Origin of the sequence: Pseudorhizobium endolithicum (assembly GCF_902153245.2) — a bacterium.
GTDB lineage: Bacteria > Pseudomonadota > Alphaproteobacteria > Rhizobiales > Rhizobiaceae > Neorhizobium > Neorhizobium endolithicum.
Genome location: NZ_CABFWF030000014.1, coordinates 227,687 through 325,000, shown reverse-complemented (window position 1 = coordinate 325,000; position 97,314 = coordinate 227,687). Strand labels below are relative to the sequence as shown.

General features: G+C 63.0%; 86 protein-coding genes (2 of these 86 only partly in view). 46 read left to right on the top strand and 40 right to left on the bottom strand.

Translation table 11 applies throughout. The features are described from left to right. From hrpB to RTCK_RS16730, 3 genes are all read left to right on the top strand, one after another. Positions 1–2,481, top strand: the 3' portion of a protein-coding gene (gene hrpB / locus RTCK_RS16740) for an ATP-dependent helicase HrpB (RefSeq protein WP_142593618.1). 3 nt of this gene lie to the left of the window's left edge; 2,481 of the gene's 2,484 nt are visible here — the last part of the coding sequence; the start codon falls outside the window, past its left edge; its stop codon occupies positions 2,479–2,481. A 48-nt stretch (positions 2,482–2,529) separates the two neighbouring features. Continuing rightward, positions 2,530–3,873 carry an ActS/PrrB/RegB family redox-sensitive histidine kinase gene (locus RTCK_RS16735; RefSeq protein ID WP_142522356.1) on the top strand — a complete coding sequence of 448 codons (1,344 nt, stop codon included), beginning with the start codon at positions 2,530–2,532 and terminating at the stop codon, positions 3,871–3,873. Between the two features lie 72 nt (positions 3,874–3,945). Continuing rightward, positions 3,946–4,521, top strand: a complete 576-nt coding sequence (locus tag RTCK_RS16730) for an ActR/PrrA/RegA family redox response regulator transcription factor (RefSeq protein ID WP_142522357.1) — start codon at positions 3,946–3,948, stop codon at positions 4,519–4,521. A 3-nt stretch (positions 4,522–4,524) separates the two neighbouring features. Here RTCK_RS16730 and RTCK_RS16725 read toward each other — a convergent pair whose 3' ends face one another. Then, positions 4,525–5,013: an MmcB family DNA repair protein gene (locus RTCK_RS16725; protein ID WP_142522358.1), complete on the bottom strand. Its 489-nt coding sequence runs from the start codon at positions 5,011–5,013 to the stop codon at positions 4,525–4,527. Between the two features lie 172 nt (positions 5,014–5,185). Between RTCK_RS16725 and RTCK_RS16720 the strand changes: the two genes are divergently transcribed. Further along, positions 5,186–5,848 carry a L,D-transpeptidase gene (locus RTCK_RS16720; protein WP_142593617.1) on the top strand — a complete coding sequence of 221 codons (663 nt, stop codon included), beginning with the start codon at positions 5,186–5,188 and terminating at the stop codon, positions 5,846–5,848. Between the two features lie 59 nt (positions 5,849–5,907). Here RTCK_RS16720 and RTCK_RS16715 read toward each other — a convergent pair whose 3' ends face one another. The 5 genes from RTCK_RS16715 to hslV all read right to left on the bottom strand — a co-directional run bounded on the left by RTCK_RS16715 (position 5,908) and on the right by hslV (position 12,623). Next, the gene (locus RTCK_RS16715) at positions 5,908–8,079 is read right to left on the bottom strand and encodes a malate synthase G (protein ID WP_142593616.1); all 2,172 of its coding nucleotides are present in this window, start codon (positions 8,077–8,079) and stop codon (positions 5,908–5,910) included. Positions 8,080–8,150: 71 nt separating this feature from the next. Continuing rightward, on the bottom strand, positions 8,151–9,551 hold the full coding sequence (locus RTCK_RS16710) for a cytochrome P450 (protein WP_142593615.1): 1,401 nt from the start codon (positions 9,549–9,551) through the stop codon (positions 8,151–8,153). Positions 9,552–9,593: 42 nt separating this feature from the next. After that, entirely contained in the window at positions 9,594–10,523 is a 930-nt protein-coding gene (locus RTCK_RS16705) for a DUF1402 family protein (RefSeq protein WP_235988732.1), read from the bottom strand. A 196-nt stretch (positions 10,524–10,719) separates the two neighbouring features. Beyond that, positions 10,720–12,027 carry an ATP-dependent protease ATPase subunit HslU gene (hslU, locus tag RTCK_RS16700; RefSeq protein ID WP_142593614.1) on the bottom strand — a complete coding sequence of 436 codons (1,308 nt, stop codon included), beginning with the start codon at positions 12,025–12,027 and terminating at the stop codon, positions 10,720–10,722. A 71-nt stretch (positions 12,028–12,098) separates the two neighbouring features. Then, on the bottom strand, positions 12,099–12,623 hold the full coding sequence (gene hslV, locus RTCK_RS16695; RefSeq protein ID WP_142593613.1) for an ATP-dependent protease subunit HslV: 525 nt from the start codon (positions 12,621–12,623) through the stop codon (positions 12,099–12,101). 183 nt (positions 12,624–12,806) lie between these two features. On the opposite strand from hslV, the gene hisB reads away from it, so the two are divergent. The 7 genes from hisB to coaA are packed head-to-tail and all read left to right on the top strand — an operon-like array spanning position 12,807 to position 17,399. Beyond that, entirely contained in the window at positions 12,807–13,412 is a 606-nt protein-coding gene (hisB, locus tag RTCK_RS16690; RefSeq protein ID WP_142522364.1) for an imidazoleglycerol-phosphate dehydratase HisB, read from the top strand. Between the two features lie 17 nt (positions 13,413–13,429). Further along, the gene (locus RTCK_RS16685) at positions 13,430–13,909 is read left to right on the top strand and encodes a DUF2628 domain-containing protein (RefSeq protein ID WP_185928030.1); all 480 of its coding nucleotides are present in this window, start codon (positions 13,430–13,432) and stop codon (positions 13,907–13,909) included. Continuing rightward, a complete protein-coding gene (hisH, locus tag RTCK_RS16680) occupies positions 13,909–14,559 on the top strand; it encodes an imidazole glycerol phosphate synthase subunit HisH (RefSeq protein WP_142593612.1) in 651 nt (216 codons plus the stop codon). The genes RTCK_RS16685 and hisH overlap by 1 nt, the downstream gene beginning before the upstream one ends. Position 14,560: 1 nt before the next feature. Beyond that, on the top strand, positions 14,561–15,304 hold the full coding sequence (hisA, locus tag RTCK_RS16675) for a 1-(5-phosphoribosyl)-5-[(5-phosphoribosylamino)methylideneamino]imidazole-4-carboxamide isomerase (protein ID WP_142593611.1): 744 nt from the start codon (positions 14,561–14,563) through the stop codon (positions 15,302–15,304). After that, positions 15,301–16,077 carry an imidazole glycerol phosphate synthase subunit HisF gene (gene hisF / locus RTCK_RS16670; RefSeq protein WP_142593610.1) on the top strand — a complete coding sequence of 259 codons (777 nt, stop codon included), beginning with the start codon at positions 15,301–15,303 and terminating at the stop codon, positions 16,075–16,077. Before hisA ends, hisF begins: the two co-directional genes overlap by 4 nt. An 18-nt stretch (positions 16,078–16,095) precedes the next feature. Further along, positions 16,096–16,416 (top strand): phosphoribosyl-ATP diphosphatase, encoded by a 321-nt coding sequence (locus RTCK_RS16665; RefSeq protein ID WP_142593609.1) that lies wholly within the window; start codon positions 16,096–16,098, stop codon positions 16,414–16,416. Continuing rightward, a complete protein-coding gene (gene coaA / locus RTCK_RS16660; protein ID WP_142593608.1) occupies positions 16,413–17,399 on the top strand; it encodes a type I pantothenate kinase in 987 nt (328 codons plus the stop codon). Before RTCK_RS16665 ends, coaA begins: the two co-directional genes overlap by 4 nt. Here coaA and RTCK_RS16655 read toward each other — a convergent pair whose 3' ends face one another. The 3 genes from RTCK_RS16655 to RTCK_RS16645 all read right to left on the bottom strand — a co-directional run bounded on the left by RTCK_RS16655 (position 17,400) and on the right by RTCK_RS16645 (position 20,157). Further along, positions 17,400–18,011 (bottom strand): alpha-ketoglutarate-dependent dioxygenase AlkB family protein, encoded by a 612-nt coding sequence (locus RTCK_RS16655; protein WP_142593607.1) that lies wholly within the window; start codon positions 18,009–18,011, stop codon positions 17,400–17,402. Positions 18,012–18,014: 3 nt separating this feature from the next. After that, positions 18,015–18,449, bottom strand: coding sequence for an alternative ribosome rescue aminoacyl-tRNA hydrolase ArfB (gene arfB, locus RTCK_RS16650; RefSeq protein ID WP_142522371.1), 435 nt, complete (start codon positions 18,447–18,449; stop codon positions 18,015–18,017). 97 nt (positions 18,450–18,546) lie between these two features. Continuing rightward, positions 18,547–20,157 (bottom strand): phosphoenolpyruvate carboxykinase, encoded by a 1,611-nt coding sequence (locus tag RTCK_RS16645; protein ID WP_142593606.1) that lies wholly within the window; start codon positions 20,155–20,157, stop codon positions 18,547–18,549. Positions 20,158–20,484: 327 nt separating this feature from the next. Between RTCK_RS16645 and RTCK_RS16640 the strand changes: the two genes are divergently transcribed. The 12 genes from RTCK_RS16640 (at position 20,485) to trxA (ending at position 38,004) form a co-directional block, all read left to right on the top strand. Continuing rightward, entirely contained in the window at positions 20,485–21,207 is a 723-nt protein-coding gene (locus RTCK_RS16640; protein ID WP_142522373.1) for a response regulator transcription factor, read from the top strand. A gap of 96 nt (positions 21,208–21,303) precedes the next feature. Further along, complete coding sequence (locus RTCK_RS16635) at positions 21,304–23,064, top strand: stimulus-sensing domain-containing protein (RefSeq protein WP_142593750.1); 1,761 nt, start codon at positions 21,304–21,306, stop codon at positions 23,062–23,064. After that, positions 23,061–23,531: an HPr kinase/phosphorylase gene (locus tag RTCK_RS16630; protein ID WP_142593605.1), complete on the top strand. Its 471-nt coding sequence runs from the start codon at positions 23,061–23,063 to the stop codon at positions 23,529–23,531. The genes RTCK_RS16635 and RTCK_RS16630 overlap by 4 nt, the downstream gene beginning before the upstream one ends. Positions 23,532–23,647: 116 nt before the next feature. Then, a complete protein-coding gene (locus RTCK_RS16625) occupies positions 23,648–24,049 on the top strand; it encodes a PTS sugar transporter subunit IIA (RefSeq protein ID WP_142593604.1) in 402 nt (133 codons plus the stop codon). 10 nt (positions 24,050–24,059) lie between these two features. Next, positions 24,060–24,335 carry an HPr family phosphocarrier protein gene (locus tag RTCK_RS16620; protein WP_142522376.1) on the top strand — a complete coding sequence of 92 codons (276 nt, stop codon included), beginning with the start codon at positions 24,060–24,062 and terminating at the stop codon, positions 24,333–24,335. A 125-nt stretch (positions 24,336–24,460) separates the two neighbouring features. After that, complete coding sequence (gene ahcY / locus RTCK_RS16615; RefSeq protein WP_142593603.1) at positions 24,461–25,861, top strand: adenosylhomocysteinase; 1,401 nt, start codon at positions 24,461–24,463, stop codon at positions 25,859–25,861. A gap of 191 nt (positions 25,862–26,052) precedes the next feature. Further along, positions 26,053–28,626: a sensor histidine kinase gene (locus RTCK_RS16610; RefSeq protein ID WP_142593602.1), complete on the top strand. Its 2,574-nt coding sequence runs from the start codon at positions 26,053–26,055 to the stop codon at positions 28,624–28,626. After that, the gene (gene tsaE / locus RTCK_RS16605; RefSeq protein ID WP_142593601.1) at positions 28,623–30,134 is read left to right on the top strand and encodes a tRNA (adenosine(37)-N6)-threonylcarbamoyltransferase complex ATPase subunit type 1 TsaE; all 1,512 of its coding nucleotides are present in this window, start codon (positions 28,623–28,625) and stop codon (positions 30,132–30,134) included. Before RTCK_RS16610 ends, tsaE begins: the two co-directional genes overlap by 4 nt. A gap of 22 nt (positions 30,135–30,156) precedes the next feature. Then, positions 30,157–30,888: a nucleotidyltransferase family protein gene (locus RTCK_RS16600; RefSeq protein ID WP_142593600.1), complete on the top strand. Its 732-nt coding sequence runs from the start codon at positions 30,157–30,159 to the stop codon at positions 30,886–30,888. A 2-nt stretch (positions 30,889–30,890) separates the two neighbouring features. After that, positions 30,891–34,076: a double-strand break repair protein AddB gene (addB, locus tag RTCK_RS16595; protein ID WP_142593599.1), complete on the top strand. Its 3,186-nt coding sequence runs from the start codon at positions 30,891–30,893 to the stop codon at positions 34,074–34,076. After that, on the top strand, positions 34,063–37,611 hold the full coding sequence (gene addA / locus RTCK_RS16590) for a double-strand break repair helicase AddA (RefSeq protein WP_456239060.1): 3,549 nt from the start codon (positions 34,063–34,065) through the stop codon (positions 37,609–37,611). Before addB ends, addA begins: the two co-directional genes overlap by 14 nt. Positions 37,612–37,683: 72 nt before the next feature. Beyond that, positions 37,684–38,004, top strand: coding sequence for a thioredoxin (gene trxA, locus RTCK_RS16585; protein ID WP_142522383.1), 321 nt, complete (start codon positions 37,684–37,686; stop codon positions 38,002–38,004). Between the two features lie 50 nt (positions 38,005–38,054). Here the strand turns inward: trxA and RTCK_RS16580 are convergent, their stop codons facing one another. The 9 genes from RTCK_RS16580 to RTCK_RS16540 all read right to left on the bottom strand — a co-directional run bounded on the left by RTCK_RS16580 (position 38,055) and on the right by RTCK_RS16540 (position 47,049). Beyond that, complete coding sequence (locus RTCK_RS16580; protein ID WP_235988731.1) at positions 38,055–39,407, bottom strand: bifunctional folylpolyglutamate synthase/dihydrofolate synthase; 1,353 nt, start codon at positions 39,405–39,407, stop codon at positions 38,055–38,057. 25 nt (positions 39,408–39,432) lie between these two features. Continuing rightward, positions 39,433–40,341, bottom strand: a complete 909-nt coding sequence (accD, locus tag RTCK_RS16575; protein ID WP_142593597.1) for an acetyl-CoA carboxylase, carboxyltransferase subunit beta — start codon at positions 40,339–40,341, stop codon at positions 39,433–39,435. Between the two features lie 39 nt (positions 40,342–40,380). Next, complete coding sequence (trpA, locus tag RTCK_RS16570; protein ID WP_142593596.1) at positions 40,381–41,220, bottom strand: tryptophan synthase subunit alpha; 840 nt, start codon at positions 41,218–41,220, stop codon at positions 40,381–40,383. A gap of 1 nt (position 41,221) precedes the next feature. Next, a complete protein-coding gene (gene trpB, locus RTCK_RS16565; protein ID WP_142593595.1) occupies positions 41,222–42,442 on the bottom strand; it encodes a tryptophan synthase subunit beta in 1,221 nt (406 codons plus the stop codon). Positions 42,443–42,453: 11 nt separating this feature from the next. Further along, entirely contained in the window at positions 42,454–43,110 is a 657-nt protein-coding gene (locus tag RTCK_RS16560) for a phosphoribosylanthranilate isomerase (RefSeq protein WP_142593594.1), read from the bottom strand. A 198-nt stretch (positions 43,111–43,308) separates the two neighbouring features. Then, entirely contained in the window at positions 43,309–44,073 is a 765-nt protein-coding gene (locus RTCK_RS16555) for a M48 family metallopeptidase (RefSeq protein ID WP_142593593.1), read from the bottom strand. An 85-nt stretch (positions 44,074–44,158) separates the two neighbouring features. Continuing rightward, positions 44,159–44,581, bottom strand: coding sequence for a DUF2852 domain-containing protein (locus RTCK_RS16550; protein ID WP_142593592.1), 423 nt, complete (start codon positions 44,579–44,581; stop codon positions 44,159–44,161). A gap of 131 nt (positions 44,582–44,712) precedes the next feature. Beyond that, a complete protein-coding gene (locus RTCK_RS16545) occupies positions 44,713–45,999 on the bottom strand; it encodes a polyhydroxyalkanoate depolymerase (protein ID WP_142593748.1) in 1,287 nt (428 codons plus the stop codon). A 207-nt stretch (positions 46,000–46,206) separates the two neighbouring features. After that, on the bottom strand, positions 46,207–47,049 hold the full coding sequence (locus RTCK_RS16540; protein ID WP_142593591.1) for a fumarylacetoacetate hydrolase family protein: 843 nt from the start codon (positions 47,047–47,049) through the stop codon (positions 46,207–46,209). Between the two features lie 135 nt (positions 47,050–47,184). On the opposite strand from RTCK_RS16540, the gene RTCK_RS16535 reads away from it, so the two are divergent. Next, positions 47,185–47,784 (top strand): nitroreductase family protein, encoded by a 600-nt coding sequence (locus RTCK_RS16535; protein WP_142593590.1) that lies wholly within the window; start codon positions 47,185–47,187, stop codon positions 47,782–47,784. A gap of 50 nt (positions 47,785–47,834) precedes the next feature. Here the strand turns inward: RTCK_RS16535 and gyrB are convergent, their stop codons facing one another. The 5 genes from gyrB to RTCK_RS16510 all read right to left on the bottom strand — a co-directional run bounded on the left by gyrB (position 47,835) and on the right by RTCK_RS16510 (position 53,143). Next, positions 47,835–50,270: a DNA topoisomerase (ATP-hydrolyzing) subunit B gene (gene gyrB / locus RTCK_RS16530; protein WP_142593589.1), complete on the bottom strand. Its 2,436-nt coding sequence runs from the start codon at positions 50,268–50,270 to the stop codon at positions 47,835–47,837. 137 nt (positions 50,271–50,407) lie between these two features. Continuing rightward, positions 50,408–50,773 carry a helix-turn-helix domain-containing protein gene (locus tag RTCK_RS16525; protein WP_142593588.1) on the bottom strand — a complete coding sequence of 122 codons (366 nt, stop codon included), beginning with the start codon at positions 50,771–50,773 and terminating at the stop codon, positions 50,408–50,410. Beyond that, positions 50,770–51,333, bottom strand: coding sequence for a Smr/MutS family protein (locus tag RTCK_RS16520; RefSeq protein WP_142593587.1), 564 nt, complete (start codon positions 51,331–51,333; stop codon positions 50,770–50,772). The genes RTCK_RS16525 and RTCK_RS16520 overlap by 4 nt, the downstream gene beginning before the upstream one ends. Beyond that, positions 51,330–52,451 (bottom strand): murein transglycosylase A, encoded by a 1,122-nt coding sequence (gene mltA / locus RTCK_RS16515; protein ID WP_142593586.1) that lies wholly within the window; start codon positions 52,449–52,451, stop codon positions 51,330–51,332. The genes RTCK_RS16520 and mltA overlap by 4 nt, the downstream gene beginning before the upstream one ends. Next, on the bottom strand, positions 52,448–53,143 hold the full coding sequence (locus RTCK_RS16510; RefSeq protein WP_142593585.1) for a Tim44/TimA family putative adaptor protein: 696 nt from the start codon (positions 53,141–53,143) through the stop codon (positions 52,448–52,450). The genes mltA and RTCK_RS16510 overlap by 4 nt, the downstream gene beginning before the upstream one ends. Before the next feature lie 109 nt (positions 53,144–53,252). On the opposite strand from RTCK_RS16510, the gene RTCK_RS16505 reads away from it, so the two are divergent. Both RTCK_RS16505 and secB read left to right on the top strand, forming a co-directional pair. Further along, a complete protein-coding gene (locus RTCK_RS16505; RefSeq protein WP_142593584.1) occupies positions 53,253–53,762 on the top strand; it encodes an FxsA family protein in 510 nt (169 codons plus the stop codon). A gap of 89 nt (positions 53,763–53,851) precedes the next feature. Continuing rightward, a complete protein-coding gene (gene secB / locus RTCK_RS16500; protein WP_142522399.1) occupies positions 53,852–54,331 on the top strand; it encodes a protein-export chaperone SecB in 480 nt (159 codons plus the stop codon). A gap of 23 nt (positions 54,332–54,354) precedes the next feature. Here the strand turns inward: secB and dnaQ are convergent, their stop codons facing one another. Genes dnaQ through RTCK_RS16475 form a run of 5 tightly spaced genes read right to left on the bottom strand, consistent with a single transcriptional unit; the run spans position 54,355 to position 57,987 of the window. Continuing rightward, positions 54,355–55,083, bottom strand: coding sequence for a DNA polymerase III subunit epsilon (gene dnaQ, locus RTCK_RS16495; RefSeq protein WP_142593583.1), 729 nt, complete (start codon positions 55,081–55,083; stop codon positions 54,355–54,357). Next, entirely contained in the window at positions 55,076–55,684 is a 609-nt protein-coding gene (gene coaE, locus RTCK_RS16490; RefSeq protein ID WP_142593582.1) for a dephospho-CoA kinase, read from the bottom strand. The genes dnaQ and coaE overlap by 8 nt, the downstream gene beginning before the upstream one ends. Next, the gene (locus tag RTCK_RS16485) at positions 55,681–56,538 is read right to left on the bottom strand and encodes a shikimate dehydrogenase (protein WP_142593581.1); all 858 of its coding nucleotides are present in this window, start codon (positions 56,536–56,538) and stop codon (positions 55,681–55,683) included. Before RTCK_RS16485 ends, coaE begins: the two co-directional genes overlap by 4 nt. After that, complete coding sequence (locus RTCK_RS16480; RefSeq protein ID WP_142593580.1) at positions 56,531–57,130, bottom strand: Maf-like protein; 600 nt, start codon at positions 57,128–57,130, stop codon at positions 56,531–56,533. The genes RTCK_RS16485 and RTCK_RS16480 overlap by 8 nt, the downstream gene beginning before the upstream one ends. A gap of 35 nt (positions 57,131–57,165) precedes the next feature. Then, the gene (locus RTCK_RS16475) at positions 57,166–57,987 is read right to left on the bottom strand and encodes a pyruvate, water dikinase regulatory protein (protein WP_142593579.1); all 822 of its coding nucleotides are present in this window, start codon (positions 57,985–57,987) and stop codon (positions 57,166–57,168) included. Between the two features lie 398 nt (positions 57,988–58,385). Between RTCK_RS16475 and hemE the strand changes: the two genes are divergently transcribed. The 8 genes from hemE to RTCK_RS16435 all read left to right on the top strand — a co-directional run bounded on the left by hemE (position 58,386) and on the right by RTCK_RS16435 (position 67,016). After that, on the top strand, positions 58,386–59,420 hold the full coding sequence (gene hemE / locus RTCK_RS16470; RefSeq protein ID WP_142593578.1) for a uroporphyrinogen decarboxylase: 1,035 nt from the start codon (positions 58,386–58,388) through the stop codon (positions 59,418–59,420). Beyond that, entirely contained in the window at positions 59,420–59,962 is a 543-nt protein-coding gene (gene hemJ / locus RTCK_RS16465) for a protoporphyrinogen oxidase HemJ (protein ID WP_408004562.1), read from the top strand. The genes hemE and hemJ overlap by 1 nt, the downstream gene beginning before the upstream one ends. 184 nt (positions 59,963–60,146) lie before the next feature. Next, a complete protein-coding gene (gene rho, locus RTCK_RS16460) occupies positions 60,147–61,412 on the top strand; it encodes a transcription termination factor Rho (protein ID WP_139346276.1) in 1,266 nt (421 codons plus the stop codon). 82 nt (positions 61,413–61,494) lie between these two features. After that, positions 61,495–62,799, top strand: coding sequence for a tRNA uridine-5-carboxymethylaminomethyl(34) synthesis GTPase MnmE (mnmE, locus tag RTCK_RS16455; protein WP_142593577.1), 1,305 nt, complete (start codon positions 61,495–61,497; stop codon positions 62,797–62,799). Between the two features lie 19 nt (positions 62,800–62,818). Next, positions 62,819–64,705: a tRNA uridine-5-carboxymethylaminomethyl(34) synthesis enzyme MnmG gene (gene mnmG, locus RTCK_RS16450; RefSeq protein WP_235988730.1), complete on the top strand. Its 1,887-nt coding sequence runs from the start codon at positions 62,819–62,821 to the stop codon at positions 64,703–64,705. Further along, positions 64,705–65,319, top strand: a complete 615-nt coding sequence (rsmG, locus tag RTCK_RS16445) for a 16S rRNA (guanine(527)-N(7))-methyltransferase RsmG (protein ID WP_142522408.1) — start codon at positions 64,705–64,707, stop codon at positions 65,317–65,319. The genes mnmG and rsmG overlap by 1 nt, the downstream gene beginning before the upstream one ends. 18 nt (positions 65,320–65,337) lie before the next feature. Further along, on the top strand, positions 65,338–66,126 hold the full coding sequence (locus tag RTCK_RS16440; RefSeq protein WP_142522409.1) for a ParA family protein: 789 nt from the start codon (positions 65,338–65,340) through the stop codon (positions 66,124–66,126). A gap of 14 nt (positions 66,127–66,140) precedes the next feature. Then, positions 66,141–67,016 carry a ParB/RepB/Spo0J family partition protein gene (locus tag RTCK_RS16435; RefSeq protein WP_142593576.1) on the top strand — a complete coding sequence of 292 codons (876 nt, stop codon included), beginning with the start codon at positions 66,141–66,143 and terminating at the stop codon, positions 67,014–67,016. On the opposite strand, the gene holA is transcribed toward RTCK_RS16435, so the two are convergent. From holA to leuS, 3 genes are read right to left on the bottom strand one after another with little or no spacing between them, the layout of a single operon-like run. Continuing rightward, positions 67,017–68,057: a DNA polymerase III subunit delta gene (gene holA / locus RTCK_RS16430; protein WP_142593575.1), complete on the bottom strand. Its 1,041-nt coding sequence runs from the start codon at positions 68,055–68,057 to the stop codon at positions 67,017–67,019. It lies immediately after the preceding gene. Continuing rightward, the gene (locus RTCK_RS16425; RefSeq protein WP_235988729.1) at positions 68,045–68,596 is read right to left on the bottom strand and encodes a hypothetical protein; all 552 of its coding nucleotides are present in this window, start codon (positions 68,594–68,596) and stop codon (positions 68,045–68,047) included. Before RTCK_RS16425 ends, holA begins: the two co-directional genes overlap by 13 nt. Then, positions 68,586–71,216 (bottom strand): leucine--tRNA ligase, encoded by a 2,631-nt coding sequence (gene leuS, locus RTCK_RS16420; protein WP_142593574.1) that lies wholly within the window; start codon positions 71,214–71,216, stop codon positions 68,586–68,588. The genes RTCK_RS16425 and leuS overlap by 11 nt, the downstream gene beginning before the upstream one ends. A 178-nt stretch (positions 71,217–71,394) precedes the next feature. Between leuS and RTCK_RS16415 the strand changes: the two genes are divergently transcribed. The 5 genes from RTCK_RS16415 (at position 71,395) to minE (ending at position 76,061) form a co-directional block, all read left to right on the top strand. Continuing rightward, entirely contained in the window at positions 71,395–72,054 is a 660-nt protein-coding gene (locus RTCK_RS16415; RefSeq protein WP_142593573.1) for a YggS family pyridoxal phosphate-dependent enzyme, read from the top strand. 88 nt (positions 72,055–72,142) lie between these two features. Beyond that, entirely contained in the window at positions 72,143–74,074 is a 1,932-nt protein-coding gene (locus RTCK_RS16410; RefSeq protein ID WP_142593572.1) for a propionyl-CoA synthetase, read from the top strand. A gap of 148 nt (positions 74,075–74,222) precedes the next feature. Then, positions 74,223–74,957 carry a septum site-determining protein MinC gene (gene minC, locus RTCK_RS16405; protein ID WP_142593571.1) on the top strand — a complete coding sequence of 245 codons (735 nt, stop codon included), beginning with the start codon at positions 74,223–74,225 and terminating at the stop codon, positions 74,955–74,957. Positions 74,958–74,988: 31 nt separating this feature from the next. Then, positions 74,989–75,804, top strand: a complete 816-nt coding sequence (gene minD, locus RTCK_RS16400) for a septum site-determining protein MinD (protein ID WP_142593570.1) — start codon at positions 74,989–74,991, stop codon at positions 75,802–75,804. Then, on the top strand, positions 75,801–76,061 hold the full coding sequence (minE, locus tag RTCK_RS16395) for a cell division topological specificity factor MinE (RefSeq protein WP_142522417.1): 261 nt from the start codon (positions 75,801–75,803) through the stop codon (positions 76,059–76,061). The genes minD and minE overlap by 4 nt, the downstream gene beginning before the upstream one ends. Before the next feature lie 78 nt (positions 76,062–76,139). On the opposite strand, the gene RTCK_RS16390 is transcribed toward minE, so the two are convergent. Beyond that, positions 76,140–76,847, bottom strand: coding sequence for a DUF1013 domain-containing protein (locus RTCK_RS16390; RefSeq protein ID WP_142593569.1), 708 nt, complete (start codon positions 76,845–76,847; stop codon positions 76,140–76,142). Between the two features lie 217 nt (positions 76,848–77,064). Between RTCK_RS16390 and acs the strand changes: the two genes are divergently transcribed. After that, positions 77,065–79,017 (top strand): acetate--CoA ligase, encoded by a 1,953-nt coding sequence (acs, locus tag RTCK_RS16385; protein ID WP_142593568.1) that lies wholly within the window; start codon positions 77,065–77,067, stop codon positions 79,015–79,017. A gap of 39 nt (positions 79,018–79,056) precedes the next feature. On the opposite strand, the gene RTCK_RS16380 is transcribed toward acs, so the two are convergent. Further along, a complete protein-coding gene (locus RTCK_RS16380) occupies positions 79,057–79,524 on the bottom strand; it encodes a thermonuclease family protein (protein WP_235988728.1) in 468 nt (155 codons plus the stop codon). Between the two features lie 29 nt (positions 79,525–79,553). Then, positions 79,554–79,772 carry a DUF1674 domain-containing protein gene (locus RTCK_RS16375; RefSeq protein WP_142522421.1) on the bottom strand — a complete coding sequence of 73 codons (219 nt, stop codon included), beginning with the start codon at positions 79,770–79,772 and terminating at the stop codon, positions 79,554–79,556. Between the two features lie 96 nt (positions 79,773–79,868). Between RTCK_RS16375 and htpX the strand changes: the two genes are divergently transcribed. The 4 genes from htpX (at position 79,869) to purH (ending at position 85,701) form a co-directional block, all read left to right on the top strand. Continuing rightward, positions 79,869–80,828, top strand: coding sequence for a zinc metalloprotease HtpX (htpX, locus tag RTCK_RS16370; protein ID WP_142593567.1), 960 nt, complete (start codon positions 79,869–79,871; stop codon positions 80,826–80,828). Further along, positions 80,825–82,225, top strand: coding sequence for an RsmB/NOP family class I SAM-dependent RNA methyltransferase (locus RTCK_RS16365; protein ID WP_235988727.1), 1,401 nt, complete (start codon positions 80,825–80,827; stop codon positions 82,223–82,225). Before htpX ends, RTCK_RS16365 begins: the two co-directional genes overlap by 4 nt. Positions 82,226–82,353: 128 nt before the next feature. Continuing rightward, positions 82,354–84,009 (top strand): heparinase II/III family protein, encoded by a 1,656-nt coding sequence (locus RTCK_RS16360; RefSeq protein ID WP_142593744.1) that lies wholly within the window; start codon positions 82,354–82,356, stop codon positions 84,007–84,009. A 75-nt stretch (positions 84,010–84,084) separates the two neighbouring features. Continuing rightward, positions 84,085–85,701: a bifunctional phosphoribosylaminoimidazolecarboxamide formyltransferase/IMP cyclohydrolase gene (gene purH / locus RTCK_RS16355; protein WP_142593565.1), complete on the top strand. Its 1,617-nt coding sequence runs from the start codon at positions 84,085–84,087 to the stop codon at positions 85,699–85,701. Here purH and RTCK_RS16350 read toward each other — a convergent pair. Together RTCK_RS16350 and RTCK_RS16345 are read right to left on the bottom strand one after the other, a co-directional pair. After that, positions 85,698–87,095, bottom strand: a complete 1,398-nt coding sequence (locus RTCK_RS16350) for an MFS transporter (RefSeq protein ID WP_142593564.1) — start codon at positions 87,093–87,095, stop codon at positions 85,698–85,700. The genes purH and RTCK_RS16350 overlap by 4 nt on opposite strands. 17 nt (positions 87,096–87,112) lie before the next feature. Continuing rightward, the gene (locus RTCK_RS16345) at positions 87,113–91,894 is read right to left on the bottom strand and encodes an NAD-glutamate dehydrogenase (protein WP_142593563.1); all 4,782 of its coding nucleotides are present in this window, start codon (positions 91,892–91,894) and stop codon (positions 87,113–87,115) included. Positions 91,895–92,072: 178 nt separating this feature from the next. On the opposite strand from RTCK_RS16345, the gene pdxY reads away from it, so the two are divergent. Then, on the top strand, positions 92,073–92,942 hold the full coding sequence (pdxY, locus tag RTCK_RS16340; RefSeq protein WP_142593562.1) for a pyridoxal kinase PdxY: 870 nt from the start codon (positions 92,073–92,075) through the stop codon (positions 92,940–92,942). A gap of 47 nt (positions 92,943–92,989) precedes the next feature. Then, positions 92,990–93,679 carry a carbonic anhydrase gene (locus RTCK_RS16335; protein WP_142593561.1) on the top strand — a complete coding sequence of 230 codons (690 nt, stop codon included), beginning with the start codon at positions 92,990–92,992 and terminating at the stop codon, positions 93,677–93,679. A gap of 9 nt (positions 93,680–93,688) precedes the next feature. Here RTCK_RS16335 and RTCK_RS16330 read toward each other — a convergent pair whose 3' ends face one another. The 4 genes from RTCK_RS16330 to RTCK_RS16315 all read right to left on the bottom strand — a co-directional run. Beyond that, positions 93,689–94,501 carry a lytic murein transglycosylase gene (locus RTCK_RS16330; RefSeq protein ID WP_142522429.1) on the bottom strand — a complete coding sequence of 271 codons (813 nt, stop codon included), beginning with the start codon at positions 94,499–94,501 and terminating at the stop codon, positions 93,689–93,691. A gap of 155 nt (positions 94,502–94,656) precedes the next feature. After that, complete coding sequence (locus RTCK_RS16325; RefSeq protein ID WP_142522430.1) at positions 94,657–95,691, bottom strand: aspartate-semialdehyde dehydrogenase; 1,035 nt, start codon at positions 95,689–95,691, stop codon at positions 94,657–94,659. Positions 95,692–96,059: 368 nt separating this feature from the next. Further along, the gene (gene leuB / locus RTCK_RS16320; protein WP_142593560.1) at positions 96,060–97,169 is read right to left on the bottom strand and encodes a 3-isopropylmalate dehydrogenase; all 1,110 of its coding nucleotides are present in this window, start codon (positions 97,167–97,169) and stop codon (positions 96,060–96,062) included. A 96-nt stretch (positions 97,170–97,265) separates the two neighbouring features. Then, a protein-coding gene (locus RTCK_RS16315) for a RidA family protein (RefSeq protein WP_142522432.1) crosses the window boundary here: on the bottom strand, positions 97,266–97,314 show its final stretch. The gene runs 341 nt beyond the window's last position; the window shows 49 of its 390 coding nt (coding positions 342–390); its start codon lies off the right edge, out of view; it ends in the stop codon at positions 97,266–97,268.

The window sequence follows — 97,314 nt, the reverse complement described above, 5'->3', positions numbered from 1 at the left end:
CCGGCTATCGAGGGAGCCGACGCCGGCCTTCCGGAGCTTCCCGTAAAGGCGGTCCTGCCGCAGATCCTTTCCGCCTTCGCGTCGGGAAGGCGGGCGATCCTCTCGGCACCACCGGGGGCCGGCAAGACGACGCTCGTGCCGCTGGCGCTGCTCGGCGAGGCCTGGTGCGACGGAAAGATCGTCCTTCTCGAACCGCGGCGCCTTGCCGCCCGGGCCGCTGCAGCGCGGATGGCCGAACTGCTCGGAGAACAGGTGGGCCAGACGGTGGGCTACCGGATGCGGCTCGACACCCGGATCTCGGCGAAAACCCGGATCGAGGTGGTAACGGAAGGCGTCTTCGCCCGAATGGTGCTGGAGGAACCGGATCTTGCCGGAGTCTCCGCCGTCCTCTTCGATGAATTCCACGAGCGGTCGCTGGATGCGGATTTCGGGCTGGCACTGGCGCTCGACGTGCAATCCGGTCTGCGGGAGGATCTGAGGATCCTGGTGATGTCCGCGACGCTCGACATCGAGCGGGTGGCGGTTCTCCTGGACCATCCTCCCGCGATCGTCAGCGAGGGGCGCAGCTTCCCGATCGAGATCCGCCACCGCGACCGCCCCCCCGGGGAACGCCTCGAAGAGAGCGTCGCACGGGCCGTCATCGAGGCGCAGCGGAGCGAGGCCGGGTCGATCCTGGCCTTCCTGCCGGGACAGGGGGAGATCCTGCGGACGGCGGAGCGGCTGGAGGGACGCTTCGGCGAGGAGACGGTGGTGGTGCCCCTCTACGGGAACCTGACCCAGACGGAGCAGGACCTGGCGATCCGGCCGGCTCCGCCCGGCCGACGCAAGATCGTGCTGGCGACATCGATCGCGGAGACTTCGATCACCATCGACGGGGTGCGGATCGTCATCGACAGCGGCCTTCAACGGCTTCCGGTCTTCGAGGCATCCACGGGCATTACACGGCTGGAGACGGTGCGCGTTTCCCGCGCCTCGGCGGAACAGCGGGCCGGGCGCGCCGGACGAACGGAGCCGGGGATCGCCGTCAGGCTCTGGCATCCCGGGCAGACGGCTTCGCTGGCAGCCTTCACGCCGCCCCAGATTCTTTCCACCGACCTGTCCCAGCTGGCACTGGACCTCGCCTTCTGGGGCGTCCGGGATGCAGGCGCGCTACGGTTCCTCGATCCTCCGCCGGCGCCGGCGCTGGCGGAAGCGCGCGCCCTTCTGGTGCAACTGGGAGCTCTCGATCCCAAGCAGCAATCGCTGACGGAAAGAGGGCGCCTGATGCGCCGCCTCGCCTTGCCTCCGCGGCTGGCGGCAATGGTGATCGCCGCTGCCGAGGAGGGGCTCGGAACGCAGGCCTGCGAGCTGGCCGTCCTGTTGACCGAACAGGGGCTGGGCGGCAGCGAGATCGATCTCAACGAAAGGCTTCGCCGCTTCCGTGCCGAGCGCAGCCAGCGGGCACAGGCGGCGCGATCCCTGGCGGAGCGGATCGCCCGCGCCCTGCCGAAGGCTTCCGAACCGGCGGCATCCATGCCATCCGCCGGACGACTGCTCCTGCACGCATTCCCGGATCGCGTGGCGCTGCAACGGGGCGGGCGAGGCCGCTATGTGATGGCAAACGGACGGGGTGCCGAGCTGCCCGAGACGGAGCGGCTCGCCGCCTCTCCCATGCTGGTGATCGCCGACCTGACCGGGCGGGCGGAGAAAGGGCGGATCGTTTCTGCGGCGGAGGTGGACCGGAGGGAGGTCCTGGAGGATCTCGAACCATCGATCATCCGCGGCGAGGAATGCTTCTTCGACCGGCAGAGCCGACAGGTCCGCGCCCGGCGGGTGACGCGGCTCGGCGCTCTGGTGTTCGAAGAGGCCCCGCTTCCGAGGCCCGCAGGGGAGGACGCTGCACGGGCGCTGGCCGGGGGCCTGCGCGATCTCGGCATCGGGGCGCTGCCCTTCTCCAGGGACGCACACCATCTGCGTCAGCGGCTCGGCTTCCTCTACCGCACGGCGGGAAAGCCGTGGCCGGATGTCTCCGACCAGGCTCTTCTCACTCGCCTCGAGGAGTGGTTCGTTCCCTTCCAGGCCGGCGTCACGAGCCTCGACGGGATCAATCCCGGCAGCCTGACGGAAGGTCTTCGTTCGCTGGTGCCACATGAGCTCCAGCGGCAGATCGATGCTCTGGCACCGACGCATTTCGAGGCCCCGACCGGACAGAGGCACCCGATCCGCTATGACGGGGAAGAGCCCGTGCTGGCGATCCGTGTGCAGGAAATGTTCGGGCTGAAGGCGCACCCTTCCATCGCCGACGGGCGCCTGCCGCTTCTCCTGGAACTGACGTCTCCCGCACACCGGCCGATCCAGACCACCCGTGACCTGCCAGGCTTCTGGGCCGGTTCGTGGAAGGATATCCGCGCCGAGATGCGGGGGCGATATCCGAAGCACTTCTGGCCCGAGGATCCCGCCGAAGCGATACCGACCCATCGTGCCAAGCCTCGGGGGACGTGACAGAATGCCGCCTCGGGCAGGACAGCGTGACATTGTAAGGACCTCGGCATGAGCGGAAGGCAGGCATCGGGCGCCACAACCCGGAAAACCGTCGAGACATCGGCCACAAGGGAGTTCCACTCCCGGCCGCTTACCCGCCGGTTCCGCCTGCAGACACTGGTGCGGCTGAGATGGCTGGCGGTGGCAGGTCAGACACTGACCGTGCTTGCCGTGGACCTTCTGCTTGCCTTCCCGCTACCGCTTCTGGAGGCGGCCTTCCTGATCGGCGCGCTGGCGCTTGCCAACGTCATGCTGTCGCTGTGGTTTCCGCCGACGCACCGGCTCGGGCCGAAATCGGCGCTGGCGCTCCTGAGCTTCGACCTCCTGCAGATGGCGGCGTTGCTGTTCATCACCGGCGGGCTCGCCAATCCGTTCGCTCCACTGATCTGCGTGCCGGTAATCATATCCTTCGCGTCCCAGCCGCTCCGGCATTCGATCCCGCTGATCCTGCTGGCGATCGCCTGCACCACGGCGCTGGCCTTCTCTCCCTATCCGCTTCCCTGGTATCCGGACCAGACGCTGCGCCTGCAGCCGGTGATGCAGCTCGGCATCTGGTGCGCGATCGCCTCGATGATGTGCTTTGCCGCATTCTACGCCTATCGCGTCTCCAACGAGGCGACGCTGCTCGCCGATGCGCTGGCGGCGACCGAACTCGTGCTGGAGCGGGAGAAGCACCTGTCCCAGCTCGACGGACTAGCGGCGGCGGCAGCGCATGAGCTGGGAACGCCGCTCGCCACGATCAGCGTGGTGGCCAAGGAGATGGAACGGGAATTCGGCGACGACGAGCGCCTGCGCGACGACGTGCAGTTGCTGCGCAGCCAGAGCGAACGCTGCCGCGACATCCTGCAGCGCCTGACCTCGCTTTCCGCTGCCAGCGAGGAGCACATGCGGCGCCTGCCGCTCTCTTCCATGATCGAAGAGGTGATCGCGCCGCACCGCCAGTTCGGTATCGAGATCTCGCTGGTCGAGCTGGGAGAGCGCGCAACCGAACCGGTCTGCATGCGCAATGCCGGGATCCTCTACGGCCTCGGCAACCTGGTGGAGAACGCGGTGGACTATGCCCGCAGCAGGGTTACGCTGACGGTGGAGCATGATCGCGACCATGTCACCGTCGTGATCGAGGATGACGGAGCCGGCTATTCCCCGGATATTCTTTCTCGCATCGGCGAACCCTATATGACAAAAAGGAACAAAGAAGTCGAACGGGCCGGCGGCCTGGGGCTCGGCCTGTTCATCGCCAAGACGCTGCTCGAACGCTCGGGCGCGAGACTGGTATTCGAGAACCGCAGCGGCAACGAGGCGGGTGCACGGATACGGGTGGAGTGGCTACGCCCGATGCTCGAGGAAGGATAGCAGGCATTGCTGGCGGGAAGGGCAACTGCGCGACGTGGTTCCTGCCCCCCGCAATGCCTCTGGAGAGAAGACATGGAAAGAGACGCAAGCCATTCAGCAACCGAACCGGATGAGGCGATCGGCGCAGATCGCACGCTCCTGATCGTCGACGACGACGGGCCTTTCCTGCGACGCCTCGCACGCGCCATGGAAGGCCGCGGCTTTGCGGTCGAGGTCGCCGAATCGGTTGCCGAAGGCATCGCGAAGTCCAGGCTTCGTCCTCCGAAGTATGCCGTGGTCGATCTTCGGCTCGGGGACGGAAACGGGCTCGACGTGATCGAGGCCATCCGGCAGCAGCGGGAGGACACCAAGGCGATCGTCCTCACCGGATACGGCAATATCGCCACGGCCGTCACCGCGGTTAAGCTGGGTGCGCTCGATTACCTCGCCAAGCCTGCCGATGCCGACGATGTCTTCCACGCCCTGACGCAGAAGCCCGGAGAGAAGGCGGACGTACCGGAAAATCCGATGTCGGCCGACCGCGTCCGGTGGGAGCATATCCAGCGCGTCTACGAGATGTGCGAGCGGAACGTCTCCGAAACCGCGCGCCGGCTCAACATGCATCGGCGGACGCTACAGCGGATCCTCGCCAAGCGCGCACCGAAATAGCCTCTAGATCTCGTCGAAACTCTTGCCGGTCGCCCATTCCGCCATCATCAACCGCCGGGCCGCCGCACGCGAGAAGTTCAGCATCACCGCCTTGCGGGTCGCCGGCGCCAGCCGGTGGTCCGGTGCGTCCCGCATCAGGTGCGCACCATATCCGTCGGACAGGAGCAGCCCGCATTCTTCCGGGAAGATGTCGAGCGGCACCTCCCGGTGGGTCGCAAAAAACAGACGGTCGCAGTAGGCGCGATAGTCCGGCCACTTGCAGTCCACCCGAAAGTCCTCGACCGACGTCTTTATCTCGATGATCCAGATCTCGCCCTTTTCCGAGACCGTAACGAGGTCGGCCCTTCGGCCATTCGCCAGGACGAGTTCGGGCAGGGTCGCATGACGCATCTCGTCGAGCAGGATCTGGAGGCCACGGCGGACCATCATGGCGCGCGCCGATTGGCGGCCGTCGATGAGCGGATTATCGTTGGCGATGCTGACGAGGGTCATGTGTCCGTTCTAGCCAGGTCAACTTGTTGCAAAAAAGGCAATGTGGTCGTCAATCGTGGCGACCGCTCCCATCGAGCCAGCGCCGCGACTTGCCAAGGCAACCTTATTTGAAAATAACGCAGTAACAAAGACGGTTCCCGTCTGCGTCGCTCATCCATTTCACGAGAACTCCATGCGCAGCCGCACAAGCATGACCGTATTCGGCCTCCTGGCAAGCATTGCCCTGGCCGGATGCTCCACCACGTCCGAAACGACCGAGGTCACCCGGGTCGAGACAAGCAAGATCTTCACCGATTCCTACGGCACGGTGACCGACGCCGGATACGCCCTTCCCGCAATTCCGATCAACCGGCTGGACAAGAAGTTCCATCGCCAGATCGTTGAGTACGCGACCCAGGAAAAGCCGGGCACCATCGTCGTCAACACCCGCGAGCGCTTCCTCTACTATATCCTGCCGGGCGGCAAGGCAGTGCGTTACGGCATCGGGGTCGGCAAGCAGGGCTTTTCCTGGTCGGGCGAGGCCTATATCGCCTGGAAGCAGGCCTGGCCGACATGGCATCCGCCGAAGGAAATGGCCGCGCGCAAGCCGGACGTCGCCCGCTATGTGGAGGCCGGCATGGGGCCAGGGTTGAACAACCCGCTCGGCGCGCGCGCCATGTATCTGTTCAACGAGAAGGGCCAGGATACACTCTTCCGCCTGCACGGCACGCCGGAATGGTCGTCCATCGGCACGGCCGCCTCCTCGGGCTGCATCCGCCTCATGAACCAGGACGTGATCGATCTCTACAACCGCGTGCGGCCGGGCCGCGGCGCCAAGGTCGTCGTCATCCAGTAGCAAGCGGCCATGTCGGAATCAAAGAGGCCGCCGGAGCGATCCGGCGGCCTCTTTTTCGTTCATCCCTGCAGCTTTGCTTTCAGTTCCAGGCGGCGCCGGTGCAGGACCGGCTCGGTGTATCCGTTGGGCTGTTCGCGGCCCTTGAGAACCAGGTCGAGGGCCGCCTGGAAGGCGACCGAATCATCGAAGTTCGGTGCCATGGGGCGATAGAGCGGATCGCCGGCGTTCTGGCCGTCGACGACTGCCGCCATGCGCTTCATCGTCTCGACGATCTGCTCTTCGCCCACCACCTTGTGATGAAGCCAGTTCGCCATGTGCTGGGCCGAGATGCGCAGCGTGGCGCGGTCTTCCATCAGGCCGATATCGTTGATGTCAGGCACTTTGGAGCAGCCCACGCCCTGGTCGATCCAGCGGACGACATAGCCGAGGATCCCCTGCGCGTTGTTGTCCAGTTCGCGCTGGATCTCCTCCGGCGTCCAGTTGGGGCGTGAGACCACCGGAACGGACAGGATGTCGGAAAGCCTGGCGCGCGCCCGGCTCTTCAGTCCTGCCTGCACCTCCGCCACGTTGACCTTGTGATAATGCGTCGCGTGCAGCGTCGCCGCCGTCGGCGACGGCACCCAGGCCGTATTGGCGCCGGCCTTGGGATGGGCGATCTTCTGCTGCAGCATGGCCGCCATCAGATCCGGCATGGCCCACATGCCCTTGCCGATCTGCGCCTGGCCGGACAAGCCGCATTCCAGTCCGATATCGACATTCCAGTTCTCGTAGGCGGCAATCCAGGCGGCCTGCTTCATGTCGCCCTTACGGATCATCGGGCCGGCTTCCATCGAGGTATGGATCTCGTCGCCCGTGCGGTCGAGGAAGCCGGTGTTGATGAAGACCACGCGCTCGCGGGCGGCGCGGATGCATTCCTTGAGGTTCACCGTGGTCCGGCGCTCCTCGTCCATGATGCCCATCTTCATCGTGTTGGTCGGCATGCCGAGCGCCTCCTCGACGCGCGCGAAGATCTCGCAGGCAAAGGCCACCTCTTCCGGCCCGTGCATCTTCGGCTTCACCACATACATCGAGCCGAGGCGCGAGTTCTGCCGGCGGCCGTTCGGGCCGATGTCGTGCAGTGCGATGAGCGCCGTCACCATGGCATCCATGATGCCCTCCGGCACCTCGCGGCCCTCCTGATCGAGGATGGCGGGGTTGGTCATCAGGTGCCCGACATTGCGCACCAGCATCAGAGAGCGGCCTTTCAGGTCCGCAGCACTGCCATCGGCAGCCGTGTAGGCAAAGTCCGGCTCCAGCTTGCGGGTAAAGGTCCGGCCGCCCTTGGTCACCTCCTCCTGGAGATCGCCCTTCATCAGGCCGAGCCAGTTACCGTAGACCAGCACCTTGTCCTCGGCGTCGACCGCAGCGACCGAATCCTCGCAGTCCATGATCGTGGTGATCGCCGATTCCAGCCGGACGTCGGAAATCTTCGCCGGATCGTCCTTGCCGATCGCCGTGCCGGGATCAATCAGAACCTGAATATGAAGGCCGTTGCGGCGAAGGATCAGGCTTTCCGGTCGCGAGCCCTCGCCGGTATGGCCGACGAACTGTGCGGGATCGGCCAGTTCCACCGTGCGCCCTTCCGGCCCGGCGGCCGTTAGCCGACCGGCGGAAACGATGAGGCTCGTTATATCGCTCCAGCTCGCGCCGGACAGCGGCGCCGACTGGTCGAGGAAGGCCCGCACCCATGCGATGACCTTGGCGCCGCGGGCGGGATTGTAGCCCCTGCCTTTTTCCGCCCCGTCATCTTCCGGAATCGCATCCGTGCCGTAAAGCGCGTCATAGAGGGAGCCCCATCGTGCATTGGCGGCATTCAGCGCATAGCGCGCGTTCATTACCGGCACGACAAGCTGCGGCCCGGCAATCTCGGCAATCTCCGGATCCACGTTCTGCGTCGATACGGTGAAATCCGGGCCCTCCGGCAGCAGATACCCTATGTCGCGCAGGAAGCTCTCATAAGCATCGAGATCGACGGGCGCGCCGTTCCGGCGATACCAGTCGTCCAGCTTTTCCTGCATCTCGTCGCGCTTGGACAGCAGCGCACGATTCTTGGGCGCCAGATCGGACACGATCCGGGCGAACTGCGAGAAGAAGCGTTCCGCATCCACGCCGGTGCCGGGGATCGCCTTCTGCACGAGGAAGTCGTGCAACTCTTCGTCTATCGCGAGCCCGTTCTTGTCGATGCGCGCCATGCAGGCGTCCTCCTCTGTCATTCACCACTGCCGCTGCCAATTTGCGCGGGGAGCTGTCGCTGTCAATGCGCCTATGGGCGAAGCCGAGGACTGACCCGCATCGGCAGGCCATCGCGCGGCTGGGTCGTCAGCTTCTGGACCGGCCAGGGCTTCGTCTCCGGCGTCAGGTCGAACCGATGACGGCTCATCAGCACCGCAAGGGCAATGACGGCTTCCTGCATGGCGAAGGTTGCGCCGATGCAGACCCGCGGGCCGACACCGAAGGGAAGGTACTGGAAGCGGCTGATGCTGTCCCGGTTCTCCGGCAGGAAGCGTTCCGGCATGAAGGCGCGCGGCTTCTCCCAGTAGAGCTCGTGCCGGTGCAGCGTCCAGGGCATGATGAGAACCGTCACGCCGGCGTTTATTTTCACACTCCTGCCGTCCGGGCTCTGCCACTCGTCATCGGCGATCGCCGCACGATTGAGCGACGGCGCGGGCGGATAGAGCCGCAAGGCCTCTTCGAAGGCCGCGCGAACCCAGGGCATTCGGTCCAGCCACTCCACCGGATCGGCACCGGTGGAAAGCACCTGATCGATCTCCGCCTCCATCCGCTCCCGAACCTGCGGCGTGTTGGCGACGCAATAGAGGGTCCAGGCCAGGGCACGCGCCGTTGTCTCATGCCCGGCGCCGATGAACGTCAGGATGTTGTCCTCGATCTCCTCCATCGTCAGCCCGTCGGGCCCCTCGAGCGCCAGAAGCAGCGTCAGGAAATCCTGGGGCACGCGGTCGGGATCGTCCCGCATTTTCCTCTGCCGCAGGGCCATGGTCTTCGCGACGATTTCACGGAACTTGCCGAGGACGCGCTTGCCGCCGATGCGGGTGAACCGCGGCACCCAGGGAGGCGCGCGAAGGAGGTCCATCGGGTCCACGCGGCCCATACGGTGGAGCAGACTGTCGACGTCGTCCGAGAAATCCTTGCTTTCGGTAACGATCTCGCCGGAAAAGAGGGTCTCAGACAGAATGGCGAAGGTGAGTTCCGTCATGTCGACGGAAATGTCGAAGACCTTCCCTTCACCGGCTCCCGCATATTTTTCAGCGTATTCCTCCGACTTGCGCAGCATCTGGCCGGCGAAGCCCTTGGCGTGACGGGGCGTGAAGACCGGGGCCATGGCCTTGCGCGACCGCTTCCAGACCTCTCCCTCGGCAGTCAGCAGCCCGTCCCGCAGGATCGGCCGCAGAATAAGCTGCCGGATCTCGGACATCTCATAGTTTCGCGCATTGTCGACGAGGACGTGGCGGATGAGACCCGGATCGTTGACGATCAGGGTCCGTTCCTTGAAGAACCTGGTCTCGATCCAGGGCAGCGTATAGGACGGCACCCCCCATAGTTCCAGCGGGTTGTCGAGGACAGTGCGGATGATCTGAAGCCGCGAGGGCGGGATGGTCCGCGGGATGGGAGCCGGCGGAACGAACGGCTCGAGGCGCATATCCATCGGACGCTCCCGAAGCTGGTGGCAAACCAGCAATATCAGAACTCAGAGGAGCGATTTCAACTCCGGGAGCTTCTCGTTGACAAGCCACCCATAGTAGTTTTCTTCCGGCAATCCGCCGCGCGCCTTCAGCATCGCGGCCCGCTCGCGGGACCCGCCCGTATTGTAGAGCGTTGCGGTAATCCCCGGATTGGTGGAGATGTCGACGCCGGCGATGGAGGCATAATCGTCTATGGATTTGCGGATGCTGGCCGCCATGTAGGCCAGCGACTTGTCCGGATCCATGATCGCCTCGTAGACCGCCGCCGCCTTGTTCTCGTCCAGCTTCGGATAGCCGGATGTCTTCGCAACGATATCCGACAGCATAAGGGCCGTCAGGGGATTGACCTGCCCGAGCCCGAAGGTCTGCCCCGCATAGAACGGCTGGAAGAAGACGGCGCTGAACCTGTTGTCCGGGAAGGTGACGCCATCGACCGTGCGGCCCCGGAACCGATCGTTCCATATGGACTCGCGGCAGCTCCACAGGCTGTAGGAATCGGTCTTTCCGGCACATTGGCTGAACTGGGGGCGGGCAACGAATTCGCTTATCGACTCGTCACCATGGCCGAACCGGAACCGGTCCCCGGCATAGGCGGCCGCCTTGATGTAATAGGATTGCAGGCGATCATAGGCATCGACGTTGTACGTATGCTCTCCGACAATGGCTCCGATCATGTGGATCGGCTCGATCCGGTAGGCGGCGGCCGTTGCCTTGATCTTGGCCATCAGCGACTCGTCGGACGCCAGGAGATCGCGGATCTTGTCGTATTTTTCGTCGAATGTCGTGCGACCCGCCCGCGTGCGCCGTGCCGACGCTCCCGGGATCTTCGGCTGCTCGATGTTCCTGTTGCCTTCCGGAACAGGACGCAACCCGCCAGCATCGGCCGCGATCACGCTGCCGAGGACAAAAAGGAACGCCAGGAGAATACGTGTCAAGATTTTCGCACCCGATTTACTTGCCGCGAGGCCGCAGGCCATCGATGCCGGACAGCAACGAACCTGTTCTTGCGCCATGGAGCAAGCGCCTCCCTTAGAAGAAAGGGAGGCTTTGTGTCGAGGATGTTTGCTTCAAAATCCCGTCAGCTTCGAGACGACATTCGCCGCACGTTGCCGCGGCGCCACGTCGCCGCCCTCAGAGGATATAGCGCGACAGGTCCGTATCCGCCGCCAGATCGCCGACATGCTCGCGAACATAGTTCGCATCGACCATCACCGTGCTGCCTGAACGGTCGGGAGCGTTGAAGGAGATTTCGTCCAGCACACGCTCCATGACCGTCTGCAGGCGGCGGGCACCGATATTCTCCACCGACGAGTTGAGGTGCACGGCCACATCGGCCAGTGCGTCTATGGCGTCCTCGGTGAAATCGAGGCTCAGTTGCTCGGTTTCCATCAGCGCCCTGTACTGCCGGATGAGGCTTGCTTCCGTCTCCGTCAGGATGCGGCGGAAATCCTCCTTCGTCAGCGGGCGCAGCTCCACGCGGATCGGCAGCCGGCCCTGCAGTTCCGGCAGAAGGTCGGAAGGCTTCGCCACATGGAAAGCGCCGGAGGCGATGAACAGGATGTGGTCCGTCTTCACCGGTCCATATTTCGTCGCGACCGTCGTTCCTTCGACCAGCGGCAGGAGGTCGCGCTGTACACCCTCGCGGGAAACACCGGCGCCCAGACCGCCGTCGCGGGCCGCGATCTTGTCGATCTCGTCCAGGAAGACGATGCCGTCGTTCTCGACCGCCCGCACCGCCTCCCGCTGGATTACTTCATTGTCGATCAGCTTGTCGGATTCGTCGCGGATCAGTTCGCCGTAGGACTTCGAGACGGTCGTACGCACCTTCTTGGTCCGACCGCCGAGAGCCTTGCCGAACATTTCCGAGAGGTTGAGAACGCCGATATTGGCGCCCGGCATGCCGGGGATCTCGAAGCCCGGCATGCCGGAGCCGGTATCGGCCACCTCGATCTCGATCTCCTTGTCGTCGAGTTCGCCGTTGCGGAGTTTCTTGCGGAAACTGTCCCGGGTGGCGGGCGATGCGGTTGCCCCGACGAGCGCGTCCAGCACCCGCTCTTCCGCGCTCATGTGCGCCTTGGCCTGCACCTCGGCGCGCTTCTTTTCGCGCACCAGGCCGATCCCGACCTCGACGAGATCACGGATGATCTGTTCCACGTCACGGCCGACATAACCGACTTCGGTGAACTTGGTGGCTTCGACCTTGATGAACGGAGCACCCGCCAGCTTTGCCAATCGCCTGGAAATCTCGGTCTTGCCGACACCGGTCGGGCCGATCATCAGGATGTTCTTCGGCATCACCTCGTCGCGCAGGCTTTCGTCGAGCTGCTGGCGGCGCCAGCGGTTGCGCAGCGCAATGGCAACGGCGCGCTTGGCGTCGTGCTGCCCGATGATATGGCGGTCGAGTTCGGAGACGATCTCGCGGGGAGAGAAGTTTGTCATTCCATGTCCTCTTGGCGTTCCTGCCGCCCGGCTTGCAAAAAGCCCGGACGGGGACCCATTGGTGAATGTCGTTACTCGGCGTCCAGCGTCTCGACGACGAGATTGTGGTTGGTATAGACGCAGATTTCGGCGGCGATATCGAGCGCGGTGCGGGCAATCTCCTCCGCCGTCTTGCCGCTGTCCATCAGGGCCCTCGCCGCAGCATAGGCAAAATTACCGCCGGATCCGATGGCGATCGTGCCGTGCTCGGGCTCCAGAACGTCCCCATTGCCGGTGACGGCCAGCGTGATGGTCTTGTCGGCCACCAGCATCATCGCCTCCAGATTGCGGAGATACTTGTCCGTTCGCCAGTCCTTGGCGAGTTCCACCGCGGCCCGCATCAACTGCCCAGGATATTGCTCGAGCTTCTTCTCCAGCCGGTCGAGCAGCGTGAAGGCGTCCGCCGTTGCGCCGGCGAAGCCCGCGATCACCTCACCCTTGCCGATGCGGCGCACCTTGCGGGCATTGCCCTTCATCACCGTCTGGCCGAGGCTCACCTGGCCATCGCCGGCCATGATCACCTTGCCGCCCTTTCGGACCGTTATGATTGTCGTCATCTCTCACCCGTCGTGCCCCTTGGGGCGTTCTTCCTGGGAGGCGTGGGCGCCTCGTTGCCTCCTATGTAAGTGGAGGAAGGCCGATTGCAAACGCACCGGCCGCACTGGTGAGACATCGTGCTTTTGCTGGATATTTCACAGGCCGCCTGTTATGGAGCCCACAACAAACGCATGGAGCAGATGATGGCCGATACAGCCGCGCGCACGGGCTCGGTATCCCGCAAGACCAACGAGACTTCCGTTTCGGTCTCCGTCAATCTGGACGGTACCGGCAGCGCAAGGATCTCGACCGGTGTGGGCTTCTTCGACCATATGCTCGATCAGCTTTCTCGCCACTCGCTGATCGACATGGAGATCGACGTGCAGGGCGACCTGCATATCGACGATCACCATACGGTCGAGGACACCGGTATCGCCATCGGGCAGGCCATCTCCAAGGCGCTCGGCGACCGGCGCGGGATCACGCGCTATGCGTCGCTGGATCTGGCGATGGACGAAACGATGACCAAGGCGGCGGTCGATCTGTCCGGCCGGCCCTTCCTCGTCTGGAATGTCGATTTCAGTTCGCCCAAGATCGGCAGTTTCGACACCGAGCTGGTGCGGGAATTTTTCCAGGCGCTGGCCCAGAACGCCGGCATCACGCTGCATGTCTTCAACTATTACGGCGCCAACAATCACCACATCGCCGAGACCTGCTTCAAGGCCGTTGCCCGCTGCCTCCGCACCGCCACCGAAATCGATGCACGGCAGGCAGGGCGGGTTCCCTCGACGAAGGGCACGCTGACCTGAATGGCCAAGGAGCGATCTTGAAGAGCTATCTCGTTCTGGCGCCGCCCAAGGGCGCCGATCCCGACCCGGCAAAAGCCATCATCCTGGCCGACCGGTTCTCCTGGCTGGCGCTCTTCTTCCCCTGGATCTGGCTCCTGACGAAGCGGCTCTGGCTCGCGGCGGTGGCGGTCTTCCTGGCGCAGATCGCGGCGGTGCAGCTGACACAGATCACCGGTTTCGAGGTCGCCGGCATCCTTCTCGGCTTTGCGATCAACCTCCTGGTTGCGCTGGAAGGGCGGCACTTCTATAGCGAAAGCCTCATCCGGCGGGGGTGGACGCTGGAGGACGTGGTGACGGCCGCGGATCTTGATACCGCCGAGCAAATCTACTTTGCAGGCCTGCCTCAGGCTTCGACGGCGCCGATCGCCGCTGCCAACTGGACCAATTCCGTTCGTCCCCCCTCCGCAGCAGGATGGGATCGTGGCGGGATAGGCCTTTTTGACCAAGGAGGACGCTGATGCGCGTCGCGATCATCGACTACGGCTCAGGCAATCTCCGTTCCGCCGTCAAGGCATTCGAACGGGCCGCCGAGGAAGCGGGCATCGATGCCACGATCGATCTAACGGACAAAGCCGAGGCCGTGGCAAGCGCCGACCGCGTCGTCCTTCCGGGCGTCGGGGCCTATGCCGATTGCCGCGCCGGCCTCGACGCCGTGGCGGGCATGCATGACGCACTCGTGGAGACGGTGGAGCGGAAAGGCCGGCCCTTCCTGGGTATCTGCGTGGGCATGCAATTGATGTCGTCCCGCGGCCTGGAGAAGACAATCACCGAAGGCCTCCGCTGGATCGAAGGCGACGTCCGGGAGATGGAGCCGGCCGACCGGAGCCTGAAGATCCCGCAGATCGGCTGGAATACGCTCACCCTTGGGCGCCCTCACCCGCTCTTCGAGGGAATTCCGACCGGTCCCGACGGGCTGCACGCCTACTTCGTCCATTCCTATCACCTGGTGGCGAGGGACCCGGAGGACGTCGTCGCCACGACCGATTATGGCGGGCCAGTAACCGCCTTCGTGGCACGGGACAACAAGGCGGGATCGCAATTCCATCCCGAAAAGAGCCAGACGCTGGGCCTCGCCCTGATCGCCAATTTCCTTCGCTGGAAGCCCTGACATGATCCTCTTTCCTGCCATCGATCTAAAGGACGGCCAGTGCGTCCGGCTCAAGCTCGGCGACATGGAGCAGGCCACCGTCTACAATCCCGACCCCGCGGCCCAGGCCAAAGCCTTCGAGGCCCAGGGGTTCGAGTGGCTGCATGTCGTCGATCTGAACGGTGCCTTCGCCGGTGAAAGCGTAAACGGCGCCGCAGTTGACGCAATTCTCAAGGCGACGAAGAACCCGGTGCAACTCGGCGGCGGCATCCGGACGCTCGAGCATATCGAAAGCTGGCTGTCGCGCGGTCTGGCGCGCGTCATCCTCGGCACCGTCGCCGTCCGCGACCCGGCGCTCGTCCTGGAGGCCTGCAGGCGGTTTCCGGGCAGGATCGCCGTCGGCATCGATGCCAAGGGCGGCAAGGTCGCGGTCGAAGGCTGGGCCGAGGCCTCCGAATTGGGCGTGATCGAACTGGCGAGGAAGTTCGAAGGTGCCGGCGTATCGGCGATCATCTACACCGACATCGACCGGGACGGGATTCTCACCGGCATCAACTGGGATTCGACTCTGGAGCTCGCGAATGCCGTCTCCATCCCGGTCATCGCCTCCGGAGGGCTCGCCTCCCTGGAGGACATCAAGCGGATGCTGCAGCCGGACGCTGCCCGTTTGGAAGGCGCGATCTCCGGTCGGGCTCTCTATGACGGCCGGATCGACCCGGCCGAAGCACTGGCGCTGATCCGCAAGCACAAGGGAGAGGCAGCATGACCCTCAAGGCCCGTGTCATCCCCTGCCTCGACGTCAAGGACGGACGTGTGGTCAAGGGCGTCAACTTCGTCGACCTGATCGATGCCGGCGATCCGGTCGAGGCCGCCAAGGGCTATGACGCCGCCGGTGCCGACGAACTCTGCTTCCTCGACATCACGGCCTCCTCCGACAATCGCGAGACGATCTTCGATGTGGTGGCGCGCACTGCCGATCATTGCTTCATGCCGCTGACCGTCGGCGGCGGCGTACGCAACGTCGCCGACATCCGCAAGCTGCTGCTCGCCGGTGCAGACAAGGTGTCGATCAATTCGGCCGCGGTGAAAAACCCTGATTTCGTGGCCGAGGCCGCCGACAAGTTCGGCAACCAATGCATCGTGGTGTCCATCGATGCCAAAAAGGTATCGTCGGCCGGTGAGACGGACCGCTGGGAGATCTTCACCCATGGCGGCAGGCAGGCGACAGGCATGGATGCCCTGCAGTTCGCCGCCAAGGTCGTCGAGAAGGGCGCAGGTGAACTCTTGGTGACGTCCATGGATCGGGACGGCACCAAGAGCGGCTACGACATCGCGCTGACCCGCGCGATCGCCGACAGCGTCAGGGTCCCCGTCGTCGCTTCAGGAGGGGTCGGCACGCTCGACGATCTCGTTGCGGGGATCAGGGACGGGCATGCCACCGCCGTGCTGGCGGCCTCCATTTTTCATTTCGGCACCTATACCGTCGGGCAAGCCAAGCGCTACATGGCCGAGAACGGCATTGCGATGCGGCTGCACTGACGCCGCAGGAGACTGAACATGAGCGATTTCTCCCTCAGCGACCTCGAGCGGATCGTCGCATCCCGCGCTAAGGCGTCGCCCGAGGAATCCTGGACCGCAAAACTCGTCGCCTCCGGCCAGGCGAAGGCCGCCAAGAAACTCGGCGAAGAAGCGGTGGAGACGGTGATCGCAGCCGTCTCGCAGGGCCGCCCGGAACTGGTCGGCGAGAGCGCCGACCTCCTCTATCACCTAATGGTCGTATTGAATATCGCCGGCATTCCGCTCGAGGATGTGCTGGAAGAGCTTCAGCGGCGGACGGCCCAGTCCGGCCTGCAGGAAAAGGCGAACCGTCCATCATGACACCGGCAGCGCAACCGGCCGAGAGCCCCGAGCAGTCGCCTTCCGCCAACTACTCGCCCTACCACGTCTTCACGTCCGGCCAATGGGCCCGCTTCCGGGCGGATACGCCGCTGACGCTCACTTCCGACGAGGTGACACGGCTTCGCTCCCTGGACGACCCGATAGACCTCGACGAAGTCCGGCGCATCTATCTGTCGCTGTCGCGCCTTCTCTCGGCTCATGTGGAAGCGTCGCAGTTGCTGTTCCAGCAGCGCAACCGCTTCCTCAGTCTTTCCGATGTCGCCAAGACCCCCTTCGTCATCGGCATTGCAGGATCGGTGGCCGTCGGAAAATCCACCACGGCCCGCATCCTGAAGGAACTCCTGGCGCGCTGGCCCTCGAGCCCGAAGGTGGACCTGATCACCACGGACGGCTTCCTCCATCCCAACGCGATCCTGAGGCGCGAGGATCTGATGGAGCGCAAGGGTTTTCCCGAAAGCTACGATATCGGCGCGCTCCTTCGTTTCCTGTCTGCGATCAAGGCCGGCCAGCCGAACGTGAAGGCGCCGCGCTACTCACACCTGACCTATGATGTCCTGCCGGACGAATTCACCCTCGTCGATCGTCCCGACATTCTGATCTTCGAGGGCATCAACGTCCTCCAGTCGCGCGACCTGCCGGCGGACGGCAAGTTCGTGCCGATGGTCTCGGACTTCTTCGACTTCTCGATCTACATCGACGCCGACGAGGCGCTGATCCACAACTGGTATGTGGAGCGCTTCATGAAGCTGCGGCTGACCGCATTCCGCGACCCCAGCTCGTTTTTCAACCGCTATTCCACGATCAGCGAAGATGCCGCCCGCGCGATTGCCGAGGGCCTCTGGGAGAACATCAACCTCAAGAACCTGAGGCAGAACATCCTGCCGACCCGGCCGCGCGCCGACCTCATCCTCCGCAAGGGTTCCAATCACCTCGTGGAAACCGTGGCACTGAGGAAACTCTGATCAACGCCTCACGCGCCTCAAGGTGAGGTTGATGCGCCCGCCGTTCTTCAGAAGCGTCGACGTTCCCGGGTAGATGCGATCGACACCGTGAAAGCAAAGGCGCGCGGCCCCTCCCAGGATCACGACGTCGCCGCTGGACAGGCGGAGGGAGGTGGTGGAATCCCTTCGATCCGGGCCGCCGATCCTGAACAGGCACGCGTTGCCGAGAGAAAGGGACAGTACGGGCGCCTCGAGGTCCACCTCGTCCTTGTCCTGGTGCATGCCCATCTTCGCTTCATCCGAATAGAAATTGACGAGGCAGGCTTCCGGCGGCTTCGGATATCCCGAACGGGCGTCCCACAGATCCAGGAGTTCTCGAGGAATGGCAGGCCAACCTCGTTTGGTCGTCGGGTGGAAGGCCTGGTACCGGTAGCCCTTCTCCCTATCGGTCACCCAGCCGAGCAGACCGCAATTCGTCATCCGAACGGACATGGGCTTGCCGGTCCGAGGCATCTCCGCAACGTAGAGCGGAGCGTCGGCAACGACCTGCCTGATCTGCTCGACCACGTTTTCCTGTGCCGGCCGATCCAGGTAAGCCGGCAGATACCGGAACCCTTCGGGAAGCGACGCCATCGACTAGTCTCCCGTCGGCTTGCCGCGCATTTTCTTCACCTCGGAACGCCCGGATTTCTCCTTCAGGCGCCGCTCGACGGAACCCTTCGTCGGCTTCGTGACCCGGCGCGGCGGCGGTGGCGGTTCCGCAGCCTTGAGGATCAGTTCCTTCAACCGCTCGCGTGCGTCCTCTCGATTGCGATCCTGGCTGCGAAACCGATTCGCCTCGATCATCAGCACCCCCTCCTTGGAGACCCGCCGGCCGGCAAGACGGATGGCGTTGGCCCTGATGCGCTCGGGCAGCGAAGGAGAGTTCGCAAGATCGAAGAATAACTGGACGGCGGTCGAGACCTTGTTGACGTTCTGCCCGCCCGGCCCTCCGGCCAGCACGAATTGCTCCGTCAGTTCCCAGCCAGCGATGGTGATGCGGTCGTTGATGTAGAGCGGGTTGCTGGCCATGATCTCGTCTCCCCGGCCTCTATCCCACAAAGGGCTTCCAAAGAAAACCGCCGGCCCAGGGGACCGGCGGCTGGAGATGCCCCAACTAGTCTTTCGGTTATTCTGCAGCGTTCAACAGTACGGGCGCGGCGTCGCGGACGCGGCTGTCCACGTGGTCTTCGAACTTTTCGAAGTTGGCGATGAACATCGAGACCAGCTTCTTCGCCTGCACGTCATAGGCGGCACCGTCGGCCCAGGTGGAACGCGGGTCCAGGATCGCCGAATCGACGCCGTCGACCGCAACCGGAACCGCGAAGCCGAAATTCGGGTCGGTGCGGAACTGCGCACTCTTCAGGTCGCCGTTCAAAGCGGCCGTCAGTAATGCGCGCGTCGCCTTGATCGGCATCCGGCGACCGACTCCATAGGCGCCCCCGGTCCAGCCGGTGTTGACGAGCCAGCAATCGACGCCATGGCGGTCGATCAGGTCGCGCAGCAGGTTGCCGTATTCTGCCGGGTGGCGCGGCATGAAGGGTGCACCGAAGCAGGTGGAGAACGTCGCCTCCGGTTCCGTGACACCCTTCTCGGTGCCGGCCACCTTGGCGGTATAGCCGGACAGGAAGTGATACATCGCCTGCTCCGGCGTCAGCTTCGCGATCGGCGGCATCACGCCGAAAGCGTCGGCGGTCAGCATGATGATCGTCTTCGGGTGCGGCGCGATGCCGGTGTCCGATGCATTCGGAATGAAGTGCAGCGGATAGGCGCTGCGCGTATTCTCCGTCAGCGAGGCGTCGTCGAAATCCGGCACCCGGTTCTCGTCCAGCACGACGTTTTCCAACACGGTCCCGAACCGGCGGGTTGCCGCGTAGATCTCCGGCTCCGCTTCTGCGGACAGGCGGATTGCCTTCGCATAGCAGCCGCCTTCGAAGTTGAAGATGCCGTTTTCGCCCCAGCCGTGCTCGTCGTCGCCGATCAGCGTGCGGCTCGGATCCGCAGAAAGGGTCGTCTTGCCGGTGCCGGACAGGCCGAAGAAGACCGCCGCATCACCCGCCGGGCCGACATTGGCGGAGCAATGCATCGGCATGACATGCTTCGCCGGCAGCAGATAGTTGAGGACCGTGAAGACGGACTTCTTGTTCTCGCCCGCGTAGGACGTGCCTCCAATGAGAACGATACCGCGCGTCAGATCGCAGGCGATCACCGTTTCGGTCCGGCAGCCGTGGCGGGCCGGATCTGCCCGGAAGCTCGGAAAATTGATGATCGTCAGCTTCTGCACGAAGTGCTCCAACGAAGCACGGCTCGGACGAATGAGAAGATTGCGGATGAACAGCGCGTGCCAGGCAAACTCCGTGACTACCCGCGTCGGAAGCGCGTTTTCCGGATCGGCGCCGCCGACGAGGTCCTGAACGTAGAGCGTCTTGCCCGCGGCATGCGCAAGCATGTCACGATGCAGGACCTCGAACCGCTCCGGAGACATCGGCCTGTTATTGTCCCACCAGATGACGTTCTCGGTCTGGTCGTCGCGCACCACGAACTTGTCCTTGGGCGACCGTCCGGTATGCTGGCCGGTGATCGCCCGCAGCGCGCCGTCGGCGGTCAGGTCGGCTTCGCAGTTGCGTATCGCCTCCTCGTAGAGCTCGATCTCCGAGAAGTTGTAGTTGACACGGGCAACGTCAGTGAAGCCGATCGCCGCAACCCCGTTGGACGGATTGTAAAGTCCGAGCTCCTGCATGCGCGCCTTCCTTCCTTGGCGTTGATATGTCGCATCAACTAGCTTCACCTCCGACAGAGGGCAAGGGTCATCTTCTGGATAATTCAACGATATCAATAAATTAATCGATTTAAAAAAATTTATTTCTTCTTAAATCGGTTTAATGACGCTTTCAGTTCGGCTGTGGGACCGTCTGGACAAGGTCAAGCCCGAGGGGCACTCCTCGCCCCTCTCCTTCCTTGCCACAATTTGTTCCACCTTTATACTCACAAGGCGCATCTGCGGATTGCCCGATCTGGCTGGGGTAACTCCTGGAGATGCGCAAGAATGGTGATGGAGACAGAGAGCATGCAGACAATCGCCCTCGTGGACGACGACCGCAACATTCTCACCTCGGTGTCGATCGCACTGGAGGCGGAAGGCTACAAGGTCGAGACCTATACCGACGGCGCGTCCGCACTGGACGGACTTCTCGCGAGACCGCCGCAACTGGCTATCTTCGACATCAAGATGCCCCGCATGGACGGAATGGAACTGTTGCGCAGGCTACGGCAGAAGTCCGACATTCCGGTCATCTTCCTGACGTCGAAGGACGAAGAGATCGACGAGCTGTTCGGCCTGAAGATGGGCGCCGACGACTTCATCACCAAGCCCTTCTCCCAGCGTCTGCTGGTGGAGCGCGTGAAGGCGATCCTTCGTCGGGCGAGCGCTCGGGAAACGCTCGCCGGAGTCGGCGCGAAGGCCGGTGCCGACCCGCAACAGGCCCGCACGCTGGAACGCGGGCAGTTGCTGATGGACCAGGAGCGCCACACCTGCACCTGGAAGGGAGAGCCCGTCACCTTGACCGTGACGGAATTCCTGATACTCCACTCGCTGGCGCAGCGACCCGGCGTGGTGAAGAGCCGCGATGCCCTGATGGACGCCGCCTACGACGAGCAGGTCTATGTCGACGACCGCACGATCGACAGTCACATCAAGCGCTTGCGCAAGAAGTTCAAGATGGTTGACGGCGATTTCGACATGATCGAAACGCTCTACGGGGTTGGTTATCGATTCCGCGAGGCAGCCTGACAAGGAACCCGCCTCGAGGAGACGCCGCGCCTGGACGGACAGTGTGCCGGTCCCTTGAAAGGACGAAGCGTGGCAGATCAGCTGCTTGAAGACGACATGCTCGACGGCTCGGAGGCCGAGATGCGCCGCGCGCCGCGGCGGATCTGGTCCCGGCCATTCATCCTCATCCGCCGCATCTTCGGACACGCAGTATTTTCTAGCCTGACGCGGCGGATCCTGTTCTTCAATATCACGGCGACCGTCGTGCTTGTCGGCGGCATCCTTTACCTGAACCAGTTTCGCGAGGGCCTGATCGACGCGCGCGTCGAGAGCCTCCTGACCCAGGGGGAAATCATCGCCGGGGCCATATCGGCGTCGGCATCCGTCGACACAAACTCGATCACCATCGATCCGGAAAAGCTGCTGGAACTCCAGGCAGGCCAAAGCATCACCCCCGTCCCCAACGACGAGGACCTGGATTTTCCGATCGATCCCGATCGCGTCGCGCCCGTTCTGCGCCGGCTGATCTCTCCCACCCGCACTCGCGCCCGCCTGTTCGACGCGGATGCCAACCTGCTTCTCGACTCCCGGCACCTCTACTCCCGCGGCCAGGTCCTGCGCTTCGACCTGCCGCCGGTCGAGCAGGAGACGACGAGCTGGAGCGACTGGATCGCCGGGCTCTTCAACCGGATGCTGCAGCAGCGCGACCTTCCGGTCTACAAGGAAGCCCCCGGCGGCGACGGCTCCATCTATCCGGAGGTCATGAACGCGCTGACGGGCGTACGTGGAGCGGTGGTCCGCATCACGGAGAAGGGGGAGCTGATCGTTTCGGTGGCGGTCCCGGTCCAGCGCTTCCGCGCCGTGCTTGGCGTCCTGCTCCTGTCGACCCAGGCCGGCGACATCGACAAGATCGTCCATGCGGAGCGACTGGCCATCATGCGCGTCTTCGGCGTCGCCACGCTCGTCAACATCCTTCTGTCGCTCCTGTTGTCATCGACGATCGCCAATCCCCTGCGGCGGCTGGCGGCGGCGGCCATCCGGGTTCGCCGCGGGGCCAAGCAGCGCGAGGAGATACCGGATTTTGCCTATCGCCAGGACGAGATCGGCAACCTCTCGATCGCCCTTCGCGAAATGACCACCGCGCTCTACGACCGCATCGACGCGATCGAAAGCTTCGCCGCCGATGTCAGCCACGAACTCAAGAACCCGCTGACCTCCCTCCGCAGCGCCGTCGAGACGCTGCCGCTAGCAAGATCGGACGAGGCGAAGCAGCGCCTCACAGAAATCATCTTCCACGACGTGCGCAGGCTGGACCGGCTGATCAGCGATATCTCCGATGCATCGCGGCTCGATGCGGAGCTTGCTCGTACCGACTCGACGCCGGTCGACCTGCAGGTTCTGCTCGGCAACCTGGTTGATATCTCGCGGCAGATCCGCAGCGGACGCAAGCCGGTCGAGATCGACCTGCTGGTCGACAGCAAGGGCGGAAAGTCCGCCTTCGTCGTCAACGGCCACGACCTGCGGCTCGGGCAGATCATCACGAACCTCATCGAGAATGCCCGTTCCTTCGTGCCGGTGGAAGGCGGCAAGGTGACGATCCGGCTGTTCCAGTCCCGCGGTCGCGTCAACATCACCGTCGAGGACAACGGCCCGGGCATACAGGCAGAAGAAATCGACCGGATCTTCGAGCGCTTCTATACCGATCGGCCCGAAGGAGAGAGCTTCGGCCAGAATTCCGGCCTTGGCCTGTCCATCAGCCGCCAGATTGCCGAAGCCCATAACGGCTCCTTGCGCGCGGAGAACATTGTCGACGCCAGGACCGGCAGCATCAAAGGCGCCCGCTTCATCCTATCGCTGCCGGCCGGAGAACCGGCATGACAAGCCACTCCGCCAACATACACGCCACCGCCGTCGTTGTCGGCGCGGCCGGCCTGCTTTTCATCGGGCCTTCCGGAGCTGGCAAATCGATCACGGCCTTCAACTGCCTGGCAGCAGCGCGGCGGGCGGGCGTCGCCGCCTCGCTCATCGCCGACGACCGCGTGATCGTTTCGTCCGAGGGGGATCGGCTGGTCGCCACATGCCCGCAGAGCATTTCCGGCCTCATCGAGATCCGCGGCAGCGGGATCCTTCGCTTGCCCCATGTCGCCTCCGCACCGCTCAATCTTGCCGTGCTGGTCTGCGATCCTTCCACCGCCGACCGGCTGCCTCCTGCCGACGAGGAGCATAGGATCCCCGATATCGGCAGCCTCCCGCAGATCCGCCTGATGGCCGGGTCCGCCGAGCCCCTGTCGCTTATCGCGTGCTTTTGTCCGGAGATCGGAATTCCGCAGCCGTTTTCTCCCTGATTTCTACGGATTTTTGACTTGCACTTGATCTCTACATGGCCAAGATGGCTGTCCACCGCTGGACGGCTCTTGTGCGATGCGATATGGGCCGAACATTTCCGGAGCAGGGGGAGTTCATGATCGGACTTGTGCTTGTCACCCATGGCAAGCTGGCTGAAGAATTTCGACACGCGCTCGAGCATGTCGTAGGTCCGCAGAAATTCATCGAGACGGTATCGATCGGCCCCGAGGACGACATGGACCAGCGGCGTCAGGACATCGTCCACGCCGTCGAACGCGCCGACAACGGCCACGGCGTCGTCATTCTCACCGACATGTTCGGCGGCACTCCCTCCAACCTCTCGATCTCGGTGATGGATAGCGGCCGGATCGAAGTCATCGCCGGGGTCAACCTGCCCATGCTCATCAAGCTTGCCGGCGTGCGCGGTGAAGACGATATGGACAAGGCCCTTGCCGAGGCCTCGGAAGCCGGGCGCAAATATATCAACGTCGCCAGCCGCGTCCTCAGCGGCAAATAGCGGAAGCAGAATGTCCTCCCCATCCCGCGAACTCCTGATCGTCAACAAGCGTGGCCTGCACGCCCGCGCGTCCGCGAAATTTGTCCAGACCGTCGGCCAGTTCGATGCGGAGGTGACCGTCACCAAGGACGGCACGACCGTCGGCGGAATGTCCATCATGGGCCTGATGATGCTCGCCGCCAGCCCCGGCTGCAGTGTCCATGTGGCGGCATCGGGGCCGCAGGCTCTCGAGGTGTTGGGCGCCCTGGAAAGGCTCGTCGCAGATCGGTTCGGAGAGGAGTCCTGACGGATATAAAGACATAAACACTTCTTTATGTCTCGTTGCGTCCGCTCCGTAACCCTGATAAACCGGCTCTCAAACTGCGAAAGGACGGCTCGCGACGCGGGCGACAATTCCAGATGGAGAGCTTCATGAGCACGGAAAAAGATTACGTCGTTGCCGATATCGGGCTTGCCGCCTACGGCCGCAAGGAACTCGCTATCGCCGAAACCGAGATGCCGGGCCTGATGGCTTGCCGCGACGAATTCGGTGAGAGCAAGCCGCTCAAGGGCGCCCGTATCTCCGGCTCGTTGCACATGACGATCCAGACCGGGGTTCTGATCGAGACTCTGAAGGCGCTCGGCGCCGAGTTGCGCTGGGCCTCCTGCAACATTTTCTCCACGCAGGATCATGCCGCTGCCGCGATCGCCGAGGCGGGCATCCCGGTATTCGCCGTCAAGGGCGAGTCCCTCACCGAATACTGGGAATATACCGACCAGATCTTCCAATGGACCGATGGCGGCTTCTCCAACATGATCCTGGATGACGGTGGCGACGCCACCATGTACATCCTGCTCGGCGCTCGCGCCGAAGCCGGCGAGGACGTGCTTTCCAATCCCGGCTCCGAGGAAGAAGAGATCCTCTTCGCGCAGATCAAGAAGCGCCTCAAGGCGTCGCCTGGCTGGTTCACCAAGCAGCAGGACGCGATCAAGGGCGTGACGGAAGAGACCACCACCGGCGTGCACCGCCTGTACGAGCTCTCCAAGAAGGGGCTGCTGCCCTTCCCGGCGATCAACGTCAACGACTCGGTCACCAAGTCGAAGTTCGACAACAAGTACGGCTGCAAGGAATCGCTGGTGGACGGCATTCGCCGCGGCACCGATGTAATGATGGCCGGCAAGGTTGCCGTCGTCTGCGGCTACGGCGATGTCGGAAAGGGTTCGGCCGCTTCGCTCGCCGGTGCCGGCGCTCGCGTCAAGGTGACGGAAGCAGACCCGATCTGCGCCCTTCAGGCCGCCATGGACGGCTTTGAGGTCGTGCTGCTCGAGGACGTCGTCTCCACCGCCGACATCTTCATCACCACCACCGGCAACAAGGACGTCATCCGCATCGATCACATGCGCGCCATGAAGGACATGGCAATCGTCGGCAATATCGGGCACTTCGACAACGAGATCCAGGTCGCCGCGCTCCGGAACCTCAAGTGGACCAACGTCAAGCCGCAGGTCGACATGATCGAGTTCCCGAAGGGCAACCGCATCATCCTTCTCTCGGAAGGCCGCCTCCTCAACCTCGGCAATGCCACCGGCCACCCCTCCTTCGTCATGTCCGCCTCATTCACCAACCAGACGCTGGCGCAGATCGAGCTCTTCACCAAGCAGGGCCAGTATCAGAACGAGGTCTACATCCTTCCGAAGCATCTCGATGAGAAGGTCGCCCGCCTGCACCTCGCCAAGCTCGGCGTGAAGCTGACGGAGTTGTCCGAAGAACAGGCCGCCTATATTGGCGTCTCGCCGCAGGGTCCGTTCAAGCCGGAACACTACAGGTACTGATTTCTCAATCGGTCTTCCACAACATATTGAAGATCGCGGTCTTGACGGGCCGCGATCTTCTTTTTTGCCCGTGCCCTTCCCGGCGATTCCCTAAGCAAGTATCCTCTTGGACATCGATTCGCTCCTGCTTCGGGCAAGGGCGATGTGGGATGTCTTGTCGAGATGCGGCAATGGACGGAGACAGACCGGGGATGTCGGTGAAGAAAAAGAACCTCCTCGATGAGGCAGCTTCCTGCTGCGGGGCTTCGCCCGCTGCGAGCCGCAAGGGCGCGACGAACGCGGGCGCGCGCGGCAAACCGATCCGCAGGAAGTTCCTCCCATTGCATGCCCTCTGGTCCGGCAGCGCCCTTGTGTCCATCGCCACCGGCGCCTGGGCTCAGCAGCAAACCACCGCCGCCAACCGGCTGTTCTCCTCCACGGAAGTCGTGACGTCCTCCCTCGTCGTCGGCGCCCTCGGTGCCGTTCTTCTGTCCGTACTGTGGCTGGTGCGCCAGCGGGGTAATATGGAGGCGGAGAGCCAGGAGATGCGTGCCGCGCTCTCCGATGCGCAACAGCGGATATCGAAGTATGAAGCACTGATTGCCGAGAAGAACCGCCGCATCGTGATCTGGGACGGCGCCACGGCGCGGCCGGAGGTGCTGGGCCACCTGCCGGCCGACAGCGGAGCGCCCCAGAACGAGCGGGAGTTCCTCGCCTTTGGACGCTGGATCAGGCCTTCCTCTGCGGCCGAGCTCGAAAGGGCGGTGGAACGGCTCCGTAGCGACGCCAGCAGCTTCGACATGGTGGTCGAGACGGTCCGGGACGAAATCCTCGAGGTTCAGGGCCGCGTCTCCGGCGGCAAGGCTTTCGTGCGTTTCATCGCGCTGAACAACCTGCGCGCCGAGCTCGCGGAGCTGAAAATCGAACGCGAGCGCCTGCGGGGGTCGATCACCCTGTTTCAATCTCTTCTTGACGCCATTGAGCAACCGGTGTGGCGCCGGGACGGCGACGGCAGGCTGACCTGGGTCAACCAAGCCTATAGCGAGGCGGTAGAGGCCGCTGGGCCGGACCAGGCGCTGGACGAGTCGCGCGAGTTTCTCGGAACCATCGCTCGGGAAAAGATCCGGGCCTCGGCGACCCCGACGTCGCCTTTTCACGACCGGGTCTCTACGGTGGTTCATGGCAACCGCACGATCTACGATATCGTCGATGTCGTGGCGACCGGCGGCTCGGCCGGGATGGCCATAGACGTATCGGAAGCCGAAGCGGTCCGCGAGGAGCTGAAGCGCACATTGCGCAGCCATGCTGAAACGCTCGATCACCTGGCAACGCCGGTGGCCATCTTCGACCGCGACCGCCGGCTGCAGTTCTACAACCAGGCCTTCGTCACCTTGTGGGGCCTGAATCTCGGCTTCCTGGACGCCCGGCCGGACAACAACGAACTCCTCGACCGCCTGCGCAGCAGCAACAAGCTGCCGGAGCAGCTCAACTGGCGGGCGTGGAAGGAATCGGCGCTGTCGATCTACCGGGAGCTGGATACCAAAACCGATCTCTGGCACCTCCCGAACGGCGAGACGCTGAGGGTGATTGCCACGGCCCATCCGCAGGGCGGCGCCACCTGGGTCTTCGAAAACCTCACGGAGCAGGTCAACCTGGAGACGCGCTACAATACGCTTCTGCGGGTCCAGGGCGAGACGATCGACCACCTCTCGGAAGGCGTGGCGGTGTTCGGTCCCGACGGCCGGCTGCGGCTTTCCAACCCGGCGTTTCGTGCGCTCTGGGGCGTCACGGCGGAGCAGGCGAAACCCGGCACACATATCCGCGCCATCGAAGAGGCTTGCACCCCATCGTACGACAAGCCCGACGGATGGCGCCATTTCGGCCAGATGCTGACCAATTTCGACGATGAGCGGCCGTCGCTGCAGGGGACGTTCGAGCTCTATTCCGGAATAATCCTGGACTATGCCGTCACGCCGCTTCCCAATGCCCAGACTATGTTCACCTTCGTCGACATGACGGCCAGCGCCCGCGCGGAACGGGCGCTGATGGAGAAGAACGAAGCGCTTCGCAAGGCGGACGAGATCAAGAACGATTTCGTCCAACACGTTTCCTACGAGCTGCGCTCGCCGCTCACAAACATCATCGGGTTTACGGATCTTCTGAAGACACCGGGCATCGGACCGCTCAACGAGCGTCAGGCGGAGTATATCGGACACATCTCCACGTCTTCCTCCCTGCTTCTGACGATCGTCAACGACATCCTCGATCTGGCGACGGTCGATGCCGGGATCATGCAGCTCAACTATGCCGACGTCGGCCTCGACGACCTGCTTGACGACGTGGCGATGCAGATCGCGGACCGGCTTCATGAGAACGAGGTGACGCTGGAGATCACTGCGCCTAGGGGGCTCGGAAGCATCGTCGCCGACCAGCAGCGTCTGAAGCAGATCCTCCTGAAGCTTCTGACGAACGCCGCCAATTTCGCACCCGCAGGAAGCGCCATCACACTCACCTGCCGCCGCGACGATAAGGACGTTATCTTCTCGGTCTCCGACAATGGTCCAGGCATACCGCAGGAGATGCTGGGCACTGTTTTCCACCGCTTCTCGTCCAGTCCGCGAGGCGGCAAGCGCAGCGGCGCCGGTCTCGGTCTTTCCATCGTCGAAAGCTTCGTGACCCTCCACAAGGGTGACGTCCGCATCGACAGCCGACCGGGCGGCGGTACCACCGTCACCTGCCGCATTCCGACCGCCGCGACCATGCACGCCATCGCCGCCGCCGAATGACCGACAGCCGGCCGATCGTCATCCCGCTGCCGGATGAGGCAGCGACCATACAACTGGGCGAGGATCTTGCCCTCGCGTTGCGGCCGGGTGACTGTCTTGCGCTTTCCGGCGATCTCGGTGCGGGCAAATCCACCCTTGCCCGCAGCCTGCTGCGTGCCGTTGCGGACGACGACGGGCTGGAGGTTCCCTCGCCCACGTTTACTCTGGTCCAATCCTACGGCCTGCGTATCCCGGTATCGCATTTCGATCTGTACCGCCTCGGCGATTCCTCCGAACTCGACGAACTGGGTTTTGACGAGGCGCTGGCTTCGGGCATCTGCCTTGTGGAATGGCCGGAGATGGCCCACGAACTGCTGCCCGCTTCCCGGATCACCCTGCGTCTGGAACACCGGGCGGACGGCCGCCTTGCGACGCTGACGGGACCGGAAGCTGGCACCAAGCGCATCCGGCGGTCGCTGGCCATCCGTGATAGCCTGGACCGCTGGGGGTATGGCGGCGCCAGGCGCCGTTATCTCACCGGCGACGCTTCGGTCCGGGCCTATGAAAGGGTGGCCACTCGTGAGGGCGAAGAACTCATCCTGATGGATTGGCCGCGCCAGCCGGACGGCCCACCGGTGCTGGACGGCAAGCCCTACCCCAAGGTGGCGCATCTCGCGGAGAATGCCTATCCCTTCGTGGCTATCTCGCGCTACCTGAGGGAGATAAACCTCGCCGCTCCGGAGGTCCTGCAGGTCGATTACGAACAAGGCATTGTCCTCCTCGAAAACCTCGGCATCGAAGGGGTTCTCGATGACGAGGGCCGCCCTATCGACGAGCGTTACCGCGAGGCCGTGGTCTGCCTCGGCTATCTGCACAGCCACCCGATGCGGCAGAACCTTGCCATCGACGACGATCACGTCCACCACATCCCGGACTTCGATCCGACCGCGATGAAGATGGAAGCCCGACTCCTGCTCGACTGGCACCTTCCCTGGAAGCGGGGAAGCCAGCCGGCCGACGAGGAGCGGCAATCCTATCTGCGCATATGGGACGGGCTGATCGCAGATCTGGCGGGCGCTGAGAAGAACCTTCTCCTGCGTGACTTCCATTCGCCCAACATCATCTGGCGTTCGCAGGAATCAGGTGTTCGGCGCATCGGCATCATCGACTTCCAGGACGCGATGATCGGCCCCACAGCCTATGACCTCGCTTCGCTTGTCCAGGACGCGCGGGTCGACATTCCCCCTCGCCTCGCCGACCAGATGATGCGCGACTACGTCGCCCTCCGGCGTGCCTTGGGTGCGTTCGACGAACCTGCCTTCCTGAAGGCCTTTGCCATCATGTCGGCACAGCGCAACTGCAAGCTCGCGGGTCTCTGGGTGCGGCTGATGCAGCGCGACGGCAAGCCGGCCTATATGAAGCATATGCCGCGGACGCTTTCGTACCTATCCTCGGCGCTCCGCCACGAATCGCTGAGGCCGTTGCGCGCCTGGTGCATCGCGGCGGGAATAGAACTACCCGAATCATGAGTGCTGCTTTAGAAAGCAGGACATGAAGATCACCCAGGCTATGGTGCTGGCAGCGGGTCTCGGCACCCGCCTGCGACCGATCACCGATACAATCCCCAAGCCTCTGGTGCGCGTGGCCGGAAAGCCGATGATCGACTATGCGCTGGACGCGCTCGCCGACGCCGGCGTCCGCCGCGCGGTGGTGAACGTCCACCATTTCGCGGAGCAGATGGAGGCGCATCTCGACCGTTACGCCCGGCTCCACGTGGTGATCTCGGACGAACGCGAACGGCTGATGAATTCCGGCGGCGGACTGGCCAAGGGCCTCAAGCTGCTCGATCCCGGTCTTCTCTTCGTCATGAACGCGGATCTCTTCTGGGTGGGCGAGCCGCCACACCAGCCGACCAACCTGCAGAGGCTTGCAGCATTCTTCGACCCGGCCGGAATGGACATGGCACTGCTCTGCGTGCCGTTGGAGCGGACGACCGGTCACAACGGCAAGAAGGATTTCCAGCTTGACGCCGAAGGCCGGCTCAGCCGCTACACCGATGGCTCCCTGCCGCTGGTCTATGCGGGCGCGATCGTAATGCACTCGGCTCTTTTCGACGACGCGCCGGATGATGACGCGTTCAACCTGAATATCTATTTCGACCGGGCCATCGCGCGCGGCAGGCTGTTCGGCCTGGTCATGGACGGTCATTGGCTGACGGTCGGGACGCCGGACGCTCTCGTCGAAGCGGAAGAGGTGCTGTCCCGCCTTCACGCCGAGGCCTGACGATGGACGCCCGCCGGCAGAAGCGGATCCTCACCATTCCTCCGGGGACGCCGTTCCTCAAGGCTGTCGCCGCCGCACTTTGCGATGGTCGCCTCAGTCCCGGCTTCCGCCATGATCCAAGCGATCCGCTTTCGCTCGCCAACGTCACCATCTTCGTACCAACCCGGCGCTCGGCACGCGTGTTGCGATCGGAATTCGTGGATCTGCTGGGCGGACGTTCCGCCATCCTGCCGGTCATCCGTCCGCTTGGCGAAACGGACGATGACAGCGGCTATTTCGATCTTGCAGCCCCTGAAGAAATGGACCTCGCGATACCGATCGGTGGCGTGGCCAGGCTGCTGGAACTAGGCCGCCTGATCCTCGCCTGGCGCAACCGGCTGCCGCAGGTGGTGATCGACATCCACTCCGATTCGCCTCTTATTGCACCGGCCAGCCCTGCCGATGCCATCTGGCTCGCCCGCTCCCTCGCCGAACTCATCGATTCCGTCGAGACCGAGGAGCGCGACTGGGGAGACCTGAAGAACCTGCAGACCGCGGAGCATGCGCTGTGGTGGCAACTCACGGCCGAGTTCCTGCAGATCGCCAGCGCCTTCTGGCCGGCACGGCTCGAGGAATTGCGGCGCTCGTCGCCGGCCCGCCATCAGGCGGCGCTCCTCCGTGGCGAAGCGCGGCGTATCTTGGAGCGCGAACACAAAGGACCCGTCATCGTTGCCGGGTCGACCGGCTCCGTGCCGGCCGCCGCAGACCTGATCGCGGCGATCTCCGCCCTGCCTGAAGGAGCCGTCGTGTTGCCCGGCCTCGACCTCGACATGCCGGACGGCCATTGGGCAATGGTGAGCGGCGAGGCATCCGACGGACGGATCGACCCATCGAGCCGCAGCCATCCCCAGTTCGGCCTGTCACGCCTGCTGCACAAGCTGGGCGTTCCGCGCGACGAGGTGGAGGTCCTGGATCCTCCAGCCCCCGACATCATCCTGCGGAACCGGACCCTGTCGCAGGCGCTCACGCCCTCGGCGGCGACCGACCAGTGGGGCCGCTGGCGCGAGGAAGCCGACAAGGAGGCCGTGCGTACCGCATTCGGAGATGCCGCGCTTATCGAAGCCGCGAACGAACGCGAGGAAGCCGTGGCGATCGCGATCGCCCTTCGCCTCGCGCTGGAGACGCCGGGGCGTGACGGCGGCGAATCGCAGGCGGCGCTGATCACTCCGGACCGGGGACTTGCCCGCCGCGTGACGGCAGAACTTTCCCGCTTCGGAATCACGGCGGACGATACGGCCGGCACGCCGCTTTCCGCGACCACCCAGGGGACGCTGATCCAGCTTCTCCTGGAAGCCACGTTGCGGCCCGGTGATCCCGTCGCCATCATCTCTCTCCTGAAACATCCGCTGATGCGCCTGGGAATGGAACGGGAGACCCTCCGCCCGGCGGCGGAAGCGCTCGAACTCCTAGCATTGCGGGGCGGCCGCGGCGACATGGACATCTCGGCCCTCGCACCGCTTCTGGAGAAGCAGCGGGAGGCCGAACGTGACGACCGACATCCGCCGGAATGGCGCCTGTCACTTCCAGAAGCTGCCTTCGCGCAGGCATTCGACCTGGCGCAGCGTCTGGGCGAGGCTGTCGAACCGTTGGCGGGCGCACTGCTCGCCCGCCGGCCGGACGGACGGGGATTGACGGCGAAACTGACGCTGTCCGAGTGGGCAACCCGCACCGGACATGCGCTGGAAGCCATCTGCGCCGACGAGAGAGGCGACCTCTCCTCCCTCTGGTCCGGCGAAGCGGGAGAGCGGCTCTCCTCCCTCCTCGGCGAGGTTATCGGGGCCGATGGGCAGATGGAGGCGGACGGGCCGCAGTGGATCGATATCGTGCAGGCGCTCGCCACGGGTGAGGCGGTCAAGCCGCGTTCGCTGAGCCATCCGCGCGTGTTCATCTTCGGGACGCTCGAAGCCCGACTGCAGACCGTAGATACGATGATCCTCGGCGGCTTGAACGAGGGGTCATGGCCTGGGCAGACGGTCAATAACCCGTTCCTTTCGCGAACGATGAAGACGGACATGGGACTGGAGCCGCCGGAACGCCGCATCGGGCAGCTTGCGCACGACTTCATCATGGCCAGCGGCACGCGGCGCCTGATCTATTCGCGCTCCCTGCGACAGGGCTCCACCCCGACAGTCGCATCACGCTGGCTGCAGCGTCTTCTGGCTCTCGGGGGCGAGGATCTTGCACAGCAACTCCGGGCGCGGGGCGACCTATATCGGCGGTGGGCAAGCGAGGTCGATGCCGGTGAAAACCAGGCGCCGGCGAAACGCCCCGCTCCGAAACCTCCCGCCGATCTGCAGCCGACGAGATATTCCTTCAGCGAGGTCGGGCGGCTGCGTCGCGATCCCTATTCCATCTATGCACGGCGGATCCTGAGGCTCGATCCGATTGCGCCCTTCAACGCCGACCCCGGCGCCGCCGAACGCGGTACGCTCTACCACGCGATCATCGACCGCTATACCCGCGAGGGCCATATTCCCGGCACGCCGGCATCGCGGGAAGCGATGCAGCGGATCGTCGATGAACTGTTCGATGCGGAGCACCTGCCGCCGCATATCGACCAGGTCTGGCGGCCCCGCTTCGTCGAGGTCGGCCGGACCTTCATCGATTGGGAGGCGCGTCGTGCGCCCGACATCAGGAAAACCGTCACCGAATGCAGCGCCGGCTGGGATATACCTGGGGCCGGAATCCGGCTGACAGGGATCGCGGACCGGATCGACGTCAAGGGATCGGGTCTAGCGACGATCATCGACTACAAGACGGGATCGAGCCCCACCTGCTCCCAGGCGCGATCGCTTCTCGACCCGCAACTGGCGCTGGAAGCGGCGGCCTTGAGGGCGGGCGCCTTCCGGTCCGTCGGCAGCCTAGAGCCGGACGAGCTTCTCTATGTCCGGCTGAAGCCCGGCAACCGGTTCAAGCCCGAATGCGTGAACAACGAAGCGGCGAAGAACGGCAAGTCGGCGATCGACCTTGCCGAGGAATCCATGGAACAGCTGACGAAGTTCGTGATGCACCTGCGCAGCGGCCAGGCCGGCTTCACCTCGCGCCTCGTGCCCTTCATGCAGAGCGACTACGGAGGCGACTACGACCACCTTGCCCGTGTCGCCGAATGGGCCACGGCCGATGCCGAGGAAGGCGATGCCGATGAATGAGGCGCTGTTGGAGGACGGTCATCCCCGCGACTGGCTGGACTGGACGACGGTGCAGCAATCGCTGGCCTCCGATCCCGGCAGCTCTGCCTGGGTCTCGGCCAATGCCGGCTCCGGCAAGACCCATGTGCTGACGCAGCGCGTGGTCCGGCTGCTGCTTTCGGGATGCCGTCCGTCTTCCATCCTTTGCCTCACCTACACCAAGGCCGCGGCATCCGAGATGTCGAACCGGGTCTTTCAGCGCCTGGCGGAATGGGCCGTCCTCGATGACGAGGAACTCAGGCAGCGGATTGCCGCGATCGAAGGTGCGGAGCCGGATTCGCTGAAGCTTGCGCAGGCGCGGCGCCTGTTCGCCAGAGCGTTGGAAACGCCCGGCGGGCTGAAGATCCAGACGATCCACGCCTTCTGCGAGGCCCTGCTACACCAATTTCCGCTGGAGGCGAATGTCGCGGGGCACTTTTCGGTGCTCGACGATCGCTCCGCGTCCGCCCTGCTTGCCGAGGCACGCCGCTCGCTGTTGACCGCAACCTCTGCGGAAGACGATCCGGCGCTGGCCGAGGCATTTGCCCATGTGCTGGACCTTGGCGACGAATTCGGGCTGGAGAACCTGCTCGGCGACATCATCGCCCGGCGCACCGCCCTTCGCCGTTTCGTTGCCTACGCGGCCGGTCATGGAGGCGCCGATCGCGTTCTGCGGGCTGCCTGGGGTCTGCCGGAGGACGCCACGGAAGAGAGCATCGCCGCCGAATACTGGCCGCTGCCCGGCCTCTCGGGCGGAGCTCTGGCCGTTTACCTGCAACTCGCGGACGAGAAGGGAAATGATACGGTCCATTCGATCGCCTACGGGTTAAGAGCAGCAGCGAACGCACCCGACCTCTTTGGCCGAGCACAGCAACTCGATAGTCTTTTCCTGACCGCGAAGGGCACGGTCAAGGCGGATCGCAGTCTCATCTCCAGCGCAATGGCAAAAACAGCTCCGGAGCTGCTGCAGTCCGTAGACCTAGCCCGCAACCACGTCCTCGCCTGCCGCGACCGGCTGCGCATCATGCGCATGGTCAAGGCAACAATGGCCGCGCTGACACTGGCCGACCGGCTGAACGGCGACTACGAGGACCTCAAGAAGCAGCGCAGCCTCCTCGATTTTGAAGACCTGATCGCCAAGACCGCCGATCTTCTCACCCGCGACGGCGTCGGCGCCTGGGTGCATTACAAGCTCGACCAGGGCATCGACCATATCCTCGTCGACGAGGCGCAGGACACGAGTCCGGTGCAGTGGTCTGTCATAAAGTCGCTGGCGGAAGACTTCTATTCCGGTCGCAGCGCCCGGGAGGTGCGGCGGACGATCTTCGCCGTCGGCGACGAGAAGCAGTCGATCTATTCCTTCCAAGGCGCCGAGCCGGAACGCTTTGCGGCGGAGCGAACACGAACCAAGGAGGATGTCGAGGCAAGCGGCCAGAACTTCCATCCGGTGCGCCTGCCGCTGTCCTTCCGTTCCACCGCGGATGTGCTAGCTGCCGTCGACCAGGTCTTCGCGCTGCCGGAGAACGCCCGCGGCCTGACCTCCGACCACGAGCCGATCGTCCATCGTTCGAACCGGATCGGTCATCCGGGCGCGGTCGATCTTTGGGACGTGGTGGTGCCGGACGTGGCCGATGCCGGCGACGACTGGACGGCTCCGTTCGACGCGACGCCGGACAAGGCGCCGTCAGCCGTCCTGGCAGCTCGCATCGCCCACTCGATCGGCGAGATGATCGGACGCGAGACGATCATCGAAAAAGGCGTCGAGCGGCCGATCGAACCAGGGGACGTGCTCGTCCTGGTTCGCAAGCGCGATGCCTTCGTCAATGCCCTGACCCGGGCGCTGAAGCGGCGCGGCAATATTTCCGTGGCGGGTGCCGACCGGCTTCGACTGACAAGCCACATCGCCGTGCAGGACCTGCTGGCACTGGGCCGATTCCTGGTGCTGCCTCAGGACGACCTTTCGCTTGCCGCCCTGCTCAAGAGCCCGCTTTTCGATCTCTCCGAAGAAGAGGTCTTCGAGGTGGCGGCGCTTCGGCCGGAGCGAACAGGCGTATGGGAGCACCTGCGCGGGCTGGCCGACGAGCAACCGCTGCGGTTTGCAACGGCCAAGGAGAAGCTGGAACAACTCCTGTCGCTGTCACGGCAGATGAGCCCGCACGATCTCTATGCCCGCGTGCTCGGCCAACTCGGCGGCCGGCGCAAGTTTCTCGGGCGCCTCGGCTCGGAAGCGGGCGACATTCTCGACGAATTCCTGACCTTCGCGCTCGACCACGAAGGCAAGGGGCTGCCCGGCCTTCAGTCGTTTGTATCGACGCTCGAGATGGAATCGCCGGAGATCAAGCGCGAGCAGGACAGCGGCCGCAATGAGGTGCGGATCATGACGGTGCACGCCTCCAAGGGGCTGGAGGCGCCGATCGTCTTCCTCGTCGACAGCGGGTCGAAGGCATTCATCCCGTCGCATGTGCCGAAACTGCGCCTTCTGCCGCGGGACGGGATCGAGGTGCCGGTCTGGGTGCCGTCGAAGTCCCTTCGCAATTCCGTGACGACCGCTGACGATGACCGGCTGAAGCAGGCCACGGAGGAGGAGTACCGGCGGCTCCTCTATGTCGGCATGACACGCGCGGCCGACAGGCTGATCGTCTGCGGCTACCGCGGCAAGAATGCCAATCCCGACACCTGGAACAGCATGATCGCGAACGCGCTTTGCGCTCATCCCGACCATTGCAGCGCCGCCCGCTTTTCCGGCCCGGACGGGGAATGGGGCGGCTTCCGCTGGCGGCTTCCCGATGCCGTCCGCACGGCAAAATCCGAAGGTAAGGCAGAGGAGCAGCCAGGCGCGGCCCTTCCGCTTCCGCCCGCCCTCGGCAGACCGCTGCCGCCACCCCTGTCCCTTCCCCGGCCGCTCAGCCCGTCGGGCGCCGGCACGATGATCGAAGACGAGGCAGACGACCAGGTGGTCGGCTCCTCCCTGTTTGCAGAAAAAGGCGCCGGCAGTCTTTCTCTGCAGAAGGGGCGGCTGGTGCACCGAATGCTGCAGGTGCTGCCGGATTTCCCGCCCGAGGAGAGATCCGAGGCGGCGCGGCGATATGCGGAACGGGCGGCCCGGTTCTGGCCGGCGGAGGCGCGGGAAACGCTTGCCGAATGCGTCCTGTCCGTGCTCGCCTGTCCGGATCTGCAGCCGGTCTTTGCCGGTCACAGCCGCGCCGAGGTTTCGATCATGGGCACGCTGGTGCTGGGCGGCACGGAATATGCGATCTCGGGCCGCATCGACCGTATGGCGGTCGGCGAGGATGAGGTGACCATTCTCGACTACAAGACCAACCGCCAGCCGCCGGAGCGGGAGGAGGATGCTCCCCTCGCCCATCGCGCCCAGCTCGCGCTCTACCGGGAAATCCTCTCGCCGCTCTACCCGCAGCACCGGTTCCGCTGCCTCCTGGCCTACACGGAAACCGGCCAGGTGATCCCGCTCTCGCAGGAGATCCTCGACCGGTCGCTTGCCGAGCTTCGTCCAAAGTGAGATAGCGGTATTGAAAAGAGACCGTCACGGCCTCACATTGTGCACAACGGAATTTCTTGCAAGGAGAGCCCCATGGCTACCGTGAAAGTCGACAACAGCAACTTCCAGGCCGAAGTTCTGGACTCCACCCAACCCGTCGTCGTTGATTTCTGGGCGGAATGGTGCGGCCCCTGCAAGATGATTGGCCCGAGCCTCGAGGAAATCTCCAACGAGCTTGCCGGCAAGGTGAAGGTTGCCAAGCTCAACATCGACGAAAACCCGGAACTGGCCGCCAAATTCGGTGTCCGCTCCATCCCGACGCTCGCGATGTTCAAGGGCGGCGAAGTGGCCGACATTAAGGTCGGCGCGGCACCGAAGACGGCGCTTTCGGCCTGGATTTCCGGCGCCGCCTGAGCCGCTTGCCAAAAAAAGCTTCCAAAGCCCGGCCATCGCGCCGGGCTTTTTCATTTCGGCGGTGTGCCATTGTCAGCAAGCACGTTGCCGACGAGATAGAGGGAGCCGCCGATCAGGATGCGCGGCGGGACCGCATCCGGCAGCTGACGGCGTGCGATTTCCGCCAACGCCTCTGCAACCGACTCCGCAGGCTCCGCCACCAGGCCGGCATCGAACGCCGATTCAGCAAGCGCCACTGGATCGAGCCCGGCATCGGAGCCGCGAATCGGCACCGTGAACACGTGCTCGGCGATATCGGCGAAGGCGCGGAAGTAACCGACTGGATCCTTGGTGTTGATCATGCCGGTGACCAGATAGAGCGGGCGTGCCCGGCGCTCTTCGAAGCCGGCCATGGCCTCGGCGATCACCTCGCCGGCACCGGGATTGTGGCCGCCATCGACCCAGATTTCGGCATCCTGGGGTGCAAATTCCAGGAGTTTCCCCTCAGAAAGCCTCTGCAAACGCCCCGGCCACTCCACTGTCGACATCGCCTTCTCGATCATGGCGTCGGTCATGGTAAAGCCCGCGGCCTTGACGGCCCGGATGGCGGCAGCGGCATTGGCGATCTGGTGGCGGCCGGGCAGCCGTGGCATGGGCAGGTCAGCCAGCCCGAACTCGTCCTGGTAGATCAGCCGTCCGAATTCCTCATGGGCCGAAAAATCCTGTCCATAGACAGCCGCCGGACAGGAAAGTCGCTCCGCGGTTTCCACAAGCACATCAAGCGCCGGTTCGTATTCCTGTTTGCCGATCACGACGGGACAGCCACGCTTCACGATGCCTGCCTTCTCCGCAGCAATCAGTTCCACGCGATCACCGAGATAGGGCTGGTGGTCGAGCGAGATCGGCATGATGACGGAAACGGCCGGCTTCTCCACGACATTGGTGGCATCGAAACGGCCGCCGAGGCCGACCTCCAGGATGACCACATCGGCAGGCTGTTCCGAAAACAGCACGAAGGTGACTGCCGTCAGGATTTCGAACACGGTGATGGTCTGCCCTGCATTGGCAGCCGCCACCCGTCGCAGCGCGTCCGCGAACATCGCGTCATCGACGATCTGCGAGCGTCCGCCCCGGGAGCCGATACGGTAGCGTTCGTGCCAGTTCACCAGATGCGGCGAAGTGTGGACGTGGACCGCAAGGCCCGCGGCCTCCAGAAGCGCACGGCAGAAGGCCGTGGCCGAGCCTTTGCCGTTGGTGCCGGCGATGTGGATGACAGGCGGCAGCGTGCGGTGCGGGTTGCCCAGCACCTCCAGCAGCCGCTTGATCCTGTCCAGCGACAGGTCGAAGCCCTTCGGATGAAGGGCCATCAGCTTGTCGATCTCCTGCTCGGCCGCGCTGACGGCGGGAATATTCATTGCACTCATCCCGCCGATCCAGCGTCTCTATGACTCAGGCGCTCGCTGCCACGGCGGCAAGCGCTGGGACTTCAGCAGAATCATCGTTGGCTGCGGGCGTCTTCATCAGGATCTTGAGAAGCGTGGCAAGCGTATCGGGCAGATCATGGCGCTTGACGACCATGTCGACCATGCCGTGTTCCAGCAGATACTCCGCCGTCTGGAAACCCTCAGGCAGCTTTTCGCGCAGGGTCTGTTCGATGACGCGCTTGCCGGCGAAGCCGATTTCGGCACCGGGCTCCGCGATGTGGACGTCGCCGAGCATCGCATAGGAGGCCGTGACGCCGCCGGTCGTCGGGTTGGTGAGGACGACGATGTAGGGAAGACCTGCTTCCTTCAGCATGTTGACGGCAACCGTCGTGCGCGGCAGTTGCATCAGCGACAGGATGCCTTCCTGCATGCGGGCGCCACCCGAGGCCGGAAAGATCACCAGCGGGCATTTTTCCGCGACGGCCCGCTCGCAAGCCTTCACGATCGCTTCGCCGGCAGCCATGCCGAGCGAGCCTCCGATGAAGTTGAACTCGTGGACGACAGCGACCAGCTTGACGCCACGCACCCGGCCTAGGCCCGCAAGGATGGTGTCCTCCTGATCCGTCTTCAGGCGGCTGTCCTTCAGGCGGTCGACATATTTCTTGGAATCGCGGAACTTCAGCGGGTCCTGCGCCACCTTCGGCTGCGGCAGGGACTCGAACACGCCGCCGTCGAAGAGGTCCGTCAGGCGCGCCCTGGCCGGCATCTTCATGTGATAGCCAGAGGTCGGGATGACCCACTTGTTCTCTTCGAGATCCTTATGAAAGACCATCTCGCCCGTTTCCGGGCACTTGATCCAGAGGTTTTCCGGAACCTCCCGACGGCCGAGCATGGAATTGATCCGCGGCCGGACGTAATTGGTAATCCAGTTCACGTGGCTTACTCCTGATAAACTGCGCCCTATGTGGGAAACTTATTCGGCGGCGACAAGGCGCGCGGACCGGACGCCGGTCGCGAGGCCGCGGACGAAGGTGATGACCGATTCCACCGTATCGGCGGTCGCTCGGCCATCCCCGTCGAGCGAGGTGGCGACTTGGTTGACGATCGCGGTACCAACCACGACGCCATCGGCGGACGCACCGATCAGCCGGGCGTGCTCGGCCGTCTTGACGCCGAAGCCGACGCAGACGGGAAGATCCGTCGATTTCTTGATGCGGCCGACGGCATCGGCGATCTTCGACGGGTCCGGCAGGGCCGACCCGGTGATGCCGGTCATCGAGACGTAATAGACGAAGCCGGAGGTGTTGGTCAAAACCTTGGGCAGGCGCTTCTCGTCGGTCGTCGGGGTGGTCAGGCGGATGAAGTTGATGTCCTTGCGGCGCGCCGGGATGCAGAGCTCATCATCCATCTCGGCCGGCAGGTCCACCACGATCAGACCGTCAATGCCGGCCTCCAGCGCGTCGTCGAGGAAGCGGTCGACGCCGTAGATGTAGATCGGGTTGTAGTACCCCATGATGACGATCGGCGTGGTGTCGTCCGTCTCGCGGAAGTCGCGCGCCATCTGCAGCGTCTTCTTCAGAGAGTGTCCATTCATGAGCGCCCGCTGGCCGGCCATCTGGATCGCCGGCCCGTCGGCCATCGGATCGGAAAAGGGCGCACCCAGTTCGATGACGTCGGCGCCTGCGGCCGGCAGGGCCTTCATGATCGCGAGCGAGGTATCGTAGTCAGGATCGCCGCCCATGAAATAGGTGACGAGCGCGGGGCGCCCCTCGGCCTTCAGGTCGGCGAATTTCTTGTCCATGCGTGCGGTCATGTCAGAGGCCCATTCCGAGAATCTTGCCGACGGTGAAGATGTCCTTGTCGCCACGGCCGGAGAGGTTCATCACGATGATCTGGTCCCTGCGCATCTTCGGCGCCCGCTTGATCACCTCCGCGATGGCATGGCTCGGCTCCAGCGCCGGGATGATGCCTTCGACGCGGGTAAGCAGCTGGAATGCTTCCAGCGCCTCGTTGTCCATGATCGGCACGTACTCCACGCGTCCGACATCGTTCAACCAGCTGTGCTCGGGACCGATGCCGGGATAGTCGAGGCCGGCGGAAATGGAGTGGCCTTCGAGGATTTGCCCGTCGCCGTCCTGCAGCAGATAGGTGCGGTTGCCGTGCAGGACGCCGGGAGAGCCCGCGGTGATGGAGGCGCAGTGCTCATTGCCGTCCAGGCCACGACCGCCCGCCTCCACGCCGACGAGCTGCACCGCCGGATCGTCGAGGAAGGGATGGAAGATACCGATGGCGTTGGAGCCGCCGCCAACAGCCGCGACAACGAGGTCCGGCAGGCGCCCTTCGGCCTCCAGGATCTGCTGGCGCGCCTCCTGCCCGATCACGGCCTGGAAGTCACGGACCATCTCCGGGTAAGGATGCGGGCCGGCCGCCGTGCCGATCAGGTAATAGGTGTCCTCGACATTAGTAACCCAATCGCGCAACGCCTCGTTCATGGCGTCCTTCAGTGTCCCGTTGCCGGCGGTGACGGCTTTCACCTCGGCACCGAGCAGCTTCATGCGGAAGACGTTCGGCGCCTGGCGCTCCACATCGGTGGCGCCCATGTAGACGACGCAGGGCAGGCCGAACCGGGCGGCCACGGTTGCCGAGGCGACGCCATGCTGGCCGGCGCCGGTTTCGGCGATGATGCGGGTCTTGCCCATGCGCTTGGCAAGCAGGATCTGGCCGATGCAGTTGTTGATCTTGTGGGAGCCGGTGTGGTTCAGCTCCTCGCGCTTGAAGTAGATCTTAGCCCCGCCAAGATGCTCGGTCAGCCGCTCGGCGAAATAGAGAGGACTCGGCCGGCCGATGTAGTGGGCTCCAAGATGCGCAAGTTCCTTCTGGAATTCCGGGTCGGTCTTCGCCTTTTCCCATTCCGCCTGCAGGTCGAGGATGAGCGGCATCAGCGTTTCGGCGACGAAGCGACCGCCGAAGATGCCGAAGCGGCCATCCTCGTCGGGTCCGGCGCGGAAGGAATTGGGTTTCGGCGTCTGGTTCACTCTCTACTCCCTCAGGCTCCGACGGAGCGGGCCTCTGCGATGGCGTCAAAGAAGGCGTCGATCATGGCGGTGTCCTTGATGCCCGGCGCGCTTTCCACGCCCGATGACACATCTATCCCACGGGCACGGGTGGAGGCGAGCGCAAGACCGACATTGTCTTTGTTCAGGCCTCCGGAAAGCATGTATTCGAGGCCGGCGTCAAGCGAAGCCATGATGTTCCAGTCGAAGGCGACGCCGTTGCCTCCGGGCAGTTCCGAACCGGCCGGGGCCTTGGCGTCGAACAGGAAACGATCGGCGACGCCGAGATAGGGGTCGACGCGGTCCAGATCGGCTGCCTCCCGGACGGAGAATGCCTTCATCACCGGCAGGCCGTAGAGCGCCTTGACCTGCAGGATCCGCTCCGGCCTTTCATGGCCGTGCATCTGGAGGATGTCGGGTTTCAGCAGGTGGACGATATCGTCCAGTTCCTCGTCGCCGGCATCGACAGTGACCGCGACGATCTTCACCCGGCCCCGCGCGGGCTCGGCCAGTTCGGCGGCGACTTCCGGATCGACATGGCGTGGGCTCTTCGGAAAGAAGATGAATCCGATATGGGTCGCGCCGCGGGTAACCGCCCGCTCGACCGCCTCCGTCGTCTTCAACCCGCAAATCTTGATGTCCGGCTTCATGCCCTGCGAGTTCGCATGAAATCATGGCGGAGTCGAGATAAAAGCGCTCGGCGGGTCCGCCGGAGGCAGCGGACGCGGGACAGACTCCGCCCCTTGGCGTTCCGCGGACCTCCCTACGTTCGCCCGAGGAGGACGATCGCTTTGTTCTTCTTCATTCTTCATCCTCGGGGCTCGACCCGAGAATGAAGGGCGGGATGATCAGCCGAAATCGATAGCGTGGAGTTGCGAGCCGTGGCGCTTGAGCCAGGCCTTCGCCTCATCGGTGCGGGGGCAGAGGCGGCGGCACAGCCCCCAGAATTCCGGGCCGTGGTTCATCTGGTCGAGATGTGCCACCTCGTGGGCAGCGAGGTAATCGATGACGAAGGGCGGCGCCATGACGATGCGCCAGGAGAAGCTGAGATTGCCGTCCCAGGAACAGGATCCCCAGCGGCTGCGGGTGTCCTTCATGCTGATCGTCTTTACCGGCTTGCGCACGTGGCGTGCATGAACCAGGACCGCCGCCTCAAGGTCGCGGCGCGCTTCCTTTTTCAGGAAGGCGGCAATACGTCGACCGGCGTGTTCCGGCATTCCGCTGACGCGCAGCACCGCCCTGCCCTCGGCGACGACCGCTTCCGTCACGCCACGAAGGCCGCCGGTGTGCTCTACCTGGTGGAGGACGCCGCGCAGCATGAGCGAAGAGCCATGTCCAATCAGGGGAGATGCCTGCGGGAAGCGCGCAAGCCGCGTCAGCAGCCAACCCTGATGGCGGTCCAGGAATTCGTCGATCTCCGCCCGCCGCAGACCGACAGGAACCGTAAGGCTCAGACCCCTCGCCCCCGGCTCTATGCGCAGGGTGATGCGCGTCGAACGGGGATTTTCGCGAATGGTGAGAGGCATCGCCCGGTTGCCGATCTCAAGGGTACGTTTCTCCGGAGCCAAGGGCTTGCGGCGCAAACGGACCGGTTTCTTGAGGAGCGCGAACATTCAGCCTATCTAGCCGATTCGGACAGGTGAGGCATAACAGAACCGGCGCCCGAAGGCGCCGGCCCATGATGTTTCACGTGAATCCTCAAAGATCCACCATGTCTCCGGAGTCCGTGGGCCGATTGCGGCGTTCGCGCATGAATCGGTCGAACTCCGCCTGGTCCTTGGCCCGACGAAGCTCGCGCATGTAGCTGTCGAACTCCTCGCGCATCTCGTCGAGCTTGCGGCGCTCTTCCTCGAGGCGATCGAGTTCGGCCTTGCGCCAATCGTCGAAGGCGACATTGCCGGTGGAGAAATGCGTTCCGTAGCGCGACTTTGCTCGGCGGCAGCCGGCAAACATGCCGTCGGCGCGGCGATTGGCATCGCGCTTGAAGCCCTGAAGCCGTTCGCCGAACAGGATATAGGCAAGCATGGCGAGGCCGAGCGGCCAGAAGACCACGAAGCCCAGCACCATCAGGGCGATGGTAGCCGGCGTCCAATCCGGACGGATCAATGCTGACTGGTTCATCGGTGACACACCCTTCGTTTCTGCGGGCAGCCACATGCCAGCCCGTCAGGAATCGATTTGGGAAGCCATCGGGTTCGCTTCAAGAACAAGCGGTCGGTTTTCCATGAAACGCCTGATTTGAACGGATGAAATCAGTCCGACTTGCCGCCCTTGATGATGCGCTTGACCGGATTCTTGCGGCCGTTGCCGCGGCGCCCATGACGGGCCGTGAACGCCAGGATGCGTGGCGCGATCTCACGGCGGAAGCGCGAGCCGTTGAAGACGCCGTAGTGGCCGACATCTGGCTGCATGTAGTGCATGCGCATATCGTCGGGAATGTTGGGCGAGATCGTGTGGGCCGCCTGGGTCTGGCCGAGGCCGGAGATGTCGTCGTTCTCCCCCTCGACCGTCAGCAGCGCCACGTTGCGGATGGCCCTCGTGTCGACGAGCTGGCCGCGATGCCTCATCTCGCCCTTCGGCAGGGCGTGCCTGATGAAGACCGTATCGACCGTCTGGAGGTAGAATTCCTCGGTGAGATCCATGACAGCGAGGTATTCGTCGTAGAAGTCACGATGCTTCTCGGCGGAATCACCGTCATTCTTCACCAGGTGCTCAAAGAACTCCTTGTGCGCGGTGATATGCCGGTCGAGGTTCATCGACATGAAGCCGGAGAGCTGCAGAAAGCCCGGATAGACCGGACGCATGAACCCCGGGTGGGGCCAGGGCACGTTCATGATGACGTTGTCGCGGAACCAGTCGAGCGGCTTGTTCTGGGCGAGGTCGTTGACGGCGGTCGGGTTCTTGCGGGTGTCGATCGGGCCTCCCATCAGCACCATGGAAGCCGGAGCAAGCGGATCCCCGGACGCTTCCATGACGGCAACGGCGGCCAGTACCGGGACCGACGGTTGGCAGACGCCAATGACGTGGGTGCCGGAGCCAATGTGGTGGATCATCTCTATGAGATAGTCGATGTAGTCGTCGAGATCGAAACGACCTTCGGCGACCGGCACCATCCGCGCGTCGATCCAGTCGGTGATATAGATTTCCGCACCGGGAAGCAGCGTCTCAACCGTACCGCGCAGCAGCGTAGCGTAATGGCCGGACATGGGCGCAACCAGCAGCAGCTTCTGATCCGGCGCTCGATCCGCGGGAAGATCGCGGCGGAAATGAATAAGGTTGCAGAAGGGTTTCGACCAGACGATGTCTTCGCTGACGCGGACGGCGGCTCCATCGACGACCGTCGAAGAGAGAGCGAACTCCGGCTTGCCGTAGCGACGCGTCATCCGCTCGAACAGTTCGAAGCCCGCCGCCATCGTGCGCCCTGCGGCCGTATAGGACCACGGGTTCAGCGGATGGGCGTGGAAGAGCTTCATCGCATCGGCCGCAGCCCGGAAGGGCGCTACCGCAGCGTGGTTCATCTCATAGAGCTGGTAGATCATCGAGGTACCGCCTTTCATCCCCCGGCCATCGACCTGCGATGCGCCGCCGTCGGGCGTTGCTTCGTAAGCAAGGGACGAGGCTAGCATGTTTGGATTGCAGTGCAACATAAGGCGGGACCGATCATCAACCATAAAAGATGCCAGGCAGCGGACTACCTGGCATCCAGAATGGCGGGCGACGGTTAAGGTTCCACCCTGTGCGGGCGGTTAACGGTCGGCGACGAAGGTCTGGCGCTGCGTGCCAAGCCCCTCGATGCCGAGTTCCACGACATCGCCCGGCTTCAGGTAGCGCGGCGGCTTCATGCCCATCCCGACGCCGGGCGGCGTGCCGGTGGAAATGACATCACCCGGCTGCAGCGACATGAACTGGCTGAGATAGGAAACGACGAAGGCGACGCCGTAGACCATCGTCTTGGACGAGCCGTCCTGCATCGTCTCGCCGTTGACCTTCAGCCACATGCCGAGGTTCTGCGGATCGGCGATCTCGTCCTTCGTGACCAGCCAAGGCCCGATCGGGCCGAAGGTATCGCAGGACTTGCCCTTGGTCCACTGGCCGGAACGCTCGGTCTGGAAGCCGCGCTCTGAAACGTCGTGCGAGACGCAGTAGCCGGCAACATAATCCATGGCTTCGGCTTCGCTGACATATTTGGCGGTCTTGCCGATGACGACGCCGAGCTCGACTTCCCAATCGGTCTTCTCGGAGCCGCGGGGAATGAGGACATTGTCGTTCGGCCCGCAGATGGCGGAGGTGGCCTTCATGAAGATGACCGGTTCCGGCGGCACGGTGGCGCCCGTTTCGGCGGCATGGTCGGAGAAGTTGAGGCCGATGCAGATGAACTTTCCCGTACCAGCGACGCAGGCGCCGATGCGGTCGACCTGAAGCTCGGGAAGGGTCCTGGGATCGAGAGCGGCGATCTTCGCCAGGCCTTCCGGAGAGATTGCTGCCCCGCCGATATCGGCGACGTGCTGCGACAGGTCCCTAGCCTTGCCCTCAGCATCCAGAATTGCCGGCTTTTCCTGGCCCGGCCGGCCAACGCGCATGAGTTTCACGGGATATGCCTCCACTTGTCTGACAACCTGCGTTATGGAACATGGAGGAGCGGTTGTCACCCCTATTTCACGGCTTCCGTTGCGCTGGCTTCTCCGTCTCCTATGTTCATGGGCAACGGAATTCCGGAGCAGGCCATGACGCACAGCAACAACCGCGTATCGGAACATCCGATCGACGCCTTCTTCCTCGACCGCTGGTCCCCACGGGCGTTCACCGACGCGGAAATGCCCGATGCGGATCTGCTGACGATACTGGATGCGGGCCACTGGGCGCCCTCCTCCGGCAACAACCAGCCGTGGCGGTTCGTCTATGCACGGCGGGGAACGGACAGTTTTCCGATCCTGCTCGACATCCTCTCGCCAGGCAACCAGCGCTGGGCGCAGAACGCGTCGGCGCTGATCATCTTCGTGTCGCGCACCTACCGGATTTCGAAGGACGGGGAGAGGAAGCCGGCCTACACCCATTCTTTCGATACCGGCTCCGCGTGGTTCTCCATCGCCTGCCAAGCCATGAAGCTCGGATATCACGCCCACGGCATGGAAGGCATGGATCGGGAGAAGGCGGTGCTGTCGCTGGGGATACCGGACGGGTTTCGAGTGGAAGCGGCCTGCGCGATCGGCAGACTTGCCCCGAAGGAGATACTGCCGGAAGACCTGCGAAAGCGGGAGATCCAGAGCCAGCGCAAGCCGCTTTCGGAAGTGGCCTTCGAGGGACGGTTCGCCGGCGAAGAATAGGTTTCACGTGAATCACACGCCGAGGCGGATTCACGTGAAACAGCCATCGCTCAAATGTCGAGGTTGGCGACGCTCAGCGCGTTGTCCTGAATGAACTCGCGACGGGGCTCCACCTCATCACCCATCAGGCGCGAGAAGAGCCCATCGGCATCGGTTGCATCGGTAACCTTGACCTGTAGCAGAGAACGGACGTTCGGATCGAGCGTCGTTTCCCAGAGCTGCTCGGCATTCATCTCGCCAAGACCCTTGTAGCGCTGCATGGAGATGCCCTTGCGGCCGGCGGCGAAGATGGCATCGAGAAGTGCGAGCGCGCCCGACATCTCGTTCTCCTCGTCCTTACGACGCAGGACCGGCGGGGTGCCGTAGATCTCGTTCAGGCGTGAAGCCATCTGATCGATATGACGGGCATCCGCGGAGCCGATAAGCGCCACATCCAGCACGGCCACCTCCTTGACGCCACGCACCATGCGCTCGAAGCGCAGGCCGCCCTCGTCGGTCACATGGCCGGTCCAGCCGCGCTCCGTCTCCTCCGCAATGACATCCAAGCGACGAGCCACTTCGTCCGCGGTCTGCTGCGCACGCTGGGGATTGTCTGTCAGATCCGGATGGAGGGCGCCGGCAATCGCGGCCTGTTCCACGACCGCCCGGTTATAGCGGGAGTGCAGTCCATCGAGCAGGTTGCGGAGACGCATTGCGTCGTGGACGACCTCGCGCAGATCCTGGCCCATGCGCACCTCGCCGGAGGCAAGCACTAGGCTGGTTTCCTCAAGGCCGCTGCTGATCAGGTATTCCTCGAACGCCTTCTGGTCCTTGAGGTACTGGACGGACTTTCCGCGCGTCACCTTGTAGAGCGGCGGCTGGGCGATGTAGACGTAGCCGCGCTCGATCAGTTCCGGCATCTGGCGGAAGAAGAAGGTGAGCAGCAGCGTCCGGATATGGGCGCCGTCGACATCGGCATCCGTCATGATGATGATCTTGTGGTAGCGCAGCTTTTCGGCGTTGAACTCGTCCTTGCCGATCGAGGTGCCGAGCGCGGTGATGAGCGTGCCGATTTCCTGGCTGGAGAGCATCTTGTCGAAGCGGGCACGTTCGACGTTCAGGATCTTTCCGCGCAGCGGCAGGATCGCCTGGGTTTCACGGGAGCGGCCCTGCTTGGCTGATCCGCCGGCGGAATCGCCCTCGACGAGGAAGAGTTCGGACTTGGTCGGGTCCCTCTCGGAGCAGTCGGCGAGTTTGCCGGGCAAGGAAGCAATGTCCAGGGCGCCCTTGCGTCGGGTCAGCTCACGAGCCTTGCGCGCCGCCTCGCGCGCGACAGCCGCCTCGACTACCTTGCCCACGAGAACCCTGGCTTCCGCCGGATGCTCCTCGAACCAGGTGCCGAGCGCTTCGTTGACGAGGCTTTCCACGACCGGCCGAACTTCGGACGAGACAAGCTTGTCCTTGGTCTGGGAAGAGAACTTCGGATCGGGAACCTTGACGGAAACAACCGCAGTCAGGCCCTCACGGCAATCTTCGCCGGTGAGCGAGACCTTTTCCTTCTTGGTTATACCGGATGTGTCGGCATAGGAGGTGACCTGGCGGGTCAGTGCCCCCCGGAAGCCGGCCATATGGGTGCCGCCGTCGCGCTGCGGAATGTTGTTGGTGAAGCAGAGGACGTTCTCGTGGTAGCTGTCGTTCCACCAGAGCGCCACCTCCACGCTGATGCCGTCCTTCTCGCCACGAATAGCGACCGGCTTCTCGACGAGCGGCTTCTTGGAACGGTCGAGATAGCGAACGAAGGCCTCCAGGCCGCCGTCATAGATGAGCTCCTCCTCGCGGATATCGGGCTTGCGCTTGTCCGTTAGCCGGATTCTGACGCCAGAGTTCAGGAAGGCGAGTTCCCGCAGGCGATGTTCCAGAGTGTTGTAGTCGAACTCCGTCATGGTGAAGGTCTCGGGGCTGGCGAGGAAGGTGACCTCGGTTCCGGAGCGCCCCTCATAATCGCCGATCACCTTCAGGGGTGCATCCGCCACGCCGTGGGTGAACGAAATCTCGTGGACCTTGCCGTTGCGGCGGATCCGCAGCTTCAGCCACACGGACAGCGCATTCACGACCGAGACTCCGACGCCGTGGAGACCGCCGGAAACCTTGTAGGAGTTCTGGTCGAACTTCCCGCCGGCGTGCAGCTGGGTCATGATGACTTCGGCAGCCGAGACGCCTTCGCCGCTATGGATATCGGTCGGTATCCCGCGGCCGTTGTCCGTTACGGTCACGGAACCGTCGGCATTGAGGGTGACCGTCACGAGATCGGCATGTCCCGCCAGCGCCTCATCGATCGCGTTGTCGACGACCTCATAGACCATGTGATGGAGACCCGAACCGTCATCGGTGTCGCCGATATACATCCCCGGCCGCTTGCGCACGGCATCGAGGCCCTTCAGGACCTTGATGGAATCTGCGCCATATTCTGCACTCGCGCCATTTTCATTCACGGGTGTATCGGTCATCAATGGTCTTTCCAATTATCGTCCGCAGGCAGGGATAGCGAATCACCCGCACATCCACTTCGAGATATAGGGACTTTGGGAGGCTATCTAAAGGTCATGCCTCTCCCGGAGGCCCTAAAAACAGGGGATTCGCGTGCTCAACCCTTGAGGCGGGTTCCATCCAGGAGTGTCTCCATGGCCTCTACCACATCCACGGGCAAAGTGCGAATCTCGCGGGCCAGCCGGTTGGCAAGAGCCGTGTATGCAGGGGGCAGGCCGGAGGTATCGAGGACTACGCGGGGGTGGGAGGCTTCGGCCGTCATGAACAACTCGTCGGCCTCGTCCCAGATGATGTTGAAATAGCCCGCAATCCGCTGCAGCAGGTCGAAGCTCGGCTTGCCCTTCCTGCCGTGCTCCAGCGCCGAAAGATAGGCGGGCGACACCCCTATGGCATGGGCGAGGTCCCTTTGCGTGACGCCCTTGCGGCGACGCAACTCGCGAAGCGCCAGCGCGAACGGCGTCACAGGGAGCGCCTCGGCCGGCTGAGCCTTACGTACAAAGCTCCCTCTCCCCCATGGTGACGCGCCGCCCACTCATAGGAGGAAATGAGAAAGCGGAATTCCGGCTTGGAAAACCACAGGGGAACAGTCCGACGGAGGACGCCTTCGCTTCCCATCGAGCTGCCCTTGCCGGTGATGACGAGAACATGGCGCATGCCGCGCTCATGGGCGCGGAACAGGAAGTCGAGAAGAAGATCGTGCGCCTCATCCTGGAACAGGCCGTGGAGGTCGATCCGGGCTTCGATGGAAAGGCGTCCCTTGGCCAGCTTGCGGTGAACGGGCTTTTCGAGCGGCTGGTGGCTCGGTGCCGGCCGTGGGGCCCTGAGTTGGTTCCCCGGCGGGGATACTACGTCCTGCGGCGGGGCAGGCCGCGCCAGCGCCGCCTCTTCCGCAGCCAGCATGGCGGTTATTTCGGCCTCGTACTCCGCAACCTCATCCTGCCGGGCACGCAGCGCACGCGTGGACTTGGCAACCTTTCCCCACAGGATCCGCTCTTCCGGCCTGAGCTTCCGGCCCTCCGTCATCCGCCAAACCTCGCTGCCGCTGCATGGGGAATGAGAATATAGAAATCGGCGTCATCGCGGACAGTGCCGGCCAGTTCACCAGCCGCATCGCCGGAGCCGGTGAAGATGTCCCCGCGGTCAGGACCGACGATAGCGCTGCCGGTATCCAGGGCGAGAAGTGCCCGCGCGAAAGGGCGTCCGCCGTCAAGATGGGTCAATGTCGGCGAGTGGATGAAGAAGGGAAAGCCGAAGGTATGGATCAGGCGGTCCACCGCCAGCGAACGGCCGGGCAACAGCGGAACCTTGGCCGCAGCGACCGGACCGAGCGCCGGATCCTCGACTTCGGCCTCGCGGAAGAAGATGTACGAGCGATTGTGCCACAGGACCTCGTCCGCACTCGCCGGGTTCCGCTCCAGCCAGGCACGGATTGTCTGCATCGAGACCGTCTCCCGGCCGATCTCGCCACGGTCGATCAGCAGCTTACCGATCGCAGAGAAGGGATGACCCGCCTTGGCCGCATAGGTGATGCGGCGGAGGGACCCATCCGGGAAACGCAACCGAGCCGCACCCTGAACATGGGCAAAGAAGACGTCCACCTTGGAGCGGGCCCAAGCTATCTCGAGTCCGCGACCTTCCAGGTATCCGCCGTCGATCGCCCGCCGGTCCGGATAAGCGGCAATCTCTCCATCCTGCAAGCGTCCGAACATGTAGGAGGGATCAAGATCCGCCGGCCGGCTTTTGTCATCGAGATCGACCAGATCATGAGGCCGCCGGTAGAAGGGATAGGCCCAGACATCAGTCGGGAACGGGGAGACCTCTATCTCGGGCTCGTAGAAGGCCGTGACGAAGCCCCGCTTGCCGTCGCTCCTGCGGATCAGAAAAGGCCGGAAGTTCCGCTCGAAAAACCCCCTCGCCGCCGCTGAACCCGAGCCGTGCTCCCGAGAGGCAGCCTGATAGGCCGGCAGTATGTCTTCCGTCGTCAGGCCGAGCGACCCGTTTCGATACGCCTTCACCGACGTCACATGGTCGAGGCAGCGGCGCATGCCGACAAGAAGCGCGCCCGGATCATCCTTTTCCCAGCCCGGGAGATCCCCATAAGCGACCGGTGTCAGGAAAAACTCCGGCAAAATGCTGGTCATTGCTCGGATTCAGTCGCAACCAGTTTCCAGTTCGGATCGCGGGAGCGGACGTCGCGGGCGAAGGTCCAGATGTCGGTTACCTCCGCGACGGCTTCCTGGTCACCGTCGACCACCGCACCATCGCGATCGTAGGTCGCGGAGATCAGCTGGCTGACGATACGCACCGTCACCTGCTCCTCATTTCCCCGGACGCTGGCATGGGTGATGTCGGCCTTGTCGATGCCGACGAAGGTGGACTTGACCACTTCGCCCCGCGCTTCACGCTCCGTGATCGCCGCATCGAAGCCTTCATAGACTTCCTTGGACAGCAGGTTCCTGAGCGACTTGCGATCACCATCGGCGAAGGCGAGTACGATCATCTCGTAGGCCATCCGGGCGCCGTTCAGGAACTCGCGCGGCTTGAAGCTCGGATCCGCCTTGAGCAATTCCCTCAGTCCTTCATTGACGGGGGTCCCCGGCTTGGCGACGGCATCGATGTCGGCAAAGCGGTCCTCTTCGGAGCTTTCACGCCGCGGAAGCGTCACCACCTTGCCGTCGTCGCTCCCCGGCGCCCTTGTTCCCTCGCGGGCGCTGAACGGGTCGAACGGCGGCTTTTCATTGCCGGTTCTCCGGCCGAGGACGCTTCTCAACTGCAGAAAGATCAGGACAGCAGCGACGAGAAAAAACAGAGTGATAAAGTCGTTGGAGCCCATCTTGTCCCGCAGTGCCGTTTAAATTCTGGTTGCAAGTCCTCATATAGTCCGCAAACGCGGATCATTCAAATAGCGAAGGTGAGAGCGGGTTGCCGCCCTTCAAGATTACATGCGAACACGTTGGATCGCCATTTTCCTCATCCTGTTGCCGCTGGCGGAAATCGCCGGCTTCGTCGTCGTCGGCCAGTGGGTCGGCGTCTGGAGCACGCTGGCGCTCGTCCTCCTGAGCGGAATGCTCGGAATGCTGCTTCTGCGCATGCAGGGCCTCCAGGTGCTGAGGCAGCTTTCGGAGGAAGGCCGTGAAGGCCGCGTGCCGGGGGAGACGATCGTGCATGGGGCGATGATCGTCGTCGCTTCCCTGCTGCTGATGATCCCCGGCTTCATCACCGACATCATCGGCATTGCCCTCTTCATTCCGTCGCTCCGCCGGCTGATCTGGTCGTCCATCGGCCGCCGGTTTGTCGTCGCCGGTTCCAGCTCTTTCCGACGGGAATACCGCTACACGGGGAAGCAGAACACCGGATCGCAAGGGCGGGTCGTCGATCTGGACGAGGAAGATTTCCACCGCGAAGCAAACCCCTCCTCACCTTGGTCGGATCGGAAAATCTCCGACGAATAGGCTCCGGACCACCGGCGGCGGCAGGGTTGTAAGGCTTCTGGCGAAATGATAGACGGCCTGCAACCGTCCAATTCTCGAGGGAAACCCGCATGGCCACCGACACCGCACAGGGCGCCCAGAGCCCGTCGCTCAATATCCTCGCGCAGTACACGAAGGATCTTTCTTTCGAGAACCCGGGTGCGCCGCGTTCCCTGCAGTCGCGCGACAAGGCGCCCGCGATCAACATCAACGTGAACGTCAATGCAAACCCGCTGTCGGAAACGGATTTCGACGTCGTCCTTTCCTTGAACGTGGAAGCCAAGGACGAGGACAAGGTCGTGTTTGCGGCGGAGCTCGTCTACGGCGGCGTCTTCCGGGTGACCGGCTTCCCGCAGGAGCACATGCTGCCCGTTCTGTTCATCGAATGCCCACGTCTGCTTTTCCCGTTCGCGCGCCAAATCGTTGCAGACGTGACCCGCAACGGCGGTTTCCCGCCGCTGATGATCGATCCCATCGATTTCGCACAGATGTTCTCGCAGCGCATGGCGGCCGAGCGTGCAAAGGCACAGGTTCAACCGCTCAACAGCTGACGGGCGAACTACACGGAAAAGCCTTACGAAGCCCGGGCGGCGGCGTCCGGGCTTTTCGATTCATAGCGGCCCCAGATCGCCTTGTCCCCCAGAGACGCCACCATACTCCGGTGCGCGGCCAGTTCCATCTCGCTGATCCGCGGTGCCAGCGGCCTCGGGCGACCCGAGATCCCCACCACATGCTCCTCGATCTCGACAATCGTGGCCGATGCCTCGATCCCCACAAGTCCGAGTGCCGCCTGCCGGCCCCCGGTCATCTCGATATAAACTTCCGCTAGAAGCTCGGAATCGAGGAGCGCCCCGTGCTTTGTGCGGTGGGCGTTGTCGATTCCATAGCGGCGGCAGAGCGCATCCAGCGAGTTCGGTCCCATCGGATGCTTGCGGCGCGCCAAAGCAAGCGTGTCGACGACATGCTCCTGCGCTACCGGGGGCAGGCCCAGGCGCTCGAATTCCGCGTTTATGAAGCCGATGTCGAAGTTCGCGTTGTGGGCTATCCACTTGCCGCCATCGAAGAACTCGACAATCTGGTCAACGACTTCAGCAAAGCTTGGCTTGTCCTTCAGGAACTCGTCGGTGATGCCGTGAACGGCCAGTGCATCCGGATGGACCTTGCGATCCCCCGGGTTGATGTAGAGATGCAGCGTGCGGCCCGTCGGGAAGTTGTTGATCAGCTCGACGCCGCCGATTTCGATGATGCGGTCGAGCTTCGTCTCAAGACCGGTGGTTTCCGTATCGAAGATGATCTCACGCATTCGCTGTCTCGCTCATTCTTCCCGCGCGCAAAGCATCGATGATTTCAATGACCCGGCGGCGGGCCGTATCGAGCCCGTGGCCGGTATCGATCAGGAAATTTGCCCGCTTGCGCTTTTCCTCGTCCGGCACCTGCCGGGAGAGAATCATATTGAATTTTTCCACAGTCATTCCGGGGCGCGCAAGGACACGGGCCTGTTGAACCTGTGGATCACACGTCACGACGACGATGACATCCACCCTATCCTCCGCCCCGACTTCGAAGAGAAGCGGAATATCGAGAACCACAAGCTCCGTACCGGCGGCGTAGTGCATGTCAACGAAGTCGGCCTCCCGGCGGCGAACCAGCGGGTGCACGATCGCTTCCAGATCGGGAAACTTAGCCGGAGTCTCCGAGAGGAGCCGGACAAGTCGTTCCCGATCGACCACCCCATCAACAACGCTGCCCGGAAACGCCCTGCCTATGGGTTCCACCGCATCGGACCTGTAAAGATCATGGACGACTGCATCGGCATCATTCACGGGTATGCCGGCATCGGCGAACATCTGCGCGGTGGTGGATTTTCCCATGCCGATCGAGCCGGTGAGCCCCACGATGATCACGGGTGATGCTCCATGTCGGCGATGACCAGGGCGCGGAGCGTCTCGTCCACCAGCGGCCGGACACCGAACCATTTCATGAAGCCCGGCACCGCCTGGTGGAGGAGCATCCCCAAGCCGTCAACGGTCGCCAATCCCTGGGCCTCGGCCTGGACCAGGAACGGTGTCCTCAGAGGCACGTAGACGATGTCGGTGACGAGGCCCCGAAGCTGCATCCGGCTGAAATCGATGACCGGTGTCTCCACGCCGTCCATGCCAAGCGACGTCGTGTTGATGAAAAGCCCCGCGCCCTGCAGAACCTCCGGCAACGCGGTCATCGGATGACCGTGCACGCTTGCGCCGAAGCGATCCATGAGTTCGCGCGCCCTTGCCACCGTTCTGTTGACCACGTTGATTTCCGCTATCCCGCGATCACGCAGGGCGCGGATGACCGCCCGGCTTGCACCCCCGGCGCCGAGAACCACTGCGCGCTCGGCCTTAAACCAGTCAGGATGACGTTCGTCGAGATTGGCCGCAAATCCGTATACGTCCGTATTGGAAGCACAGAGCCTGCCGTCCTCCAGCCACAGCGTGTTGGCAGCGCCCAATTCTTGCACGAGCGTATCCCGTCGATCCGCGATCCGATAGGCCGCTTCCTTGTGGGGAATGGTGATATTCCCGCCGACATAGGGCAAGCGTCCCGACTTCAGATCGCCGATGAAATCGGGGAATGCCTCGACCGGGACGGCTTCACGCCGGTAGCTACCATCGACACCGTACTTCTTCAGCCAATAGCCGTGAATGAGAGGAGAGCGCGAATGCTTGATCGGCCAGCCGGCGACGAAGGCTTCGACAGTTGTTTCACGTGAATCAGGCATCGATCGCTCCGAGTTCCCGCAACTTGTCCAGCAGCGGCAGCATGGGGAGGCCGAGAATGGTGAAATAGTCGCCGTCGATTGCCGAAAACAGTTGGATGCCCTCGCCTTCCAACTGGTAGGCGCCGACGCTGCCGAGCAGCTTTTCACCGCACCGCGTAACGTAGCGGTCGATAAAGGTGTCGCTCAGCGGACGAACCGTCATGTTGGCGTGGGATACGTGCTCCCACAGGACGACGCCGTCCTTCACCAAGGCGATGGCGCTGTTCAGCCGATGGGTCTTTCCCGACAGCGATGCGACATGCCGCTTGGCCTCCGCCAGGTCGGCGGGCTTGTGAAAGACCCTGTTGCCGAGGGACATGGTCTGGTCCGATCCGATCACCAGCGCTCCGGGACAACGGCGACTGACATTGCGTGCCTTGGCGCAAGCAAGTTCGATGGCGACCTTATCCGGATTTGCCCGGTCCTTTTCGAAACCGGCCTCGATCGCGCGCTCATTGATGTCGGCTGCCCGGGACTCGAACGTCAGGCCGGCATTCTCCAAGAGCATTCGGCGGAAAGGGCTGGAAGAAGCGAGAATGAGAGAAGTCGTCAAGGCCAGCCGTTCCTGCGGATTAAACCTGCACCCGATTATCGCAGCCGCGGGCGCAAAGCAACGATCGCAGCGGCCGTCTCCTCGATCGACCGGCGTGTCACGTCGATGACCGGCCAGCCGTGGCGGGCGCAAAGGCTGCGGGCATATTTCAGCTCCTCCTGAATAGTAGCACGGTCGGTATAGTGACCGCGGTCATAGCCGTGCGTTGCACCCAATTCCCGGTGCTCGCGAACCTGCGAGATGCGATCGGTTGTTGCGACCAGCCCGACAACCAGTGGCCCCGCTGCCTTCAGCAGGCTTTCCGGAGGCTCCATCCCCAACACGATCGGCAGGTTGGCGGTCTTGATGCCGCGATTGGCCAGATAGATGCTCATCGGTGTCTTTGAGGTACGGCTGATACCCACCAGCACGACGTCCGCCTGGTCGTAATCCTCAGGGAACTGGCCATCGTCATGATCCATGGCGAAGTTCAACGCTTCCATGCGTGCGAAATAGTCTGCGTCCAAGGCGTGCTGTGCTCCGACGCGGCGACGGGAAGGGGAACCGAGAAAGACCTGGAACGTTGTCATCACCGGCTCGAGCACATTGACGCAAGGGATTCCAAGCTCGCGGCAACGATCGTCAAGGGCGTGAGCGAGATCCTGATCTACGATCGTGTAGAGGACGATACCGGGCTCCCGGTCTATCGACTGCAGCACAAGGAGGAGCTGCTTCCTGTTCCTTACGAGCGGATAAATGTGTTCGATCGCGGCATAGGCCTGGAACTGGGCCGAGACGGCACGGCCGGCGGATATGAGCGTTTCGCCCGTCGAGTCAGAAATCAGGTGCAGATGAAAGAAGTTTCTGCGGTTCTCCACGTTGTTCTTCATCCTTTGTTGATAACCGGGGAGAAAGGCGGGCCGTGACCGCAGCCTCGCCCACCTCTCAGGATAACGGCTCACTTTTCCACATTTCATCCCGTGGCGGATCCGATCAGGGCTCGGTTGTGGACAAGAAGGATAGCTCTTCGCACGTCCTTCGCTATCCACTCGTTATCCACAGGATGCTCATCCAAAGATGCCGATCATCCTATTGAAAATGCGAACCAATCCGCGACCCTATCGATATTCCCCTATCGCTTACTCCATTTCATCCAACGCCGATGGCCAAGGTGGCGGATTGTCGCGTTTCGTGTGAATGCCGTTTAATCCTTGATACCCCCTGACTCTAAGAAATAGAAAGCTCTTTAAAATCATTTCCTATTTAGGAGGACACCTTGACTGGCCCATCCCGGAAGATCGTCGACGTGCTGGAAGGCAAGACGGTCACCCCTCCCCCGATCTGGCTGATGAGGCAGGCAGGACGCTACCTCCCGGAATATCGTGAGACACGTGCCAAGGCCGGAAGCTTTCTAGATCTCTGTTATTCACCGGAGCACGCCGTGGAGGTTACGCTCCAGCCGATCCGGCGGTATGGGTTCGACGCCGCCATCCTCTTTTCCGATATTCTCGTCATTCCCGATGCCTTGAAGCGGAACGTCCGTTTCGTGCAGGGAGAGGGTCCGCAGATGGATCCGATCGACGTACAGGGGATCGAGCAGTTGAAGACGGACGGGGTCGTCGATCATCTTGCTCCGGTAATCGAGACGGTCCGCAGGCTTCGCCGGGAACTGCCGCAGGAAACGACGCTGCTCGGTTTCTGTGGGGCGCCTTGGACGGTTGCAACCTACATGATCGCCGGCCACGGGACACCGGATCAGGCGCCGGCCCGGCTGTTCGCCTACCGGCATCCGACCGTGTTTGCGAGGCTCCTCGACTTTCTTGCCGATGTTTCCGCGGAGTATTTGATCGCCCAGATTGATGCGGGCGCTGATGCGGTTCAGATCTTCGATTCCTGGGCCGGCGTTCTGGGGGAGCGGGAATTCGAGGCCTTTGCCGTTCGTCCGGTTGCAAGGACGATTCGTGCCGTAAGGGCGGCCCGGCCAGGCGCCAGGATCATAGCCTTTGCCAAGGGCGCCGGCATGAACCTGAAATCCTACCGGCAGCAGACCGATGCGAATGCCATAGGGCTTGATTGGTCTGTCCCGCTCTCCTTCGCCGCCGAACTGCAGAAGGAAGGGCCGGTGCAGGGCAACCTCGATCCGATGCGGGTGGTCACGGGTGGCCGTTCACTGGAGGAAGGGATCGATGCCATTCTGCAGAAGCTCGGCCACGGTCCGCTTATCTTCAATCTCGGCCATGGGATCACTCCCGAGGCCGATCCTGCACATGTGACGGATCTGGTGCGGCGCGTGCGGGAGTTCACGGCATGATCAGCCCGGAGCTTCAGACGTCCGGTGGAGCGGGGAGGAGGGCAAGCAGGAAGGCCCTTGTCGCGCTTGGCGTTTTCCTCGGCTTCATCGCCCTGCTCTACCTGTTGCAGCCGGACAGCTTCGCTCTCTGGATGAAAGCGCTCCACGTTGTGGCGGTGATCTCCTGGATGGCAGGGCTCCTCTATCTGCCGCGGCTTTTCATCTACCACAGTGACGCGGACATCGGATCGGCGCAATCGGAAACCTTCAAGGTGATGGAGCAGCGCCTTCTCAAGGTGATCATGAATCCGGCGATGATGATTACCTGGATTCTCGGCCTCTATCTGGCCTGGGATGTGTTCCGTTTCCAGGGCGGCTGGCTCCATGCCAAGATCGTGCTCGTGGTCTTTCTGACGGCTGTGCACGTGGTCTTCAGCCGGGCTGTCCGTACCTTCGCCGCCGACGGGCCGCGGAAGACACCACGCTACTGGCGCATGATGAACGAGGCGCCGACCCTGCTGATGATCGCGATCGTTATCCTCGTGGTCGTGAAACCATTCTGATCTCGGCTGGTTTTGACGGGCAAACGCGATGTTTGCCCTTGCGGTGAGCGGTGCAAGTCGCTATTTTCGCCGCATCTCATCTCGTGGCAGGCTAGTAATCCCCTCATCCTCCCCGGATTTTCCGCGGCGAGAATTTGACCGGCACGCCTTTTCCCCTCTTCTGTATCCAACGTGGTCCCCCTTCATGGCTGAAATGAAGCTTCAAGAACTCAAGAGCAAATCCCCGACGGATCTGCTGACCTTTGCCGAATCCCTCGAGGTGGAAAACGCCAGCACCATGCGCAAGCAGGAGCTGATGTTCGCGATCCTGAAGGTGCTGGCGAGCCAGGACGTGGAGATCATCGGCGAAGGGGTGGTGGAGGTTCTGCAGGACGGGTTCGGTTTTCTGCGGTCCGCAAATGCAAACTATCTTCCCGGCCCGGACGATATCTACATCTCTCCTTCCCAGATCCGCCGCTTCTCCCTGAAGACCGGGGATACGGTGGAGGGCCCGATTCGCGGCCCGAAGGAAGGCGAAAGGTACTTCGCTCTTCTCAAGGTCAACACGATCAATTTCGACGATCCTGAGAAGATCCGCCACAAGGTCCATTTCGACAACCTGACGCCGCTCTATCCGAACGAGCGCTTCAAGATGGAACTGGACGTGCCGACGTCCAAGGATCTGTCGGCACGGGTGATCGATCTGGTCGCGCCGCTCGGCAAGGGGCAGCGCGGACTGATCGTGGCGCCGCCGAGGACCGGTAAAACGGTGCTGCTGCAGAACATCGCCCATTCGATCACCGCCAACCATCCCGAATGCTACCTGATCGTTCTCCTGATCGATGAACGGCCGGAAGAAGTAACCGACATGCAGAGGTCGGTCCGCGGCGAGGTTGTCTCCTCGACCTTCGACGAACCCGCGGTTCGCCACGTCCAGGTCGCGGAAATGGTGATAGAGAAGGCTAAGCGCCTCGTGGAGCACGGCCGCGACGTCGTCATCCTGCTCGATTCGATTACGAGGCTCGGCCGAGCCTACAACACCGTTGTCCCCTCCTCCGGCAAGGTTCTCACCGGTGGTGTGGACGCCAACGCCCTGCAACGTCCGAAGCGCTTCTTCGGCGCGGCCCGTAACATCGAGGAAGGCGGATCGCTGACCATCATCGCAACGGCCCTGATCGACACCGGCAGCCGCATGGACGAAGTGATCTTTGAGGAGTTCAAGGGAACCGGCAACTCCGAAATCGTCCTCGACCGGAAGGTTGCAGACAAGCGGATCTTCCCGGCTATGGACATTCTCAAGTCCGGAACCCGCAAGGAGGATCTGCTCGTTCCGCGTCAGGACCTCCAGAAAATCTTCGTCCTTCGCCGAATTCTTGCCCCGATGGGGACGACGGACGCCATCGAGTTCCTCATCGACAAGCTCAAACAGACGAAGAACAACGGCGATTTCTTCGATTCGATGAATACGTAGTTCTTAGTCGGGTACAGATGATGAGTTGGAAGCGTCCGGCACCATACCGGGCGCTTCCGGCTTTAAGGAAGCAGTGGCAGGAATGTTCAAGCGGACGGATACGATCTTTGCCCTGTCCAGTGGAGCTTTGCCGGCCGGGGTTGCCGTGGTCAGGATCAGTGGACCCGAAGCCTTCGAAGCGCTCAAGAGGCTGACCGGAAAAGCTGCGCCTCGCCCTCGTCATGCGAGTTTGCGCCAGATAGTCGATCGGCGGGGCGCTCTCCTGGATCAGGCGCTGGTGCTGTCCTTCCCCGGACCACACTCGTTTACGGGCGAAGACTGCGTTGAACTGCAACTTCATGGTAGTCGCGCGGTCGTCAATGCCGTTCTCGCCGAACTTGCTGCTGTTGCCGGCTTGCGTATGGCAGAGGCCGGCGAATTCTCGCGGCGGGCATTCGAGAATGGGCGCCTTGATCTGGTTGAAGCGGAAGGCCTCGCGGAACTGATCGCCGCTGAAACGGAAATGCAAAGACGACTTGCCGTGGAGCAGAGCTTCGGCGGCCAGTCGAAGCTCTACGAGGGCTGGGCGAGCCGACTGACATATGCGAGGGCCATGATCGAGGCGGAACTCGATTTCGCCGATGAGGATGATGTGCCAGGTGCCGTCGGCGAGAGGGTAATATCGGATATTGCCGCGGTCGCCGCCGAAATAGACAGTCATATTGCGGCATCCAAGGCTGGAGAGATCATTCGCGGCGGATACAAGATTGCCATTGTCGGCCCGCCCAATGCGGGCAAGTCGAGCCTGATGAACCACCTCGCGCAAAGGGACGTGGCGATCGTGACCGATATTGCGGGAACGACGCGCGATATCCTTCATGTCGACCTGGACATGGAGGGGTATCTGGTACGGCTGTTCGATACCGCTGGCTTAAGGGAAACCGCCGATGCGATCGAACGGGAGGGAATACGGCGTGCCCGACAGATGATGGAGGAGGCCGATCTGGTTCTTGCCCTGGAGGAGATTGGCGGGAAAGCCGAAGCTTCTCCATATCCGGCGGGAGATGTGATACGTATCGGAACCAAGCTGGACCTGCACGGAGACTGCTCCCGCTACGACCTCTGCGTCTCCGTCGAGACGGGTGACGGTATAGAAGCGCTTCGACGCCTTGTTGTTAGCCGGATTCAATCTTTCTGGTCCGGCGCTGCGGTCCCGACGCGGGAGCGTCAGACGGAGCTTCTGCGGCTCACTTCCCTTTCTGTTCGTTCGGCGCTAAAGGCAGGGGAACCTGAGTTGAGAGCGGAACATCTGCGCGCCGCCGCGGGTTCGCTCGGCCGGATTACCGGTCATGTGGATGTCGAGCAGCTTCTCGACGTCATCTTTTCGCAGTTTTGTATCGGCAAATAGTGATTCACGTGAAACACCCATGATGCTGAAGATGGATAACAGGTTCGATGTCGTCGTGATCGGAGGAGGGCATGCAGGCTGCGAAGCTGCCAGTGCAGCGGCGCGCCTGGGTGCAAGAACCGCCTTGCTGACGCACAAGCGGGACACGATCGGCGTCATGTCCTGCAACCCGGCGATCGGCGGTCTGGGCAAAGGTCACCTCGTGCGGGAAGTCGACGCACTGGATGGACTCATGGGACGTGTGGCCGATGCCGCAGGTATCCAGTTCAGGCTACTCAACCGGCGCAAGGGGCCGGCCGTCCGGGGTCCGCGCACCCAGGCAGACCGGAAGCTTTACCGTCTGGCCATGCAGCGGGAGATCCTCAACCATCCGAACCTGGAGGTGATCGAGGGCGAGGCATTCGATCTGGACATCGAGCATGCGCGTGTCGAAGCGGTGGTCCTTGCGGACGGTCGCCGCCTTTCCTGCGGCTCCGTAGTGCTGACGACAGGAACCTTTCTTCGCGGCGTCATTCATATTGGTCACGAGACCATGGCAGCGGGGCGTATGGGTGAGGCGCCGTCCCTCGGACTGTCGAATAGACTGGTCAATCAAGGACTTAAGGTCGGGCGCCTCAAGACCGGGACACCCGCGAGGCTTAACGGGCGGACTATCGATTGGGACTCGATCGGACGGCAGGAGGCGGACGAAGCGCCGGTTCCGTTTTCATTCATGACGGACGCCATCACGAACCGGCAGATTGCCTGTGGCGTGACGCGTACAACGGCGGAAACGCATCGCCTTATCAGCGATAACATCCATCTTTCGGCGATGTATTCCGGCCGGATCGAGGGTGCCGGACCTCGATATTGCCCTTCCATCGAAGACAAGATCGTCCGCTTCGGCGAGCGTGACGGCCATCAGATCTTCCTGGAACCGGAAGGCCTTGACGACGATACCGTCTACCCGAACGGCATCTCCACCTCGCTCCCCGCGGACGTACAGCAAGCCTTTATCCGGACTATTCCCGGTTTGGAGAAGGTGGAAATTCTCCAGCCGGGATATGCCATCGAGTACGACCATATCGATCCCCGCCAGCTGACTATGAGCCTTGAGGTCAAGAACATCAGCGGCTTGTTCCTGGCGGGCCAGATAAATGGCACGACGGGCTACGAAGAGGCAGCAGCGCAAGGATTGGTAGCCGGTCTTAATGCAGGGTTGCGAGCGAGTGGCGGAGACGCGTACCACTTCAGCAGGTCAAGCTCGTATATCGGGGTCATGATCGATGACCTGACCACGAGGGGAGTGACGGAGCCTTACCGGATGTTCACATCGCGGGCGGAATATCGGCTCTCGCTTCGCGCCGACAACGCAGACGAGCGCCTGACCCGCGAGGGGTTGCGTCTCGGCATCGTGGGATCAGCACGGGAAGAACGCTTCGGAGCGTATGAAGCGCAGCTTGATGTCTGGAGGGAGCGGCTGAAGAACATCTCCATGACTCCGAATGAGGCTGCCAAGCATGGTTTGGCCCTGAACCGCGACGGACAGCGGCGTAGCGCCTACGACCTGCTTGCCTATCCGGATGTGACGATGGAGACGCTTTCCTCCATCTGGGAAGAGCTGAAGGAAATGGGACCAAGAGTGGGAGAAGCGCTGGCTATCGAGGCGACATATTCCGTCTATCTCGACCGCCAGCAGGGCGATATCCAAGCGCTTCAGCGGGATGAGGGTCTCGTCATACCCGCGGATTTCGACTACATGGCGATGTCCGGGCTATCGAACGAGATCAAGAAGAAGCTTGCAGAACAACAGCCTCTTACGCTTGCACACGCTGCCAAGATCGAGGGAATGACGCCGGCTGCCGCTGCTCTGCTGCTCGCTATGATCCGAAAACACGCGCCCACGCGCCCTATGCGAGTCTGCTGATGGAGCTGAACGGAAGGCGTGTTTCACGTGAAACGCAGGAACGCCTCGAGCATTTCGCCATGCTGTTCAGGAAGTGGGCGAAGAGCATCAATCTTGTCGCTCCTTCCACGCTGGAGGAGCTGTGGAGCCGCCACATCGCCGACAGCGCCCAGCTATTCCAGCTTCACCCGCGACCCGCCACCTGGCTCGATCTTGGCTCCGGAGGAGGTTTCCCGGGCGTTATTACGGCCATTTTACTTGCTGAGACCGGTGGCGGCTGGGTGCACCTTGTCGAAAGCAATCAGAAGAAATGCGCCTTCCTGCGCGTGGCGCTGATGGAATGCAACGGCCGAGGTAGTGTGCATCCGCTGAGGATCGAGGCGGCGCAGACGGAAATATCTGGCTGCGAATTCATCTCCGCCAGGGCATTGGCGGATCTCGACCTCCTGTTGCGATATGCCTCGCCGTGGATGATAGGATCATCCACCCGTGCACTGCTGCACAAAGGCCGGGATTACCAGCGCGAGGTGGACAAAGCTCGTGGTGATTGGGATTTCGATCTGGTAAGACATCAGAGTGCTGTGGAGCAAAACTCGGTGATTCTCGAAATCAGCGGACTACGGCCGAAGAGTTGATCGGACATCAGGGTCGACATGAATTATAACAGCCGCATCATCACCATTGCCAACCAGAAGGGCGGAGTCGGCAAGACAACGACCGCCATCAACCTGGCTACAGCTCTCGCTGCCATCGGTGAGCAGGTTCTCATCGTGGATCTCGATCCCCAAGGCAATGCCAGCACCGGTCTCGGTATCGATCGGCGGGACAGGTCGGTTTCTTCCTATGACCTTCTGATGGGTACCCATACGGTCGAGCAGACGGTTCTTCCCACAGCGGTCCCCAATCTCTCGATCGTCCCGTCGACGATGGACCTTCTGGGCTTCGAGATGGAGATCGCCCAAGAGGCAGACCGCGTATTCCGCCTGCGTCATGCGCTCGGGCAAGCCAGCCTCTGCTATACCTATGTTATCCTTGATTGCCCGCCTTCCTTCAATCTTCTGACGATGAATGCAATGGCTGCCGCGCAATCCGTCCTGGTGCCTCTCCAATGCGAATTTTTTGCACTCGAGGGCCTGAGCCAGCTTCTGGAAACGGTCAATCAGGTCCGCCAGACAGTGAATCCGTCTCTCGACATCCAGGGAATAGTTCTGACGATGTTCGATTCCCGCAACAATCTGGCGCAGCAGGTGGTCAACGATGTCAGGACCTATCTGGGCGACAAGGTTTATCACACGCTGATCCCGCGAAACGTGCGGGTTTCGGAAGCGCCCAGCTATGGGAAACCGGCCATCCTGTATGACCTGAAATGCGCAGGCAGCCAGGCCTATCTGCAGCTCGCCTCCGAGGTCATTCAAAGAGAGCGCCAACGCAAGGCAGCCTAAAGGATCAGGACACGATGAGCGACGATCTTTCCAAACGCCGGCTCGGCCGCGGCCTTGCCGCCCTGATCGGCCAGATGGATCAACCTTTGCCGGTCGACGTTGGGCCGCGGGCGATCAATCCCGACCGTCTCGTGCCGATCGAACATGTCGACCGCAATCCCCGCAACCCCCGCCGCCAGTTCGATGAGAGCGATCTGCAGGATCTGGCGAGTTCGATCCGGCAGCACGGTATTGTCCAGCCGGTGGTTGTACGTTCGGTGGGGGATCGGTATGAGATCATTGCCGGTGAGCGGCGCTGGCGTGCCGCGCAACTGGCCGGCCTGCACGAGATCCCGGTGATTGTGCGGGACGTGGACGATCGGACCGCGCTGGAAATCGCGATCGTTGAGAACGTTCAGAGGGCAGACCTCAATCCCCTGGAAGAAGCTCTGGGCTACGACCAGCTCATTGCCGAATACGGCTATACCCAGAACGACCTCGGTGGGATCATAGGGAAGAGCCGCAGTCACGTCGCAAACAGCTTGCGCCTTCTGAAGCTGCCGGAACCTGTTCGGAACATGCTGGCCTCCGGCGCGCTTTCGGCAGGGCATGCGAGAGCCTTGATCACGACCTCCGACCCTGTATCGCTTGCGCGGACAATCGTGTCGAAAGGGATGTCGGTGCGCGATGCCGAGCGGCTTGCGCAGCACGATATCAAAGCCCAGTCGGAACCGGCTGCTCCAAAACCCGAGCAGAAGGATTCCGATACGCTGGCTCTGGAGCGCTCCCTATCGGATGCCCTGGGGCTCGATGTCAAAATCAACCACAAGGGCGGGACCGGTCAGGTCAGGATAAACTACCGCAACCTCGATCAGCTGGAAGAAATCTGCCGGCTGCTGGAACGTCGTTGATCAGCGGCGGGCGCGGGCCGACTGAAGCGTGATCGCCATCAGGGTCTGAAAGGCTATGCTGTCCTCCAGCACCTGTTTCTGGCGGCTCTGGAGGATAGCCGTCTGGAGTCGCTCCATCTCACGGGTGAGTGCATCCGCCGGCCAAATTCGCAATGCCTTCTCGACCAGCGGCTTGCGCTTGAAGTGGATGTGCCGTCCAAGCGTCATCATGACCTGGCCTGGCTGGATATTCTTCTCGTCCATCTCTGCCCGCATCAGTTCCATCATCTGGAATGTCTTAAGACAGGATTGGAGGATGAGGAACACGGGCGTCTTCGACGTCTGGACCTTCTGCAGGGCGTGGCGGAGCGCAGGTAGATCACCCGTCAGGGCCGCATCCACAGCCTCATCGGCGGAAACGCCGCTGGCATCGCCGATGATAGCCAGAACGTCTTCTTCCTCCACCCTCTCCCTGCCTCGACAATAGAGCGCAAGCTTGCGGATTTCGTTGCGCGAGGCCGCGCGGTCGCCCCCAAGGCGTTCCACCAGGTGCCGACGTGCCTCCGGGCTTATGGTCAAGCTGTCCTCGCCGAGGACGATGTCGATAAGGCTGTTCAGCGCCCGGACATCGTCGGCATAACAGGGGATGATGGCGATCGTCTTTGAGGCTTCCGCAATCTTGCGCAGCCCGCTTCCCTTTTTCAGGTCCCCGGCCTCAACAAGCAGGAAGTTGGCGGGGGGCGGGCCACTTGCCAGGACTGCCATTGCATCGACAAGGGTCTTTTCATTCGAAGCGTTGCGGATCCAGACAAGCTTCTCACCACCGAAGAGCCCTAGCGCGTTGACCTCGTCTAGCAGCCGGCCGGGATCGTTCTGCAGATCCGAGACATCGAGCTTGAGTGTCGCGAAGGGGTCATCCGGAGCAACGCCTGACTTTCGAGCCAGTACAGCCGCCCGTTCGGAGGCCAGTCCGCGGTCGGGACCGTAGACTACGAATATGCGGTAGAGGTCCGTCGCCCGCTCCGCAAAGCGATCAAATTCGTGAGACTTTACTTCTGCCATGTCGCCTGCGGAGGTGGCTCCTTCGCCAGCGCAACGGCGAGATCGGCGCGGATGACCTCCGCGAGCTCGCGCGCGGCGCGATCCTCCGCATCGCGGACGGAGCGCAGCTCCGCGAATTCCTGACGAGACACATCGAGCAGAGACGTCGCCCGGCGAGTGCCCGCCTTCAGGACCTGACCATCGCTGACGCGCGACATCCTGTACGTGCCCGTCACCACGACCCTGCCCGGCTGAAGGCCGACGGCATCCTCGTCGTCAAGGATGTCGCTATAGGCGGATACCACCTGAAGCTCGACCATATACTGCGGAGCGCGTGCTTCGCCCTGTCCACCGGATGAAAGAAAGATCAACTGATTGCGCACGACCTGCTCTACCCGGTGGTCGGCTTGGGAGAACCCGATATCGGCAAGCCGAGCTCCCGGTCCGGACGCTTCTCCATAGAGCGGACGGACCTGGCAGGCGGACAATGCTGCCACGATGAAGAGCGCCGAAGCAGCAGAGCAGATCCGGCGGAGGATAGGCGATACGTCAGACGACAATGTTCACGATCCTCTGTGGGACGATGATGACCTTCTTGGCTGCCCGCCCATCCAATGCAGCACGCACGGCATCCAGTTGAAGAACCGCGGCTTGGACCGCATCTTGAGATGCCTCGCGCGCGATTGTCAATTCTGCGCGTTTCTTGCCGTTGATCTGGACCGGGAGCGTGATCTCATTTGCAGCAACAAGGCTCTCGTCGAAGCGGGGCCATGGTGCGCGGGACAACATCTCGGAATTGCCCAGTGCGGCCCAGCATTCCTCAGCCAGATGCGGGGTCATCGGTGCGACGATCTGGATCAGAATCTCGGCAGCATTGCGGACGGCCGCCCGATAGGCGCCATCGCCCTCGCCCGTCGCAACGCGCGCCAGCGGCGCCGCCAGCGTGTTCACCAATTCGTAAACGCGCGCGACCGCCCTGTTGAAGGACAGCTTGTCGTAGTCCTCCTGAACCGCCTTCAGCGTCCTGTGCGCGGCCTGGGAGACGGCCAGACCCTCACCCTCGCCGGCAGGTGCGCTCTGCACGTCGGCGAGACTTGCCGCTGCTTCGGAAATGAGGCGCCAGAGGCGTTGCGTGAAACGGTGCGCGCCTTCGACGCCCGCCTCCGACCAGATGACGTCGCGATCGGGCGGGGAGTCCGACAGAACGAAGAAACGGGCCGTATCGGCGCCGTAAGAAGCGATGATATCGTCCGGATCCACCACGTTCTTCTTAGACTTCGACATCTTTTCGATGGAGCCGATCGTCACCTCCTCGCCGGTCGACAGAAGCGTCGCCCGCCGCTTTCCGTCGACCTCTTCCATGCGGATATCGGCGGGTGCCACCCATTCGCCGGCGGCGCCACTGCCGCGGCGATAGGTCTCGTGGACCACCATGCCCTGGGTGAAGAGACCCTTGAATGGCTCCTTGACGTCTACATGGCCGGTTTCCTTCATCGCCCGCGTGAAGAAGCGTGAGTAGAGCAGGTGAAGGATGGCATGCTCGATGCCGCCGATGTACTGATCGACCGGCAGCCAGTGATTTGCCGCCTTCGGATCCGTCGGCATGTCCTCCCATGGAGCCGTGAAACGCGTGAAATACCAGCTGGAATCGACGAATGTGTCCATCGTATCGGTTTCACGGCGCGCATCTGCACCGCATTGCGGGCAGGCGACGTGCCGCCATGTGGAATGGCGATCGAGCGGGTTCCCCGGCTGATCGAACGTTACGTCGTCCGGAAGCCTGACCGGTAGGTCCTTCTTCGGCACCGGCACGACACCGCAGACCTCGCAATGGATCACCGGAATCGGGCAGCCCCAGTAGCGCTGGCGGGAGATGCCCCAGTCGCGGAGACGGAAATTCACCTTCCGCTCTCCCTGTGGCATGTTACCCAGGATCGTGCCTGAGAGCCGATCGGCGACGAGGTCAAAGGCCTCTTCCGTGGATTTCCCGTCGAGGAAGCGGGAGTTGATCATCACGCCATCGCCATCATAAGCCGTATCACCGATCGCAAAGCTTTCGGCATTCGCATCTGCAGGCATGACGACGGGAACGACCGGCAGCTCGTATTTGCGGGCGAAGTCCAGGTCGCGCTGGTCGCCGGACGGGCAACCGAAGATCGCTCCGGTGCCATACTCCATCAAGACGAAGTTCGCGATATAGACAGGCAGCTCCCACGAAGGGTCGAGCGGGTGTCTGACACGGATGCCGGTATCGATGCCCTTCTTCTCGGCCGTCTCGAGCGCAGCCAGCGAGGTTCCCTGCCGCCGGCACTCCTCGGCGAAGGCTTCGATAGCCGGGTTTGCTGCCGCTGCGTCTCTTGCCAGCGGGTGGTCGGCGGCGATCGCCAGGAAGGAGGCGCCGAAGAGCGTATCCGGACGGGTTGTATAGACGGTGACTTCCGAGTGGCCGGCAGGGGCGGTATCCGCTACCAGTTCCCATCGGATGGTCATCCCTTCCGAACGGCCGATCCAGTTCTTCTGCATCAGCCGCACCTTCTCGGGCCACTGACCGAGCGTCTCCAGCGACTCCAGGAGATCCTGGCTGAAATCCGTGATCTTGAAGAACCACTGCACCAGTTCCCGCTGCTCGACGAGGGCGCCGGAACGCCAGCCGCGACCGTCGATGACCTGTTCGTTGGCGAGAACGGTATGATCGACCGGATCCCAGTTGACCTTGGAGAGCTTGCGGTAGACCAGCCCCTTCTCCATCATGTCCAGGAAGAGATGCTGCTGGCGGTGGTAATATTCGACGTCGCAGGTGGCGAATTCGCGCGACCAGTCGAGCGAGAGGCCCATCGCCTTCAACTGCGCCTTCATCGACGCGATATTCCGGTAGGTCCACTCCTTGGGGTGCACCTTGTTGTCGCGCGCAGCATTCTCAGCCGGCATTCCGAAGGCGTCCCATCCCATCGGATGCAGGACGTTGTAGCCCCTCGCCCGCTTGTACCGGGCAACGACGTCACCCATGGCGTAGTTGCGGACATGGCCCATGTGGATGCGGCCGGACGGATACGGGAACATCTCGAGGACGTAGTATTTCTCGCGCGGATCGGCGTTGTCGGTCTCGAAGACCTTCGCCTCGGTCCACCTTTGCTGCCAACGCGGCTCGGCCTCGCGCGGATTGTAACGTTCACTCGCCATTCTATGATATTCCGGGAAAAGTGCTGACAGGGATGGCCAGACCTTCATCATGAAACCCCGCAACCGTCAAGTTTTCCGGCCATCCGGCGCGGTAAAGTTTGGGCGGCACCCCCAGCCGGCCTTGGCAGAGCGGGCTGTGGCGGCTAAGCGTCCGCAAAAGATGGAGATGAGGTCGATCATGACGACGGAAGAACGGCTGCAGGATGTGTTGTCACGGATCGAGGCGGCGGAGCGCCAGGCAAGCCGCGCGGCCCAATCCGTATCCCTGGTCGCGGTATCGAAGACGTTCGACACCGAGGCGATCCGCCCGGCAATCTTGGCGGGGCAACGCATTTTCGGTGAGAATCGTGTTCAGGAAAGCCAGGGGAAATGGCCGGCTCTCAAGGCGGAATTCAGCGATATCGAGCTTCACCTCATCGGGCCTCTGCAATCCAACAAGGCAGGTGATGCGGTCGCGCTCTTCGACGTCATCGAGACTGTTGACCGGGAGAAGATCGCCCGCGCCCTGGCAGAGGAGATGGGAAAGCAGGGGCGGAAGCCCCGCCTCTACGTGCAGGTGAATACGGGGCTGGAGCCGCAGAAAGCCGGAATCTCGCCCAAGGACACCAAGGCGTTCGTCGACTTCTGCCGGGTCGAACTCGGCCTCGGCATCGAAGGACTGATGTGCATTCCGCCGGCGGACGAAAACCCTGGGCCGCATTTCGCGCTGCTTGCGAAGCTGGCAGCGCAGTGCGGGCTTGAGAAATTGTCCATGGGGATGTCGAACGACTTCGAGACGGCGATCCATTTCGGAGCGACGAGCGTCAGGGTCGGATCGGCCATTTTCGGCAATCGCTAGGTGCCCCTAGCCCTTTAGTCTGGCTTTCCAGCCGGCTCTGCCTCATCCTAAAGTTTCCATGGCTGCGCTGGGACTACGGGAGGAGCAGATGCAGAGCATATACTTCGATATTTACCGCGAGTGGCAGTCGGCGCCGGAGGAGTTCTGGCGGCGGCAGGCAGAAAAGCTTCACTGGTTCAAGCCGATCGAGACGGTCTTCGACAAGGACCAGGGCGTCTACGGGCGGTGGTTTGCCGGCGGCGAGACCAATACATGCTACAACTGCCTGGACCGGCATGTCGAACGGGGCCGAGGCGACCAGTCGGCGCTGATCTACGACAGTGCAATGAACGGTGAGAAGAGGACATACAGCTATCAGCAGATGCTGGACGAGGTGCAGGCCATTGCTGCGGTGCTTCGCAATCACGGCGTCGGGAAAGGCGACCGGGTCCTCATCTACATGCCGATGGTGCCGGAGGCCGTCTTCTCCATGCTCGCCTGTGCGCGGTTGGGGGCCATCCACTCCGTCGTCTTCGGGGGATTTGCGGCGCACGAACTGGCGACACGCATCGATGACTGCGGCGCCAAGGTGGTGATCAGCGCAAGCTGCGGACTGGAGCCGGGACGAGTCGTCCCCTATAAGCCGCTGCTCGACCACGCGGTGGACATGGCGAAGGTAAAGCCCGACTTCTGCTTCATCCTGCAGCGGGACGAGCTGCACGCCCCCCTCCGATACGAGCACGGGGACATTGATTTCCGGCTGGCGATAGAGGCGGAGAAGACGAACGGGACCGTGGTCCGGTGCGTGCCCGTAGCCGCCACCGATCCGCTCTACATTCTCTACACATCCGGAACCACGGGTCAGCCCAAGGGTGTCGTCCGCGATAACGGGGGGCACATGGTGGCGCTCAACTGGACCATGAAGAATCTCTTCGGCGTCGATCCCGGGGAAGTCTTCTGGGCGGCCTCGGACATAGGCTGGGTCGTGGGCCACTCCTATATCGTATACGGGCCGCTGCTGGCCGGGAATACGACGGTTCTATTCGAGGGCAAGCCGGTGGGCACGCCCGATGCCGGCACCTACTGGAGGATCGTCTCGGAGTACGACGTGAAGGTTCTTTTCACGGCGCCGACGGCCTTCCGCGCCATCCGGCGGGACGATTCGGAAGGCAAGCTGGTCGAAGCATACGATCTTTCGGGACTGCGCGCCCTTTTCCTTGCCGGGGAGCGGGCCGATCCGGAAACGCTGAAATGGGCGGAAAAGGTGCTGAAGGTCCCGGTGATCGACCATTGGTGGCAGACGGAAACGGGCTGGCCGATGGTCGGAAATCCCGTAGGCCTCGGACTGCTTCCGTTCAAGCCGGGCTCTCCGACCCGGCCGATGCCGGGATATACGATCGAGGTTCTGGACGATGCAGGCCATCCGGTGCCGGCAGACACCCTGGGCAACATCGTCGTGAAGCTGCCGCTTCCGCCGGGATGCCTCGTCAGTTTCTGGAATGCCGACGAGCGCTTCCGGCAGGCCTGCCTTGAGGAATTTCCCGGCTACTACAAGACCGCGGATGCAGGCATGATCGACAGCGACGGCTACCTGTTCGTCATGGCGCGCACGGACGACATCATAAATTGCGCCGGCCACAGGTTGTCGACCGGAGCAATGGAGGAGGTCTGTGCCATGCATCCCGACGTGGCCGAATGCGCCGTGATCGGCGTGGCCGACCCGCTCAAGGGGCAGATCCCCTGCGGTTTCCTCGTCCTCAAGAACAACATCTCGCGCGACGAGAAGGCGATCGAGAGGGAGGTCGTGGACCTCGTCAGGAGCGAAATAGGGCCGGTGGCAGCGTTCCGCACCGTGATGGTGGTGAAGCGTCTGCCGAAGACGCGCTCCGGCAAGATCCTTCGCGGCACGATGCAGAAGATCGCCGACGGGCTGCCCTGGAGGATGCCTGCGACGATCGATGACCCGGCGATCCTCGACGAGATCGGCGAAATCCTGAAAACGAAGGGATATGCGAAGGGTGCGGCCGAAACCGCGGCCTAGCTTCATCGAGTGAAGACGATCCGGGAGGCCGCGGCGAAAGCCGTGGCCTCCTGCGTTTCGCGACCCGTGTTATCAAGCTCCGCACCAGCATATTAATGTTTTGTTAACTATGCCGACGCTACACCCGTGCAACCAATTCTTTACGTAGATGACCAAAGTGCTAACAGACGCTCGTTCGATCCGAATCAAGGGCCGGTCCTTTCTGGCGGTCGTACTTTCGCCCGATCTTCCTCTCGATGAATGGCTGGCCCGGCTGGACGATCTTGCATCGCGGTCGGCCGGCTTCTTCCTGAACCGGCCGGTGGTCCTGGACGTCACCGACCTTAACATCGACCGTGCTCAGCTCAAGGAGCTGCTCGGTGCATTCGCGGATCGAAACGTCGCCATCATGGGCATTGAGGGAGCGCGTCCCTCCATTCTCGGACAGGGAATGCCGCCGGGATTGAAGGGTGGACGCCCCGTTTCCGAGGAGGCCATGGCGAAGGAGCCGGAACCCGCGGAAGAGCCCGGCGCTGCCGCCAAGCGAGCGTCGGCGGACGTAGGACGCCCTACCCTGCAATCGATCATCATCCGCGAGCCGATCCGCTCCGGGCAGTCGGTGATCTTCCCGGAGGGGGACGTGACCGTGATCGGCTCCGTCGCGTCCGGCGCGGAGGTCATTGCCGGCGGTTCCGTCCACATCTACGGCGCCCTGCGCGGCCGGGTAATGGCGGGTTCGGTGGGAAATGCGTCGGCGCAAATCTTCTGCCGGAAGCTGGAGGCGGAGCTGCTGGCGATCGACGGCGTCTATCAAACCGCCGAAAACATGGCGCCGAGCCTGAAGGGGCAGCCCGTCCAGCTCTGGCTCGAAAACGATATGATCATGGCAGAGACACTCGTCTGAGCTGCAAGGCCAGAACAACAGGAGAAAACCAATGGGGAAAGTCATCGTAGTGACGTCGGGCAAGGGCGGGGTCGGCAAGACGACCTCGTCTGCGGCGCTCGGGGCGGCACTGGCCCAAAAGGGGGAGAAGGTGGTGGTCGTCGACTTCGACGTCGGCCTTCGTAACCTGGACCTGGTCATGGGCGCAGAACGCCGCGTGGTCTACGACATCGTCAACGTGATCCAGGGGGACGCAAAGCTGCCGCAGGCCCTTATCCGCGACAAGCGGCTGGAAACCCTGTTCCTGCTTGCTGCTTCGCAGACCCGCGACAAGGATGCATTGACGCCGGAAGGCGTCGAGACCGTGATCACCGAGCTTAAGCGCTATTTCGACTGGGTGATCTGCGACAGCCCGGCCGGGATCGAGCGTGGGGCGACCCTTGCGATGCGCCACGCCGACGTCGCGGTGGTCGTGACCAATCCGGAGGTTTCGTCCGTACGCGATTCCGACCGCATCATCGGCCTTCTCGATGCCAAGACCCTGAAGGCGGAGCGTGGCGAACGCATTGAAAAGCACCTGCTCCTGACGCGTTACGACCCTGCACGGGCGGAGCGCGGCGACATGCTGAAGGTCGGCGACGTCCTGGAAATCCTTTCCATCCCGCTGATCGGCATCGTGCCGGAAAGCATGGACGTCCTGCGGGCGTCCAATATCGGTGCACCGGTTACCCTGGCGGATACGAGCAGTGCCCCGGCCCAAGCCTATTTCGATGCCGCCCGCCGGCTTTCCGGCGAGGTGCTTCCGATCACGATTCCGGGTGAACAGCGCGGCCTTTTCGGCAAGATCTTCGGAAGGAAAGCAGCATGAGCATCTTCGACCTGTTCCGCAAGCAGCGGTCGGCGCCGATGGCGCGCGAGCGCCTGCAGGTGCTGCTGGCCCATGAGCGGGCCTCGAGCAGCTCCGATCTCGTCGCCGTCCTCCGGGAGGAAATCCTCGCCGTCATCGCCAAACACGTGCAGCTCGATGCCGACAAGGTGAAGATCAAGGTGGATCGCGAGGAAACCGTCTCCATCCTCGAGATCGACGTCGAAATTCCGTTGGACGCATCCCTCAAAGCGGCCTGAAAGCGCAATCTCCCAAACTAAAAGGCCCGCCGAGCGATCGGCGGGCCTTCAAATTCGTAAAGCTATCAGCAGGACGGCTTAATACCGATCGTCCTCGTCTTCGTCGCGCGGAGTCGACTTGAGCGAATTGAGCTTGGCGAAGACGGCGTCCGCATCGATCTCCTTTTCTTCCTCACGATCGCTGCGATAGTCGAAGTCGAGGTTTTCCGTCTCCGATGCCGACTGAAGGGTGGCGCCGACTTCGGCCGTGCTCGGTAGGGGGCGGCCCTTCGAGGCCCTTTCCACCTCCAGGTCGAGATCGATCTGGCTGCAGAGGCCGAGCGTGACCGGGTCCATCGGGGCCAGGTTGGCGGAATTCCAGTGGGTGCGCTCGCGGATCTGCTCGATTGTCGACTTGGTGGTGCCGACGAGACGGGAAATCTGGGCGTCCTTGAGCTCGGGATGGTTCCGGACCAGCCAGAGGATGGCGTTCGGGCGGTCCTGGCGCTTTGAGACAGGGGTGTAGCGCGGGCCGCGGCGCTTCGATTCCGGCACGCGGACCTTAGGCTCCAGCAGCTTGAGCTTGTAGTTCACATCCGCCTCGCCTCGCTGGATCTCGTCGCGTGACAACTGGCCTGTTGCGATGGGATCGAGGCCCTTGATGCCCTGGGCCGCCTCGCCGTCGGCGATGGCCTTCACCTCGAGGGGATGAAGCTTGCAGAACTGCGCGATCTGGTCGAACGAAAGCGCAGTGTTGTCGACCAGCCAGACGGCAGTTGCCTTCGGCATGAGCAATTGTTGGGCCATGGGTATAGTTCCTCTGTCCGCCGCGCCGGTGTCGCGGGCCGTGGGTATCACCACAATTTCCGGGAATTCCAACGGTCTATAAACGCAACGAGGTCAAATTGCAAATATCCAGATACATGACCCCTTCGTCTAATTGATGTGCTTGTTTCACCTGTTATGAATGCTGCATGCTCCGGAGATCGTGCTCCGGCTTGGGATGTAAAATGGGGAGGAGACCATGTCCGAGAAAGTCTATCCTGTGTCGCGCGCCGCCAGAGCCCAGGCGCTGATCGACAAGGATAAATACGAGAAATGGTACGAGGAAAGCATTGAGGATCCGGACAAGTTCTGGGGCAAGCACGGCAAGCGCATCGACTGGTACAAACCCTATACGAAGGTCAAGAACACCTCCTTCAAGGGCAAGGTCTCGATCAAGTGGTTCGAGGACGGGCTGACCAACGTTTCCTATAACTGCATTGACCGCCACCTGAAGACGCATGGCGAGCGGACTGCGATCATCTGGGAAGGCGACAACCCGTATATCGACAAGAAGATCACCTACAACCAGCTTTATGATCAGGTTTGCCGGCTGGCGAACGTCTTGAAGAAGCACGGCGTCAAGAAGGGCGACCGTGTCACCATCTACATGCCGATGATTCCGGAAGCGGCCTATGCCATGCTCGCCTGCGCCCGCATCGGCGCCGTCCATTCGGTCGTCTTCGGCGGGTTTTCCCCCGAAGCGCTGGCAGGCCGCATCGTCGACTGCCAGTCGTGTTTCGTCATCACCTGCGACGAGGGTGTACGCGGCGGCAAGCCCGTCCCGCTCAAGGAGAATACGGACAAGGCGATCCACATCGCGGCGCGCCAGTATGCGACCGTAAAGAACGTCCTGGTCGTGCGCCGTACCGGCGGCAAGATTGAATGGGCGCCCGGCCGTGATCTCTGGTACCACCAGGAAATCGCGAGCGTCAAAAGCCATTGCGAACCGGTCAAGATGAAGGCAGAGGACCCGCTGTTCATCCTCTACACCTCCGGCTCCACAGGCAAGCCGAAGGGCGTACTGCACACGACCGGCGGCTATCTCGTCTACGCTGCGATGACGCATGAATACGTCTTCGACTACCACGACGGGGACATCTACTGGTGCACGGCCGATGTGGGATGGGTGACCGGCCACTCCTACATCGTCTACGGGCCGCTGGCGAATTGCGCCACGTCGCTGATGTTCGAGGGCGTGCCCAACTTCCCCGACCAAGGCCGGTTCTGGGAGGTGATCGACAAGCACAAGGTCAACATCTTCTACACCGCTCCCACTGCCATCCGTTCGCTGATGGGCGCAGGCGACGAATATGTGGAACGCTCGTCTCGCTCCAGCCTGCGACTGCTCGGCACGGTCGGCGAGCCGATCAACCCGGAAGCGTGGGAATGGTACTACAGGGTGGTCGGGGACAGTCGCTGCCCGGTGATCGACACCTGGTGGCAGACCGAGACCGGCGGGCATATGATCACGCCGCTGCCCGGTGCGACGGATCTCAAGCCGGGCTCGGCGACGGTGCCCTTCTTCGGCGTGAAGCCGGAGCTCGTCGACAACGAAGGCAACGTGCTCGAGGGACCGGCCGACGGCAATCTCTGCATCGCCGATTCCTGGCCGGGTCAGATGCGTTCGGTCTATGGCGACCACGAGCGCTTCGTGCAGACCTATTTCTCGACCTACAAAGGAAAGTACTTTACCGGTGACGGCTGCCGCCGCGACGAGGACGGCTATTACTGGATCACCGGCCGCGTAGACGACGTTCTGAACGTGTCCGGGCACCGACTGGGCACCGCGGAAGTCGAATCGGCACTCGTTTCGCATGACTTCGTCTCGGAAGCCGCGGTCGTGGGATATCCCCACAGCGTCAAGGGCCAGGGCATCTACTGCTATGTGACGCTGATGTCGGGCCACGAGGGCGATGACGCACTCCGCCAGGAACTGATCAAGCATGTCCGAAGCGAGATCGGGCCGATCGCGACCCCGGACAAGATCCAGTTCGCGCCAGGCCTTCCCAAAACGCGTTCCGGCAAGATCATGCGCCGTATCCTACGCAAGATCGCCGAGGATGATTTCGGTGCGCTCGGAGACATCTCGACTCTTGCCGATCCCGGCGTTGTCGACGACCTGATCGCGAACCGCCAGAACAAGGCGGGTTGAAGTCAGAGGGCCGCCTTCCCAAGGGGGGCGGCTCTTTCTTCAAGGTGATGTGCAACTGATTTTTGACTTGCGCCCGCCGTCATAGCCCACAGCAAGTCCTGCCAGCAGTAGGTGGTCGGCAGGCCGCGCGCCGTCGGGAAGTGTGACGTCCGCCACCACACGGCCAAAATATTTGTCGCCAGAGATATGGCTGAGATGGACCGTCGGCGCCGCCGCCGTCATCCTTTCCAGGGACGCCTTGGCCGCCGCACCTGTTTGGCGCTCGCTCAAGCAGGACGACCGTAGCTCCGGCGTATCGATGCCCCTGATCCGGACATAGACCTCGACCTTCTGCTGCGGCCAGGGCCGTGCTTCTACGAGTAACGTGTCGCCATCGATGACGCGCAGGACCTTTGCCTCCACCGGCCCGGGGATCTCATCGCGAGCCGCTGCCAAAGCAGCTTGGAAAGGAAGCACCAGGATGGCGGCAAGAAACAGGTTTCTCATGAAAGGAATAAATTCCTTCAAAAGAAAAATGTCAATAGGATTATCTGCCTCTAGAAGTCGATGGCGCGGCCGTTGATCTCCCAGTCGCCGAAGCGTGCGGGGTCGGCGCCGCCGCGGCCGCCGATCTCGGCCGGCATCTCCTGCTGCTTTTCTGCCTGGCGGCGCTGCTCGGCCTCTTCCAGCGCCCGCTTGGCAGCGGCAGAAAGCGGTTTCCCTGGGGTCATCTCGGCCGACGGAGGGGTCGTGTTGTCGTTATCCGGTGTCTGCATCGTTCACTCCGCCGCGCGGATCATTGAAAAGAAAAGGGCTATGGACCACATCTAGTACGCTCGACGTCCGCTTGAAAGTCGTTCCGGAGAACTGTGATGAACATGATGCGCACTGCTATGCTTCTTGCCTTCATGACGGCCCTGTTCATGGGCGTCGGGTTCCTGATCGGCGGTCGTGGCGGCATGATGATCGCCTTTCTCATCGCCGCGGGCATGAACCTCTTCTCCTACTGGAATTCGGACAAGATGGTGCTGTCGGCCTATCGGGCGCAGCCGGTGGATGAGCGCAACGCGCCCGAGCTTTACCAGATGATGCGCCAACTTTCCGCCAATGCCGGGCTGCCGATGCCGAAGGTCTATGTCTACGACAGTCTGCAGCCGAACGCGTTCGCGACGGGCCGCAATCCCGAGAACGCGGCGGTAGCCGCATCGACCGGGCTTCTGGAGCGGCTGACGCCCGAAGAGGTGGCGGGCGTGATGGCGCACGAACTGGCTCATGTCCAGAACCGCGACACGCTGACCATGACGATCACCGCGACACTTGCAGGTGCGATCTCGATGCTCGGCAACTTTGCCTTCTTCTTCGGCGGCAACCGCGACAACAACAATCCGCTCGGTTTCATCGGCGTCCTGGTGGCGATGATCGTCGCGCCGCTCGCGGCCATGCTGGTTCAGATGGCCATCAGCCGGACCCGTGAATATTCAGCGGACCGGCGCGGCGCGGAAATCTGCGGCAATCCGCTGTGGCTGGCTTCCGCGCTCGGCAAGATTGCCGGCGCGGCTCAAGTGATCCACAACGACGACGCCGAGCGGAACCCGGCAACGGCGCACATGTTCATCATCAACCCCTTGTCGGGCGAAAGGTTGGACAATCTGTTCTCGACCCATCCGAACACAGAGAACCGCATCGCAGAGCTTCGGAAGATGGCCAGCGAGTTCGGCGGCGGGTCGACGGCAGGGTTCGCTACTGCTAGACCCACGCGCACCGCGCGCTCCGTACCCACTACCGGCTGGGGCCGCGGTTCATCAGAACCGCGCAAGGGACCCTGGTCTTGAACCAAACAAAGAACAACAAGAAGGCATTCAAGCATCGTTCATCTCCGAGCAGGCGGAGTTCTGCTGCCCGACCCTCCAATGATGACAAGGCAGGGCTCGAGGTTCGTGCTACGGCTGCCAAGCTTCTCGCGGCGGTGGTGGACAAGAAGATCTCGCTGGACGGGATTCTCGATCCGGTCCATGGCAACCCGGCCTACAAGCATCTCAACGATCAGGACCGGGCTCTGACCCGCGCCATCCTGCTCAGTGCGCTTCGCCATCTGCCGCGGATCGAAGCGGCGCTCGCTTCGCTCCTCGAGAGCCCGCTGCCGCAGGGCGCACGGCCTCTTCACCACGTGTTCTGCGTGGCCGCGGCACAAATCCTCTATCTCGACGTCCCTTCCCACGCAGTCGTAGACCTTGCGGTGGAACAGGCCCACCGCGACCCCCGCAACCGGCGCTTCGCCAAGCTCGTGAACGCCGTGCTGCGGCGGCTGGTGCGGGAGAAGGATACGGTACTGGAGCGGATCGCCGCCGTTTCACCTGTGCCGGACTGGTTCATGGAGCGACTTGCGGCCGCCTATGGTCCCCAGGCGGCCGGCGAGATCGCCGAGGCTCAGCTAACGCCTCCGGCGATAGATATCACGGTCAAATCCGAGCCGCAGCGATGGGCGGAGGCATTCGGGGGGCGGATGCTGCCGACCGGCAGCATCCGCCTGCCGGCCTTCGAGGGCTCTGTCGCGTCGCTTGCGGGATATGATCAAGGTGAATGGTGGGTGCAGGATGCCGCCGCCAGCATCCCTGCGCGGCTTCTCGGCGATATCAGGGGCCGGCGGATCGCCGACCTCTGTGCCGCTCCCGGCGGCAAGACGGCCCAGTTGATCGTGGCGGGCGCCCAAGTGATCGCGGTTGAGCAGTCGGTGAACCGTATGGCACGGCTGAAGGAGAATCTGGACCGTCTCGGACTGAGGGCACAGCTGGTTCAGGGCGACCTGTTCGATTTTCGGCCGGAGGCGCCGCTCGACGGGGTGCTTCTGGATGCGCCCTGCTCCTCCACCGGCACGACGAGACGGCATCCGGATGTGCTCTGGACCAAGGGGCCGGAGGACGTCGCCAAGCTTGCGGCCCTGCAGGCAAAGATGCTCCGCCATGCGGTAACGCTGGTGAGGCCCGGCGGCCTGATCGTGTTTTCGAACTGTTCGCTGGATCCGCTGGAGGGCGAGCAACTGGTCGCGGACCTCCTGGCGGAGGACCATGGCCTCGAGCGGGTTCCGGTGGAGCCGGCGGGCTGGCCGGGGCTGGAGAATGCGATCTCTTCACGCGGAGAATTCCGCACCACACCGGCTATGCTTCCGGGCGAGGGAAGTTCAACCGGCGGCATGGATGGTTTCTTCGCCAGTGTCCTGCGTCGCCGATAAGAATTTCTTTACCATCACAGCCGATTATATTCGAATGGACTAAAGGGCGATCCGTCCCCGGCGGGCGACTTTTCGCTCCTGCGGAGTGTTTCAAGTTGATCATCCCACTCGCGGATCGCCGAAAGTTGATGGCTTTCGGGTTGCGGGAAATCGGTCGCCGGTCCTACCGGCGCACAGCCGGTTTGCGGCTGGCGTTGACGCCTTTCTCCAACGCCGTTCCCGATCGGCTCATCGTTGCTCCGACAGACCTGCACTCCGTCGATCCCTTCGTGGCGGACGAGATTGCCCAGGGACGTTTTCCGCTGGCGGGAACGCTGCTCGATACGGAAGGCCGGTCGCCTTTCGACGTCGATCTGCCGACGCCGGCGTTCGCAGAGCGCCTTCACTCCTTCGCCTGGCTCCGGCATATCCGTGCCGACCGCACCGCCGAAGCCTGTGCGCGTGCCCGAACGATCACCGCCACCTGGATCGCCGGCTATGGGCGGCGCCCCCGCGGAATAGCCTGGCGGCCGCATGTGGTCGCGGAACGGGTTATCGCATGGCTTTCCCATTCGACCATCGTCCTGCAGGGAGCGGAGGCCGGCTTCTACCGCCGGTTCATGAGAAGCCTCGCCTATCAGGTTCGCTATCTCCGGCGCCTGGTCCGTGGCCTGCCGAGGGAGGAAGCGCGCCTGCGGATCCGGATCGCGCTCGCCATGGCATCCGTCGCCATGCCGACCCGCAACGCCTATATCCGCAGAGAGGGAAGCCGGCTCGATCGGGAACTGGAACGACAGATCCTGCCGGACGGCGGGCATGTCTCGCGAAACCCCCGCGCGATTCTCGACCTTCTTCTCGACCTTCTGCCGCTGCGGCAGACCTATATCAATCTCGGGCACGATATCCCGTCGAAGCTCATACCGGCCATCGACCGCATGTACCCGGCCCTGCGCTTCTTTCGTCACCAGGATGGCGATCTCGCGCTCTTCAACGGCGCCACCTCCACGTCGGCCAGCGAACTGATCTCGGTGCTTCGATACGACGAGACGGCCGGCAAGCCCTTCAAGTCGCTGCCGCACATGAATTACCACCGGCTGGCGGCAGGCGGTACCGTCCTGCTGATCGATACGGGCAAATCGCTCTCTCCGGAACTTTCGCAAAGGGCGCATGCCGGCTGCCTGGCGTTCGAGATGTCGGCAGGCCGGCACCGCTTCATCGTCAACAGCGGTGCGCCGAAATTTGCGCCGAGGGAGTACCGCCAGTTGGCGCGCTCGACCGCCGCACACTCGGCGGTGACCCTGAACGATACCTCGTCCAGCCGTGTAGTACGGTCGCGGGTCTGCAGCACTTCCATCCTCGCCGGAATCGAAGAGGTAGAGGCCGAGCGATGGGAAGATGCCTACGGAAACGACTGGCTGCGGGGGATCCATGACGGTTATCGCCGTATATTCGGCTACCTTCATGAGCGTGAAATCGGCCTGAGCAGCCAGGGGAACAAGATCAAGGGGCGCGACCGGCTTTTTCGCCCTGAGGAAGCAGGCGGCCCGGCCGATCCTGTGCAGGCGACAGCCCGGTTTCACGTTCATCCCGCCATTACGCTGTCGGAGCAGGATGGAGAAACGGTCCTGCTCGTCGCGCCGGACGGCGAGGCTTGGCAGTTCAGCGCGCCGGGGCTTCCCGTCGTGATCGAGGAGGATCTGTTTTTTGCGGACGCCTCCGGCGTTCGTCCGAGCCAGCAGATCGTCATCGCGTTTTCGGTTCCCGATGTCTGTGATATCCGGTGGATGCTGAGGCGGCTGGAATAGGCGTTTCCTCTCCGGAAAACCTGTGCTACGCGGCCCGCATTCCGCACCGCCCGCAGCACGTTCCAGGAGAGCCCGATGGCCGTCGTTTCCAAGAAGATCCCCGCTCCCGACATGGTGAAGATCCGCACCGCCCTGCTGTCGGTTTCGGACAAGACAGGGATCGTCGAACTGGCGCAGGCGCTGGCCGGGCAAGGGGTTCGGCTTCTTTCCACCGGTGGTACGCATAAGGCGATCGCGGCGGCCGGCCTGCCGGTGACCGACGTATCCGAGGTGACAGGATTTCCCGAGATCATGGACGGGCGGGTGAAGACGCTGCATCCGAACGTCCATGGCGGGCTTCTTGCTATTCGCGACGATGCCGAGCACGTGGAAGCGATGAAGTCGCACGGGATCGAGGGCATCGATCTGGCCGTCATCAATCTTTATCCTTTCGAAGAAGTGCGCGCTGCCGGCGGCGATTACCCCACCACGGTGGAGAACATCGACATCGGCGGGCCGGCGATGATCCGTGCTTCGGCCAAAAATCACGCCTATGTGACGATCGTCGTCGACCCTTCCGACTATTCCGCCCTCATCGAGGCGCTGAGCGTGAATGACGGCAGGACGGCCTATGCCTTCCGCCAGAAGCTGGCGGCTAAGGCCTATGCCCGCACGGCGGCCTACGAGGCCGCGATCTCCAACTGGTTTGCCGAAACGCTCGACATCGAGGCTCCCCGCTACCGGACGATCGGCGGCGTGCTGAAGGAAGAGATGCGCTACGGCGAGAACCCGCACCAGACCGCTGGCTTCTACGTGACGGGGGAGAACCGTCCGGGTGTCGCGACCGCCAAGTTGCTGCAAGGCAAGCAGCTTTCTTACAATAATATCAACGATACCGATGGGGCCTTCGAATTGATCGGCGAGTTTTCGCCGGAGCAGGGGCCGGCCTGCGCCATCATCAAGCATGCCAATCCCTGCGGCGTCGCCACCGGCCCGTCGCTGAAGGAAGCCTATCTCAGAGCACTTGCCTGCGACTCGACCTCGGCCTTCGGCGGCATCATCGCGCTCAACCAGCTTCTCGACGGCGAGACGGCCGAAGAGATCGTCAAGCTGTTCACGGAAGTGATCATCGCACCGCAGGTCTCCGAGGAAGCAAAGGCAATCATCGCGCGCAAGCCGAACCTGCGCCTTTTGGAGACCGGCGGCCTGCCCGATCCGCGCTCGCGCGGCATCACGGCGAAGACGGTTGCCGGCGGCCTGCTGGTGCAGACGCGCGACAACGGCATGATCGAGGACATCGATCTCAGGGTCGTCACATCACGGGCACCGACCGACCGGGAGCTGGAAGACATGAAGTTCGCCTACAAGGTGGCCAAGCACGTCAAGTCCAATGCGATCGTCTACGCCAAGGGTGGCCAGACGGCAGGCATCGGCGCCGGCCAGATGAGTCGCATTGATTCCGCCAGGATCGCCGCGATCAAGGCGGAAGAGGCCGCAAAGGCCATGGGTTGGTCCGAACCGATGACGAAGGGCTCCGCCGTGGCATCAGAAGCCTTCTTCCCGTTTGCGGACGGATTGCTGTCGGCAATTGCCGCCGGCGCCACCGCCGTCATCCAGCCCGGCGGCTCCATGCGCGACCAGGAGGTGATCGACGCCGCCAACGAGCACGGCGTCGCCATGGTGTTCACGGGCATGCGGCATTTCCGCCACTAGGAGCCGGTGACGCGGTCGGCCGGATACGGAGTGCGCAACAGGAGCAGCAGGCCGCCCGCGAGAAACAGGAGAAGGGTCGCCATGCCGATGCGTGCCGACCCGGTGGCATAGGTGGCGAGCGAGAAAAGCAGCGTCGCCATGAAGCTCGTCGCCCTGCCGGACAAGGCGTAGATGCCGAAGTAGCGGCCGGCATCGGCGAGGCTGACGCTGCGAGCGAGATAGGAGCGCGAGGAGGCCTGCACGGGTCCGAAGGCAATACCGATCAGCAGGCCGAAGATCACGTAAGCCTTCTCCGCCGCAGTTCCGAACAGCCCGCCGCCATCCTGCAACTCGAGCGGCATCAGCCCGAAGAAGACGAAGCCGGGACCTGTGGAGATGATGCCCATAGTGGCAACCAGAAGCAGGACCAGGCTGATCAGTACCACCACCTTCGAGCCCAGCCGGAGGTCCAGGCTGCCCGCAATGAGGCATCCGAAGATGGCGACGACGTTCAGCAGAATTCCGTAGACGCCGATCTCGATCGTCGCCCATCCGAACATGCCGGCGGCGAAGGCACCTCCCAGGATCAGCAGGCCGTTCACTCCGTCCTGATAGAGCATTCGCGCGATCAGGAATCTGGCAATTGCGGGTCGTTGCCTTAGCTCGCCGAGGGTGCCTCGAAGTTCCGCAATGCCGCTCCGGACCGCCTGCGTCAGGGGAAGGCCTCTGGCCGCGTCGGGGGTGAAGAGAAACATCGGCAGGATGAATAGAAGGTACCAGCCGGCAGCAATCGGCCCGGTGATGCGCGCGTCTTCGCCGGAAGCGGGATCGAGGCCGAACAGCGGCTCGATCCCAAGAATGGTGAGTCCCGTTTCGGGGCTGCCGGCCAGTAGCGTCACGACGAGGATGAGGACCAGCATGCCGCCGAGATAGCCGAGGCCCCAGGCCGTGTTGGAGACCTTGCCCACCTGTTCCCGACCGACGAGGCGCGGCATCATGGAGTCGTTGAAGACGATGGAGAATTCCGCGGCAAGCGACGCGAGGATCATCAGCAGGAGCGGCCAAACGAGGGCCGAACCCGGGGCTGCGAACCAGAGCAGCGACAGGCAGATGATCTTTAGGGCCGCAAAGCAGGCGATCCAGGGCTTTCGCGGCCCGGACTGGTCCGCGATCGAACCCAGCACCGGCGAAAGGAGCGCGATCAGGATCGATGATATGGTCGCCATGTTGCCCCAGGCCGCCTGTGCCGAAACGGGGTCCTCCGTCAGCCGTGCGACGAAATAGGGACCAAACACGAAGGTGACGATCACCGTGAAGAAGGGTTGGGCCGCCCAGTCGAACAGCATCCAGCCCCAGATGCCGCGCCGGGGCCGCTCGACCGGCGGCGAAGCTTCAGGTGCGGCGGTCGCCCTCATTCAGGATCCTCGTGGCGTCATGCAGATGAGGCTTGGGGTCGAAGCTCCGTCAGATCCCCGAGAAGACCGGCCGCGACCGACAGCTTTGCCAGGTTGAAGTCCGGCGAATCGCTCAGCAGGACAAGTTCGGTGGCCACGCGGTCCATCTGCGGACGCTGCTTGCCGCCGTACCAGACCGCCAAGGGCTTCCTTTCGGCCGGATGCGCGGTAAGTGCGGAGCAGACGATGTCACGACGTGCCGCGGAGATCTGTGCGAGGCTGCGCCCCAAGGCGATGCTTTCGTAGTGGTCCGTCGGCCGCATCGCTTCACCGAGCGCAAGCAGCCTGTCGATCCTGAAGGTCTCGGTCACAGCGAAGTAGGTCTGAGCGACATGGCCGATGTCGCTACCGGTGCGGTTACCGATCAGCAGCAGTTCTGGAACGAGGGCTAGCGTTGGCAGGCGGCTGATATTCGCTGCGATATCCGCGGGCACGCCTTTCGCCTCCAGTTCCGCAGCCCGTTCGCCTGCTTTGGACGCGAGGCCGAGGGAATCGAGGTTGCCTTTGAGCTTCTTCGCTCCTGCCCTGAGGGCGGCTATCGCCGTCTCCATGGATCCGGTGCCTGCGTCCGTCGTCAGAATGAGGTGCGTCGCATCCTTGAAGATCTCGCCGATGCGGGCATAGAGATCATTCTGGACTTCTCCCGAGATCTGGCCGTCAAGCGCGTCCGTCGCCGCCCAGAGTCGGGGCAGCTCGAAGCCGTCGCGAGCGAGATAGGCAGCCTTCACCACGTCTGTGGGGGATGCGCCGGTAGCATCGATCATCGCCTGTATGAAGCCTGGGCCTCCGCGATTGATCACCTCGTTCGCAAGCACAGTGGCAACAATCTCCCGATGCAGCCGGTGGCTTTCGATGTCCGCTGCGAAGGCCTTCTGCATCTTGGCAGGGAAGTAGCCCTTCAGGATATCTGCCAGATACGGCTCATCCGGCAGATCGCCTTCCAGAATCTCATCGAACAGGGTGATCTTGGCGTAGGAGAGCAACACCCCGATCTCCGGCCGGGTCAGTGGCTTTCCCGTCTGGTAACGCTCGGATAGCTCCAGTTCGGCCGGCAAGGTCTCCACGGAGCGGTTCAGATGGCCTTGCGATTCCAGAACCGACATCAGCCGCGACAGGGATTCGCGATTGTCGGCGCCTTGCCGCGCGGTCAGCGAGATTGCCAGCGTCTGGAGGTAGTTGTTGCGAAGCACCAGGGCGGCGACCTCGTCCGTCATGGAGGCCAGGAGCTGATTGCGCTTCTCGCGGGTGAGGCGGCCCGACCGCATGGCCGAGCTGAAGGCGATCTTGATATTCACCTCGACGTCGGACGAGTTCACGCCGGCCGAGTTGTCGATCGCGTCCGAGTTCAGCCGGCCTCCGTTCAGGGCGTAGGCGATGCGGCCCTTCTGGGTGACGCCGAGGTTTGCACCTTCGCCGATGACCTTGGCGCGAACCTCCGTGCCTACCACGCGGATCGGATCGTTCGCCCGGTCACCCACTTCCGCATCGGTCTCGGAAGCAGCCTTGATATAGGTGCCGATGCCGCCGAACCATAGCAGGTCGACAGGGCTCCTGAGGATGGCCGTCATGATCTCGAAGGGGGTCGCAACATCCTTTCCGATGTCGATGGCGGCCATCGCCTGCGGCGTGAGCTTCACCGATTTTTCGGAGCGGGAAATGATCATTCCGCCCTCGGAGAGGCATGTGCGATCATAGTCCTGCCAGCTCGATCGGGGCAGGGCGAAGAGACGCTGCCGTTCCGCAAAGGAGCGGCTCGTCTCGGGTGCGGGGTCGATGAAGATGTCGCGATGGTCGAAGGCTGCAACCAGGCGGATATGCGGCGACAACAGCATGCCGTTGCCGAACACGTCTCCCGACATGTCGCCGACACCGGCGACGGTGAAGGGCGTCGTCTGGATATCGATGTCCATCTCGCGGAAGTGCCGTTTTACGGCCTCCCAGGCGCCGCGTGCCGTGATGCCCATCTTCTTATGGTCGTACCCGGCCGAGCCGCCGGAGGCGAAAGCGTCGTCAAGCCAGAACCCGGCCTCCTGGGCAAGGTCATTGGCGGTGTCGGAGAAGGTCGCCGTGCCCTTGTCGGCGGCGACGACGAAGTAGGGATCGTCACCGTCGACCCGGACCGTGTTTTCCGGCCCGACGACCTGGTCGCCGACGATGTTGTCGGTGATGGACAGGAGCGTGCGGATGAAGGTCTTGTAGGCTTGCCGACCGGCGGTGAAGATCTCCTCGCGGGATCCGGCGGACGGTAGCGCCTTCGGCACGAAGCCGCCCTTCGCTCCCACCGGGACGATCACCGAGTTCTTGACCTGCTGCGCCTTCACGAGTCCGAGGACCTCGGTCCGATAGTCCTCCGCCCGATCCGACCAGCGCAGACCCCCGCGTGCGACCTTGCCGAAGCGCAGGTGCACGCCTTCGACATCCGTGCCGTAGACGAAGACTTCACGGAAAGGGCGCGGCTGGGGAAGGCCGTCGAGAAGCTTGGGGTCAAATTTGAAGGCGAGGGTCGCGGGGGGCAGGCCCGCTTCGTCATGCCGGAAATAGTTTGTGCGAAGGGTCGCGTCGATGGCGTTGATGTAGCGCCGGAAGATCCGGTCGTCGTCGAGGCTCGGCACACCCGACAGTGCTTCCTCCAGCTCCGCATGGCGGCTCGCCAGCGCTTTCGTCCGCGCCGTATCGCCCAGCCGCGGGTCGAAGCGGCCGTGGAACAGCTGGAAGAGCGTATGTGAGATCCCCGGATACCGGGCGAGCGTCTCGGCGATCAGCGGCTGCGAGTAGACGATGCCGGCCTGCCGCAGATAGCGCGCATAGGCGCGCAACACGGTGGTCTCCCGCGTCGTCAGCCCCGAAAGCAGTACAAGACGATTGAAGGAGTCGTTGTCGGAAAGGCCTCTGAACGCGGCAAGGAAGGCTTCCTCCAGCCTGGCGGCGTCCCGTTCAAGCACGAATGCGCCATGACGCAGCTGAAGCTCCATATCGTGCAGGGCAACCGGCCGGGTGGCAGCGTCCGCTTGCACGTCGATGTCGAAGGTCTGCTCGCTGACGATGCGAAAGCCGAGGTTCTCCAGCAGCGGTACCCGCCGTGACAGGGACAGATGCTCCGGCTGGTGGAAGATCTTGAGCCGCAGTGTTCCCTCCTCGTCTCGCGGACGGGTATAGAACGAGATCCGGATCGGTTCTCCGGCTGCGCAGGCGACAATGTCTTCAAGATCGGCATAGGCCTCCTCGGGGGTGAATGCTTCCTGGAAGGCGTTGTTAACAGCAAGCTTCGCGCTTCCGGCGGAAAGGGCCGCGAAGCGCTGGCTCCACGGCGTGGAGATTGCCCGGATGGCTTCCTCCAGCGCCGCCTGCGGGATCCGCGGCGTACGGCTGCCGCGGCGGCCGATGATGATGTGCACGCGTGCGACACCCCCTTCCGGGAAGGCCGGATAATAGGCCGAAAGATGGCCGTCATAGACCTTTGCCAGGTAGTCGCTGACCTTCTCGCGGACGTGGGAATTATAATCTTCGCGGGGCACATAGACGATGATCGACACGAATCGATCGAAGTGGTCGATGCGCGGCAGGGCGCGTACCCTCGGCCTCTCGCTGAGCTCCATGATCTGTTCGCAGAAGCGGCCAAGCGTCGGCACGTCGATCTGGAAGAGGTCGTCGCGCGGGTAGGATTCCAGCGTATTGGCGAGCATGCGCCCCGAATGGCTGTTGGGATCGAAATCAAGCTTTTCCTCGACCCGCTGCGCCTTGGCCCGCAACAGCGGGATGTCACGCACGGAATGGGTATAGGCCGTGGCGGTGAAGAGGCCGACCACACGAAGCTCGCCCGTAACCCGGCCGTCGGAATCGAAGCGCTTGATGCCGACATAATCCATGTAGGCGCGGCGGTGCACGACGGATTTGACGTTTGCCTTCGTTACGATGAGGAAGTCCGGCCCATCCAGGAATTCAAGGATCTCCGGGGTGGTGGTGACAGCGTCCTTGCCCTGGCGCAGAACCAGAACGTCCGGGTCGGAGAGGATGCCGAGGCCTCGCCCCTTGCTGCGTTCCACCTTGGCGTCGGGGCCTTTGCCGGAATAGACGTATTCGCGCATGCCGAGGAAGGTGAAGTTGTCGTCGCGCAGCCAGTCGAGAAACGCCAGCGCCTCGTCGCGATCGCTCTTCCTCCGGCTCGCGGAGTAGCTGCGCAACTGCTCCGCCGCCCCCTGAAGAAGGTCGAGCATCGGCCGCCAGTCGGTGATGGCCAGATGCACCTGTTCGAGGACATATTGGATCCGCGCCACCAGAGTGTCTGCTTCCATCGCAGAAAGCGGCGGCAGGTGGATCTGGATCAGGCTGACATGGTGTGCCGGATCACCGGGATTGTCTCCGGAACGTAGAACCGGTTCCTCGCCCGGAGCCAGCAGTAGGATGGGATGCACGGCCAGGTGGAGTTCGCGATGAGTGGCGGTGACCTCCCCCATGACAGAATCGAAGAGAAAGGGCATATTGCGGTCGATAACCGTCAGGACGTGGACGGCAATATCTCCGGGCTGGACGCCCTCCACAGGCTGCAACGTGACGGAGGGGCGCACCCTGGTCCAGCTCTTCAGGCACTGCGCCGCATGCACCGCGGAGGCAACCAGCATCTGCGGCGTGTAGTGGGCAAGGTCGTCATTGCTTGCCCGGCCGAACAGGATAAACGGGTCCAGGAAAGGGCGTGAGCCCTCCGCAGCCAATTTCTGCGCATTTTCGATCTGTTTGTCCCGCTTCGGGTTCTGCCTGCCCATGTTATTCTCCATGTGATCGTGCCAGCATGCTGTCACCAAACGCGATCCGTCAACCGGTCACTTTCGAGAGCCAAGCGCCGAAGTGCCGGGCACCGACTGCGTCCCACCTCATATGGTGTACGGTTATTGACAAGCGACCCTGAAGAAATCATCAAGCGGGGAAAATGGAAATCTAGCCATGGAAAATCCCGGCGCCGTCATCGTCATTTCCAGTCATGTCGTTCGCGGCTCGGTTGGGAATCGCGCAGCCGTCTTCGCGCTGGAAACATTGGGATTTCCGGTGTGGGCGCTACCAACCGTCGTCCTGCCGTGGCACCCCGGACACGGTCCCTCGACCCGTCTCACGTTTTCCGAAGCCGAATTCGAGAACGCGATCGACGATCTCCTCCGCGCCCGCTGGGTCGGTGAAGTGAAAGCGGTCCTGACAGGTTATTTCGGTAACCCGCAGCAGCCGAAGGCGGTGGCAAAGCTTGTTCGCGCGCTCAAGGAGCGCGATCCGAACATCCTCTATGTGTGTGATCCGGTGATGGGAGATCTCGGCGGGCTCTATATCCCACAGGCGATCGCGGAGACGATCCGGGACGAACTGATACCCTTGGCGAACGTCGCGACCCCGAACCGCTACGAACTCGCCTGGCTTGCCGGCAGCGCGCTCGACAGCAATAGCGCGATCATGGAAGCGTCGCTTGCGCTCGGACCATCGCGTATGCTCGTCACATCCGCCGTGCCGATGATGGCCGGCGGCACCGGCAATCTCTACCTCACCGGCACACATGCCCTGTTGGCGGAGCACAGGCTGATCGACAATCCGCCGAACGGCCTCGGCGACCTTCTCTCGGCTCTTTTTCTCGCCCGGCTGATGACCGGGACGGAGGAGGAACGCGCGCTCCAGCTCGCCACCGCCAGCGTCTATGAAATCCTTGCAAGAACGGCCAAGCGCGGCAGCGACGAGCTGACGCTGGAGACCGACGCCCAGAGTTTGATAAGTCCGATGGCGATGGTTCAAATGCGCCGCCTGGTCCATCCTCTCCAGCGCGTGCGACGATAGCTGCCGTGCCCACCAGCCTCACCCCAACCTCAGGACAATCCTACGCCATGCAGCAGTTTCCAGAGCGCCTCCTGAACGGATATCGCAACTTCATGAGTGGCCGCTACGCAGACGAGCGTGAACGCTACCAGTCGCTGGCGGAAGGGGGGCAGAGACCCCACACTCTGGTCATCGCCTGTTGCGATTCCCGTTCCGCGCCGGAAACGATCTTCGACTGCGGCCCAGGGGAACTATTCGTGGTGCGGAACGTCGCAAACATGGTCCCGCCCTACGAACCGGACGGACAATACCATGCTACCTCCGCGGCGATCGAGTTCGCCGTTCAAGCTCTGAAGATCGCAAATATCGTGGTCATGGGGCACGGCCGCTGCGGCGGTATTCAGGCGGCACTCGATCCCGACATGGAGCCGCTGTCGCCGGGGGACTTCATCGGCAAGTGGATGGGACTTCTCCGTCCTGCCGCCGGCCAGATCCAGAGCAACAACCTGATGACCCAAGGCGAGCGCCAGACGGCGCTGGAGCGGGTGTCGATCCGCAATTCGATCGGCAACCTACGGACCTTTCCCTATGTCCGCGCCCTGGAAGAACAGGGCAAGATTGCACTCCACGGGGCATGGTTCGACATCTCGACGGGTGAGCTCTGGGTGATGGACGGGAAAACCGGAGATTTCGCGCGGCCGAGCCGCCAGGCCGCAGAGGTTGCCGCGGAGTCCGAGCCCGAACCCGCAGACGACTGAGAAGGAGGCTCAGCCGCCGTCTATTGCGGCACCGATGTGGGCGATCGCCTGCTGGTAGACCGTGGCTGCATTCCACCCCTGGATCGCGATATAATTCGGCTCGCCGGGCTGGTAACCCGCACCCGGCTGCCAGCCGTGGCCGACGAGGAAGTTCGCGGTGGAGGCAAGGGCGTCCGCCCGCGAGCGGACGAGGTCCACATGACCGTCGCCGTCGCCATCCACGCCGTAGCGAACCACGTTGACCGGGAGAAACTGGGTCTGACCGATCTCACCGTGAGCGGCACCCTTGGCGGAAGGGCTGAGATCGCCCCGCTCAACGAGCGTCAGCGCGGCGTAAAGCTGCTCGGTGAAATAGTCTGAGCGGCGGCAGTCATAGGCGAGAGTTGCCACGGCAGATAAGGTATGCTGATTGCCCAGGAAGCTGCCGAAGCCGGTCTCCATGCCCCAGATGGCGAGGAGCGGGCCTGCAGGCACGCCGTAGCGGCGCTCGATCGACGCGAACAGCTGGGCGTTACCGGACTTCATCTTCTTCCCGCGTGCGATGATGGTCGCTCCGCCGCGCTTCTCCATGAACTGGTCGAAGGAGAGTTTGAAGCTCTTCTGCCCCCGGTCGGCGCGGATGGTATCGCGGTTGTAGGAAATGTTCGCAAACGCCTGTTCGACCACACGGGGATTGATGCCGTTGGCGACAGCTTGCGGCTTGAACGCCTGAACCCAGGTCGAGAAGCCGGAGCTGTCATTGCCGCACTGGGCTGCGGCGACGGGTATCGCCAAGGAAGTGAGAGCCGCTACGAAGGTGGCCAGACGCAAGGTGTTCAGCATGATTGATCCGCTTCCGAAGGGCCGAAGCCCCGTTGGCATTTTAGATGGAGCTTTATGGGACTCTTGTCGGCTGCTTCAACTCGTCCCCATTGAATTCTTCGTGAGGGTCGAAGCAATGGCTACCGGCTCGTTCGCCGGTAGCGCCTCTCTTCTGCTCAGGCCGCCAGCTTGCGTGGCTTGATCAGGCCGCGGTTGATGAGCAGTTCCGCGATCTGTACGGTGTTGAGCGCGGCGCCCTTGCGCAGATTGTCGGACACGACCCACATGTTGAGGCCGTTCTCGACGGTGGCGTCCTCGCGGATGCGGGAGATGTAGGTGGCGTCCTCGCCGGCGCACTCCACCGGCGTCACGTAACCGCCGTTCTCGTGCTTGTCGACTACCAGGCAACCGGGGGCCTCGCGCAGGATGTCACGGGCCTGGTCGGCGGTAATCTCGTTCTCAAACTCGATGTTGACCGATTCCGAATGGCCGATGAAGACCGGAACGCGCACGGCCGTGCAGGTGACCTTGATCTTCGGGTCGAGCATCTTCTTGGTCTCGGCGAGGACCTTCCACTCTTCCTTCGTGTAGCCGTCCTCCATGAAGACATCGATATGGGGAATGACGTTGAAGGCGATGCGCTTGGTGAACTTCTTCGATTCGACCGGATCGGCCACGAAGACGGCGCGGGTCTGGGTGAAGAGTTCGTCCATGCCCTCCTTGCCGGCGCCGGAAACGGACTGGTAGGTCGATACGACGACGCGCTTGATCCTGGCTACGTCGTGGAGGGGCTTCAGTGCGACGACCAGCTGTGCCGTGGAGCAGTTGGGGTTGGCGATGATGTTCTTCTTGCGGAAGTCAGCGACGGCGTCCGGATTGACTTCAGGGACGATCAGCGGAACTTCGGCGTCGTAGCGCCAGGCCGAGGAGTTGTCGATGACGACGCAGCCCTGGGCACCGATCCTGGGAGACCATTTCTTGGAGATTTCGCCGCCGGCGGACATGAGGCAGATGTCGGTATCGGAGAAGTCGTAGTTCTCCAGGTTCTGGACCTTCAGAACCTTGTCGCCGAAGGAAACCTCGGTTCCCTGCGAGCGGGCCGAGGCAAGGGCGACCACCTCGTCAGCGGGAAAGCCCCGTTCGGAAAGGATGTTGAGCATTTCCCGCCCGACATTGCCGGTGGCACCGACGACTGCAATCTTGAAACCCATGGTCTTTGCTCTCTTTCTGCCTCTCCTCGATCCGTTGAGGGGGAAAGCCGCGAACAGCATCGCGGTTTCCTTGTCCCCGGCCTGACCGGGGAGAGAGCGGCGGCCAGAGACGTCAGACGGTTTTCGTCGTCGTTTTGGCCGTGGTTTTGTTGGAGGCGGCAAAGCACAGGATCAGTCCGGCAAGAATTGCCGGCTGGAAATCAGCAGCGATGTCGAACTCGCGGCAGTTCATAGGATGCTTTCCCGTTCGAGGATGGTGTTTAGAAGATTCTGATGCGGAGTCAAGCGCAGACCGGAGTGCGCGATGACCGGCGGCAGCCGACCCTGCCGAGATCGCGGCGCACCGGCTGGCGCGCCGCGGACAAGGCTCAGGCGGAAAGAGCGGAGAATTCCTTCAGAATGGCGTCGCCCATCTCCGTCGTACCGACCTGGCGGCAGCCGTTGGCCATGATGTCGCCTGTGCGGATGCCCTGATCGAGAACGTTGGCAATCGCCTTCTCCAGCCGGTCCGCCTCCGCCACCATGTTGAAGGAATAGCGCAGGCACATGGCGAAGGAGGCGATCATGGCGATGGGGTTGGCGACGCCCTTTCCGGCGATGTCCGGCGCAGAGCCATGCACCGGTTCGTAGAGCGCCTTGCGCTTGCCGGTCTTGGCATCCGGGGCGCCGAGAGAGGCCGACGGCAGCATGCCGAGCGAGCCGGTCAGCATGGCGGCGACGTCGGAGAGCATGTCGCCGAACAGGTTGTCCGTTACGATCACGTCGAACTGCTTCGGCGCACGCACGAGCTGCATGCCGCCGGCATCCGCCAGCATGTGCTCGAGCTGGACATCGGAGAAGGAGCGCTTGTGCGTCTCCGTCACCACCTGGTTCCACAGGACACCGGACTTCATGACGTTGCGCTTTTCCATGGAGCAGACGCGGTTCCTGCGGGTACGCGCGAGCTCGAAGGCGACGGCGGCGATGCGCTCGATCTCGTAGGTGTCGTAGACCTGGGTATCGATGCCGCGCTTCTGGCCGTTGCCGAGGTCGACTATCTCCTTGGGCTCGCCGAAATAGACGCCGCCGGTCAGTTCGCGGACGATGAGGATGTCCAGCCCTTCCACCAGTTCCGGCTTGAGCGAGGAGGCATTGGCCAGTGCCGGATAGCAGATGGCCGGGCGCAGGTTGGCGAAAAGCTCGAGATCCTTGCGCAGACGCAGCAGGCCGGCTTCCGGCCGAACCTCATAAGGAACGTGATCCCATTTCGGTCCGCCGACGGCGCCGAACAGAACGGCATCAGCGGCCATGGCCTTCGTCATGTCGTCTTCGGAAATTGCGGAGCCGTGGGCATCATAGGCGCTGCCGCCGACCAGCCCTTCCTCGATTTCGAAGCCCGCATTCATCCTGCCGTTCATATGGGCGATGATCTTGCGGACTTCGGCCATGGCCTCCGGGCCGATGCCGTCGCCGGGAAGCAGGAAGAGAGATCTGGTCATTCGTTATTCCTCTCGGTGGCGGCTCACCCTCCGCACGATGCCGTGCTGTCGCGACCCCTTCCGAGCCTGCCGAAGGGAGGAGGTCGATCAGAAAATTCAGGAAGAGCCCGCGCCGATGCGCGCGGTCACTTCGATCTCGACCTTC

Bases quoted from the DNA above. Each gene is read 5' to 3' on its own strand.
- RTCK_RS16735 (WP_142522356.1), top strand. From the start codon at position 2,530: ATGAGCGGAAGGCAGGCATCGGGCGCCACAACCCGGAAAACCGTCGAG.
- RTCK_RS16730 (WP_142522357.1), top strand. From the start codon at position 3,946: ATGGAAAGAGACGCAAGCCATTCAGCAACCGAACCGGATGAGGCGATC.
- RTCK_RS16725 (WP_142522358.1), bottom strand. From the start codon at position 5,013: ATGACCCTCGTCAGCATCGCCAACGATAATCCGCTCATCGACGGCCGC.
- RTCK_RS16720 (WP_142593617.1), top strand. From the start codon at position 5,186: ATGCGCAGCCGCACAAGCATGACCGTATTCGGCCTCCTGGCAAGCATT.
- RTCK_RS16715 (WP_142593616.1), bottom strand. From the start codon at position 8,079: ATGGCGCGCATCGACAAGAACGGGCTCGCGATAGACGAAGAGTTGCAC.
- RTCK_RS16710 (WP_142593615.1), bottom strand. From the start codon at position 9,551: ATGGATATGCGCCTCGAGCCGTTCGTTCCGCCGGCTCCCATCCCGCGG.
- hslU (WP_142593614.1), bottom strand. From the start codon at position 12,027: ATGACAAACTTCTCTCCCCGCGAGATCGTCTCCGAACTCGACCGCCAT.
- hslV (WP_142593613.1), bottom strand. From the start codon at position 12,623: ATGACGACAATCATAACGGTCCGAAAGGGCGGCAAGGTGATCATGGCC.
- hisB (WP_142522364.1), top strand. From the start codon at position 12,807: ATGGCCGATACAGCCGCGCGCACGGGCTCGGTATCCCGCAAGACCAAC.
- hisH (WP_142593612.1), top strand. From the start codon at position 13,909: ATGCGCGTCGCGATCATCGACTACGGCTCAGGCAATCTCCGTTCCGCC.
- hisA (WP_142593611.1), top strand. From the start codon at position 14,561: ATGATCCTCTTTCCTGCCATCGATCTAAAGGACGGCCAGTGCGTCCGG.
- hisF (WP_142593610.1), top strand. From the start codon at position 15,301: ATGACCCTCAAGGCCCGTGTCATCCCCTGCCTCGACGTCAAGGACGGA.
- RTCK_RS16665 (WP_142593609.1), top strand. From the start codon at position 16,096: ATGAGCGATTTCTCCCTCAGCGACCTCGAGCGGATCGTCGCATCCCGC.
- coaA (WP_142593608.1), top strand. From the start codon at position 16,413: ATGACACCGGCAGCGCAACCGGCCGAGAGCCCCGAGCAGTCGCCTTCC.
- RTCK_RS16655 (WP_142593607.1), bottom strand. From the start codon at position 18,011: ATGGCGTCGCTTCCCGAAGGGTTCCGGTATCTGCCGGCTTACCTGGAT.
- arfB (WP_142522371.1), bottom strand. From the start codon at position 18,449: ATGGCCAGCAACCCGCTCTACATCAACGACCGCATCACCATCGCTGGC.
- RTCK_RS16645 (WP_142593606.1), bottom strand. From the start codon at position 20,157: ATGCAGGAGCTCGGACTTTACAATCCGTCCAACGGGGTTGCGGCGATC.
- RTCK_RS16640 (WP_142522373.1), top strand. From the start codon at position 20,485: ATGCAGACAATCGCCCTCGTGGACGACGACCGCAACATTCTCACCTCG.
- RTCK_RS16635 (WP_142593750.1), top strand. From the start codon at position 21,304: ATGCTCGACGGCTCGGAGGCCGAGATGCGCCGCGCGCCGCGGCGGATC.
- RTCK_RS16630 (WP_142593605.1), top strand. From the start codon at position 23,061: ATGACAAGCCACTCCGCCAACATACACGCCACCGCCGTCGTTGTCGGC.
- RTCK_RS16625 (WP_142593604.1), top strand. From the start codon at position 23,648: ATGATCGGACTTGTGCTTGTCACCCATGGCAAGCTGGCTGAAGAATTT.
- RTCK_RS16620 (WP_142522376.1), top strand. From the start codon at position 24,060: ATGTCCTCCCCATCCCGCGAACTCCTGATCGTCAACAAGCGTGGCCTG.
- ahcY (WP_142593603.1), top strand. From the start codon at position 24,461: ATGAGCACGGAAAAAGATTACGTCGTTGCCGATATCGGGCTTGCCGCC.
- RTCK_RS16610 (WP_142593602.1), top strand. From the start codon at position 26,053: ATGTCGGTGAAGAAAAAGAACCTCCTCGATGAGGCAGCTTCCTGCTGC.
- tsaE (WP_142593601.1), top strand. From the start codon at position 28,623: ATGACCGACAGCCGGCCGATCGTCATCCCGCTGCCGGATGAGGCAGCG.
- RTCK_RS16600 (WP_142593600.1), top strand. From the start codon at position 30,157: ATGAAGATCACCCAGGCTATGGTGCTGGCAGCGGGTCTCGGCACCCGC.
- addB (WP_142593599.1), top strand. From the start codon at position 30,891: ATGGACGCCCGCCGGCAGAAGCGGATCCTCACCATTCCTCCGGGGACG.
- addA (WP_456239060.1), top strand. From the start codon at position 34,063: ATGCCGATGAATGAGGCGCTGTTGGAGGACGGTCATCCCCGCGACTGG.
- trxA (WP_142522383.1), top strand. From the start codon at position 37,684: ATGGCTACCGTGAAAGTCGACAACAGCAACTTCCAGGCCGAAGTTCTG.
- RTCK_RS16580 (WP_235988731.1), bottom strand. From the start codon at position 39,407: ATGAGTGCAATGAATATTCCCGCCGTCAGCGCGGCCGAGCAGGAGATC.
- trpA (WP_142593596.1), bottom strand. From the start codon at position 41,220: ATGACCGCACGCATGGACAAGAAATTCGCCGACCTGAAGGCCGAGGGG.
- RTCK_RS16560 (WP_142593594.1), bottom strand. From the start codon at position 43,110: ATGAAGCCGGACATCAAGATTTGCGGGTTGAAGACGACGGAGGCGGTC.
- RTCK_RS16555 (WP_142593593.1), bottom strand. From the start codon at position 44,073: ATGTTCGCGCTCCTCAAGAAACCGGTCCGTTTGCGCCGCAAGCCCTTG.
- RTCK_RS16550 (WP_142593592.1), bottom strand. From the start codon at position 44,581: ATGAACCAGTCAGCATTGATCCGTCCGGATTGGACGCCGGCTACCATC.
- RTCK_RS16545 (WP_142593748.1), bottom strand. From the start codon at position 45,999: ATGATCTACCAGCTCTATGAGATGAACCACGCTGCGGTAGCGCCCTTC.
- RTCK_RS16535 (WP_142593590.1), top strand. From the start codon at position 47,185: ATGACGCACAGCAACAACCGCGTATCGGAACATCCGATCGACGCCTTC.
- gyrB (WP_142593589.1), bottom strand. From the start codon at position 50,270: ATGACCGATACACCCGTGAATGAAAATGGCGCGAGTGCAGAATATGGC.
- RTCK_RS16520 (WP_142593587.1), bottom strand. From the start codon at position 51,333: ATGACGGAGGGCCGGAAGCTCAGGCCGGAAGAGCGGATCCTGTGGGGA.
- mltA (WP_142593586.1), bottom strand. From the start codon at position 52,451: ATGACCAGCATTTTGCCGGAGTTTTTCCTGACACCGGTCGCTTATGGG.
- RTCK_RS16510 (WP_142593585.1), bottom strand. From the start codon at position 53,143: ATGGGCTCCAACGACTTTATCACTCTGTTTTTTCTCGTCGCTGCTGTC.
- RTCK_RS16505 (WP_142593584.1), top strand. From the start codon at position 53,253: ATGCGAACACGTTGGATCGCCATTTTCCTCATCCTGTTGCCGCTGGCG.
- secB (WP_142522399.1), top strand. From the start codon at position 53,852: ATGGCCACCGACACCGCACAGGGCGCCCAGAGCCCGTCGCTCAATATC.
- dnaQ (WP_142593583.1), bottom strand. From the start codon at position 55,083: ATGCGTGAGATCATCTTCGATACGGAAACCACCGGTCTTGAGACGAAG.
- RTCK_RS16485 (WP_142593581.1), bottom strand. From the start codon at position 56,538: ATGCCTGATTCACGTGAAACAACTGTCGAAGCCTTCGTCGCCGGCTGG.
- rho (WP_139346276.1), top strand. From the start codon at position 60,147: ATGGCTGAAATGAAGCTTCAAGAACTCAAGAGCAAATCCCCGACGGAT.
- mnmE (WP_142593577.1), top strand. From the start codon at position 61,495: ATGTTCAAGCGGACGGATACGATCTTTGCCCTGTCCAGTGGAGCTTTG.
- mnmG (WP_235988730.1), top strand. From the start codon at position 62,819: ATGATGCTGAAGATGGATAACAGGTTCGATGTCGTCGTGATCGGAGGA.
- rsmG (WP_142522408.1), top strand. From the start codon at position 64,705: ATGGAGCTGAACGGAAGGCGTGTTTCACGTGAAACGCAGGAACGCCTC.
- RTCK_RS16440 (WP_142522409.1), top strand. From the start codon at position 65,338: ATGAATTATAACAGCCGCATCATCACCATTGCCAACCAGAAGGGCGGA.
- RTCK_RS16435 (WP_142593576.1), top strand. From the start codon at position 66,141: ATGAGCGACGATCTTTCCAAACGCCGGCTCGGCCGCGGCCTTGCCGCC.
- holA (WP_142593575.1), bottom strand. From the start codon at position 68,057: ATGGCAGAAGTAAAGTCTCACGAATTTGATCGCTTTGCGGAGCGGGCG.
- leuS (WP_142593574.1), bottom strand. From the start codon at position 71,216: ATGGCGAGTGAACGTTACAATCCGCGCGAGGCCGAGCCGCGTTGGCAG.
- RTCK_RS16415 (WP_142593573.1), top strand. From the start codon at position 71,395: ATGACGACGGAAGAACGGCTGCAGGATGTGTTGTCACGGATCGAGGCG.
- RTCK_RS16410 (WP_142593572.1), top strand. From the start codon at position 72,143: ATGCAGAGCATATACTTCGATATTTACCGCGAGTGGCAGTCGGCGCCG.
- minC (WP_142593571.1), top strand. From the start codon at position 74,223: ATGACCAAAGTGCTAACAGACGCTCGTTCGATCCGAATCAAGGGCCGG.
- minD (WP_142593570.1), top strand. From the start codon at position 74,989: ATGGGGAAAGTCATCGTAGTGACGTCGGGCAAGGGCGGGGTCGGCAAG.
- minE (WP_142522417.1), top strand. From the start codon at position 75,801: ATGAGCATCTTCGACCTGTTCCGCAAGCAGCGGTCGGCGCCGATGGCG.
- RTCK_RS16390 (WP_142593569.1), bottom strand. From the start codon at position 76,847: ATGGCCCAACAATTGCTCATGCCGAAGGCAACTGCCGTCTGGCTGGTC.
- acs (WP_142593568.1), top strand. From the start codon at position 77,065: ATGTCCGAGAAAGTCTATCCTGTGTCGCGCGCCGCCAGAGCCCAGGCG.
- RTCK_RS16375 (WP_142522421.1), bottom strand. From the start codon at position 79,772: ATGCAGACACCGGATAACGACAACACGACCCCTCCGTCGGCCGAGATG.
- htpX (WP_142593567.1), top strand. From the start codon at position 79,869: ATGAACATGATGCGCACTGCTATGCTTCTTGCCTTCATGACGGCCCTG.
- RTCK_RS16360 (WP_142593744.1), top strand. From the start codon at position 82,354: ATGGCTTTCGGGTTGCGGGAAATCGGTCGCCGGTCCTACCGGCGCACA.
- purH (WP_142593565.1), top strand. From the start codon at position 84,085: ATGGCCGTCGTTTCCAAGAAGATCCCCGCTCCCGACATGGTGAAGATC.
- RTCK_RS16350 (WP_142593564.1), bottom strand. From the start codon at position 87,095: ATGAGGGCGACCGCCGCACCTGAAGCTTCGCCGCCGGTCGAGCGGCCC.
- RTCK_RS16345 (WP_142593563.1), bottom strand. From the start codon at position 91,894: ATGGGCAGGCAGAACCCGAAGCGGGACAAACAGATCGAAAATGCGCAG.
- pdxY (WP_142593562.1), top strand. From the start codon at position 92,073: ATGGAAAATCCCGGCGCCGTCATCGTCATTTCCAGTCATGTCGTTCGC.
- RTCK_RS16335 (WP_142593561.1), top strand. From the start codon at position 92,990: ATGCAGCAGTTTCCAGAGCGCCTCCTGAACGGATATCGCAACTTCATG.
- RTCK_RS16330 (WP_142522429.1), bottom strand. From the start codon at position 94,501: ATGCTGAACACCTTGCGTCTGGCCACCTTCGTAGCGGCTCTCACTTCC.
- RTCK_RS16325 (WP_142522430.1), bottom strand. From the start codon at position 95,691: ATGGGTTTCAAGATTGCAGTCGTCGGTGCCACCGGCAATGTCGGGCGG.
- leuB (WP_142593560.1), bottom strand. From the start codon at position 97,169: ATGACCAGATCTCTCTTCCTGCTTCCCGGCGACGGCATCGGCCCGGAG.